104 protein-coding genes (2 of these 104 only partly in view) are annotated in these 114,075 nt (G+C 58.6%); 44 read left to right on the top strand and 60 right to left on the bottom strand.

Features of this window, described 5'->3' with window-relative positions; all coding sequences use genetic code 11:
* Positions 1–1,065, bottom strand: the 5' portion of a protein-coding gene (locus GOV53_RS03030; protein WP_170464227.1) for a monovalent cation:proton antiporter-2 (CPA2) family protein. It extends 819 nt beyond the left edge of the window; 1,065 of the gene's 1,884 nt are visible here — the first part of the coding sequence; the start codon lies at positions 1,063–1,065; its stop codon lies off the left edge, out of view.
* Between the two features lie 19 nt (positions 1,066–1,084).
* Positions 1,085–1,540, bottom strand: a complete 456-nt coding sequence (locus tag GOV53_RS03025) for an Lrp/AsnC family transcriptional regulator (RefSeq protein ID WP_170421670.1) — start codon at positions 1,538–1,540, stop codon at positions 1,085–1,087.
* 146 nt (positions 1,541–1,686) lie between these two features.
* On the opposite strand from GOV53_RS03025, the gene hppD reads away from it, so the two are divergent.
* Complete coding sequence (gene hppD, locus GOV53_RS03020; RefSeq protein WP_170464225.1) at positions 1,687–2,784, top strand: 4-hydroxyphenylpyruvate dioxygenase; 1,098 nt, start codon at positions 1,687–1,689, stop codon at positions 2,782–2,784.
* A 55-nt stretch (positions 2,785–2,839) separates the two neighbouring features.
* Here the strand turns inward: hppD and GOV53_RS03015 are convergent, their stop codons facing one another.
* The gene (locus tag GOV53_RS03015; protein ID WP_170464223.1) at positions 2,840–4,792 is read right to left on the bottom strand and encodes a hypothetical protein; all 1,953 of its coding nucleotides are present in this window, start codon (positions 4,790–4,792) and stop codon (positions 2,840–2,842) included.
* 164 nt (positions 4,793–4,956) lie between these two features.
* On the opposite strand from GOV53_RS03015, the gene GOV53_RS03010 reads away from it, so the two are divergent.
* Positions 4,957–5,652, top strand: coding sequence for an SIMPL domain-containing protein (locus GOV53_RS03010; protein ID WP_170464221.1), 696 nt, complete (start codon positions 4,957–4,959; stop codon positions 5,650–5,652).
* A gap of 2 nt (positions 5,653–5,654) precedes the next feature.
* Here the strand turns inward: GOV53_RS03010 and GOV53_RS03005 are convergent, their stop codons facing one another.
* The 3 genes from GOV53_RS03005 to GOV53_RS02995 form a co-directional block, all read right to left on the bottom strand.
* On the bottom strand, positions 5,655–6,365 hold the full coding sequence (locus GOV53_RS03005) for a GNAT family N-acetyltransferase (RefSeq protein ID WP_170464218.1): 711 nt from the start codon (positions 6,363–6,365) through the stop codon (positions 5,655–5,657).
* A gap of 3 nt (positions 6,366–6,368) precedes the next feature.
* The gene (locus GOV53_RS03000) at positions 6,369–7,661 is read right to left on the bottom strand and encodes an O-acetylhomoserine aminocarboxypropyltransferase/cysteine synthase family protein (RefSeq protein ID WP_170464216.1); all 1,293 of its coding nucleotides are present in this window, start codon (positions 7,659–7,661) and stop codon (positions 6,369–6,371) included.
* Between the two features lie 72 nt (positions 7,662–7,733).
* On the bottom strand, positions 7,734–8,729 hold the full coding sequence (locus GOV53_RS02995; protein WP_170464214.1) for a hypothetical protein: 996 nt from the start codon (positions 8,727–8,729) through the stop codon (positions 7,734–7,736).
* Positions 8,730–8,895: 166 nt separating this feature from the next.
* On the opposite strand from GOV53_RS02995, the gene GOV53_RS02990 reads away from it, so the two are divergent.
* The 4 genes from GOV53_RS02990 (at position 8,896) to preA (ending at position 13,228) form a co-directional block, all read left to right on the top strand.
* Positions 8,896–9,528 (top strand): cupin domain-containing protein, encoded by a 633-nt coding sequence (locus GOV53_RS02990; RefSeq protein WP_170464212.1) that lies wholly within the window; start codon positions 8,896–8,898, stop codon positions 9,526–9,528.
* A 159-nt stretch (positions 9,529–9,687) separates the two neighbouring features.
* Positions 9,688–11,022, top strand: coding sequence for an NAD(P)-dependent oxidoreductase (locus tag GOV53_RS02985; protein WP_170464210.1), 1,335 nt, complete (start codon positions 9,688–9,690; stop codon positions 11,020–11,022).
* Between the two features lie 46 nt (positions 11,023–11,068).
* Positions 11,069–11,905 (top strand): methyltransferase domain-containing protein, encoded by an 837-nt coding sequence (locus tag GOV53_RS02980; protein ID WP_170464208.1) that lies wholly within the window; start codon positions 11,069–11,071, stop codon positions 11,903–11,905.
* 18 nt (positions 11,906–11,923) lie between these two features.
* Positions 11,924–13,228: an NAD-dependent dihydropyrimidine dehydrogenase subunit PreA gene (preA, locus tag GOV53_RS02975; protein ID WP_170464206.1), complete on the top strand. Its 1,305-nt coding sequence runs from the start codon at positions 11,924–11,926 to the stop codon at positions 13,226–13,228.
* 160 nt (positions 13,229–13,388) lie between these two features.
* Here the strand turns inward: preA and GOV53_RS02970 are convergent, their stop codons facing one another.
* A complete protein-coding gene (locus GOV53_RS02970) occupies positions 13,389–13,967 on the bottom strand; it encodes a hypothetical protein (RefSeq protein WP_170464204.1) in 579 nt (192 codons plus the stop codon).
* A gap of 241 nt (positions 13,968–14,208) precedes the next feature.
* Complete coding sequence (locus GOV53_RS02965) at positions 14,209–14,817, bottom strand: TetR family transcriptional regulator C-terminal domain-containing protein (RefSeq protein WP_170464202.1); 609 nt, start codon at positions 14,815–14,817, stop codon at positions 14,209–14,211.
* A gap of 171 nt (positions 14,818–14,988) precedes the next feature.
* Here GOV53_RS02965 and GOV53_RS02960 point away from each other — a divergent pair, with 171 nt between their 5' ends.
* From GOV53_RS02960 to GOV53_RS02920, 9 genes are all read left to right on the top strand, one after another.
* Positions 14,989–16,239 carry a Zn-dependent hydrolase gene (locus tag GOV53_RS02960; RefSeq protein ID WP_170464200.1) on the top strand — a complete coding sequence of 417 codons (1,251 nt, stop codon included), beginning with the start codon at positions 14,989–14,991 and terminating at the stop codon, positions 16,237–16,239.
* Positions 16,240–16,331: 92 nt separating this feature from the next.
* Positions 16,332–17,786: a dihydropyrimidinase gene (hydA, locus tag GOV53_RS02955; RefSeq protein ID WP_170421630.1), complete on the top strand. Its 1,455-nt coding sequence runs from the start codon at positions 16,332–16,334 to the stop codon at positions 17,784–17,786.
* A gap of 55 nt (positions 17,787–17,841) precedes the next feature.
* Complete coding sequence (locus tag GOV53_RS02950; RefSeq protein WP_170464198.1) at positions 17,842–18,639, top strand: ABC transporter ATP-binding protein; 798 nt, start codon at positions 17,842–17,844, stop codon at positions 18,637–18,639.
* A 135-nt stretch (positions 18,640–18,774) separates the two neighbouring features.
* Positions 18,775–19,707 carry an ABC transporter permease gene (locus tag GOV53_RS02945; RefSeq protein ID WP_170464196.1) on the top strand — a complete coding sequence of 311 codons (933 nt, stop codon included), beginning with the start codon at positions 18,775–18,777 and terminating at the stop codon, positions 19,705–19,707.
* Complete coding sequence (locus GOV53_RS02940; RefSeq protein WP_170464194.1) at positions 19,704–20,549, top strand: ABC transporter permease; 846 nt, start codon at positions 19,704–19,706, stop codon at positions 20,547–20,549. The genes GOV53_RS02945 and GOV53_RS02940 overlap by 4 nt, the downstream gene beginning before the upstream one ends.
* 58 nt (positions 20,550–20,607) lie before the next feature.
* A complete protein-coding gene (locus tag GOV53_RS02935; RefSeq protein WP_170464192.1) occupies positions 20,608–21,597 on the top strand; it encodes an ABC transporter substrate-binding protein in 990 nt (329 codons plus the stop codon).
* A gap of 154 nt (positions 21,598–21,751) precedes the next feature.
* A complete protein-coding gene (locus GOV53_RS02930; RefSeq protein WP_170464190.1) occupies positions 21,752–22,465 on the top strand; it encodes an ABC transporter permease in 714 nt (237 codons plus the stop codon).
* Positions 22,458–23,192, top strand: coding sequence for an ATP-binding cassette domain-containing protein (locus GOV53_RS02925; protein ID WP_170464188.1), 735 nt, complete (start codon positions 22,458–22,460; stop codon positions 23,190–23,192). The genes GOV53_RS02930 and GOV53_RS02925 overlap by 8 nt, the downstream gene beginning before the upstream one ends.
* 19 nt (positions 23,193–23,211) lie before the next feature.
* Positions 23,212–24,036 carry a substrate-binding domain-containing protein gene (locus tag GOV53_RS02920; RefSeq protein ID WP_170464186.1) on the top strand — a complete coding sequence of 275 codons (825 nt, stop codon included), beginning with the start codon at positions 23,212–23,214 and terminating at the stop codon, positions 24,034–24,036.
* Here GOV53_RS02920 and GOV53_RS02915 read toward each other — a convergent pair.
* The 10 genes from GOV53_RS02915 to GOV53_RS02875 all read right to left on the bottom strand — a co-directional run bounded on the left by GOV53_RS02915 (position 24,033) and on the right by GOV53_RS02875 (position 33,203).
* Positions 24,033–24,905 carry a helix-turn-helix transcriptional regulator gene (locus tag GOV53_RS02915; protein ID WP_170464184.1) on the bottom strand — a complete coding sequence of 291 codons (873 nt, stop codon included), beginning with the start codon at positions 24,903–24,905 and terminating at the stop codon, positions 24,033–24,035. The two genes, GOV53_RS02920 and GOV53_RS02915, sit on opposite strands and share 4 nt — an antisense overlap.
* The gene (locus GOV53_RS21415) at positions 24,906–25,031 is read right to left on the bottom strand and encodes a hypothetical protein (protein ID WP_302477676.1); all 126 of its coding nucleotides are present in this window, start codon (positions 25,029–25,031) and stop codon (positions 24,906–24,908) included.
* Positions 25,032–25,044: 13 nt separating this feature from the next.
* Positions 25,045–26,307, bottom strand: coding sequence for a c-type cytochrome (locus GOV53_RS02910; RefSeq protein WP_170464182.1), 1,263 nt, complete (start codon positions 26,305–26,307; stop codon positions 25,045–25,047).
* Positions 26,308–27,513 carry a formate dehydrogenase subunit gamma gene (locus tag GOV53_RS02905; protein ID WP_170464180.1) on the bottom strand — a complete coding sequence of 402 codons (1,206 nt, stop codon included), beginning with the start codon at positions 27,511–27,513 and terminating at the stop codon, positions 26,308–26,310. It abuts the gene before it with no gap.
* 74 nt (positions 27,514–27,587) lie between these two features.
* Positions 27,588–28,184 carry a formate dehydrogenase FDH3 subunit beta gene (fdh3B, locus tag GOV53_RS02900; RefSeq protein ID WP_170421597.1) on the bottom strand — a complete coding sequence of 199 codons (597 nt, stop codon included), beginning with the start codon at positions 28,182–28,184 and terminating at the stop codon, positions 27,588–27,590.
* 15 nt (positions 28,185–28,199) lie between these two features.
* Positions 28,200–31,094 carry a formate dehydrogenase subunit alpha gene (locus GOV53_RS02895; protein WP_170464178.1) on the bottom strand — a complete coding sequence of 965 codons (2,895 nt, stop codon included), beginning with the start codon at positions 31,092–31,094 and terminating at the stop codon, positions 28,200–28,202.
* Positions 31,095–31,198: 104 nt separating this feature from the next.
* Positions 31,199–31,387, bottom strand: a complete 189-nt coding sequence (locus GOV53_RS02890; protein WP_068334771.1) for a ubiquinol-cytochrome c reductase iron-sulfur subunit N-terminal domain-containing protein — start codon at positions 31,385–31,387, stop codon at positions 31,199–31,201.
* Between the two features lie 58 nt (positions 31,388–31,445).
* Entirely contained in the window at positions 31,446–32,057 is a 612-nt protein-coding gene (locus GOV53_RS02885; protein WP_170464176.1) for a TorD/DmsD family molecular chaperone, read from the bottom strand.
* Between the two features lie 4 nt (positions 32,058–32,061).
* Positions 32,062–32,652 (bottom strand): DUF3306 domain-containing protein, encoded by a 591-nt coding sequence (locus GOV53_RS02880; protein ID WP_170464174.1) that lies wholly within the window; start codon positions 32,650–32,652, stop codon positions 32,062–32,064.
* Positions 32,649–33,203 carry a DUF3305 domain-containing protein gene (locus tag GOV53_RS02875; protein ID WP_170464172.1) on the bottom strand — a complete coding sequence of 185 codons (555 nt, stop codon included), beginning with the start codon at positions 33,201–33,203 and terminating at the stop codon, positions 32,649–32,651. The genes GOV53_RS02880 and GOV53_RS02875 overlap by 4 nt, the downstream gene beginning before the upstream one ends.
* A 252-nt stretch (positions 33,204–33,455) precedes the next feature.
* On the opposite strand from GOV53_RS02875, the gene GOV53_RS02870 reads away from it, so the two are divergent.
* Positions 33,456–35,408, top strand: coding sequence for a 4Fe-4S binding protein (locus GOV53_RS02870; protein ID WP_170464170.1), 1,953 nt, complete (start codon positions 33,456–33,458; stop codon positions 35,406–35,408).
* On the opposite strand, the gene GOV53_RS02865 is transcribed toward GOV53_RS02870, so the two are convergent.
* Positions 35,402–36,130, bottom strand: a complete 729-nt coding sequence (locus GOV53_RS02865; protein WP_170464167.1) for a c-type cytochrome — start codon at positions 36,128–36,130, stop codon at positions 35,402–35,404. The genes GOV53_RS02870 and GOV53_RS02865 overlap by 7 nt on opposite strands.
* 132 nt (positions 36,131–36,262) lie before the next feature.
* Between GOV53_RS02865 and GOV53_RS02860 the strand changes: the two genes are divergently transcribed.
* From GOV53_RS02860 to GOV53_RS02850, 3 genes are read left to right on the top strand one after another with little or no spacing between them, the layout of a single operon-like run.
* Entirely contained in the window at positions 36,263–37,324 is a 1,062-nt protein-coding gene (locus tag GOV53_RS02860; RefSeq protein ID WP_170464165.1) for an Mrp/NBP35 family ATP-binding protein, read from the top strand.
* Positions 37,321–38,019 carry a biotin/lipoate--protein ligase family protein gene (locus tag GOV53_RS02855; protein WP_170464163.1) on the top strand — a complete coding sequence of 233 codons (699 nt, stop codon included), beginning with the start codon at positions 37,321–37,323 and terminating at the stop codon, positions 38,017–38,019. Before GOV53_RS02860 ends, GOV53_RS02855 begins: the two co-directional genes overlap by 4 nt.
* Positions 38,016–38,495 carry a DUF6505 family protein gene (locus GOV53_RS02850; RefSeq protein ID WP_170464161.1) on the top strand — a complete coding sequence of 160 codons (480 nt, stop codon included), beginning with the start codon at positions 38,016–38,018 and terminating at the stop codon, positions 38,493–38,495. The genes GOV53_RS02855 and GOV53_RS02850 overlap by 4 nt, the downstream gene beginning before the upstream one ends.
* A 3-nt stretch (positions 38,496–38,498) precedes the next feature.
* On the opposite strand, the gene GOV53_RS02845 is transcribed toward GOV53_RS02850, so the two are convergent.
* The 8 genes from GOV53_RS02845 to acs all read right to left on the bottom strand — a co-directional run bounded on the left by GOV53_RS02845 (position 38,499) and on the right by acs (position 47,913).
* Positions 38,499–38,999, bottom strand: a complete 501-nt coding sequence (locus GOV53_RS02845) for a flavin reductase family protein (RefSeq protein WP_170464159.1) — start codon at positions 38,997–38,999, stop codon at positions 38,499–38,501.
* A gap of 89 nt (positions 39,000–39,088) precedes the next feature.
* Positions 39,089–40,501 carry a 3'-5' exonuclease gene (locus GOV53_RS02840; protein ID WP_170464157.1) on the bottom strand — a complete coding sequence of 471 codons (1,413 nt, stop codon included), beginning with the start codon at positions 40,499–40,501 and terminating at the stop codon, positions 39,089–39,091.
* A gap of 1 nt (position 40,502) precedes the next feature.
* Positions 40,503–41,021, bottom strand: a complete 519-nt coding sequence (locus GOV53_RS02835) for a hypothetical protein (protein WP_170421560.1) — start codon at positions 41,019–41,021, stop codon at positions 40,503–40,505.
* 49 nt (positions 41,022–41,070) lie between these two features.
* Entirely contained in the window at positions 41,071–42,894 is a 1,824-nt protein-coding gene (locus tag GOV53_RS02830; protein ID WP_170464155.1) for a DUF294 nucleotidyltransferase-like domain-containing protein, read from the bottom strand.
* A 109-nt stretch (positions 42,895–43,003) separates the two neighbouring features.
* Positions 43,004–44,788 (bottom strand): sodium:solute symporter family protein, encoded by a 1,785-nt coding sequence (locus GOV53_RS02825; protein WP_170421553.1) that lies wholly within the window; start codon positions 44,786–44,788, stop codon positions 43,004–43,006.
* Positions 44,789–44,793: 5 nt separating this feature from the next.
* Positions 44,794–45,078 (bottom strand): DUF4212 domain-containing protein, encoded by a 285-nt coding sequence (locus GOV53_RS02820; protein WP_170464152.1) that lies wholly within the window; start codon positions 45,076–45,078, stop codon positions 44,794–44,796.
* A gap of 179 nt (positions 45,079–45,257) precedes the next feature.
* Positions 45,258–45,941 carry an adenylate kinase gene (locus GOV53_RS02815; RefSeq protein ID WP_170464150.1) on the bottom strand — a complete coding sequence of 228 codons (684 nt, stop codon included), beginning with the start codon at positions 45,939–45,941 and terminating at the stop codon, positions 45,258–45,260.
* A 7-nt stretch (positions 45,942–45,948) separates the two neighbouring features.
* Positions 45,949–47,913, bottom strand: coding sequence for an acetate--CoA ligase (gene acs, locus GOV53_RS02810; protein ID WP_170464147.1), 1,965 nt, complete (start codon positions 47,911–47,913; stop codon positions 45,949–45,951).
* Positions 47,914–48,341: 428 nt separating this feature from the next.
* On the opposite strand from acs, the gene GOV53_RS02805 reads away from it, so the two are divergent.
* The 3 genes from GOV53_RS02805 to GOV53_RS02795 all read left to right on the top strand — a co-directional run bounded on the left by GOV53_RS02805 (position 48,342) and on the right by GOV53_RS02795 (position 51,456).
* On the top strand, positions 48,342–49,358 hold the full coding sequence (locus tag GOV53_RS02805; protein ID WP_170464146.1) for a C4-dicarboxylate TRAP transporter substrate-binding protein: 1,017 nt from the start codon (positions 48,342–48,344) through the stop codon (positions 49,356–49,358).
* A gap of 61 nt (positions 49,359–49,419) precedes the next feature.
* Entirely contained in the window at positions 49,420–50,049 is a 630-nt protein-coding gene (locus GOV53_RS02800) for a TRAP transporter small permease (protein ID WP_170464143.1), read from the top strand.
* A gap of 3 nt (positions 50,050–50,052) precedes the next feature.
* Complete coding sequence (locus tag GOV53_RS02795) at positions 50,053–51,456, top strand: TRAP transporter large permease (protein ID WP_170464141.1); 1,404 nt, start codon at positions 50,053–50,055, stop codon at positions 51,454–51,456.
* Positions 51,457–51,585: 129 nt separating this feature from the next.
* Here the strand turns inward: GOV53_RS02795 and GOV53_RS02790 are convergent, their stop codons facing one another.
* Entirely contained in the window at positions 51,586–52,629 is a 1,044-nt protein-coding gene (locus GOV53_RS02790; protein ID WP_170464139.1) for an ornithine cyclodeaminase, read from the bottom strand.
* Entirely contained in the window at positions 52,629–53,549 is a 921-nt protein-coding gene (rocF, locus tag GOV53_RS02785) for an arginase (RefSeq protein WP_170464137.1), read from the bottom strand. The genes GOV53_RS02790 and rocF overlap by 1 nt, the downstream gene beginning before the upstream one ends.
* Before the next feature lie 86 nt (positions 53,550–53,635).
* On the opposite strand from rocF, the gene GOV53_RS02780 reads away from it, so the two are divergent.
* Both GOV53_RS02780 and mprF read left to right on the top strand, forming a co-directional pair.
* Positions 53,636–54,064, top strand: a complete 429-nt coding sequence (locus tag GOV53_RS02780) for an Lrp/AsnC family transcriptional regulator (protein ID WP_170421527.1) — start codon at positions 53,636–53,638, stop codon at positions 54,062–54,064.
* Between the two features lie 82 nt (positions 54,065–54,146).
* Positions 54,147–56,756 (top strand): bifunctional lysylphosphatidylglycerol flippase/synthetase MprF, encoded by a 2,610-nt coding sequence (gene mprF / locus GOV53_RS02775; RefSeq protein ID WP_170464135.1) that lies wholly within the window; start codon positions 54,147–54,149, stop codon positions 56,754–56,756.
* A gap of 3 nt (positions 56,757–56,759) precedes the next feature.
* On the opposite strand, the gene GOV53_RS02770 is transcribed toward mprF, so the two are convergent.
* The 4 genes from GOV53_RS02770 to GOV53_RS02755 all read right to left on the bottom strand — a co-directional run bounded on the left by GOV53_RS02770 (position 56,760) and on the right by GOV53_RS02755 (position 60,742).
* Positions 56,760–58,322, bottom strand: coding sequence for an efflux transporter outer membrane subunit (locus tag GOV53_RS02770; RefSeq protein ID WP_170464133.1), 1,563 nt, complete (start codon positions 58,320–58,322; stop codon positions 56,760–56,762).
* A gap of 11 nt (positions 58,323–58,333) precedes the next feature.
* The gene (locus tag GOV53_RS02765) at positions 58,334–59,479 is read right to left on the bottom strand and encodes an HlyD family secretion protein (RefSeq protein ID WP_170421516.1); all 1,146 of its coding nucleotides are present in this window, start codon (positions 59,477–59,479) and stop codon (positions 58,334–58,336) included.
* 20 nt (positions 59,480–59,499) lie between these two features.
* On the bottom strand, positions 59,500–59,862 hold the full coding sequence (locus tag GOV53_RS02760; protein ID WP_170421513.1) for a DUF3302 domain-containing protein: 363 nt from the start codon (positions 59,860–59,862) through the stop codon (positions 59,500–59,502).
* A 118-nt stretch (positions 59,863–59,980) separates the two neighbouring features.
* Positions 59,981–60,742 carry a DeoR/GlpR family DNA-binding transcription regulator gene (locus GOV53_RS02755; protein ID WP_170464131.1) on the bottom strand — a complete coding sequence of 254 codons (762 nt, stop codon included), beginning with the start codon at positions 60,740–60,742 and terminating at the stop codon, positions 59,981–59,983.
* Positions 60,743–60,934: 192 nt separating this feature from the next.
* Between GOV53_RS02755 and glpD the strand changes: the two genes are divergently transcribed.
* A complete protein-coding gene (gene glpD / locus GOV53_RS02750; RefSeq protein WP_170464129.1) occupies positions 60,935–62,527 on the top strand; it encodes a glycerol-3-phosphate dehydrogenase in 1,593 nt (530 codons plus the stop codon).
* A 57-nt stretch (positions 62,528–62,584) separates the two neighbouring features.
* Here glpD and GOV53_RS02745 read toward each other — a convergent pair whose 3' ends face one another.
* A complete protein-coding gene (locus GOV53_RS02745; RefSeq protein ID WP_170464127.1) occupies positions 62,585–63,148 on the bottom strand; it encodes a phosphohydrolase in 564 nt (187 codons plus the stop codon).
* A gap of 159 nt (positions 63,149–63,307) precedes the next feature.
* Between GOV53_RS02745 and GOV53_RS02740 the strand changes: the two genes are divergently transcribed.
* Positions 63,308–63,829 (top strand): TetR/AcrR family transcriptional regulator, encoded by a 522-nt coding sequence (locus tag GOV53_RS02740; RefSeq protein WP_170464125.1) that lies wholly within the window; start codon positions 63,308–63,310, stop codon positions 63,827–63,829.
* A 54-nt stretch (positions 63,830–63,883) separates the two neighbouring features.
* Here GOV53_RS02740 and GOV53_RS02735 read toward each other — a convergent pair whose 3' ends face one another.
* The 3 genes from GOV53_RS02735 to metG form a co-directional block, all read right to left on the bottom strand.
* Entirely contained in the window at positions 63,884–67,021 is a 3,138-nt protein-coding gene (locus tag GOV53_RS02735; RefSeq protein WP_170464123.1) for an efflux RND transporter permease subunit, read from the bottom strand.
* A gap of 3 nt (positions 67,022–67,024) precedes the next feature.
* Complete coding sequence (locus GOV53_RS02730; RefSeq protein ID WP_170464121.1) at positions 67,025–68,191, bottom strand: efflux RND transporter periplasmic adaptor subunit; 1,167 nt, start codon at positions 68,189–68,191, stop codon at positions 67,025–67,027.
* A gap of 274 nt (positions 68,192–68,465) precedes the next feature.
* Entirely contained in the window at positions 68,466–70,184 is a 1,719-nt protein-coding gene (gene metG / locus GOV53_RS02725; protein WP_170464119.1) for a methionine--tRNA ligase, read from the bottom strand.
* Between the two features lie 174 nt (positions 70,185–70,358).
* Between metG and GOV53_RS02720 the strand changes: the two genes are divergently transcribed.
* Complete coding sequence (locus GOV53_RS02720; RefSeq protein ID WP_170464117.1) at positions 70,359–71,297, top strand: hypothetical protein; 939 nt, start codon at positions 70,359–70,361, stop codon at positions 71,295–71,297.
* Between the two features lie 57 nt (positions 71,298–71,354).
* Here the strand turns inward: GOV53_RS02720 and GOV53_RS02715 are convergent, their stop codons facing one another.
* The 6 genes from GOV53_RS02715 to GOV53_RS02690 form a co-directional block, all read right to left on the bottom strand.
* The gene (locus GOV53_RS02715) at positions 71,355–72,578 is read right to left on the bottom strand and encodes an MFS transporter (RefSeq protein ID WP_170464115.1); all 1,224 of its coding nucleotides are present in this window, start codon (positions 72,576–72,578) and stop codon (positions 71,355–71,357) included.
* A gap of 80 nt (positions 72,579–72,658) precedes the next feature.
* The gene (locus GOV53_RS02710; RefSeq protein ID WP_170464113.1) at positions 72,659–73,255 is read right to left on the bottom strand and encodes a YceI family protein; all 597 of its coding nucleotides are present in this window, start codon (positions 73,253–73,255) and stop codon (positions 72,659–72,661) included.
* A gap of 62 nt (positions 73,256–73,317) precedes the next feature.
* Positions 73,318–73,938, bottom strand: coding sequence for an ImuA family protein (locus GOV53_RS02705; RefSeq protein WP_170421480.1), 621 nt, complete (start codon positions 73,936–73,938; stop codon positions 73,318–73,320).
* Between the two features lie 57 nt (positions 73,939–73,995).
* Positions 73,996–74,577 (bottom strand): retropepsin-like aspartic protease family protein, encoded by a 582-nt coding sequence (locus tag GOV53_RS02700; RefSeq protein ID WP_170464111.1) that lies wholly within the window; start codon positions 74,575–74,577, stop codon positions 73,996–73,998.
* Between the two features lie 41 nt (positions 74,578–74,618).
* A complete protein-coding gene (locus tag GOV53_RS02695; RefSeq protein ID WP_170421474.1) occupies positions 74,619–75,239 on the bottom strand; it encodes a MarC family protein in 621 nt (206 codons plus the stop codon).
* Positions 75,236–77,089: an ABC-F family ATP-binding cassette domain-containing protein gene (locus tag GOV53_RS02690; RefSeq protein WP_170464109.1), complete on the bottom strand. Its 1,854-nt coding sequence runs from the start codon at positions 77,087–77,089 to the stop codon at positions 75,236–75,238. Before GOV53_RS02690 ends, GOV53_RS02695 begins: the two co-directional genes overlap by 4 nt.
* A 108-nt stretch (positions 77,090–77,197) precedes the next feature.
* Here GOV53_RS02690 and GOV53_RS02685 point away from each other — a divergent pair, with 108 nt between their 5' ends.
* Positions 77,198–78,400 carry a multidrug effflux MFS transporter gene (locus GOV53_RS02685; protein ID WP_170464108.1) on the top strand — a complete coding sequence of 401 codons (1,203 nt, stop codon included), beginning with the start codon at positions 77,198–77,200 and terminating at the stop codon, positions 78,398–78,400.
* A 115-nt stretch (positions 78,401–78,515) separates the two neighbouring features.
* Positions 78,516–78,938, top strand: a complete 423-nt coding sequence (gene ndk, locus GOV53_RS02680; RefSeq protein ID WP_155143779.1) for a nucleoside-diphosphate kinase — start codon at positions 78,516–78,518, stop codon at positions 78,936–78,938.
* Between the two features lie 56 nt (positions 78,939–78,994).
* On the opposite strand, the gene GOV53_RS02675 is transcribed toward ndk, so the two are convergent.
* Positions 78,995–79,342, bottom strand: a complete 348-nt coding sequence (locus GOV53_RS02675) for a TfoX/Sxy family protein (RefSeq protein WP_170464106.1) — start codon at positions 79,340–79,342, stop codon at positions 78,995–78,997.
* 148 nt (positions 79,343–79,490) lie between these two features.
* Between GOV53_RS02675 and GOV53_RS02670 the strand changes: the two genes are divergently transcribed.
* The 4 genes from GOV53_RS02670 to GOV53_RS02655 are packed head-to-tail and all read left to right on the top strand — an operon-like array spanning position 79,491 to position 82,413.
* A complete protein-coding gene (locus tag GOV53_RS02670; RefSeq protein WP_170464104.1) occupies positions 79,491–79,676 on the top strand; it encodes a hypothetical protein in 186 nt (61 codons plus the stop codon).
* A complete protein-coding gene (locus GOV53_RS02665) occupies positions 79,676–81,190 on the top strand; it encodes a CHAD domain-containing protein (protein ID WP_170464102.1) in 1,515 nt (504 codons plus the stop codon). Before GOV53_RS02670 ends, GOV53_RS02665 begins: the two co-directional genes overlap by 1 nt.
* Before the next feature lie 3 nt (positions 81,191–81,193).
* Positions 81,194–81,949, top strand: a complete 756-nt coding sequence (locus tag GOV53_RS02660) for a ParA family protein (RefSeq protein ID WP_170464100.1) — start codon at positions 81,194–81,196, stop codon at positions 81,947–81,949.
* Positions 81,946–82,413, top strand: a complete 468-nt coding sequence (locus tag GOV53_RS02655; protein WP_170464098.1) for a CYTH domain-containing protein — start codon at positions 81,946–81,948, stop codon at positions 82,411–82,413. Before GOV53_RS02660 ends, GOV53_RS02655 begins: the two co-directional genes overlap by 4 nt.
* Here GOV53_RS02655 and GOV53_RS02650 read toward each other — a convergent pair.
* The 9 genes from GOV53_RS02650 to GOV53_RS02610 all read right to left on the bottom strand — a co-directional run bounded on the left by GOV53_RS02650 (position 82,410) and on the right by GOV53_RS02610 (position 93,981).
* Positions 82,410–83,780 (bottom strand): sensor histidine kinase, encoded by a 1,371-nt coding sequence (locus tag GOV53_RS02650; protein ID WP_170464096.1) that lies wholly within the window; start codon positions 83,778–83,780, stop codon positions 82,410–82,412. The genes GOV53_RS02655 and GOV53_RS02650 overlap by 4 nt on opposite strands.
* On the bottom strand, positions 83,773–84,453 hold the full coding sequence (locus tag GOV53_RS02645; protein ID WP_170421447.1) for a response regulator transcription factor: 681 nt from the start codon (positions 84,451–84,453) through the stop codon (positions 83,773–83,775). Before GOV53_RS02645 ends, GOV53_RS02650 begins: the two co-directional genes overlap by 8 nt.
* 181 nt (positions 84,454–84,634) lie before the next feature.
* Positions 84,635–86,071 (bottom strand): Do family serine endopeptidase, encoded by a 1,437-nt coding sequence (locus GOV53_RS02640; protein WP_170464094.1) that lies wholly within the window; start codon positions 86,069–86,071, stop codon positions 84,635–84,637.
* A 752-nt stretch (positions 86,072–86,823) separates the two neighbouring features.
* Positions 86,824–87,423 (bottom strand): nucleotidyltransferase family protein, encoded by a 600-nt coding sequence (locus GOV53_RS02635; RefSeq protein WP_170464092.1) that lies wholly within the window; start codon positions 87,421–87,423, stop codon positions 86,824–86,826.
* 31 nt (positions 87,424–87,454) lie between these two features.
* The gene (locus GOV53_RS02630; RefSeq protein ID WP_170464090.1) at positions 87,455–89,872 is read right to left on the bottom strand and encodes a GcvT family protein; all 2,418 of its coding nucleotides are present in this window, start codon (positions 89,870–89,872) and stop codon (positions 87,455–87,457) included.
* Between the two features lie 116 nt (positions 89,873–89,988).
* Positions 89,989–91,299, bottom strand: a complete 1,311-nt coding sequence (locus tag GOV53_RS02625) for an HlyC/CorC family transporter (RefSeq protein ID WP_170464088.1) — start codon at positions 91,297–91,299, stop codon at positions 89,989–89,991.
* 63 nt (positions 91,300–91,362) lie between these two features.
* Entirely contained in the window at positions 91,363–92,316 is a 954-nt protein-coding gene (locus tag GOV53_RS02620) for a tyrosine recombinase (protein ID WP_170464086.1), read from the bottom strand.
* 2 nt (positions 92,317–92,318) lie between these two features.
* Entirely contained in the window at positions 92,319–93,842 is a 1,524-nt protein-coding gene (locus GOV53_RS02615) for a hypothetical protein (protein ID WP_170464084.1), read from the bottom strand.
* Positions 93,832–93,981, bottom strand: coding sequence for a hypothetical protein (locus GOV53_RS02610; RefSeq protein WP_170464083.1), 150 nt, complete (start codon positions 93,979–93,981; stop codon positions 93,832–93,834). Before GOV53_RS02610 ends, GOV53_RS02615 begins: the two co-directional genes overlap by 11 nt.
* Before the next feature lie 79 nt (positions 93,982–94,060).
* On the opposite strand from GOV53_RS02610, the gene GOV53_RS02605 reads away from it, so the two are divergent.
* Entirely contained in the window at positions 94,061–94,648 is a 588-nt protein-coding gene (locus GOV53_RS02605) for a shikimate kinase (protein ID WP_170464080.1), read from the top strand.
* Positions 94,649–95,761, top strand: a complete 1,113-nt coding sequence (aroB, locus tag GOV53_RS02600; RefSeq protein ID WP_170464078.1) for a 3-dehydroquinate synthase — start codon at positions 94,649–94,651, stop codon at positions 95,759–95,761.
* Here the strand turns inward: aroB and GOV53_RS02595 are convergent, their stop codons facing one another.
* Both GOV53_RS02595 and ssb read right to left on the bottom strand, forming a co-directional pair.
* Positions 95,762–96,832 carry a site-2 protease family protein gene (locus tag GOV53_RS02595; RefSeq protein WP_170464077.1) on the bottom strand — a complete coding sequence of 357 codons (1,071 nt, stop codon included), beginning with the start codon at positions 96,830–96,832 and terminating at the stop codon, positions 95,762–95,764. It abuts the gene before it with no gap.
* 18 nt (positions 96,833–96,850) lie between these two features.
* Complete coding sequence (gene ssb / locus GOV53_RS02590) at positions 96,851–97,357, bottom strand: single-stranded DNA-binding protein (RefSeq protein WP_170421413.1); 507 nt, start codon at positions 97,355–97,357, stop codon at positions 96,851–96,853.
* Between the two features lie 207 nt (positions 97,358–97,564).
* On the opposite strand from ssb, the gene GOV53_RS02585 reads away from it, so the two are divergent.
* Entirely contained in the window at positions 97,565–98,143 is a 579-nt protein-coding gene (locus GOV53_RS02585) for a lytic transglycosylase domain-containing protein (protein WP_170464074.1), read from the top strand.
* A gap of 51 nt (positions 98,144–98,194) precedes the next feature.
* Here the strand turns inward: GOV53_RS02585 and GOV53_RS02580 are convergent, their stop codons facing one another.
* The 5 genes from GOV53_RS02580 to miaA all read right to left on the bottom strand — a co-directional run bounded on the left by GOV53_RS02580 (position 98,195) and on the right by miaA (position 105,928).
* Positions 98,195–100,282: a dipeptide ABC transporter ATP-binding protein gene (locus GOV53_RS02580; protein ID WP_170421407.1), complete on the bottom strand. Its 2,088-nt coding sequence runs from the start codon at positions 100,280–100,282 to the stop codon at positions 98,195–98,197.
* 92 nt (positions 100,283–100,374) lie between these two features.
* Positions 100,375–101,838, bottom strand: coding sequence for an ABC transporter permease (locus GOV53_RS02575; RefSeq protein ID WP_170421404.1), 1,464 nt, complete (start codon positions 101,836–101,838; stop codon positions 100,375–100,377).
* A 13-nt stretch (positions 101,839–101,851) separates the two neighbouring features.
* Entirely contained in the window at positions 101,852–102,898 is a 1,047-nt protein-coding gene (locus GOV53_RS02570; protein WP_170464073.1) for an ABC transporter permease, read from the bottom strand.
* Positions 102,899–103,033: 135 nt separating this feature from the next.
* Positions 103,034–104,704 carry an ABC transporter substrate-binding protein gene (locus GOV53_RS02565; protein ID WP_170421398.1) on the bottom strand — a complete coding sequence of 557 codons (1,671 nt, stop codon included), beginning with the start codon at positions 104,702–104,704 and terminating at the stop codon, positions 103,034–103,036.
* A gap of 333 nt (positions 104,705–105,037) precedes the next feature.
* Positions 105,038–105,928, bottom strand: a complete 891-nt coding sequence (gene miaA / locus GOV53_RS02560) for a tRNA (adenosine(37)-N6)-dimethylallyltransferase MiaA (protein WP_170464071.1) — start codon at positions 105,926–105,928, stop codon at positions 105,038–105,040.
* 96 nt (positions 105,929–106,024) lie between these two features.
* On the opposite strand from miaA, the gene pyrH reads away from it, so the two are divergent.
* The 8 genes from pyrH to GOV53_RS02520 all read left to right on the top strand — a co-directional run.
* The gene (gene pyrH / locus GOV53_RS02555) at positions 106,025–106,777 is read left to right on the top strand and encodes a UMP kinase (RefSeq protein WP_170464069.1); all 753 of its coding nucleotides are present in this window, start codon (positions 106,025–106,027) and stop codon (positions 106,775–106,777) included.
* Positions 106,778–107,028: 251 nt separating this feature from the next.
* Positions 107,029–108,255 carry an aminotransferase class V-fold PLP-dependent enzyme gene (locus GOV53_RS02550; protein WP_170464067.1) on the top strand — a complete coding sequence of 409 codons (1,227 nt, stop codon included), beginning with the start codon at positions 107,029–107,031 and terminating at the stop codon, positions 108,253–108,255.
* Between the two features lie 47 nt (positions 108,256–108,302).
* A complete protein-coding gene (locus tag GOV53_RS02545; protein WP_170464065.1) occupies positions 108,303–109,727 on the top strand; it encodes a cryptochrome/photolyase family protein in 1,425 nt (474 codons plus the stop codon).
* Positions 109,728–109,796: 69 nt separating this feature from the next.
* Positions 109,797–111,005 (top strand): SAM-dependent methyltransferase, encoded by a 1,209-nt coding sequence (locus GOV53_RS02540; RefSeq protein WP_170464063.1) that lies wholly within the window; start codon positions 109,797–109,799, stop codon positions 111,003–111,005.
* Positions 111,006–111,022: 17 nt separating this feature from the next.
* Positions 111,023–111,463 carry a TrgA family protein gene (locus tag GOV53_RS02535; protein ID WP_170464061.1) on the top strand — a complete coding sequence of 147 codons (441 nt, stop codon included), beginning with the start codon at positions 111,023–111,025 and terminating at the stop codon, positions 111,461–111,463.
* A 31-nt stretch (positions 111,464–111,494) separates the two neighbouring features.
* The gene (locus GOV53_RS02530; protein WP_170464058.1) at positions 111,495–112,610 is read left to right on the top strand and encodes an NUDIX domain-containing protein; all 1,116 of its coding nucleotides are present in this window, start codon (positions 111,495–111,497) and stop codon (positions 112,608–112,610) included.
* Positions 112,611–112,679: 69 nt separating this feature from the next.
* Positions 112,680–113,714 (top strand): cysteine synthase A, encoded by a 1,035-nt coding sequence (locus tag GOV53_RS02525; protein WP_170464056.1) that lies wholly within the window; start codon positions 112,680–112,682, stop codon positions 113,712–113,714.
* Positions 113,714–114,075, top strand: the beginning of a protein-coding gene (locus GOV53_RS02520; RefSeq protein WP_170464054.1) for a DUF3772 domain-containing protein. The gene runs 2,068 nt beyond the window's last position; only the first 362 of its 2,430 coding nucleotides appear in the window; its start codon is at positions 113,714–113,716; its stop codon lies beyond the right edge, outside the window. The genes GOV53_RS02525 and GOV53_RS02520 overlap by 1 nt, the downstream gene beginning before the upstream one ends.

Here is a 114,075-nt window from a genome sequence, read left to right as displayed (position 1 = left end):
CAACGTGAACAGCCAGTGGTCGCGCCCGCGCAGCTTGAAGGCGCGACCGACCAGAAACAGGATAATCCCTTTGGCCAGGATCACCAAAAGCGCCAGGCCAATCAGATCAAGCGGGTCGTTGAAGAAGTATCCAACATCTATCCCGGCACCGACCGTGATGAAAAACAGGCCAAGAAACAGGCCCTTGAATGGCTCAAGATCGCTTTCCATCTCGTGCCGGAATTCCGAGCTGGCCAGAACAACACCCGCAAGAAACGCGCCCAAGGCCGGGGACAGGCCCACAAGGGTCATCAGGAAGGAAATACCTACAACGATCATCAGCGCCAGCGCGGTATACATCTCGCGCAGACGGGTGGCATGGATAAACCGGAACAGCGGGCGCGTCAGATAGATGCCGGCCAGAATGACAAAGGCTATTGCGCCAATGGTAACCAGTGTTACGGCCCAGCCAGGCAGGCCCTCGACCAGAGACAGACTGTGATGCGCGGCGTCGTGATGGGCGGCATCGGTGCCGCGATCGATAGAGCCATCGCTTTCGATATGAGGGATGGCGGGCAACGCCAGCAAGGGCAACAGTGCCAGAATGGGAATGACAGCGATGTCCTGCGTTAGCAGCACCGAGAACGTGGCCCTGCCGCCATTTGTCTGCATCAGCCCCTTTTCCGATAGGGTCTGCAACACAATCGCGGTCGAAGACAGTGACAGGGTCAATCCGACCGCCAAGGCGACCGACCAGGGGTGATTTGCGTAAATGGCGACCGCGGCGATGACCGCAGTGGATAGCAGCACCTGCAAGCCGCCCAATCCCAAAAGTCGGTCCCGCATATCCCACAGGGCGCGCGGCTCAAGCTCAAGCCCGATCAAAAACAGCATCATGACCACGCCAAATTCGGCTACATGCTGCAGGCTTTCAGTTTCTGCTCCGACCAAACCAAAAACAGGGCCAATGATGATACCGGCAGCCAGATAGCCCAGCACCGATCCCAACCCCAGACGCGCCGATAAGGGCACAGCGATCACGGCGGCAGCCAGATAGATCGAAGCCTGGTAAAGGAAATCGTCCATGTTTGTCCTCTCGGTACGCTCAGGTAGGTAGGGGCGCGTCGCGTTTCAGTTGGTCCATCACGATCTGGCTTTGGACCCGGGCCACTGCAGGATGCGGCAGTATCACCTGGTGAAGCAAGCGATTGAGGGCGGAAAGATCGTCGCAATAGACATGCAGCAGGTAATCTGCCTCTCCGGTCATCGTCCAGGCGCTGGTGATCTCGGGGCGGGTGTCGACCATGCGCGCAAAACTTTCGGACTGTTCGGGTCCGTGGGTGCCCAGATGGACCTGGATGAAGCCTTGTACTTGCAGACCCAGCTTCAGCGGATCCAGTCGCGCGGCATACCCGGTGATGAAGCCTTCGGCCTCAAGCCGCTGACGCCGCCGCCCGGCCTGACTTGGGGACAGGTTCAGCATCTCGCCCAATTGGTGCGCGGTCAGGTGTGCGTCTTTTTGCAAGGCCGACAACAGCCGCGTGTCAGTGGAATCCAGCATATGCGGAGTTTCCTTGAAAAATCCCTAAAGCATGCGTGATTTGCGCGTGTGAGCATAGTTTACACGAAAACAATGCGCAGAAACAGCACTGGTTAAGGCGTATTTTGGAATCAGCAAAGAAATTCCTGTTTTTAAGGAGACGCGCCATGGGTCCATTCCCGCACAACGCCCCGAAATCTGTCATCAGCCCCGAAAATCCAGCCGGTACCGATGGGTTCGAATTTGTCGAGTTCGCCCACCCGGAACCCCAGGAGTTGCGCGATCTGTTCGCCAAAATGGGTTTCGAACTTGTCGGCCATCACAAGGACAAACCCTTGGTCGAGTTGTGGCAGCAGGGCGACGTCACCTATATCCTGAACGCGGACCCCGAGAGCTATGCTGCCAAGTTCGTGGCCGAACATGGTCCGTGTGCGCCCGCTATGGGGTGGCGTGTCGTGGACGCTCAGAAAGCCTATGAGCATGCGGTGTCCAAAGGGGCCGAACCCTATGATGCGGCGGACAAGACTATGGATGTCCCAGCCATCAAGGGTATTGGCGGTTCGCTGATCTATTTCATCGATCAGTATTACGATACATCGCCCTACAATCGGGAGTTCACCTGGACCGAACAGTCCAAGCCGCGTGGCGATGGGTTCTACTACCTCGATCACCTGACCCACAATGTCTACAAGGGCAACATGGACAAGTGGTTCAAGTTCTATGGCGACCTGTTCAACTTCCGCGAAATCCGCTTCTTTGACATTCAGGGCAAGTTCACCGGCCTTTATAGCCGCGCGCTGACTTCGCCTTGCGGTCGTATCCGTATTCCGATCAACGAAGATCGCGGTGAGACCGGGCAGATCGTCTCGTATCTCAAGAAATACAAGGGTGAAGGCATCCAGCACATCGCGGTGGGCAGCGAGGACATCTATGCCTCGACCGACGCGATTGCCGAGAAGGGCCTTAAATTTATGCCGGGTCCGAACCAGTCCTATTATGAAATGTCCCGAGATCGCGTCGCGGACCATGAAGAGCCTCTGGACCGGATGATGAAACACGGCATCCTGATCGATGGAGAAGGGGTTCTGGACGGCGGCGAGACCCGGATCTTGTTGCAGATCTTCTCGAAAACTGTGATCGGCCCGATCTTCTTCGAGTTCATCCAACGCAAAGGCGATGATGGATTTGGCGAAGGGAACTTTCAGGCCTTGTTCGAATCCATCGAGCGCGAGCAGATCGAAAGCGGTGAGATTTCAGCGGCTTAAGGTTGTGACTTAATCCTGAAGGCGGTCGCGGGTATCCCCGTGGCCGCCTTTTTTCTTAGCCTCTGGGCATCTTCAAGATCACGTTCTTGCCGCGCTTTTGGTACCGCAACTCGCTGTCGCCAATAGCGATCACGCTACCGCCGTCCAGCCTGTCACCCACTTTCAGCTTTTTGTACCGGCCGCTGGGCAACCGGACCAAGGCCCGCCGGTTGGCGGGGGTGCCGTATACCCCGATCAGGTTCAGCTTGCGCAGGTTGAGCGCCCGGTCGATGGTCGCCTGTCGGGCGACAGACGCGGTCGAAGGAATCTTGGGCGAAACCGCTTTTGCCTGGAATGAGCCGGCTTCGTCCGAGCTTTGGTTTACGGCCGCCGTCGACCCGAGATTGGCGGTAGTGGTTGCGGCGGGCTGCCTTAGCCCCGCAGGCCGAGGTTTCGGGCGCGGGACACGGACAACGGCCAATGCGGTTGGTGTTTCATCCACCTCGGGGCTGCTTTGCAACGACTCAGGTCGCAGCTTGGGCCGAACGACCGCCAGTTCGGCACGTGTACGTCCGCCAAGTTGGCTACGTTCGAAGCTTTCCAACAAATTCGCTGGGCGAGGCTTGGGCCGGTATTGCGCCAAACGGTCCGCAGGATCCTCTTCGATCGGTTCCTGTTCGAACCGTACCGGAACCGCTGGGGGCACCTTGGACGGGCGGCCCAGGTAAACGACCACGCCTTCAGGGTTCAATGTCCCTTCGGCTGTGGGCGTGACCAGACCTCGTTCGTCCAGTTCGAACTGAACTCCGGCCTCTGCGGGTTGCGCGATCTGCTCAAAAGGCAGGTCTGTTTCAAAGCTGGCGACCGGAGGCAATGCGACAGCATCCTGCGACAAATCAGTGCGATCCAAGGACGCCAGGTACAACTCATCCTCTGGGGGCAAGATAGGATCGGGCAGGGGCCTCGGGACGCTGAATTCCACGCCAGCTAGCGCGGGAACATCCGTAGCCTCGGGCGCGCCCTCTACCGGTTCAACTGCCGTTGGGGCAATGTTCAGAGCCTCAAGGATCGCGGCATCGGTGGCGCTGATGTCCGGGCTTTCCTCGGGTTGAGACTGTTCAGTCTCAGCAGATGAGAGCGCCGCGATCTCCGGTGCCTCGACGGTCTCGGGCGCTTCAACCACTTGGGTTTGCGCGGGCTCTTCGGGCTCCGGCACTGCTACGACTTCGGGTTCCGGGGTTTCCTCAATCTCAGGTGCTGCGACGACTTGAGTTTCAGGGGCTGGTTCAGGCTCAGGGTCCGAAACTGCCACCGCCTCTGGGGTGGCGGGTGTGTCAGAGCCGGACATTGACCATGTGATCAGGCCGATGCAGGCTATGGCGGCAGCAGCCGCTGGAATTGCATAGCGCCTCAGGGCCGTGGCACCGTTCGCAGTGTCAGCCGCACTGGTTGCAGGGGCTGATCGGAACTCTGTCGGGGTCTCCGTATCTGCGATCGCATGAACGGCAGGGCCGGTATCCTGTTCGTCGTTGCTTTTCGCTGACGGCGGTTCGGATGGGGCGTCCAGTTCGAAAACAGGTTTGGACGGGTAAGCCTGATCCTCGGGCTTGGTGGTGTATTGGATAGGAACAAATCCATGCTCCGCCGCAAACACGCGTGCTTCTTCGAGAGTCTGCCGGGCAACAGCGGCGACGTAGGTCGTCGTGCCATCGGTTTCGGTGACAAAAGCCAGCTCTTCCAGTTCGTAGGGCGTTGCGTCGGCCAATTCGGCCCGCGCCTTATCCGCGCTATCCTCAGCGTTGAGTCCTTCGGTGGGAACGGACAGGAACCGCACCTGATCGGCCGGGATAACCAGCTTGCAATTCAGGTCGTTTTCCAGCGCAAAGCCTTTTTCACGCAGGGCAATAATCTGTGCGTTCAGGTCCGGCGCATCCAGCGCGACCTCGCCAATGCAGAACCAGTCGCCATCTGCGTGGTGGTGCAGGGATATTCCGGTCGAAGAAAAAGACAGCGCAAAGGCAGGTTTCATAATCCGGAAAAACCATAGTTATCATCATCGGTGCAAACGACGGATCGCCCGCAGAGTGACATTAAAGCAGGATCCCGCCGAGGGAAAGAAAAAGCCGGGCTTTCCCCTTGTTCGGCAGACCCTTGCCACCCCATGTTGTGGGAAAGCCTATCGGAGGGAAGACCTTGAATAAAATCGCTTTTCTAGCCGCAGCTCTGTCGATATCAGCAGCGGGCCTGGCCCATGCGGAAGAACGTCGCATCACTGTTGACGCTGCGGGAACCGTGCAATCTGTACCCGACATGGCCACCATAACGCTGGGCGTCACTAACGAGGACGCACAGGCGTCGAACGCCATGCAGGCGACCTCGGACGCGGTGGAGCAAGTGCTCAGCCGCCTGCAAGAGCTTGGTATCGATGCGCGGGACGTGCAGACACGCGATGTGTCATTGTCGCCGGTCTGGAACAATCGCAACAGCAGCAGCGGGGAGCGGCCTGAAATCTCAGGCTTTGTCGCGTCCAACCGGGTGTTTGTTCGTGTCCGCGACCTGTCGCAGTTGGGCACAATCATGGACGCCGTAATTCAGGACGGCGCCAACGATTTCGGCGGTCTGAGCTTTGGGGTTCAGGATCCCAAACCTCTTGAAGCCCAAGCCCGCGCCAATGCCGTGGCCGAAGCGATTGCCAAGGCGGAACAGCTTGCGCAGGCCGCAAATGTGACGCTTGGCCCGGTGCAAGAGATCAGTGAACAGGTCGGTGGTGCCCGCCCGGTCGCGATGATGCGCGAGTTCAACATGGCTGATGCAGGTGGTGTACCTGTCGCGGGCGGCGAAATCTCGGTCTCGGTTACGGTGACGATGGAGTTCGAAATTTCTGAGTAATCTCAGACTTTAGCGCGGGCCATCAGAGGGTGCCTCTGCTGGCCCGTCTCATCAAAGTTCTCAGGCGCGAGCCATGTTTCAAAAGCACTACGGATGCGTGGCCATTCGCTGTCGACAATCGAGTACCACGCTGTATCGCGGTTTCGGCCTTTGTAGTGCGTGGCCTGCCTGAACACGCCTTCGAAGGTAAAGCCAAGCCGCTCGGCCGCTTGACGAGACGGTCCGTTCAACGCGTCGCATTTCCATTCGTACCGGCGGTAACCCAGTTCGTCGAAAACGCGCCGCATCATCAGGTACATCGTTTCGGTGGATTGCGATTTGCGCTGCAACAGAGGCGAGAAATGGATGTGCCCGACCTCGATCGCGCCCGCCGCAGGTTCGATCCGTAGATACGAGGCCATGCCGACGGGTGTGTCCGAGCTATCCAAAACCGAGTGAAACATCGGGTCTGCATCCATGCAGGTCGCGCGCGCCCAATCCTCGAACCCTCGTTCATTTTCGAAGGGTCCATACGGTAGATAGGTCCAGTTGTGGCCATCCGTATCGTTGGCAAACGCCCGGAACAATCCGGGCGCATGCCGATTAACATCCAGCGGCACGACAGAGCAATAACGGCCTTCCATCGGTGTGTAAGGTGGAGTGGGGCGAGGGAACTCGCCCGTGACCGGCAGTCCTATGGGTTGGCCAAGGTCGTTGGTGTCGTGGCTGCTCATGGTTTAGGCCGTGGCTTTTGCCAGAGCCTGATCCAAATCGGCGATCAGGTCATCGGCGTCTTCGATCCCGATCGAAACCCGCACCACACCCGGGCCGGCACCCGCGGCTTCTTGCTGTTCCGGCGTCAGTTGGCGGTGGGTGGTCGAAGCCGAGTGGATAATCAGCGACCGCGCATCGCCCAGGTTTGCCACGTGGCTGAAAATCTCAAGCGCATTCACCAGCTTGACGCAAGCGTCATACCCGCCCTTGACCGCAAAGGTGAACAAGGCTCCGGCACCTTTCTTGTAATGCGCCTTGACCCGGTCGTGATAGGGCGAGGAGGGCAGGCCAGCATAGGTGACGTAATCCACGCGATCATCCGATTCGAGCCATGCTGCGATCTTCTGCGCGTTCTCAACGTGGCGTTCCATCCGCAAGGACAAGGTCTCAATACCCATCAGCGTATAGTGCGCCGCTTGCGGGTTCATCGTCATACCCAGATCGCGCAGACCGATGGCGATGCCGTGAAAGGTAAAGGCCAGAGGGCCAAACGTCTCATGGAACTTCAGGCCGTGATAGGCTTGCTCCGGTTCGCTGAGAGATGGGAACTTGTCATTCGCCGACCAGTCGAACTTGCCCGAATCTACGATGCAGCCGCCGGTGACGGTGCCGTTGCCGGTCAGGTACTTTGTGGTTGAATGCACGACCAGCGTAGCACCATGCTCGATCGGGCGGCACAGGTAAGGCGTGGCCGAGGTGTTGTCGACGATCAGCGGAATACCCGCAGCGTCCGCCACATCCGCCAGCGCGCGGATATCTGTGACATAGCCGCCCGGGTTGGCAATCGATTCACAGAACACCGCGCGGGTGTTTTCGTCGATGGCGTCTTTCACCGCGTCCAGATCGTCGGTGTCGATGAACTTGGCCGACCAGCCGAACCGCTTGATTGTCTGGCTGAACTGCGTGACCGTGCCACCGTATAGGCGGGTTGAGGCGACGACATTGCAGCCCGGCCCCATCAGCGGGAACAGCGCCATGATCTGAGCGGCGTGACCGGAAGAGCAGCAGACCGCGCCAACACCGCCTTCCAGTGTCGCGACACGTTCTTGCAGAACGGCCACGGTTGGGTTGGTCAGGCGGGAATAGATAAAGCCGACCTCTTGCAGGTTGAACAACGCAGCCGCGTGGTCAGCATCGCGGAACACATAAGCCGTGGTCTGATAGATCGGTGTCTGACGGGCGCCAGTCGCAGGATCGGGTCGCGCGCCCGCATGAATTTGAAGCGTGTCAAAACCGTAAGTTGGGCCGTCAGACATCGTGGAAATCTCCTGTTGGAATGTGTGTTGCAGAATCTCTAGGCGATTGAGGACGCTTGCACAACAATCCTGTCAGCGCATCCACAGGCCCTTGTTACGGATCCGATTGCGAATGACCTGCTCGCGTTTTGGCAGGGTGTCGCGATCGAATATCTCTCGGATCTTGTGGCCCTTGCGCTGCAGCACCAGCTTCTTGATCGGGTCATATGCCTTGAGCACTTTTTTGACCCGGTTCGGAGCGGCCACGGTTTCCAGCACCTCGACGACATGGTCGCTTTCGCGCGCGTAGAGTAGGGGGAGCAGGCGATAGTGACAGCTTACCGACCCGTCCAGCAGGCCCGTAGGCAAGGCGTTCCGCCCGCCGCCGAACGAATGGATCACCAGCGGCAATGCCGCCTGATCCAGCCAGGGATCGAGGTTCTGGCCAGCAAGCTCGGGGATATCCTCATCCCGAATGGCGCGGGCGTAGTTCAGAAAACGCTCTCCGAACTTGCGCGGGCAGGAGTAATAGAAGAATCCGGCGTTGAAGTACAAATAGCGCCGCCAGTAATCGACCGGCTGGCTTGTGTCCTGAGAGCTTTCGAAATCCAGCCCGAACTTGCGATACAGCGCCCCCCAGATTCCGTGCAGTCCGGGACCATACAGGGTCGGCTTAGGCCAAGTGCCTTCGACCCGCAGAGACGCGCTGGGTCGGTCGAAGTCGAAGGGCACACCCGTCACATCACCGGTGATCAGTGTGTCGCTGTCGAAGAACACAAAAGGCTCACCCTCGGGCAGGGCCTGCAGCGCCTCGATCTTGTTGCCATAAGGATAGCTGTGGCCAAAGACCTTGTTCTCGAAAGGCAGGATTTCTGCTTCCAACTGGCGCAGGGCCTTTAGCAGATCATCATCGTGAAGGCTTGGATCCTGAGGCCAGCGCGGTCCGGCTTGAGGGACAGCAACGAACAATCGACCTGAAAAATCCGGGCTGCTGTGACGCAAGGATGCCGCGAACAGCAGAGCCTCGTATTGCAGCCGGTTGTTTTGCCCGATGATGACAATGTTGAATTTCGAGGCGCTGGCCTGCATCCGGTGACTTTCAGTTATTGTGAATGCCGTCGTCCGGCGCTGCTCGGGTGATGTGCTTGACGTACAGCACACAAAGCCGCCCGTCAAAACCCGAAGTAAGAGGCCCATTTGAAATGTGTCTGTGTAATCCCATGTTAGGCAGAAGGTCTCGATCAGGAGCGAGCTAATGAAGATCAACGCAGATTTCACAAAACGCGTCGCGGTTCATTTCGACCAGACAGATTGGGTTGCGTCGCCCGCTGCTGGCGTCGAGCGCAAGATGCTGGATCGCATCGGGGACGAGGTCGCGCGCGCAACGACCATCGTGCGTTTTGCTCCGGGCAGTGCTTTTGCGCCGCATACCCATGATGGGGGCGAGGAATACCTGGTGCTGGACGGAGTGTTTCAAGACGAGACCGGCGATTTCCCTGTTGGCAGTTACGTGCGTAATCCGCCCACTTCGTCACACACCCCTTCGGCGAAAGAGGGCGCGACAATCTTGGTGAAGCTGCATCAATTCGATCCCGCAGACCGGACCGAGCTGCGTCGGTCGATCAATGGCAAGGGAAATGCCCAACTGTTCAAAGACGCGCACGAGGAGGTCAGGGTGGTCAACCTGACAGCGGGCGAGACGTTGGAGCTGGACGCAACAGAGGGGTTGGAGCTGTTTGTGATCGAAGGATCGCTGCAAGAATCCGGCGAAGAATTCACCAACTGGGATTGGCTCAGATTGCCGCCAGGTACACGGTCTGCGGCGACCGCAGGGACCTCAGGGGCGCGGGTTTGGACGAAAACCGGGCATCTTTCACAGATGGTCTGATCCACCTGCTGCATCAAAAACAGGCAGATTCAAAGGAAAACCGGGTCGATTGGCTCGGTTTTTTCATTTTTTGACCATTTGGCAAATTTTACCAATTGATAAAAAATTTGTTTGTGGCAAGCTGAGGTCATAACAAACATATCTACAGGGAGTAGAGTGATGGCACAGGGCCAGATTGCCTCCGGCATTGTCTCCGGGCGGCTGTCCAGCGATGAGCTGACCTCGAATTTCACGGATCTGCATCCGCCACTGGCCCCGCACGAGGCCGCCGTGGCTGCTGATCGGTGCTACTTTTGCTATGACGCGCCGTGCGTGACGGCCTGTCCTACGGACATCGATATTCCGCTGTTCATGCGGCAGATCCAGGCCGGCCAACCTGAGGCCGCAGGCGAGACTATTCTGGCACAGAACATTCTGGGCGGTATGTGCGCCCGTGTTTGTCCCACCGAGACTTTGTGCGAAGAAGTTTGCGTTCGCGAAACCGCCGAGGGCGCGCCGGTCGAGATCGGGCGCCTGCAGCGTTACGCGACCGACAGCGTGATGGCGAAGGGGACTCATCCCTTTCAACGCGCCACGCCCACGGGCAAAACGGTTGCCGTGATCGGCGCAGGGCCCGCAGGTCTGGCTTGTGCCCACCGACTGGCCATGTTCGGTCATGACGTGGTGATCCACGAGAGCAAGCCCAAACCCGGCGGTCTGAACGAGTATGGGATCGCCGCTTATAAATCGACCAACAACTTCGCTCAGGCCGAAGTAGATTGGCTGCTGGAAATCGGCGGCATCTCGATCGAGACCGGTTCGGTTCTGGGCGAGGGGATCTCGCTGGAGGGGCTGGTCGAAAACTATGACGCGGTGTTTCTGTCCATCGGTCTTGCCGGGGTGAACGCCCTGCGTGCTGATGGGGCGGAAAAAGATGGCGTTCGCTTCGCAGTGGATTTCATCTCGGACGTGCGTCAGGCTTCTGATCTGGTCGATCTGCCCGTAGGTCGCAACGTGGTCGTCATCGGCGGTGGCATGACCGCGGTGGACGCGGCGGTGAAATCGAAACTGCTGGGTGCCGAACATGTCACCATCGCCTATCGCCGAGGACGCGACGCGATGGGGGCCAGCCGGTACGAACAGGACCTCGCATCGTCGCACGGCGTCAAGATCATGACCAATGTGCAACCTGTCGCCATCCACGGAAACGGAGCCGCGGTCGAGATCGAGTTGGAGTATACCACCAGCCACGACGGGCAGCTGACCGGCACTGGGGAAATGATCCGCCTGCCAGCGGATCAGGTGCTCAAAGCCATTGGTCAAAATCTGGACGGCGCGCCTGAGGGTCTGGAACTGGACGGCAACAAGATCGCTGTGACCGGGGCCGGGCGAACCTCGATGGCGGGTGTTTGGGCCGGTGGCGACTGTGCGGCGGGGGGCGAAGACCTGACCGTGACCGCAGTGGCCGAGGGCCGCGATGCCGCGATGGACATCCACGCAACGCTGGTTTCGTGATAGGGTGGGGTATTCACCCCATTTCTTTCGCTGCTGAGGTATTCCCATGTCCCAGATCGAACAAGCCGTTGCTCAACACTACACCACCGGAGCCCTAACCGACCGCGTTCGCGCGGCGCTTGAGGCCAGTGGAATCGACCCTGACGCGGCCACTGTGGCCGATCTGAAAGCGGGGGATGAGTTCCACACCGGCGGCGTTCTGGCGACGGACAACCTGTTCGCGCAGCTGTCGCCCACCCATGCAACGCGTGTTCTGGACGTCGGATGCGGCATAGGCGGTACGTCTCGGTACATCGTGGATCGTTATGACTCGACGGTGACCGGGGTCGACCTGACCCCGGAATTCGTCGAAACGGCCACAGCGCTGAGCGATCTGGTTGGGCATTCCGACAAGGCCAGCTTTCATGTCGGCAGCGCTTTGGACATGCCCGTGCCGGATGCCGGGTTTGACCTTGCCGTCATGTTGCATGTGGGCATGAACATCGAAGACAAGGCCGGTCTGTTCGCCGAAGTCGCGCGCGCGCTGGCCACGGGTGGAACCTTCGCCCTGTTCGATGTCATGGGCGGGGACGCGGATGAACCGCTGTCCTTCCCGCTGCCTTGGTCAACCGTACCTGAGACCTCGTTCGTTCATGCGCCGCAGGTCTACAAAGACGCCGCAGATGCTGCCGGTCTGGAATTGGTCGCCGAAACCGACCGTACGCAATTCGCGCTGGAGTTCTTCGAGGAAGTCTTCGCGCGCATTGCTGAATCCGGACCTGCGCCGTTGGGTATCCATCTGATGATGGGCGAGACCGCGCCCGAGAAATTCCAGAACTACGTCAAAAACCTGAAGGCCGGGCGCATTCGTCCGACCGAAATGATATTCAAGAAAACCGGCTGAGCCGGGAAGGGAGACGCCATGGCCGATCTGAAGACAAACTTTCTGGGCATCGAAAGCCCCAACCCTTACTGGCTGGCATCCGCTCCGCCTACTGACAAGGAATACAACGTCCGCCGCGCGTTCGAGGCCGGATGGGGTGGCGTAGTCTGGAAAACACTGGGGTCCGAGGGACCTCCGGTCGTGAATGTGAACGGCCCGCGCTACGGTGCGATTTACGGTGCGGATCGTCGCCTGTTGGGGCTGAACAACATCGAATTGATCACCGACCGACCGTTGGAGGTGAACCTGGAAGAGATGGCGCGGGTCAAGGCTGACTACCCGGATCGCGCTCTGATTGCCTCGATCATGGTACCGTGCGAGGAAGCGGCGTGGAAAGCCATCCTTCCGCGTGTGGCCGAAACCGGCGCGGATGGGATCGAGCTGAACTTTGGCTGCCCGCACGGGATGAGCGAACGCGGCATGGGATCGGCGGTGGGGCAGGTGCCGGAATATATCGAGATGGTCACCCGTTGGTGCAAGCAGTACTACGACCGTCCGGTTATCGTGAAGCTGACGCCGAACATCACCGATATCCGTAAGCCCGCTGAGGCCGCCAAAAACGGCGGCGCGGACGCGGTGTCGCTGATCAACACGATCAACTCGATCACCAGCGTCAACCTGGACACGTTCAGCCCCGAGCCTTCGATTGACGGCAAAGGCAGCCACGGCGGCTATTGCGGTCCGGCGGTGAAGCCGATTGCCTTGTCGATGGTCTCGGAAATCTCACGCGCTCAGGCGACGCATGGCCTGCCGATCTCTGGTATTGGCGGCGTGACCACGTGGCGTGATGCGGCAGAGTTCATGGCGCTGGGTTGCGGCAACGTACAGGTCTGCACCGCCGCAATGACCTATGGGTTCAAGATCATCGACGAACTGACGGCGGGCCTGTCCAAATGGATGGATGAAAAGGGCTACAAAAACGTCTCGGAAATCGTCGGTCTGGCCGTTCCCAACGTGACCGACTGGCAGTATCTGAATCTGAACTACGTGGCCAAGGCAAAGATCGATCAGGATCAGTGCATCAAATGTGGCCGCTGCTATGCCGCCTGCGAGGACACCAGCCACCAGGCAATTTCGATGTCCGATGACCGGGTGTTTGAGGTGATGGATGACGAATGCGTCGCCTGCAACCTGTGTGTCGATGTTTGTCCGGTGGACGGCTGCATCTCGATGGTGCCAATGGCTGCGGGCGAAGTCGATCCGCGTACTGGACGAGAGGTTCAGCCAGAATACGCGAACTGGACAACGCATCCAAATAACCCAATGGCAAAAGCCGCTGAGTAAACGATCTAATAGAAACAATGAAAGGGCCGGGAAGCGGCCCTTTTTTGCTGGTTGCGCCTTGGGTTTGCTTCCTAAATTGAGTTCAGAAATCGATTGGAGTGCTTTTGGAATTAAGAACTCCGCTGCCACGCCATTATCTTAATACTCGTGATCTCCGGCCCTAATCATCGTCATCGTCATCGTCTTTTTCTTTTTTGCCCTTTCCTTTCCCTTTCCCTTTCCCTTTCCCACTATTGCCTCTTTCTCCTCTGCCCTTACCGCCGTTTCCCTTTACGCTTTTGCTTTCGCCCTTACCTTTTGCACCACGGGCACCAGTTTCGCGTTCGACTTCGCCTAGTTCCGTTTCTTGGTCCCTTTCGCTGCGCCTATCTCTGTTAGCTGTTGCCGCCGTGCTCGCGACTAAGGCTTCGAGCCGATTGTTGTTTGTTCCACTGACCGAGTTTCTGGTGTTGATGCTCGCGCGATCTATCTGGTCGGATCTCGTGTCGTCTAAAGCGCTTCGTTCGCGGGATGCACACTGGTCGCGAGACTGCCACACGAAACTGCGCAACTCTTTTGATAGTTCGTCGTCACCGGCGAGGGCAAAGGGACGCGACACCACGTATTGCCATAGTCCGCAACTGTCATTCGCCTGCAAAAGGCGATCTATTTCTTGCAGGTATTCCAGTTCTGTTGAGCTTCGGGATGTGACCCCGCACCCTGCCAAAAACAGAAATAGAGCCAGAGATAACTGGCGCATAACACGCCCCCACGCGAACCACGGACCACGCTTGCCCGACGCGTGACCCCACTAAAACAGATTGATTTTTCCGGCGATAATAGCATGCAACTGCAAGCTTGGTACAAAAATGCAACAACAGGCTGGCTGCGTGCGTCGGCTAGCGCAAACCAAGCAGGCATTCAAAATCACTGAGGTAGGCGCAGATCACCATCCGCCAGTCACAAAAATCTATTTTGTTAAGATATGTTACAGGCCGGTGTTATGGCTCCAAAAGCTTCCGATAGAGCGTGTCGATAAACGGCTCGGCCCCTTCGAACGGGTCTTCGTCGCCCAGAATCGCGCGGACCTGAACGTCAAAGTCCGCGTAGTGCTGCGTCAGCGCCCAGATCGAAAAGATCAAGTGGTAGGGGTGTAGCCGGGCGATCTTGCCCTGATCCATCCAACCGGTCAGAACCTGGGCTTTCTCATCGACAAGCTGTCTGAGATCTTGAGACAGCGCATCGTGGATGCGCGGCGCGCCTTGTACCAGTTCATTGGCAAACAGGCGGCTTTCACGCGGCAGTTCCCGGCTCATCTGCAGTTTGCGCCTCGTGTAAGACAGGATCTCTTCCATCGGGTCGCCGTCCGCATCCAGATCATGCAGCGGGGCCAGCCAGGTTTCCAGAAGGCCGGACAATAGGGCGGTGTGAATCGCCTCTTTCGACGGGAAGTAATACAGCAGGTTCGGTTTGCTCAGGCCGGCTTCGGCAGCGATCTGGTCGACAGTCGCGCCCCGAAACCCGTGGGCCGAGAACACGTTCAAGGCTGCTTCGAGAATCGCTGCGCGGTTCTTTTTCTGAATTCTGGTCGGTGCACGGTCTTTTGGCATATTTTCCGGTTGTCTCTTTTTCGGCCAAGCGGGTGCCAACTATGCCGAATTTTGCGGCGGCACCATGCAATTTCTTGACTGATGTCGAACCCGTGATAGCGTGAGTTTGACCAGATGGTCAAATCAAGACACCAAAAAGCGAGCCAAATCGCAAGCAACAGGGAAAACAAGATGGCAGCTCCGGCGCAAAACCTCAGGATTAATGGCGACAGACTTTGGGACAGCCTGATGGAAATGGCCAAGATCGGCCCGGGCGTTGCAGGGGGCAATAACCGTCAGACGCTTACGGACGAAGACGCCGAAGGACGGGCCTTGTTTCAAAAGTGGTGCGAAGATGCCGGGTGCAGCATGGGGCTGGACCAGATGGGCAATATGTTTGCGCGCCGTGAAGGTACGGACCCTGACGCGCTGCCTGTTTATGTTGGTTCTCACCTGGATACGCAGCCGACGGGCGGAAAGTATGATGGCGTATTGGGCGTGTTGGGCGGGCTGGAGATCATCCGAACGCTCAATGATCTGGGAATCAAGACCAAGCATCCGATTGTGGCGACCAACTGGACCAACGAAGAGGGCACGCGCTATGCGCCAGCGATGCTCGCCTCGGGGGTATTCGCCGGAGTGCATACGCAGGACTGGGCCTATGATCGCGAGGATGCCGAGGGCAAAAAGTTCGGCGACGAATTGCAGCGGATCGGTTGGCGTGGCGAGGAAGAGGTTGGCGGTCGCAAAATGCGCGCCTTTTTCGAGCTGCATATCGAACAGGGGCCGATCCTTGAGGCAGAAGGTAAGGATATTGGTGTCGTCACCCACGGTCAGGGTCTGCGATGGACCGAGATCACCGTGACAGGCAAGGACGCGCATACCGGCTCGACCCCGATGCCGATGCGCAAGAATGCCGGGCTGGCGATGGCGCGCATCCTTGAAAAAGTGGACGAAATCGCGTGGTCGCATGCCCCTCATGCGGTTGGCGCAGCGGGCCATATCGAAGTTTTTCCCAATTCCCGAAACGTGATCCCCGGCAAAGCTGTGTTCACGGTCGATTTCCGGTCTCCTGACCTTGAAGTGATTCAGGATATGGAAAACCGAATGCGGTTGGCCGCGCAGGACATCGTGGATGAGATGGGGCTGCAGATCGAATTCGAGACAGTAGGCGGTTTTGATCCGGTCACCTTCGACGCAGATTGTGTCGCAGCGGTGCGGGACGCGGCCGAACGGCTGGGGTATTCGCACACCGACATCATCTCGGGAGCGGGTCATGACGCGTGTTGGATTAACCGCGTGGCTCCGACCGCGATGGTGATGTGCCCCTGTGTAGATGGCCTAAGCCACAACGAGGCGGAAGAGATCAGCAAGGAGTGGGCTGCCGCCGGTGCGGATGTTCTGTTTCATGCGGTCGTCGAGACGGCCGAGATCGTGGAATAGGGGGCTCTGCCCCTGTCGCCCGGTGGGCGACTCCCCCGAGGTATTTTTAGCCAGATGAAGCAAGCGGCGCAGACCGCGTCAGGGAGATTAAAATGAGCACTGTCATCAAGAACGGAACCGTTGTGACCGCCGATTTGTCTTACAAGGCGGATGTCATGGTCGAAGATGGGGTGATCACCGAGATTGGGCTGGACCTGAAAGGTGACAAAGAGCTGGACGCGACCGGTTGTTATGTCATGCCGGGCGGGATTGATCCGCACACCCATCTGGAGATGCCTTTTATGGGGACATACTCCAGCGATGATTTTGAAAGCGGAACGCGGGCGGCGCTTGCCGGTGGCACCACGATGGTGGTCGACTTTGCGTTGCCCAATCCAGGTGAAAGCCTGCTGGACGCGCTGAAGCGATGGGACAACAAGTCGACCCGCGCGAACTGTGATTATTCCTTCCACATGGCCGTGACCTGGTGGGGCGAGCAGGTGTTTGATGACATCAAGACAGTTATCGAAACCCGTGGAATCAATACGTTTAAACACTTCATGGCCTATAAGGGCGCGTTGATGGTGAACGACGACGAATTGTTTGCCTCATTTAAGCGTCTCGCAGAACTAGGCGGGATTGCCATGGTGCACGCTGAGAATGGCGATGTGGTGGCCGAACTGAGCGCCAAACTGTTGGCCGAGGGCAATACCGGACCCGAAGCGCATGCCTACTCCCGCCCGCCGCAGGTCGAGGGTGAGGCGACGAACCGGGCTATTATGATCGCAGATATGGCAGGGGTTCCGTTGTATGTGGTGCATACGTCCTGCGAGGATGCTCATGAAGCGATCCGCCGGGCCAAGATGCAGGGCAAGCGGGTCTGGGGTGAGCCTTTGATCCAGCACCTGACACTGGATGAAAGCGAGTATTTCCATCAGGACTGGGACCACGCCGCGCGGCGGGTTATGAGCCCTCCGTTCCGCAACAAGCAGCATCAGGATAGCCTGTGGAATGGGTTGCATTCGGGCACGCTGAGCGTTGTTGCGACGGACCATTGTGCGTTTACAACGGAACAGAAGCGCTATGGCGTCGGTGATTTCACCAAGATCCCGAACGGCACCGGTGGTCTGGAAGACCGGATGCCCATGTTGTGGACCTATGGTGTGAACACAGGTCGTCTGACGATGAACGAGTTTGTTGCGGTGACTTCAACAAACATTGCCAAGATCATGAATTGCTATCCGAAAAAGGGCGCAATACTCGTCGGGGCGGATGCGGATATCGTGGTTTGGGACCCCGAGAAAACCAAGACGATCAGCGCCGACACGCAGCAATCGGCCATCGATTACAACGTCTTTGAGGGCAAAGAAGTCAAAGGCTTGCCACGCTTTACACTGACCCGCGGACAGGTGGCCGTGCATGATGGCGAGATCCGCACCCAAGAGGGTCATGGTGACTTTGTGGCGCGTGAACCCAATGGACACGTGAACAAGGCGTTGAGCACTTGGAAAGAGCTGACCGCGCCGCGGCCGGTTGAACGGTCGGGCATTCCGGCGACGGGCGTATGATCAATGTGGGCCGCAGATTCTGCGGCCCAAAGCCAAATCTTTTCAAGGCTATGGAATGAATACTGAAAGCACTACCCAGCCCGTTATCGAGGCAAGGCAGCTGGATCTGACCTTCCAAACCAATGACGGCCCGATCCACGCGTTGAAGGACGTAAACCTGACCATCGACAAGGGAGACTTTGTCAGCTTTATCGGACCGTCGGGCTGCGGCAAGACCACTTTTTTGCGGTGCATCGCAGCACTGGAAACACCAACCGGAGGGTCCCTGACCGTAAACGGCATGACCCCGGATGAGGCGCGTCGTAACCGGGCTTATGGTTATGTCTTCCAGGCAGCCGGGCTGTACCCGTGGCGCACGATCGCCAAGAATATCAAACTGCCGCTTGAGATTATGGGATACTCGGCCGCCGAACAGGAGGAGCGGGTGAGAAAGGTCTTGGAACTTGTTGATCTTGATGGGTTTGGTGGCAAGTTTCCATGGCAACTGTCGGGTGGTATGCAACAGCGGGCCAGTATCGCGCGGGCGCTGGCATTCGACGCCGACATCCTTCTGATGGACGAGCCATTTGGCGCATTGGATGAGATCGTGCGCGACCATCTGAACGAACAGCTTCTGGCCCTTTGGGCGCGGACAGAGAAGACCATTGGGTTCGTAACGCACTCGATTCCTGAGGCGGTGTATCTCAGCACCAAGATCGTTGTTATGAGCCCGCGACCGGGAAGAATTACGGATGTGATCGACAGCCCTCTGCCGAAAGAAAGGCCACTGGATATACGCGACACCCCGGAATTCATCGAGATTGCGCATCGCGTGCGTGACGGGCTGCGGGCAGGGCATTCTTATGATGATTGAGATGCACAAATACCAGGGCGGGGGCGCATCACCAAAGGGTTGCGTCGAGGTGAACGCCTGCAAATGTCGGCGGTCTGGTCGAATACAGAATCCGGCCTTGGGTGCGGCCTGTGACTTTTGTTCGGAGCGGACCGCATGAAGCAATTTTTTGCCGTGTTGACTGTACTGCTCGCCATCGTCGTTCTGTGGTATCTGGCGGTTGGTCCGATGAATATCCGTACCTCTCTGGATCAGGCTGAACGGGCGGGTGAGGCCGTTACCCCCGAAGCGTCGCGTGATCGCCAGCAGGTTTCAGTTTGGATACTGATGGCGCAGAACTCGGACCATATCATCCGGGGCTATGATCTGGACCGCCCACGCCTGCCGACGCCTGTGCAAGTGGGTGAGGAGCTTTGGAAAACCACCGGGGAAATGGTGATAAAAGGCCGTCCAATGTCCAAACGGTCGTTGATCTATCACGGGTGGATCACGCTGCAATCCACCCTGTGGGGATTTGTCCTTGGGACGTTAGTCGGCATTTTGGGAGCGGTAGCAATCGTCTATTCCCGCGTGGTCGATATGAGCCTGATGCCATGGGCCATCATCAGCCAGACGGTACCGATTGTTGCGCTTGCGCCCATGATCATCGTTCTGAGTTCTCAATTGGGGATAGAGGGGCGCGGGGTGCCCAAGGCGATCATTTCGGCTTATTTGTGCTACTTCCCGGTTCTGGTTGGGATGGTTAAAGGTCTGCGATCACCTGCGGTGTCGCAGTTAGATCTGCTCAAGACCTACAACGCGACCGGGCTGCAAGCGTTTTTGAAACTCCGCCTGCCGTCCTCGGTGCCGTATCTGTTTACCTCGCTGAAGGTCGGTATCGCGGCGGCCTTGGTCGGGACCATTGTGGGTGAGCTTCCGACAGGCGCGATCTCGGGTCTCGGGGCGCGGATTCTGATCGGGGATCAGTTCGGAACACCTTTGGCGATCTGGGCTGCTTTGTTTGCTGCTGCCATCCTCGCGGGCGTTCTGGTGACACTGCTGGATATCGTTCAGCGTGTAACCCTTAGAAGAATGGGGATGGGCGCATGAGCTGGCTGATCTTTGCATTGATCTTTTGGGCAGGTGCTTGGGCGCTAAACGTTTGGTTGGCTCGATCGATCTACCACGATTCGAAAGGCATACGCGTCTTTGTGCCGGTCCTGTTCGGCGTCACACTCCTGATCCTGTGGGAAGGGTTGGTGCGTGGCTTTAACGTGTCGCCAGTCATCCTGCCGCCGCCGTCGATGGTCGCGCAGACCTTTATGAATTCGACGGACATTCTGTGGCAGGACTTTAAACAAACTGTCTTCAAAGGCGCCCTGACGGGGTTTGCTATCGGCAGTTCAGCTGCCTTTGTGACGGCCATCCTGATCGATCGGTCGGTGTTCCTGACCCGTGGCCTGCTTCCCATCGGGAACTTTGTGGCGGCTCTGCCCATCGTTGGGATCGCCCCCATTTTGGTCAGCTGGTTCGGGTTTGACTGGCAATCCAAAGCTGCCGTGGTCGTTGTGATGGTGTTCTTTCCGATCCTGGTGAACACCGTACAGGGTCTGCGCGAGGCTGATGCGATGCAGCGCGACCTGATGCGGACCTATGCAGCCAGTTATATGCAGACTCTGATCAAGCTGCGCTTGCCGGCGGCGATGCCCTTCATTTTCAATGGGTTGAAGATTGCCACAACGCTGGCATTGATCGGGGCAATCGTCGCGGAATACTTTGGATCGCCCACACGCGGAATGGGCTTTCGGATTTCGACGGGCGTCGGCAGCCTGTCCATCGACTTGGTCTGGGCCGAAATCGCGGTGGCTGCCATGGCGGGCACGTTGTTCTATGCTTTGGTAGCTATGCTCGAAAAAGCGGTGACCTTCTGGCACCCGTCACAGCGTGGATAACAAAAGGAATTCAACAGACCCCGAAAAGGGGCAACAACAGCAACTAGGAGATATGAAGATGAATAAGCTACTCAGCGGGGCGATAGCCGCCTTTAGCCTGGCCGCCAGTTCGGCCTTGGCGGCGGATGAGGTGACATTGCAACTCAAGTGGGTCACGCAGGCACAGTTCGCGGGCTATTACGTCGCCAAAGACAAAGGGTTCTACGAAGAAGAGGGCCTTGATGTCACGATCCTTCCGGGTGGTCCCGACATTGCGCCGACGCAAGTAATCGCTGGCGGCGGGGCTGACGTGACGGTCGAATGGATGCCAGCCGCACTGGCAGCGCGCGAAAAGGGCCTGCCGCTGGTGAACATCGCGCAGCCGTTCAAAAGCTCGGGTATGATGCTGACCTGCTGGAAAGACGCCGGGATTTCCTCACCCGAGGATCTAAAGAACCGTACGCTGGGTGTCTGGTTCTTCGGCAATGAATTCCCCTTTATGAGCTGGATGAGCCAGCTGGGCATCGACACGGGCGGAAAAGGCGAAAGCGGTGTTGAGGTTCTGAAGCAGGGTTTCAACGTCGACCCACTGCTGCAGCGCCAGGCAGATTGCATCAGCACCATGACCTACAACGAATACTGGCAGGTCATTGACGCAGGCATTAACCCGGATGAACTGGTGACCTTCAAATACGAGGACCAGGGCGTCGCAACGCTGGAAGACGGTCTGTATGTTCTGGAAGAAAACCTGAGCGATGCGGCCTTCACCGACAAGATGGAACGCTTTGTCCGTGCCTCTATGAAAGGGTGGAAATACGCTGAGGAAAACCCCGACGAAGCAGCAGAGATCGTGCTTGAGAATGACGCGACCGGTGCTCAGACCGAAGAGCATCAAAAGCGCATGATGGGCGAGATTGCCAAGCTGACCGCGGGCTCAAACGGGGCTCTCGATCCGGCAGACTTTGAGCGTACAGTGGCTACGCTGCTGGCTGGGGGATCCGATCCCGTGATCACCAAGCAACCGGATGGTGCTTGGACCCACCAGATCACGGATGCGGCGCTGAACTGATTGCCCGCAAATTGATGCAAACAGCGCGGTCCCAACCGGGGCCGCGTTTCCCGTTTCTTTTGTCGGAAATGTGTCTGTACTTAAGGTCAAAATGCCGTAGAATTCTTTTGAATAACAACGCATTTCGTTCGAATAGTCACGAAAACGGAAGAAAATGCAGGGATTTGCATCAGAATTCAGCACGGCCATTGCCCTGATCCTCGATGGGGATGCAGAGCTTTGGGCGATTGTGCTGCTGTCCCTCAAAGTTTCTGTCTTTGCCGTTCTGATTTCCGCTCTTATCGGGATGCCCGTTGGTGCTGCGCTGGCCGTTGCCCGGTTCCCGGGGCGGCGTGTTTTGATCATCCTGATGAATGCATTAATGGGCTTTCCGCCAGTTGTGGTCGGTCTGCTTGTTTATCTAATGCTGTCGCGTTCTGGGCCGTTGGGCGTGTTGGAGTTGCTGTATACCCCGACCGCGATGATCATAGCTCAGGTGGTGCTGGTGACACCGATCGTGGCCGCGTTGACCCGGCAAGTGGTCGAGATGCTGGCCGAGGAGTATTCGGAACAGCTCCGATCGCTGGGCGTGTCCCGGCTGGCCTCGGTTCCGGTGTTGCTATGGGACGCGCGATTGGCGCTGGTCACGGCTTTGCTGGCCGGATTTGGCCGCGCAATCGCCGAGGTCGGGGCTGTGATCATCGTGGGTGGCAACATCAACCATGTGACGCGGGTCATGACGACAACCATCGCGCTTGAGACATCAAAGGGCAATCTGGCGCTGGCCCTTGCACTTGGCGCGATCCTGATTGGCATTGCCATAGCGGTGAACGCGATGGTCAGTGCGCTTACCCTGCAAGCCGAGCGGGAGGGTCTTCGCCATGCGTGATCTTATCTCGGAAATAGCAGGCCATATCGTCGTGAACGGCGTGCAGATCGCGCGCAACGGCACGGCCTTGCTTGATGTTCCGCATCTGGCATTGGATGGACCCGGGCCGACGCTGATCCTTGGACCAAATGGCGCGGGCAAAAGCCTTTTGCTGCGGTGCCTGCATGGGTTGATCGTGCCGGACAGAGGATTTGTCGAACAGGATGGGGTGCCACTGAACGCGGATCATAAGGCGCGGCAAGCGATGGTGTTTCAGCAGCCCGTTCTTCTGCGTCGGTCGGTGGCGGCCAATCTGGACTTTGTTCTTAAACGCCAGGGTCTGCATCGTTCCGCCCGTAAGCTGCGCATCGCCGAGTTGCTGACCGAAGGCGGGTTAGAAAGCAAGGCGCGGCAGTCCGCGCGGTCGCTGTCTGGAGGAGAGGCACAACGACTGGCAATCTTGCGCGCGCTGGCATTGGAGCCCGACACACTGTTTCTGGATGAGCCCACCAGCGCGCTGGATCCGGGTGCGACGCAGAAGATCGAACGGATGATCCTGCGCGCCTCAGGCCGGGGGGTGCGGATCGTCATGGTCACTCATGACATCGGACAGGCTCGGCGGCTGGCAGCGGATATCGTGATGATGCAGGGCGGCCATGTAGTTGAACACGGCGACGCCCGTCAGGTTTTGGATGCCCCAAATAGCGAAGCCTCGCGCAGGTATTTGTCAGGCGGGCTGGTTACATAAAAACAAGTTGGAGTTCGGAATGATCCGAAATGTCTTTCGGGCAGTAGTGCTTTCCCTTGGCCTTTTTGCAGGCCCCACGTTGGCAGAAGAGCCCTTCATCGTGGTTCAATCCACAACGTCGACACAGAATTCAGGCTTGCTGGATCATATCCTTCCCTGGTTCGAGGCCGAAACGGGCATCGACGTGCGCGTGGTCGCCGTTGGCACCGGTCAGGCAATCCGCAATGCGATCAATGGGGACGGGGACGTTCTGTTGGTCCACTCCAAAGCGGACGAAGAACAGTTCGTCGCAGATGGCTGGGGCGTTGAACGTTTTGACGTGATGTATAACGATTTTGTTCTGGTTGGGCCCAAATCGGATCCGGCCAAGGTCAAAGGCGGTTCGGATATCGTGGCGGCTTTGGCCGCAGTCTCTCAGGCCAAAGCGCCCTTTGCCTCACGCGGGGATGATAGCGGCACCCACAAGGCCGAACTGCGCCACTGGGACGCCGCCGGTGTTGACCCGGCCGGTGCATCGGGCACGTGGTATCGCGAAACAGGATCTGGCATGGGGGCAACGTTGAACGTGGCCAGCGGCATGGACGCCTATGCACTGACAGATCGCGCGACCTGGGAATCCTTTGGCAATCGCGGAAACCTAGAGGTGCTGGTCGAAGGCGATCCGCGCTTGTTCAATCAATACGGCGTCATTCTGGTGAATCCCGAAAAGCACCCGCGCGTGCGCGCGTCGGCGGGCCAGCGTTTTATTGATTGGCTTATTGGCCCGGACGGTCAGGCGGCTATCGAGGCTTTCCAGCCGAACGGCCAGCAGTTGTTCTTTCCCAACGCAAAAGCCGAGGGTTAACCGCTGGCTCCATTGTGGTGGATCGTGCCCAGACCAGACAGGTCGTAGCTGCCAAACTCGGCGGCCCGTGTCGCGAACCGCTCGGAGTGCAGGAAACTCAGAAGTTTGAGCATCGGGTCGTCGAAATAGGCCCGGCGCCAGATCGCCAGATCCAAGCGTTCCGAATGCGTGGGCACAAAACCGAGATCATACAGCCCGGCCAAAGCGCCCAAGCCAAACCCGGCCTCGGCCTTACTGTCGTGGATCGCGATGGCCAACTCTTCCTCAGTGCGGGCGCAGGTGGGTAGGGTGTCCAGATCGTCGCGCGTCATGCCGTGGGCATCCAGTTGCGCGTCAAACAAACGTTGGCTGGCGGCGCTGTCCTGGCGCAGGATGACACGTCGTCCCATTAGCTGCGCAAACCCATCGATATCGGTTGCGCCTGGTGCCAGAAGCAACCCGCGCTGGCGTTGGGCGACTTCGAATAGAACCACTGGGGCCTCACCCAATGCGTCGCGCAATGCCCGGGTGTTGAACCCGCCATCCTCATGGATGTGCAACGCGGCTGCTTGCGCGGTTCTGTCTTTCAACCGCGTCAGACCGTCGAATGAACCATCATAATATGTAGCCAACCCTGAACCGCTCTCGCGCAGCGCCCAGTCCAGCAAGGGATCGTGACTACCGGCGACAATCGGGGGCAGTGGTGGTTCGGCGACCTGAGGGCCGGACCGCGAGGCATTCAGCCAGGCAATCACCTCGGCGCGGGGAAACAGCAGCTTACCCATGGCGCGCACACAAGGAACCTCGCCCGATGAGGCGAGGTCATAGGCCTTCCGCTCGCCAATGCGCAGCAGATCGGCCAGTTCCTTGGTGGTGAGATATTCGGACATTCAGTCGAGACGCACGGCCGATCCGGACCCTGCATCTGCGGCGCTGAACCCGATCTGTTGCAGTGCAAATGGCGCGGCGACGGTGATGACCACCATGGCGACGACAGCAGCAAGAAAGGCTTTCATAGTCTCCTCCGGCTCAGTTTTCCGGTGCCGTGGCCCGGCGCAAAAAGGCGATCAGGTCGTCCCGGTCCTTGGGTTCGGTGATCCGTTGCATCGGCATCTTCGACCCCGGGATATAGTGGTCCGGCCCTTCGTCAAACAGAGCGTTTATCGTTTCTTCATTCCAAATGATATCAGAGTCTTGCAGCGTGTCCGAGTAAAAATATTCCGGTAGCGTGCCCGCCGTGCGGCCGAACACTCCGTACAAAGTTGGCCCCGCACGTCGCTGCCCGTCGGGCGTCAGGCTGTGGCAGATCGAACATTTGCGCGCGAACTGGCGCTCTCCATTTTCCATTTCCTCGGGGTTCTTGAGAAAGCTGGGCTCAGCAGCGGCCATTTGCTCCTGATCACCAAGCGTTTCAACCGGCCAGCTGTACATCGCCTCATCAATACCGCCTGCGTGTAGGTTCAGACCATCCGGAGAAAACGCCAGCGCCCACACCGGCCCGCGCAATGTGGCCCGGAAATCCTGCGCAATGCGCCAGTCGACGGTATCGATCACCATGATGTAGCCCTCGCCATCACCGACCGCCAACAAGTTGCGATCGGGGCTGAGGGCAAGGGCCAGGATGGGTCGGCGTTCCAGCGTGAAATCGCGTTCCTCTCTGGTTTCCAGATCAAGAATCCGCGTCACACCATCGACTGCGCCATAGGCGATCCAGCCGTCCTGTTGGTTCAGGATCAGTTCGTTAATGCCGAACCCATGTTCAACCAGCCGGTCGGTTTCCTGACCGCTGGTGATATCCCAAACACGCAAGGCCCCGTCGACGCCAGCGGAGTAAAGCCGGGAACCGTCTGCGGTGAAAGCAACGTCGTTTACGCCGCTGCCGATTGGACCCAGCATTGCAGGGGGCGAGCCATCGACAGGCCACAAACCTATCGTGCCGTCCCAACTGGCCGTGGCTACATGGGTTTTTGAGGCTGCAACAGCAACGATCTTACCCTTATGCTGGCCTACAACTTGCCCACCGGGCCATTGGCGCAGTGTGAAGTCATCCCCCGCCGAATAGATCGCAGTTCCGTTGAACACCACGGAATTGACCGCGGCCTCGTGCCCTTCCAACCATTCCGGGGATTGGCCGGTCCAAAGGCCAACCGAGTTGTCGAAACTGGCGGTCGCGATCCTGCCGTCGGGTGCGGTAGCAATGCCCATAATCGGCCCGCCATGACCTTTGAGCGTAAAGAACTCAGACCAGGCGGGCAGGGGCACAAGGGCCAGCGCCAGAACCAGCCCGCGCATTTATTCAGCGGGTGAGGCGGTTGCTTTCCCGGCCTCTTTTTCCTGTACTTCTTCCAGCCACAGCGAGTGGTGCTCGCGCGCCCATTGCTCTTCGACTTCGCCAGTCCCCATGGCGTCAAACGCGCCTTCCATGCCGACCGAGCCCAGATAGATATGGGCGATGATGATGGCGATGAACACGTAGGCCACCATGACGTGCCAGACCTGCGCGTACTGCATCTCTTCCTGCGGCGACATCTGCACCGGCAGGTTCAGGCCCAGCATTTGCGGAATACCGGTGGAATTGGCGATCGAGAAGGTCTTGGCGAACATCGGCAGTTCGAACGGGAACAGCAAGGACAGGCCCGAAAGGCTGATTGAGACGCCCAGCAGAATGCAGGCCCAGAAGATGATCTTTTGGCCCGCGTTGAATTTCTTGGCGGGCGGGTGGCTGCCTTTGGTAAACAACCCGCCGCCAGCAGCCAGCCATTTCAGGTCCACCCGGTTGGGGATGTTGTGGGCAATCCAGTTCACCGTGACGATGATCAGCCCCAGCATGAAGGCCCAGGCCAGGTTGTTGTGCAGCCATTTGCAGCCTTGCGCAATGACGGCAAAGCCTTCGCGGCCAAAGATCGGGATCAGGAAGTCGCGACCATAAAGGGTGAGCAGGCCGGTTATGCCGAGGATCAGGAAGGACCCGGCGAACAGCCAGTGTCCGAAGCGTTCGAAACCGTTGAAGCGGGTGACGGTGCGGCCGGTTTTCTCGCCATCGATCCGTATTTTCCCGCGGATAAGGAAGAACAGCACGATAATCGCAAGCATACCACCCACGATAAAGGTGCCGTATTCGCGCAGCGGCCCGGTGCGGAACGCCCACCACCACATTCCGCCGTCCTGGATCAGAACACTGTCAGCTGGCCCGCGCGACGATACCGTTACGTCCGCAGATCCAAACCGCAAAGCACGGTACACATCGCTGTCCGAGGCCACTCCGCTTGGGCCGAATTGACCCAGCAGGCCTTCCACATTGCCTTGCCCCGTGTTTTCAGACCGATAGGTGTTGTTCACCTTTTCGCCGCGCTGACGTGCCATGATGTCTTCCAGCGTGGTTGCACCGCCGGTCGACGTCCTGTCAGCGGCGGGCGGGGCCTCAGTTTCGCTAGATTGGGCAACGGCAGTTTGGGCCATTGTGACGGTCAGCAGTAATGCGATGAGTAGACGGAACATCTGAACCTCGGTCAAAATTCCTAAAGGGACGACCCGCGTGTTGCGGGTCATCCGTTCTTTGCACTGACTTGGTGTCAGCCGTCTTTCTGGTCGTAGGCCGTGCCCCAACCCCACGCGCCCGAGCCAAATCCGCGCGCCACGACGCGCTCACGGTAGATGGCTGAGACGACATCGCCGTCACCGGCGAGCAGGGCCTTAGTGGAACACATCTCGGCGCAGATGGGCAGTTTGCCCTCGGCGATCCGGTTGCGACCATACTTTGCGAACTCTGCAGTCGAGTTGTTCTCTTCGGGGCCACCGGCGCAGAAGGTACACTTGTCCATCTTGCCGCGTGATCCGAAGTTGCCCGCCTGCGGATATTGCGGCGCGCCGAAGGGGCACGCATAGAAGCAATAGCCACAGCCAATGCACAGGTCTTTGGAGTGCAGGACGACCCCTTCTTCGTTCTGATAGAAGCAGTCGACCGGGCACACCGCCATGCAAGGCGCATCCGAGCAATGCATACAGGCAACCGAGATCGAGCGTTCGCCCGGGTTACCGTCATTGATCGTCACCACCCTGCGGCGGTTGATGCCCCACGGAACCTCGTGTTCGTTCTTACACGCGGTCACGCAGGCGTTGCACTCGATGCAGCGTTCGGCGTCGCAGAGAAACTTTGCTCTTGCTGCCATTTTCTCTTCTCCTCCTTACGCTGACCAGATCTTGCAAAGAGTCGCTTTGGTCTCTTGCATCTGGGTCACTGAATCATAGCCATAGGTCTGGGCGGTGTTGGTACTTTCACCCAGCACATAGGGGTCAGCTCCTGCGGGGTATTTCGCCCGTAGGTCCTCTCCCTGGAAATGGCCGCCGAAGTGGAATGGCATGAAGGCCACGCCGGCACCGACCCTGTTGGTCAGCATCGCCATCACCTTGACCTTGCCGCCCTCAGGACCTTCCACCCAGACCTGCGATCCGTCACGAATACCAAGGTTGTTGGCATCGCGCGGGTTGATCTCGACGAACATGTCCTGCTGAAGCTCGGCCAGCCACGGGTTCGACCGTGTCTCATCACCACCGCCTTCATACTCGACCAGACGACCAGACGTCAGGATTATTGGGTAATCCTTTGAAAAGTCGTTCTTTTGAATCGAGGCATAAAGGGTAGGCAGGCGATAGGCATGCCGGTCTTCGTAGGTTGGATAGTCCTCCACCAGATCGCGCCGGTTGGTATAGAGCGGCTCGCGATGCAGTGGGATCGGATCCGGGAAGGTCCAGACGACCGCGCGGGCTTTGGCGTTCCCGAAGGGCGCACAGCCGTGGGCGATCGCGACCCGCTGGATACCGCCGGACAGGTCGGTCTTCCAGTTTGTCTCTGGTCCCGCAACGGCGTCGATCGCCGCGCGTTCCTCAGCGGTGAGGTCACCGTCCCAGCCAAGGTCCATCAGCATTTGCATCGTGAATTCCGGATAACCATCCTGAATTTCCGATCCAACGCTATAGACCCCTTCGGCCAGCAGGTTGTCGCCATCGCGTTCCACGCCAAAGCGCGCGCGGAAGGTCAGGCCACCCTCGGCCACCGGTTTGGACATGTCATAGAGGTTTGGTGTCCCTGTATGACCCATTTCCGGTGTTCCCCAGCAGGGCCAGGGCAGGCCGTAATACTCGCCGTCGTTGGGTCCACCAATGGCTTGCAGCGTGGTTCTGTCGAACGTGTGCTGGTTGGCCATATGGCTTTTCAGACGTTCCGGCGACTGACCGGTATAGCCGATGGTCCAGAGGCCCGAGTTGAACTCACGCGTGATGCTTTCAACATTGGGGGTTTCCGGGTCGTCCATCTCGATATTGCGGAACAGACGGTCCGCCCAGCCGAACTTGTTGGCGAACTTGGCCATGATGACCTCGTCCGGCAGGCTTTCGAACAGCGGATCGACAACCTTGTCGCGCCACTGCAGCGAGCGGTTCGATGCCGTGACCGAGCCACGGGTTTCGAACTGCGTACAGGCGGGCAACAGGTAGACGCCATCGGTACGGTCCTGCAGAACGGCCGAGACGGTGGGGTACGGGTCGATCACGACCAGCATGTCCAGCTTCTCCATCGCCGTCTTCATTTCCGTCATCCGGGTCTGCGAATTGGGCGCGTGGCCCCACAGAACCATGGCACGGACGTTGTTGTCCTGATCCATGTTGGCCGGGTCTTCCAGAACACCGTCGATCCAGCGGGAGACCGGGATGCCGCGCTCATTCTGCAGCGGTTTATCCTTGCCTTCCTTGTCTTTGATCGTGGCGAACTGACCCGCCAGCCATTCGGGATCTTCACCCCAGACACGGGCCCAGTGACCCCATGCACCCTTAGACAGGCCATAGTAGCCGGGCAGGGTGTGGGACAGAACACCAAGGTCCGTCGCGCCCTGCACGTTGTCATGGCCGCGGAAGATGTTGGTGCCACCACCCGAGGTGCCCATGTTGCCCAGAGCAAGCTGGAGCACGCAATAGGCGCGGGTGTTGTTGTTGCCGTTAGTGTGCTGCGTACCACCCATACACCATACGACGGTGCCGGGGCGGTTGTTCACCATGGTACGTGCGACGCGGCGCAGCTGCGAACCGGGCGTGCCGGTGACTCGCTCGACCTCGTCCGGGTTCCACTTGGCAACCTCTTCGCGGATCTGGTCCATGCCCCAGACACGGGTGCGGATGAACTCTTTGTCTTCCCAGCCGTTGTCGAAGATGTGCCACAGGATACCCCAGACCAATGCGACGTCTGTACCGGGGCGAAAACGGACATATTCATCCGCATGGGCCGCGGTGCGCGTAAAGCGCGGGTCGCAGACGATCAGAGGTGCGTTGTTTTGCTCCTTCGCACGCAGGATATGCAGCAACGAGACGGGGTGCGCCTCGGCCGGGTTGCCACCGATGATAAAGATGGCCCGGCTGTTGTGCATGTCGTTGTACGAATTGGTCATGGCGCCGTAGCCCCATGTGTTCGCAACACCTGCAACAGTGGTCGAGTGGCAGATACGAGCCTGATGGTCCACGTTGTTCGTGCCCCAATAGGCGGCGAACTTGCGGAACAGATAGGCCTGTTCGTTATTATGCTTGGCCGATCCCAGCCAGTACACGCTGTCCGGTCCGGATTCCTCGCGGATGCTCATCATGCCGTCGCCGATCTCGTTGATCGCCTCTTCCCAACTGATGCGCTTCCACTCGCCGCCTTCCTTTTTCATCGGATACTTGAGGCGGCGCTCGCCATGCGCGTGCTCGCGAACCGCGGCACCTTTGGCGCAGTGTGCACCCAGGTTGAACGGGCTGTCCCAACCGGGTTCCTGCCCGATCCAGACGCCGTTCTGCACTTCGGCGACGACCGTACAGCCGACCGAGCAATGGGTGCATACGGATTTGATGTTCTCGACGGCGGCATTGGCCGCTGTCTGGGCACTGGCAGGCGTCACGGTTCCACCCGTGGCGCTGATCGCGGCAAGGCCGCCGATCGTCAGGCCCGAGCCACGCAGGAACGCGCGGCGATCGACGGTTTTCTCGCCGATTTGGGACAGGATACTTGTCCGCTGGGGGCGTCTCGCAACCCCGTTGGTCTTTTTCCTAAGCATTTCTTTCCTCCCTTGCTGGCCATGTTCGCCATGGCTGGCTTGGTACTGCTGATGCCGACGTCAGGGCCAATCGCAACCGTCAGTCGGGTGTGACCTCGTCCGGTTTAGAACCGGGCGCTGTCGAGGTAAGCGCGCGTGTGCGCGGTGTCCTGCATCCGGGTTTCGTCCGTCGGCAGCTCGGCTGCTTCGGCCTGTCCGGTCAGGCTGGCTGCGGCGACAGCAGCGGGCGCTGCGGTTCCGGCCAGTTTGAGGAAGTCGCGGCGGGTTGCGCCTTCTTCCTTGGTCTTGCTCATGGGCTTCTCCTTTCCCATTTGCGATCTAGCGCCAATTCGGGCGCTGGCGATTGGCGGGCTATGCCGCCGTCATTCGGAAGGCTTCGCGCTCGATCTCCATGAACACCCGACCGGCAGTACCGATCGAGGCATAGAGAACCGAGTTCTCAGCGCCTTCCAAATCCGAATAGAAATGTGTGGCCCAAGGGCCGATATGTTTGCTCCAGAACACCTTCTGGTCTTCCAGCGAGGCTGTAGAGCCAAAGCGTCCGACGATCATTCCGGCCATCATCTCCATCAGCGAAGCGATATTGTCTTCCGGCTCGAACACGTTCTGGGCGCGGGTGATCCCGCGCGCGGCCATGTCGTTGCGCAACTGGGCCAGAGGCTTCTCGTTCAGGAAACCCGTCAGGTAGAAACTGGCATAAGGCAGCAACTCCCCACGACCCAGTCCAATGAACAGGGCATTGAATTCGCGTTCCGCAGCTGCAGGCTTCGTCACCTTGGCGACGCGCGCCATGGCTTGAATAGCCTGTCCCAGATCGGTGTCATCGCCGGACAGGCCGGACACTTGATCCAACAACAGCTGATCCGGCGGGGCAGACAGAAGCAGCCCGAGGAAGTTGTAGAAATCCGCGCGCAGGCGATCCTCGGCCGAGACTTCGATCTGTTGCGCTTCGCTTGCGGTCATAGAGTTATCCTTCGAATTCAAATTTCATGCGGCGCGGGGCAGGGGCGGCCTCGGCCTCTTCCAGCGCTTCAGTGGTGGTCCCGGGTTCCTCGGCGACTGCCGCCACGGCCAGCTCGGGCTCTGGTGTTTCGTCTGCGATTGGTTCTTCCGAAGGCTCGTCCGCTTCAGGTGTTTCGTCTGCGGTCTCTTCGGCTTCGGCAGCCAACGCTTCGACATGGGCCAGCATGCCCTTGCCAACCTGATAGGCGGTCTGCAGGTTTTCGATCACGCAGGCGGCATCGGTGTAGTCCTCGCCATAGTCCACCAGACCGTCGACATTCGCCAACACAGGGTTCAACCGCCAAAGGCGTCGCAAAGCCCGTCGGCGCAAACGGTCTGGGACGGCCTTGGCCATGAAACCCGACACGTCATCTCCGGCCTGCAGCTGGTCCGGGTCGGGCAGATTCAACTCTGTCAATATCTCGGCGTCTGATTTTTCTTCCAGCTCGGCCTGACGCGCAGCAATGGTCTGTTGTTCAACCGCGACAACCTCGGCCTCAGCTTCGGCCTGAACGGCGGCCTTGCGGCGTGACCAGAAATCGCGGGCTTCGGTCATTGCACGATCCTCCGCGGCGCGCGGTAGACGTCCGAGACCTGACGGATACGTGCGTCCCCTTTTCCGTCCTCAACCAGATCGGTTCGCTTCTTATCGCGGCGGCGTTTGATGAACACCTCGTCGCGATGATGCTTGAGCGTAAAGTCCCGGACCCAGGCGATCAGCCCCTCGGTCATGGGAATCTTTTCGACGATCTCTTCGCCGGTATCTGCGTAATCCTGACCTTCGAAGGGGGATGCGGTGACCAACACCGCGTTCAAGGGCTGGTCGCCCTTCAGTTCGTCCCGCAGCACAAGGTAGATTGACGGCAGAGTGTCTGAGAGGTTGACCAGATAGGCCTCAGTTTCATCGGCCCACAAGGTCAGGGGCAGGGTCGCTGCGTGATACTCTACGGCCTCGCCTTCGCGGCGCATTTCAAGCCAGTCAGCCGGAGCTGCTCCGGGCAGCACGGCAACGGCCCGCCAATTCCATTTTGCCCAGCGGGTTACACCGGGTGTTTTGCGCACGACGACGCCGATTGGCATTTCAATCTGACTTGCGGCCTTGGCCACGGGCTCCTCCCCGGAAAGCTCTCCCCTGCCTTCCCTTGCGTCCACTATGGTACACAAAGCGCTTGAGTGCCAAGCCTACGTGTTACGACCTTAGTCGTAAGGGGCGATAGCAAAACGGTGATCTCCGCGTGCACATGCCTGTTTTTACTGGTCAGAGCGGTGTTTTTTTGGGGTTTGCGCGTGGTGCGGTCAAACCCTTTACATTGCGGGAGAGGGGATACAGCCTACTTCGCTAAGAGGCGGAGGGAAATCATGAGCACAAAACTACTGCTATGCGACTGCGCGGGGTCTCAGGCGATCGACGCTGACACGATCGCAACGGCCTGCGATGTGGCGTGTTCAAAGGTTCACACCGCGCTTTGCACGCGTGAGTTGGAAGCGGCAGCGGTGGCCTTGCAGGACGGGAGCACCATCATCGCCTGCGGGCAAGAGCAAGAGGTGTTTCAGGCCCTTGCGGAAGAGGTGAATGCAGACGCACCCGGTTTTGTAGACCTGCGCGATAGAGCCGGGTGGTCGGACCAGGGCGCAGATGCCGCCCCCAAGATGGCCGCGCTGGCCGCCGAAGCGCTGCTACCGCAACCGGTGACGCCCAGCGTGGATGTCTTTAGCGAGGGCACTTGCCTGATTATCGGCCCTGGTGACGTCGCCTTTGCCTTGGCAGACCGACTGGCAGATACGCTCGCCGTTACGGTTCTGGTTACCGATCCGTCAGAGCCGATGTCGCGCGCCTATGATGTGGTGCGTGGCCGCGTCGCCGCGCTGTCCGGCGCGTTGGGAGGATTCACCCTGCGTCTGGACGCGTTTCAACAGCTTGAACCTGGTGGGCGCGGGGCATTTACATGGACCGAGGCACGGGACAAGGCGCAATCTGCTTGCGACATTGTTCTGGACCTGGCAGGCGATACGCCACTTGTGCAGGCTCCGGCCAAGCGCGAAGGCTATCTGCGCGCCGATCCCAAAGATGCGGTGTCGGTCGAACGGCTCGCATTTGAGGTGGCCCAACTGGTCGGGACCTTCGAAAAACCGCTTTACGTCCGGATGGAGGAAACGCTGTGCGCCCATTCGCGGGCCGAGCAGGTCGCCTGTACGAATTGCCTTGATATTTGTCCCACGGGTGCGATCACTTCGGCTGGCGAACATGTCGAGATTGATCCGATGATCTGCGCGGGGTGCGGGTCATGCGCTGCCGTTTGTCCGTCTACCGCGATCACCTATGAGGATCCGCCTGTTTCTGCATTGCTGTCGCGCATGCATATCCTGGCACGCACATTTAGGCGTGCCGGTGGTACCGCGCCGCGGTTGTTGGTTCATGACGCACACGGGGCCGAGATGATCCGTCTGGCCGCTCGGTTTGGCCGGGGCTTGCCTGCTGATGTGATCCCATTGGAGCTGAGCGTGATTTCCGGCTTTGGCCATTCCGAGATGTTGGCCGGTTTGGCGCATGGTTTTGCGCGGGTGGACGTGCTGTTGGCCCCGACCACCGAACGGGACGCACTGGATCGCGAGGTGGCCATGGCCCAAGCAATTGCAGGGTCGGATGCCTTGGGCGTCTTGGATGAGGCAGACCCTGATGCACTGTCCGATATCCTTTACGGCCAACAGGTTCCGCCACCCTTGACCGATCCGGTTTTGCCCTTGGGCAACCGCCGCCAGATCGCGCGGCTGGCTGCACAGGCGTTGAATCCACAGGCCGACATGCCTCTGCCTCTGCCTGAGAACGCACCCTACGGGGCGGTCGCAGTGGATACAGATGCCTGTACTTTGTGCCTCAGCTGCGTGTCGCTGTGTCCCTCGGGTGCGTTGATCGATAACCCGGACAAACCGCAATTGAACTTCCAGCAGGATGCCTGCCTGCAATGCGGATTGTGTAAGGGCATCTGCCCCGAAGATGCGATCACTTTGGTACCGCAGCTTGACCTGAGCGATGCGGCCCTGTCGCAGCAGGTGCTGAACGAGGAAGAACCCTTCGCCTGCATTGAATGCGGCGCTCTGTTTGGTGTGAAATCCACCGTGGAACGGATCATGGAGAAACTTGCGGGTACGCATCCGATGTTTGCAACCTCGGACAAGGCACGGATGATCCAGATGTGTGACAATTGCCGTGTGAACGCGCAGTTCCAGCAACAGGACAACCCGTTCCAGTCCAACCCGAAACCACGCGTCGTGACCACCGACGACTATTTCTCAAAACGAAAGGATCACTGAAGCTGCAGCGGGTCCCCAAGATCCGCGGCGCTAATGACCGAGACAAAAGCCAGAATGGCTTCAAGATCGTCCAACGTCATCTCGACCGGCACAATGGGCGACGGGCGCTGGGGATCGAACGGAGGGGTCAATCCGTCAATCTGCGTAAAAGAGGGGTGGGGGTTGAGTGCAAAGAAAGCCTCGAACCGTTCCGACCAATCCGGCATCGCGCGCAAGACTGCGAACGAAGGGGTGGACCCCAGACCATTCAACCGGTTCTTGGGTCCGATCACATGGCACCGTCCGCAATGGGTCATCGACAATTCCTCGCCGCGCTTGGCATCCCCGTCGATCACCGTTTCGGCTTCCACAACGGCGACTTCGAAACTGGCCGAGAAAGGCGTGCCCTGGTCTGGCGCAAAGCTCTCGATTGTCCGTTTGCCAATATCGGACAGCAGCCAGTCGCGGAACCGTTCATGTTTGGCGTCCTCGCCGATCCGCAGGTGATAGATCACACCATTCCGCGCAAAGACGGGATCCCCCGGCGGCGCAGTTTCCAGAACCAAAACGCCGCCATCTTCCGCAATAACCCGTATCCCGGTCTTGAGAGAAAAGCGTGGAAGAATATGTTGCAACAGACCGGAGTCGGCAACTTCTTCAGGCGCGGCCAGACCAATTGCCTCTTGTGACCAAGAGGGGGTGGCAGTGAGCGTCAGGCTCAGGCACAAAAGGACAAAGCGCATAGCCCAACCTAACGGCACGGCACCAAATGCGTCAAATGAACGAAAAGAGACGGAGACACATGCAATGAACGGCAACCACAGATTGTCGATACGCAGAACCCCAGTAGCCGGGTTCCAACAGGAGAATGACGCATGAGTGTCCGTGACGCGGTTCTTGCGAACCTGAGAAAGATTACAGATCCGGTTTCCGGACAGGACATTGTCAGCGCTGGCGTTGTTCGAGCGCTGAATGTCGAAGGCGACACCGTACGCTTTGTACTGGAGATCGACCCCAAACAGGCTGAGCGGATGGAACCCGTCCGTGCCGCTGCCGAGAAGGCGGCGCAACTGGTGGATGGCGTGTCGAACGTATCAGCCATGCTGACGGCGCATTCCGACAAGACTCCACCGGATCTGAAGCCCAAGCCTAAGCCCTCGCAAACCGGCCCGCAGGCAGTGCCGGGCGTGGACCGAATTATCGCCGTTGCCTCGGGCAAGGGCGGCGTTGGTAAGTCGACCGTGTCTGCAAACTTGGCCTGCGCTCTGGCCGCCGAGGGCCGCCGGGTTGGTCTGCTGGATGCTGACGTTTACGGCCCTTCACAGCCTCGGATGTTGGGCGTCTCGGGTCGCCCTGCCAGCCCTGATGGCAAGACCATTCTGCCTTTGCGCAATCACGGCGTCACGATGATGTCGATGGGGTTGATGACCAATGAAGGGCAGGCCGTTGTCTGGCGCGGTCCGATGCTGATGGGTGCGCTGCAACAGATGATGGGGCAGGTACAGTGGGGCGCGTTGGACGTCTTGATTGTCGACCTGCCGCCCGGCACCGGGGACGTACAGCTGACGCTGAGCCAGAAGTTTCAGGTGGACGGCGCAATTGTCGTATCCACGCCGCAGGACGTGGCCTTGATCGATGCCCGCAAAGGGATCGACATGTTTAACCAGCTCAAGACGCCAATCCTTGGGATGATCGAAAACATGTCGACGCATATCTGTTCGAACTGTGGCCACGAAGAACATGTTTTCGGCCATGGAGGCGTTGCCTCCGAGGCGCAGGCGCTGGGTGTTCCGCTGTTGGGTGAAATCCCGCTGCACCTGGATATCCGTGTTGCCGCGGACGGTGGCGCTCCGATCGTGGTCAGCAAGCCTGACAGTGCGCAGGCCGAGTCGTTCCGCAAGATCGCGCGCGACCTGATCGCACAGGGCAACGCATGAGCGAGCCAGTCTTTCCCCCTTTGCTGACGGGCCATCCGGTGCAGGGCGGGGAAGACCCGTTCGACCGCGCTCAGGCCATGGCCGCACTGGGCTGTGATGCGGGCACCGTGGTCTACAGCATTCAGGCCGACCGGGTGCGCGCGGCGATTGTCTTTGCTCCGGAAGTTGCGTTGCAGGATGCGATGGCCATGCTGCCACTTTGCGCGGTTGGGTTCCAGAACGCACTGGGTGCGCTGGCTCCGCCCGAGGTTGCGGTTCATCTGGGTTGGGACGGTTTGATCTGTGTAAACGGTGCAAAATGCGGGGTTTTCCGTGTCGCTGCTTCGGGTACCGACCCACAGGCAGAGCCGGACTGGCTGATTGTCGGATGGGAACTGGCGCTGCTACAGACCAGCGATGCGCCGGGAGAAAATCCGGATGTCACTGCGCTGTATGACGAAGGCTGCGCCGATGTCTCGGCGACGCAGCTTGTGGAAAGCTGGTCGCGGCATATGCTGACATGGCTCAATCGCTGGCAGGAAGAGGGCAACGCCCCCCTGCATGGCGAATGGATGGGCCTGTTGCGCGGGGTTGGGGAACCTTTTGGTGAAACGGGTGTGTTTCTGGGCACGGATGAACGTTTCGGGATGCTGATCCGTCAGGGTTCGGACACACTACTGCGCCCGCTGATGGAATTGTTGGAGAACGGAAAATGAAACTGGCCCGCGCAATCCATTTCGATGAAAGCGACATGAACGTCTTCCACTCACCGGCTCGGACCGGTGAGTGGTGCATCTCCGGCGGGTTTGAATTTTCGAACTGGGGCGAGGGCGATCTTGAGGGCAAGGCGCGACAAGCCTTTGCCAACGGTTGGCTGGGGGTCGAGACCTTTGGCCGCGTCACCTTTGTTGCGGTCACTCAGGTGGAACCGGCCGAGGTGGATCAGATCGCGCAAAACCTGGCTGAGCATTTCGTGCAGCTTTACGGCGCGCCATCGGTTGAGGCCGCAATGGATGTCGCCCGCGCCGAAATCGCTCATATGTCTGAACTGTGTGACGAGCATGGCCCGAACACTTTGCTGACCGTATCGCGCGAATTGTCAGATGCAGGTGTGCGCGAGGCGTTTCGTGTCATCACTCCGCAAGAAACCCAGCTCGAGGCTCTGGCCGTTCATGGGTCGCTGGACGAGTAACCGTCAGATCAGATCTGCAAAACCTCCAAACTGGCCGCGCTTGAAAATCAGGCCCTTGCCAGTGCGGTACATCGCGTGCTGAACGTGGCCGACGAGGATTAGATGGTCGCCTGCGTCGTGACGCGCGTGCAATTGACAGTCGAACCGGGCCAGACATCCGGATAGTTGTGGTCGGCCCGTGTCATCCTGCGACCATTCAGCATGGGAAAAATCCTTGCCGTCGCGTGCAAAGCGCAGGGCCTGATCCTGTTGATCTTCGGCCATGACATGGATCGAATAGTGCTGGCTGGCGTTGAAATCGTCGAACCGGTTCGAGTCTTTGGCCAAGCACCACAAGACAAGCGGTGGGTCCAGAGAGACGGATGTGAACGAGTTGACCGTGATCGCCCGCGGCCCTTGCTCGGAATCGGTGGTGATTACCGTCACGCCGGTTCCAAAACACCCCAACGCCTCGCGAAAAGCTGTGCTTTGATCGGGGGTAGGGGTAAAGTGTTTTTCCGTCATGTCGCGTTCATCCCGTAACCGCGCCTCAGGTGCCACGGCGCGCCGGGTTTGTCCATGAAAAGCTGCGTTTAGCTTGTGAGTTTTCCGGACTAGTTCAGGTCTTCCAGCAGTCGGCCATGTTGACGCGTTGCCTCAATCACCAGGCCAAATGTCGTCATGCCGCGTGCCTGCAACATCGGCAGCATTCGCACCAAAGCTTCGGCGGTGGCAACAGCGTCGCCCAAGGCGGTGTGGCGCAGCTCGGGCGGGATGGTGATGTCGAGCCGGTCGCACAGCGCGTCCAGTGTATGTTTGTCGCTGGCTCCGAACAGCACTGCGGACAACAGGACCGTATCCAGAATGGGGTGGTCCCACTCGACATCCATGCGTTTGGCGTGGCGGCGCAAAAACGCCATATCGAAAGGCGCATTGTGCGCCACGATGACAGCGTTGCGCGCAAACTGGTGTAGCACGCGACCGGCCTGAGCAATATCGGGGGCCCCCTGAACCATGCGGTCGTTGATCTTGTGCACTTTGGTCGAAGCCGGAGGGATCGGTATGCCGGGATCAACCAGCATATCCAGTCGCTCTCCGTCTACGATCCTACCGTTGACAACCCGCACGGCACCGATCTGAACGATCTCGTCCTTGTGCGGCAGCAGCCCGGTTGTCTCGGTGTCAAAGACGACAAAGCACAGATCCGGAAGGGCCAGATTTTCGAATGCATCATCGGTGCGCGCGTTCAGCAGGTTGAAGTCGTAGACCAAAGGGCGCGCGGCATCGGGTGCGATGTTTGCGGCGCTCTCGTCAAAAATCAGCATGTAACCGGGTGCGCTTCCCAATGGCTTCATGCGCGCGCGATAGCTTTGCGCGCCATCGATGCTGGACAGCGTGCAGGCGACTTCAAGCCCGGTTTTTATCAGCTTTGCGTGGGCCTGTTCCAGCATTTCGGGTGCCAGGTATTCGAACAAAGAAGCGTTCAGCCGGGGATGCGCAATCTGGGCCAGAACTTCGGCTGCCTGACCGTCATATAGAACGATCTTGTGCGTGGGGCTGGCCAACAACATGGCGACAGGGATGTCGGTCAGAAGTGCTGTAAGCCGCTGTTTTTCCGCCGCTAGATGTGCCGTTTCTTCTGCAACGGCCTGCGCGACATCCATCGTTTTGTCCGACAACTGGTCCGCCAGTCCGGCGGCAGCTGGGGCCAGATCGCCCAGATAGCGGGCGGCCTGGGTATCGACCTCGGTGTTGACCCCCGCATGAGCGCGCGCACGTAGCTGCGCTGAAATCCGTTCGATCGGCTTGGCAACGTTGTCGTCGAACAACAGCCAAACGGCTGCGGTCAAAGCCAAAAACCCAAAGGCCATGACGATTTCTGCAAATATGAAGGCGTCAACCAAATCAGGGTCCGCAACACGGCGGTAACTGATCCATAGCGCCAGAGAGCTGACGGCCAGCGCACCTACGGCCAGCAGGCAGAAGAACAGGAAAATTCGCAGACGCAGGCTCAACCGGGTCAGCATGTTACACTCCGCAGGTTGCCTCGACGATGGGGTCGTTGGCGGTCACGTCGATCCAATCGGCATTCAACAGGCGACCGTCATCGGCAAACTCGGCCCCGTCAATAAGATTGGCGCGGCTGAAACTTTCGCAGTTGACCGCAACCGGCAGTTTCGAAACCGGGGCCCAGCGGCCAAAGAGGTACAGGTCTACCAGCCTTTGTTCAGGAACCTGATCGTTCTTGCGCACCGAGCTTGCATCAATAGCGGCAAAGCGGTCGACGAAGGGAACAGCATAAGTCCATGGGCGATAGAAGGCGCGGCTTTCGACCTCTTGGATCACGGCCATTCCTTCGGGCAGGGTATCGCGCGTGCGATCGTACCACGAATACTCGCTGGCTATCGTGACGCCGATCATGCCCAGACCAGCAGCAACCGGGGTCATCCAACGGGGCAGGCGGCCACCGGTCAGCTTGTTCAGCACCATCACGATACCGGCAAAGGCAAAGCCTGCAAAAATCGTGCCGATCAGTTCCAGAAACATCTATCTCTCCGTAGTTCAGACGTGGTCGCCTGCTATTTGTCTTGCGGCTTTAGCCCAACATTCCTTTGCCGTGGCCCACAGCCGATTGCATCGTTTTTACCACAACGAAGGCATCCCGTAGATGACTTCGCTCAAAGTCGGACAGGGCCGATGGCGGCAGGAAGTTGTCCGGCTTTTGGTCACCTTTCACCAGCCGGACCTGATGTTCCAGCCGTGTTTCTGCGATCAGGTCATAGGCATCCAGCAGATCCCGTGCGCCCGATGGGCTGAGGACGCCACCGGATGCGGCCGCTTTTAGCCGCGCACGGGTGTTGGCCTCGGTCAGTTGGCCCTGAAGGCTGTAGATACGTGCCAGATCGACGACTGGTACAACGCCATTATGCTTGAGGTCCAAGGTGTTACGGTGCTCTCCTGACCTAATAGTCGCGAAACCTCGCAACAGACCCAGCGGCGGGGTGTGCTTCAACGAGTTCGAGATCATATGCGCCACAAAGATCGAGTTCGCATTGGCTGCCGCCAGAGTTTCAGCCTGCAGATCGTCAAACAGGTGAAAGGCGCCGCCGATGGGGCGTAAGTCGAACATGACCGAGGCCAGCATCTGCGCCTCGGGGTTGGGTTTTGCGATCCAGCCTTTGAAGTAATCACGCCACACGCGAACAGGCTGACACCATCGCGGATTGGTCGCCATCATGTCGCCGGGGCAGTAGAAGTAGCCGCAGACATCCAGCCCGTCCGAGACATATTTTGCCAGCTCAGCAAAGTACTTCATATCCGCGTCGGTCACGCTGTCATCCAGCATCAGACAATTGTCCTGATCGGAGACGCCAGTTTGTTCCTGCCGTCCTTGCGAGCCGCAGGCCAGCCATAAGTAGGGAACAGGCGGCGGCCCCAGCTTTTCCTCGGCCAAAGCCAAAAGCCGGCGGGTCGCGGTGTCCGCGATATCGGTGATCAGGCGCGTGACGATCTCATGCCGGTTTCCGGATGCCACCAGTTGCACCAACAGCTGAGGGATTTCAGCGGTTACCGCCGCCATTTGCTCCGCCGAGTTCGCCTGTGCGATCCGGCGAACGAGTTCGGCCGAGTTCACCGCCTGATAATGCGTCAGGTCGGTCTGGGTCACGATCCCGACCAGGTGTCCGCCCTGACAGATCGGGATGTGGCCTATGCCACGCTCCATCATCACGTGCAGAACGTCCGAGCCGATATCGGATGGCGAAAGTGTAACTGGGTTCGTCGTCATGATCGCAGAGATGGGCGTCTCCGCTGGCATGCCGTCTGCTACGAATTTGCCCGAGATATCCCGCAGCGTGGCAATGCCAAGCAGGTCGTCTGCCTGTGTGACACACAGGGATGAGATGTGCTTGTCACGCATCATTCTGGCTGCGTCCTGAACCGGTGTTTCTGGCGGGCAGGTCGCAGGGTTATGGGCCATCAGAACGTCAATTGCACTTGTGGCCAGGCTCTGAGGGCCCGACCGGGTGGATCGCGTTCTGTTGAAGAATTTGGACACCACATCGTGCCCGTCAATCAGTTGCCGCACCAGATCAGGCGGCAGGACCAGCAGCACCGATGGCGTATGCGCCCGGGCCTTGGTGGCGGCTTTGCCGTCTTTCAGCAGCCCACGCTCGCCAAAGGAATTGCGCAAACCTAGATGAGATACGACGGCGTCGTTCTCATCGGTGATCTCAACTTGCCCCTCATAAATTACGAAAACGCCGGGCAGGGTGTGCCCAAGCTCGTACACCGAGCCGTCCTCTTCGACCTCCCAGACTTCGATCTGGTTTGCCACCTGCTCCAGCGCGTCTGGGGGCAGGGCGTCATAGGGGTGCACGGATTTCAGAAACCGGGTGATTTCGTCATGGGACAGGGGCATCATAACATCCTGGGCTTCCGGTTGAAAAATCCCGCCCGGTGGAGTGCCGGGCGGGAACAGTAGATCGAAAAACGCGGCACATGGAAACTAACCATATGCCGCATCATGCTCATTTATTCTGAGCTGCGCCCGCGCCACGGGGAATACGAACGCTTTCGACCAGATCTTTGATCTCCTGCGGAGTCTCTTTGGTCATACCGGCTACAACATATGCGACAGCAAAGTTGATCATCGCACCGATTGCGCCGAACGAGGTCGACTTGATCGGACCCAGAAGCGGGTCAGCATCGGTGAACGAGTTGGTGCCCGGAATGAACAGCCAGCCCTTGTGCAGGAAGATGTAGACCAGGGTTACGACCAGACCAGCCAGCATACCTGCGACCGCGCCGGTGTTGTTGATGCGGGTCGAGAAGATCCCCATCATCAGCGCCGGGAAGATCGAGGCAGCCGCCAGACCGAAGGCCAAGGCCACGGTTTGCGCCGCAAAGCCCGGTGGGTTCAGACCCAGATAGGTTGCAACCAGAATGGCCACGGCCATTGCGATCCGCGCCGCCAGAAGCTCTCCTTTTTCCGAGATCTGCGGGTTGATCGCACCTTTGACAAGGTCGTGGGACACCGCCGACGAAATCGCCAGCAACAGACCCGCAGCGGTCGACAGAGCGGCCGCAAGACCACCGGCAGCGACCAGACCGATTACCCAACCCGGCAGGTTGGCGATCTCGGGGTTGGCCAGAACCAGGATGTCGCGGTTGAACTTGGTCAGCTCGTTACCGACCCAGCCTTTTTCTTCCGCGATTGCCTGCATGTCGGCATTCTTGTCATTGTAGTACTGGATTTTGCCGTCGCCGTTCTTGTCTTCCCAGTCCAACAGACCGGTTTTCTGCCACGTCTGCATCCAGTCATAACGCGGATCGGTGTCGATCGCTTCGACCGAAACAGCGCCGCCCTCGATGCCACCATTGGGCCACATCATGTCGGTGATGTTCAGACGTGCCATTGCGCCAACCGCAGGGGCGGTCAGATACAGCAGAGCGATGAAGACCAGCGTCCAGCCAGCGGACCAGCGGGCGTCCGACACTTTAGGCACGGTGAAGAAGCGCATGATCACGTGCGGCAGACCAGCAGTACCGATCATCAGCGACAGCGTGAAGAGCACCATGTTCAGCGTGTTCGAGTGGTGTGCTGTATACTCGGCAAAGCCCAGCTCGGTCACGATTGCGTCCAGCTTGGTCAGCAGCGGCTCACCACTTGCAGTGTCGCTGAACAGACCCAGCGCCGGTACGGGCGTACCGGTCAGCTGCAGCGAAATGAAGATCGCCGGGATGGTGTAGGCGGTGATCAGCACGCAGTACTGAGCGACCTGAGTGTAGGTCACGCCTTTCATCCCGCCGAACACCGCGTAGGCAAACACCACACAGGCACCGATCAGCAGACCGGATGTGTTCGACACTTCAAGGAAGCGACCAAAGGCCACGCCGACGCCGGTCATCTGACCGATCACGTAGGTCACCGATGCAACGATCAGACAGATTACCGCAACAACACGTGCGGTCTGGCTGTAGAAACGGTCGCCGATGAATTCCGAGACGGTGTACTTACCGAACTTGCGCAGGTAGGGCGCAAGCAGCAGAGCCAGCAACACGTAGCCACCGGTCCAACCCATCAGGAAGGTCGAGTTGTCATAGCCGGTAAAGGCGATCAGGCCCGCCATCGAGATGAACGAGGCCGCGGACATCCAGTCCGCCGCTGTCGCCATGCCGTTGGTGACCGGGTGAACGCCGCGACCGGCGGCGTAGAATTCGGATGTGGAACCCGCTCGGGCCCAGATCGCGATGCCGATGTACAGCGCAAAGGACGCGCCAACAAACAGCAGGTTGATGGTAAACTGATCCATTCCGCTTACTCCTCATCCACGCCGAATTCGGCGTCCAGCTTGTTCATGCGCCAGGCGTAGTTGAAGATCAGCACCAGAAAGACCAGGATTGAGCCCTGTTGGGCGAACCAAAAGCCCAGATCGGTGCCGCCAACTTCGATGCCAGACAGCAGCGGACGCAGCAAGATGCCGAATCCAAAAGACACCAGCGCCCATATGGCTAGGCTGATGTAGATGAGGCGCAGGTTGGCCTGCCAATAGCCCTTATCGGCTTCGGCAGTCTGCGCGGAGTTTGTTGATTGATCCGCCATTGCGGGGTCCTCCTTCGCTTCCTCAATTGGCGGCTCGTGCCCAACTCCTCCAGTGCCTCGGCCGCTTCTTGGTTGTACCAAACGCCCCGTGACGCTCGGCAAAACTCCTCTGTTCCGCCAAGGCGGTTCATTGAAGTATCCTTTTGTGAGATCAAAGCCTTGCGGCTTATCTGCTCCCCTTAACTCATTGCGTTGCCAGCGATCTCCTCCAGATCACGGGCGATGTCTTCGATCTTGCCCATGGCATTTGTGCGTTTCAGCACGCCATGGCCGTCGTAATAGGTGATCAGCGGCGCAGTCTGTGCGTGATAGGCGGTCAGGCGTGAGGCTACTGTTTCCGCGTTATCGTCAGCACGCCGTTTGAACTCGGTGCTGCCGCAATTGTCGCATTTGCCCTCAACTGCGGGTGTTTTGAACCGGTCGTGGTAGCCTTCGCCGCACATCGCGCAGGTGTAGCGGCCCGATATACGGATGACCATTTCCGCGTCTTCAACCTCAAGGCTGATCGCCGCGCTGATCTTTTGGTTGTTTTCCGCAAGCAGTTCGTCCAGCGCCTCGGCCTGAACCGTTGTGCGCGGGAAACCGTCCAAAATGACGCCCTTGGCACAGTCCGGTTCGGCCATTCGATCGCGCAGGATGGCGATGACGATCTCGTCGCTGACCAGATCACCGGCCTCCATCACCGCTTTCGCGGCCTTGCCAGCCTCGGTCCCGGCGGCGACAGCGGCGCGCAGCAGGTCGCCGGTGCTAAGTTGAAGCAGCCCGAACTTTTCTTCAAGCATACGGGCTTGTGTGCCCTTCCCGGCGCCCGGAGGGCCGAGAAGGATCAGAACTGTGGGTGTGGTGATCGTGGCAGCGTCCATCACATCCTCACTTGTTTGCGCGGTTTTCGATAAGGTCCTCGACCACCGACGGATCGGCCAATGTCGAGGTGTCACCCAGGCTGCCAAAGTCATTCTCGGCGATCTTGCGCAGGATCCGGCGCATGATCTTGCCCGAACGGGTCTTGGGCAGGCCGGGGGCCCACTGGATCACATCAGGGCTGGCAATCGGGCCGATCTCGGTCCGGACCCAGGTGCGCAGTTCCTTGAGCAACTCGTCCGAAGGCTCACGATCATTCATCAAAGTGACATAGCAATAGATGCCTTGCCCCTTGATTTCATGCGGATAACCAACCACCGCAGCCTCGGCCACAGCGGCATGTGCAACCAAGGCGCTTTCGACCTCGGCAGTTCCCATGCGGTGGCCCGAGACGTTGATCACGTCGTCGACACGTCCGGTGATCCAGTAATCGCCATCCTCGTCGCGGCGGCAACCGTCGCCGGTGAAATAGTAACCCTTGTAGTCCGAGAAATAGGTCTTTTCGAACCGTTCATGATCGCCCCAAACGGTGCGCATCTGTCCAGGCCAGCTGTCCTTGATGCACAGAACCCCTTCGACACTATTGCCGTTGATCTCAACGCCGGACTGCGGGTCAAGAACGACAGGTTGGATGCCAAAGAAAGGCTTCATCGCGGCACCGGGTTTCATCGCGTGGGCACCGGGCAGGGGAGTCATCAAGTGGCCGCCGGTTTCGGTCTGCCACCAGGTGTCAACGATGGGGCAATTCCCTTTGCCAATGACGTCGTTGTACCAGTTCCATGCTTCGGGGTTGATCGGTTCACCCACGGTGCCCAGAGTTTTCAGGTCGCTCAGGTCATGCTTTTCGACCCACTCATTGCCTTGCCCCATCAGGGCGCGGATCGCGGTAGGGGCCGTGTAAAACTGGTTTACCTTGTGCTTGGCGCATACTTCCCAGAAACGTCCTGCATCGGGGTAGGTGGGCACGCCCTCGAACATCACCGTGGTCGCACCATTGGCCAGCGGGCCATAGACGATATAGCTGTGACCCGTGACCCAGCCCACGTCTGCGGTACACCAGTAAATGTCACCATCGTGGTAATCGAACGTGATCTCATGGGTCATCGCGGCATAGACCAAGTAACCGCCAGTGGTATGCACAACGCCTTTGGGCTGACCGGTCGAGCCAGAGGTATAAAGAATGAACAGCGGGTCTTCGGCATTCATTTCGGCGGGCGCGCAGTAGTCGTCCGCTTCAAGTGCCATTTCGTTGTAATCATAGTCGCGGTCGGCAATCCACGTGGTCTGACCACCTGTGCGCTTGACCACCAGGCACTTCACGGTGTCCTTGCAGTGCAGCAGGGCGGCGTCCGCGTTGGATTTCAGAGGCGTTTTGCGGCCACCCCGGGGTGCTTCGTCAGCGGTGATGATGACTTTGGCATCGCAACCATTGACCCGTGCGGCCAGTGCGTCAGGCGAGAAGCCCGCGAAAACGATCGAGTGGATAGCACCGATGCGAGCGCAAGCGAGCATGGCATAGGCTGCTTCGGGGATCATCGGCAGGTAGATCACAACGCGGTCGCCCTTGCGCACGCCCAGCGATTCCAGAATGTTCGCCATCCGGCAAGTGCGGCGGTGCAGTTCCGCATACGTGATGTGCTGTGCGGGATCAGCTGGATCATCCGGCTCCCAGATGATTGCGGTCTGGTCGCCACGGGTCTTAAGGTGACGGTCCAGGCAGTTGGCCGAGACGTTCAGCGTGCCGTCGGCGTACCATTTGATCCCAACCGAACCAAAATCATAGTTGACGTCTTTGACCTGCGTATAGGACTTGATCCACTCGACTCGCTTGCCCTGCTCATCCCAGAACGCTTCGGGATCGTTGATCGAAGCTGCGTACATCTGACCGTATTTTTCAGCATTCACATGCGCGCGGGAAACGGTTTCGGCGGACGGCGGAAAGGTATTGGCTTCTGCCTTGGCAGCGGTTGTCATTCTGAGGCTCCTCCCTCTGGACCATATTGAATCGGATCGATTGTGCCTGCTGAACGGGCGATGTCGATCCGTTTCCTCCCTGTACGCAATAATACGGAGGGTTGAAAACAATGAAATAAATTACCGATTTCTCACGATTAGTTTGTAAATTTCTTATTGCGAACTGGCAATTTTAGTAAAAAACTGTCGGTGTAGATGATAAAATATTAATTAAAACAATAAAATAGTTGTAACGGAAATTCTTGTGCCCGACCGCCATGAGAAATCAATTTTAACGTATCTTGGATTCACCTTTTGGTTGTTAGCGTATGACGGTCCAACTTTCCGACAGGCCCGATGACGGGCCGGGGGTTGGCACGTGTCGATGTTGGCGCTAGCTTTTGTTCCAAGCACCCCGCCAAGGCGGTGCGGAAAAGGGAGAGATCATTATGAAAAAGATGTTGGGCGGCTCTGCCGTTGCCGCTTTGTGCGTTGCATTCGTGTCTGAGGCTGCCGCGACCGAGTGGAATGCATCCGTGTGGGGCAAGCGTCGCGCGTTCACTGAACATGTCGAGAAACTGGCGGAACTGGTCAGCGAAAAGACCAACGGCGATTTTACCATCAACGTTAGCTATGGCGGCCTGTCTAAGCCACGTGAAAACCTGGACGGGATCGAGATCGGTGCCTTTGAAATGGCGCAGTTCTGCGCGGGGTATCACCGCGATAAGAACCGCGCAATTACGGTGCTTGAGCTTCCCTTTCTGGGGGTGAGCAACCTGAACGAAGAAGTGGCGGTCAGCCACGCTGTCTACGATCACCCCGCGGTTCAGGAAGAGATGGCGCAGTGGAACGCGCGCCTGCTTATGACCTCGCCAATGCCACAGTATAATTTGGTCGGCACCGGTGATCCGCGCGACGAACTGGCTGAATTCGAAGGCATGCGCGTGCGCGCCACGGGCGGTCTGGGGCAAGCATTCGAGGCCGTTGGCGGCGTCCCGACGTCGGTCCCTGCAACCGAAGCCTTCAACGCGATGGAATCCGGCGTCGTTGATACCGTTGCGTTTGCTCAGCACGCACATCTGTCGTTTGGCACCATCAACGAGGCTGATTGGTGGACAGCCAACCTGAACCCCGGCACGGTGAACTGCCCGGTCGTTGTGAATATCGACGCCTACGACGCACTTCCGGCCGAGCATCGCGAAGCGCTGGACAGCTCAATCGACGAAGCGATTGATCACTATCTGGCCAACTACGGAACGCTGCTGGAACAGTGGGACAGCGTACTGGAAGAAAAAGGCGTCCAGAAGGTCGAGATCGACGACTCTGTGATTGCCGAATTCCGCACCAAGGCCGCTGATCCGATCCGCGAGCAGTGGATCGCAGATATGTCTGCTCAGGGGCTGCCCGCGCAGGATCTGTATGATCTGGTTATGTCGACGCTGGAACAACAGCGCAGCGGTAACTGATAGCGAAATCTGGGTGCCCATACGGGCGCCCGGACACTTATAAGAACAGGGGAACACCGCAATGGCAGGACAGGCCACGGTGCTTGAGGACGACAGCCTTCTAAGTTCATTGGATCGTAAGTTGCTGAAACTGGAGCGATTTCTGGCTCTGATCAGCGGTATAGCGGTGTTTGGCCTTATGGTTTTGGCGGTAATCTCGGTGAGCGGACGCAACGCGATCAACGCGCCTCTGCCGGGATATGTCGATTGGATTGAACAAGCGATGCCGCTGATCGCCTTTCTGGGCATTTCTTACGTCCAGCGTGATGGTGGTCACATCCGAATGGACATCGTCATCTCGCGCCTGCACGGGCGCGCTCTGTGGTTGTTCGAACTGATTTCGGTCCTTCTGATCCTCGTCCTGATGTTGGCGTTGGTCTGGGGCAGCTGGTCACATTTTGATCGGTCATTCGACTTTGGCGCGCCGCTCTGGAGCCGCGACAGTTCCATCGATATCGGCATCCCACTCTGGCCCGCAAAGCTGTTGGCGCCGGTCGCCTTTTCGGTGCTGTGCCTACGGCTGGTTTTACAGATTTGGGGATACGGTCGTGCGCTGATTGTCGGGGCTGAACACCCGGTGGCGGTGCCCTTGATACAGGACGCAGCAGCCCAGGCCGCTGCCGAGGCCGAGCAATTCGAAGGGCAGGACTAGCGCATGGACACGATTGACATTGGCCTGTGGGTCACAGGTGGCCTGCTGGTTCTGGTCGTAACCGGAATGCGCGTGGCCTTTGCGGCTGGCCTTGCGGGGCTGGTCGGGTTGGTCTGGATTTTCTGGGCGAAATTTGGGTATGACCCCGACCGCTTTGGCAAGGCGCTGACGGTTGCCGTTAAAACCGCGGGGCAGGTGCCCCATTCCAAGGTGGCGGCGCATACACTTAGCCTGATTCCCACCTTTATCCTGATCGGTTATCTGGCGTACTACGCGGGCCTTACCCGAGCCCTATTCGAGGCCGCAAAGCGCTGGGTCGCCTGGGTGCCTGGCGGGCTGGCAGTCTCAACCGTCTTTGCCACAGCAGGTTTCGCCGCCGTGTCCGGCGCATCGGTGGCGACTTCGGCCGTCTTCGCCCGGATTGCGATCCCTGAAATGCTGAAGGTCGGCTACAACAAGCAATTCGCCGCCGGAGTGGTGGCCGCTGGCGGTACGCTGGCCTCGCTGATCCCGCCCTCTGCCATCCTTGTGATCTATGCCATCATCGTCGAGCAGGATGTTGGCAAGCTGCTGTTGGCCGGGTTCATCCCCGGAGCGTTTTCCGCTGTTGTCTACGGTCTGTTGATCGTGGGCATCGCGGTGATTTTCAAAAACGTCGGTCCGCCGGTGACCGGTTTTACCTGGAAAGAACGGTTCTCTGCGTTGCCGGGCGCGATCCCGATTGTGGCGGTGATCCTGATCATCATCTGCTTTGTCTATAACCCGTTTGGTGACAAGGCCTGGGGCACCCCGACCGAGGGCGGGGCTATTGGGGCGTTCATCGTCTTTTGCTTTGCCTTGTTCCACGGCATGCGCTGGCCCGAGTTCAAATCGGCGTTGCTGGAAACCGCCAAACTGACCGCCATGATCTTCTCGATCATCTGGGGCGTTCTGATCTACGTGCGGTTCCTTGGATTTGCCGACTTGCCGGGTGCATTTTCCGACTGGATTACCTCGCTGGAAATGTCGCCGATGCTGATTCTGATCTGCATCCTTCTGGCCTATGCGGTGCTTGGTATGTTCATGGATGCGATAGGGATGTTGCTGCTGACCTTGCCGGTTGTCTACCCAGCCGTGATGGCGCTGAATGGCGGCGAAACCGTCAGTGCTGCCGACAGTGCCTTTGGCATGTCCGGTCCGATGTGCGCCATTTGGTTCGGCATTTTGGTGGTGAAGATGGCCGAGTTCTGTCTGATCACGCCCCCCATCGGTTTGAACTGTTTCGTAGTCGCAGGAGTCCGCCCGGACCTGAGTGTCCAGGACGTGTTCAAAGGCGTGACACCATTCTTTATCGCCGATGCGGTCACAATCGCGCTGCTTGTGGCCTTCCCGGCAATTGTTCTCTACCTGCCTTCACTGGCAGGTTAGGCCATTTGCGAGGCTCTGCCTCGCGCTCCGAGGTATTTGTAGCCAGATGAAGCAGGGGATCCGAAACTTCATCTGGCCGAAAATACCTCGGGGGAGTCTCCCGAAGGGCGGCGGGGGCAGAGCCCCCGTTCAACCCGCCCGCATCAGCATCCCGTACAGATCCCGCGGATCGTCTGGGTCGGCCAGCATGTCCAGAGGTTTAAAGAAATCAGTGCCTTCGATGGCGGTTTGAATGTAGCGTAAGGCCGAGAAATCCTCGATCGCGAAGCCGACACTGTCGAACAGAGTGATCTGGCGATCGTCGCGGCGACCTTCGGCCTGGCCGGTCATAACCTGCCACATCTCGGTTACGGGGTGATTGTTGTCCAGCGCCTGGATCTCACCTTCGATGCGGGTTTGTTCGGGGTATTCGACGAAGATGTCCGACCGCAAAAGGATATCTCGGTGCAACTCGGTCTTGCCGGGGCAATCGCCGCCGATGGCGTTGATGTGCACGCCCGGTCCGACCATGTTGTCGGTCAGGATCGTGGCATATTTTTTGTCCGCGGTGCAGGTGGTGATGATCTGTGCACCTTCGATGGCGTCCTCTGGCGTTTTGCACAAGACCACCGTCAGCCCCGAGTTTTTGAGGTTGCCCGCGCATTTTTCGGTCGCGGCAGGATCGGTGTCATACAGACGCACGGTATCAATCCCACACATGGCCTTGAACGCGAGGCACTGGAATTCTGATTGCGCGCCATTGCCGATCATCGCCATCACGCGCGAAGACTTCGGGGCCAGATAGCTACCCACCAGAGCTGATGTCGCCGCGGTACGCAGGGCGGTCAGCATTGTCATCTCGGTCAAAAGGGTCGGATAACCAGTGTAAACATCGGCCAGCAGGCCGAATGCAGTCACTGTTTGCAGGCCTTCGGACGTGTTCTTTGGGTGACCGTTGACGTATTTGAACCCATAGGCTTCGCCATCCGAGGTGGGCATCAGCTCGATCACGCCATGTGGCGAGTGGGCCGGGATACGGGGCGTTTTGTCGAAGCTTTCCCAGCGTTTGAAGTCCGCCTCAATCTGGGCGGCGATTTGGGTGATCATCCGCTCGAGCCCGATGTGATGCACCAGTCGCATCATGTTGTCGACGGATACAAAGGGCACAAGCGCCTTGTCGGAAGGTTGGGTCATCAGAAACTCCGGGTCGGGCGGTCGAAGATGCGGCGGCCCAGCAGGGACGCGGCCAGATCGACCATCAGTTTTGCAGTACGTCCACGTTCATCGAGGAACGGGTTCAGTTCGACCAGGTCCAGCGAGCAGACCAGACCGCTTTCATGCAGCAACTCCATCACAAGATGCGCTTCACGTTCGGTCGCGCCGCCGGGTACGGTCGTGCCAACAGCTGGGGCGATGGAGGGATCAAGGAAATCGACATCCAGCGAGACGTGCAGAATACCATTCGCTGCGCGTACGCGGTCAAGAAACGCGATCAAGGGTGCCTTGATGCCGTGTTCGTCAATGCTGCGCATGTCGGCCAACATGGCCTGATCCTGTTCCAGCCGGGCGCGCTCGGCCGGGTCGACAGAGCGCAGGCCGATCATGCCAACGCGGTCTGTGGGCACGCGAACAGGCAAAGGGGGAAACGCGTCGAAACCCGGTTGTCCGGTGAAGTATGCGACGGGGGTGCCGTGCAGATTGCCGCTGCCGGTGCTGTCGGGTGTGTGGAAATCGCTGTGGGCGTCCAACCACAGAACGAACAGAGGTCGCCCAATCTGGTCCGCGTGAGCGGCCATACCCGCAACCGTTCCCATTGAAAGCGCGTGGTCGCCCCCCATGAAGATCGGCAGGCCCTTGGGCGCAGTGTCCTGTGCAGCACGGGCAAGAGCACTGGTCCAGCCGACACATTCGGGTAGCGTGACCAGATGCGGGTGCTCGGGGACATCCGACGGATCGGCACTGACATTGCCGATATCCGTCACGTGGTGTCCGAGATCGGCCAAGGCCTCTTGCAGGCCCGCCACCCTGTAGGCGTCTGGGCCCATGCGGCAGCCCTGACGCCGTTTGCCAGCGTCCATCGGTGCGCCGACCAATATGATGTCTTTTTTTTCCATATGAGTATCTAGACATGCGCGATGGCTTGCGAAAAGACAGCAAAATGTTCAAATTGTCATTCAGATAAACGAAATGAGAAGTATTCATGGACGATTTGGATAGTAGGCTGCTGAGTGCATTGCATCGGGACGCGCGGGCGTCGCTGTCTGAACTGGCTGAAACGCTCGGTGTCACCCGCACCACTGTACGCAGCCGCCTTCAGCGGCTTAAGCAATCGGGCGAGATTGTGGGCTTCACCGTCCTCACCCGTCAGGACGTAGCGCAAAGCCCGGTGCGCGGTTTAATGATGTTGGAGATCGAGGGCCGCGGGACCGAGCGTACTATGGCCCGGATCGCAGCGATGCGGCAGGTACGCGCCGTCCACTCCACGAACGGCAGTTGGGATCTGATCGCTGAAATCTGGACCGAAACACTGGCTGAGCTGGACGAGGTTCTGTTTCAGATCCGACGGATGGAGGGGATTACCCGATCCGAAACCAACCTGCTTCTATCGACACGCAAAGGGCGGCTCTGACCCCGTAGTGCTTTGAGCTTGAACGAAATTGTGTCACAGTCGCAGTGCGTATTCCAAGTGCGCCTGAGAGCAGGGACACAGCATGGCATCTGGCGAGAACGTGGAAGACCTTTGGGCCGTTCGCTTGGCAGAACGGGTCTCAGGGTTTCTTGAAAAACCCGCGATCAGGATCGCGATCCCGATCCTGGTCACGCTGGTCGCGCTGATTGTCCTGCGCGAATTATCTGCGCATGTGAAATGGGCCGACGTGAAAACGGACGTCGCGGGCACGTCGTGGAAACTGATGTTCTTCGCCCTTTGCTTTACGGCGCTCAGTTTCCTATCCCTTTCTCTATACGACGTGTTCGCCGTTCAAAGCGTGGCGAAGGGCGAGGTTCCCTTGCCCGTGGCAGGCATGGCTGGGGCATGTGGATATGCGGTGTCCAATTGCCTAGGCTTTTCCTACATCACCGGCACAGCAATCCGGTACAGGATTTATGCCTCGTTGGGTTTGGATCTGGGCCGCGTGGCGGGGGTGATCGCGACCTCTTGGATTGCGTTTTGGTCAGGTTTTGTGCTGCTGCTGGGGGGATTGCTGACGTTGCACCCCGACGGTGTGTCCAAAGTTCTGCCGATCAGCGATACCGCCGAAACAGTGATCGGATTGTGCCTGTTGGCGGCGCTGGTTGCGGTTTTCATTTGGCTATCCCGGGGCGGGCGCAGACTGGCAGCGGGTGGTATGGGGTTCAACTTGCCTGGGGGCAAGCTGGCAGGGTTGCTGACGCTGGCTGCGATCGGAGACCTGTTTGGGGCATCCATGACCCTGTATATTCTGATGCCCGACGATCTGGGTGTCGGATTTCCGTTCTTTTTTACAATCTACATCGGCGCGATTGCAGTCGGTATCCTGAGCCATGCGCCGGGAGGGATCGGCGCGTTTGAGGCGACGCTGATTGCAGGTTTGGGGGCTTCGGGTCGTTCCGACGTTATCGCCGCCTTGTTGCTGTATCGGGTGGTCTATACCTTTTTGCCGTTCGCGATCGCGTCGTTGTCGATCGCCGTCGCGTCCGCTCTGACGCATCGCCACCACATCAGCGGAGCCGCCACTTGGGTCTATCGCGTGATTCGTCCAATTGTGCCAATGGTTGCAGCGGGTGTTGCCGCAGTGGCTGGCGTGATCCTGCTGGTTTCGGGGGCTTTGCCCGCCAGCAGTCAAAGCCTTGGCGTGCTGCGCGATTTCCTACCCTTGTCTTTTGTCGAGGCTTCGCATCTGGCGGGTAGCGCAGTTGGTGTTCTGCTGCTGTTGGTGTCGCGTGGGTTGTTCCGCAAGCTTTATCGCGCATGGATCGTCGCGATGCTGTTGATGGTCGCGGGGTTTGTGGCCTCGATTACCAAAGGGCTGCACACGCACGAGGCCATCGGTATGCTGTGCACCATCGCCTTGCTGGCCATGTTCCGGGGCGCGTTCTACCGCGTCAGCGGCGCGTCGATTTTCCGCCTGAACATCCCATGGTTGGTCAGCGTCATCGCATTGCTTTTGGTCATCTTCTGGATCGGTCTTTTTGCCTATTCCCATGTCGAATACCAGAACGCCTTGTGGTGGGAGTTCGCCTGGAATGGTGATGCCTCGCGCTTTTTACGATCAAGTCTGGTCGTTGCGGTCATCCTTGGTGTCGTCGCCGTGAACTCACTGTTTGGGCGCGACGTGCCTGAGCAGGTTCGGACTGAAATCCCAGAGGTCGTCGAACGGTTGGCGTTGGAAAGCGAGGATACCGAGGCGCAGATATCCCTGACCGGGGACAAGCAATTCCTGATTTCACCGGGTGAGGACGCCTTTCTGGCCTATGCAGATACTGGCAACGCGCTGATCAGCAAGGGCGAACCGGTCGGCGACGAAGCGGCCGGGCAACAGCTTATCTGGCAGCTGCGCGAAATGGCGGATCGCGAGGGCAAACTGTGCGCTTTCTACAGTGTCTCGACCAAATACTTGCCGACCTTCCTGGATTTGGGCCTGTCCATCCTCAAGATTGGTGAGGTTGCGCGCGTGCCGCTCAAGGATTTCTCGTTAGACGGAAAATCCCGCAAAAGGTTCCGTCAGGCCAAGAACAGGGCCGAGCGCGAAGGTTATGTGTTCGAGATCATTCCCAAGGAAAAACTGGCCCCCGTATTGCCGGAGCTGCGCAAGATCTCGGACGACTGGTTGCAGCACAAAGCAGGGGCGGAAAAGGGATTTGCCCTGGGTGGGTTCGATGATGAATACCTGTCTTACTTTGACCATGCGGTACTGCGCAAAGAGGAAGGTGGTCAGATTATGGCCTTCGCCAACCTGTTTCAGGGTGGTCACAAATCCGAGCTGTCATTGGACTTGATGCGCTATGAGCCCGACAGTCCCAGCTTTGTCATGGACGCCCTGTTCGCCGAGATGATGGGCTGGGGGGCAGAGCAGGGGTTCCACTGGTTCTCTTTGGGGGCCGCACCGTTTTCCGGGATCGAGAACCGGCAACTGGCGTCATTCTGGAACCGTGTTGGTGGGTTTGTCTATGAGCATGGCGAGCAGTTCTATCACTTCGAAGGGCTGCGGTCGTTCAAGCAAAAGTTCGACCCGGAATGGAGCCCGAACTACCTGGCAAGCCCGGGTGGTTTGGCGGCCCCTCGTATCCTGTACGAAGTAAACATCCTTATTTCCGGCGGTCTGCGAGGGCTGACCAAATAAGCGTCAGTTCAGGCTGGCGCGGGTCGGGTCTTTTTCCAGAAGATCACCCCAATCGGTACGATAGGCCATCTCGGCCAGAACAGTTTCGGGCAGGAATTCCTGGTTCTGCCGGATCTGCCAGCCGCCGCCCAAGCCCTTGTAGACGGCGACCAGGTTGCTGGAGACCTGCTGGCGCGCCTGAATCAGATTGGCCTGTGATCGCAGCAAGGCGGTTTGCGTGTTCAGGATGCGCGAATAGCTGGCGATGCCGTCCCGGTACTGGTCGATGGCGATCTCGGCGGCCTTGCGCGATGCAGCCACGCTGTTTTCGTAGAACCCGACCTGCTTGCGCGATTGGGCATAGGCCACCATTGCGCTTTCCACTTCCGAATAGGCCGTCAGAACAGTGTTTTGGTAGTTGGCAATCAACGCCTGATAGGCGGCGTCCTGCGCGCGGACGTTGTTCTTGATCCGGCCATAGTTCAGCACATTCCAGACCACTCCGGCATTGGCCAACCCGGTCGAGCTGGCCGATGAGAACAGATCCCGCCCGCCCGAGGCCTGTAGGCCAATCGCACCAGACAGGATGAATTGCGGATACAGATCGGCCAGAGCTATCCCGACCTGTGCCGATTGCGTGGCAGCAGCCAGCTCGGCCGCGCGCACATCGGGACGACGACGCAGAAGCTCGGCCGGGACACCGACCGAGACGTTACTCCGCGCCGACGGAATGCGCCCGGAATTGCCCAGCAGGCTGGTCATGCGCGATGGGGTGGTGCCCAGCAACACTGCTAGCGCATTCTTGGCCTGCTGCAGGTCGCTTTCGATTTCGGGCACCAGTGCTTTGGTATTGTTCAGCAGTGCGGTGGATTCCTGCACGTCCAGCTCGGTTGTGACCCCATTGTCGAAACGCAGCTGGGTCAGATCAGCAGATTCCTGTTGCAACTGGATGTTCTCGCGCGCGACGGCCAGCGACTCCTGCAAGGCGCGGATGTTGACATAGAGCGCTGCGACGTCGCCCGTCAGAGTGACCAGAGCGTCGTCATAATTCGCCACCTGCAGCGCCAGATTGGACCGCGCGGCCTGAACCCCACGGCGCTGCTGGCCCCAGACGTCCAGCTCCCACTGTGCGTCGAACCCGACCTGCGAGGTCGAGAACTCGGTATCCAGCGGGATAATCCGGCGTGCATCGGAAATTGGACCAAGATTGTCGCTGATTTGGCGCCGCTCGATCGAGGCGCCAATGTCCTGCGATTGCGGATAAAGCTCACCGAACGCGATGCCCAACTGCGCGCGCGCCTGCAAGACGCGAGAACCTGCGACTTGAAGGTCGAGGTTCTGGGCGTAGGCTTCGGCGATCAGCTTGTTGAGGGTTGGATCGTTGAACGTCTCCCACCATTTGACCACCGGAGCGCTGCGGGAAGTCAGCCCGCTTTGACCCGCGCTGGGGCTGTTCACCTCGATCCACTGTTTCACGACCGGAGAGTTCGGGCGCACAAAATCCGGGCCAACGGGCGTACAGCCCACCAGTAAGGCGGCGCTTAGGGCCGTGCCCAGCAGTTGGCGATGAAGTCTGGCCCGGATCATGATTTGCGTCCTCAAATATCCAATGGTCGAATGAAGTTGGCGAAAGAATAAAGCCGGATGTTGATGCGCCGCAGGAACTCAAAGCTTTTGCCTTGCCCGGTATAGATCGCCACAGCCGCGTGGCCACCGGCGGGGAACGTGTGCCCGTCGGGAATATCTACCGAGATTTGCACGGCAATACGCCCCGGCAGCTTGGGCAGTTCGAACCCGGGCAGGCGGCCCGAGGGCAGGTATTGGCCCTGACGGGTGGCCCACCAGATCGCCTCGACCTTGCCGGTCAGAATCTCGCCGGGATACAAATCAAGCGCCACTTCGACAGGCTGGCCGACCTCGACAAATTTTAGGTTCTGCTGCCGGTAAGTAGCGAGAATATAGGGGTTGTCTTTTGTCACGAAACTGGCAATCGCGCCCAAGCGGATATCGCCCACAACCAGACCCGGGCGGGCCTGCTGAGAGACAATCATGCCGTCTTCGGGGGCGTAAATGGTGGTGTTGTCTAAGAAATATTGGGCCTTGTCCAACTGCGCCTGCGCTTGAAGTATGCCGGTATTCACACCGTCAATCTGGGAATCCAGCGCCAGTTGCGCCTTTTCCAAATTGGCCCCAGCCTCTTTGACCTGCGCCTGATCTTCGGTGACCTGTTCGTTCCAACGATCCAGTTCGTCCTGACGCGCGCCGCCTGCAGGCACCAGGTTTTCATACCGCGCCTGTTGGGTCAGGGCATAGGCCAGCTGAGCGTTGGCGCGTTCAATCGCCTCGGATGCAGCGATGACGTCCTGTTCCAGAATCTTAGCGTTCTGTTCGGCCGCGACCAGCTGCGCTGTGGCTTCTGCGACCTCAAGCTTGAAGACGGTGTCATCGAACCGGTAAAGCGGGTCGCCTTTTTTGACTTCGGTGTTGGGTTCGACCAGAACCTCGGACAGGATAGTCGGTTCGGTCAGGCGGGGGACGATCTGGATCGTGGACCGAACCACATGACTGTCGATGGAAAAAGGCTGAAAGAACCGCAGGGCGACCAGAAAGATCAGCAGTAGATGCGCGCCAACCCAGAAGGACACAATGCCCCACATGATGTTGAACTTCAGCCATTGCATCTTGAAGAAGATGAACCAGACGAAAATGATGTAGAACAGCGTAATGCCGAGGGCGACGAACATAGTCTGTGGTTCCTTTGGCCTTAGCTTTTCTGCGTCTCGTCCGGGTCAAGCGGGTCGCGGTATTCCTCCGTCAACTCGCCGCCCAACCGTTTGATTTCTTTGCGAACGGCTTCTCGTTCATCATCAGGCATGCGGCGAATATCGACGACCGTGCCGTCATGGAACGCCCAGATGAATGCATGGACCCAGGGCACGATTGCCAGGAATCCCATCCATCCCATGATTTTGATCGCTTCGGCGTGCGGGTGGTTGCGCTTGATCGCGATGCGGCCCGGCAATCCCATGACAAACAAGAACAGCGCCATGACAGCGGCCAGCAGCAAAATCAATGCAACAAAAGTCAGATAGTCGTAGTAGCCCAGCGGCTGCCCAAGTAACCCCATCTTCCTGCCTCCGATTGGGAAGGTTACCTTATCCTCAAATGCTGGTGGGCGGTTCGTCAATCTATTTGTGGCCAACTATTGGTTGTGCCGTGACGAAAGCAGTGATTCCGAGGGTTGATCAGCCGCAAATACGCAAGGCCGTGTTCCAATCGCGACAGCGGTCGTTCAGGTCGGCTGGAGCAGGATGGTCGGTGTAAAACGTGTCTACCTCAGCCAATGAGGTGATGCGGGCAGGGGCGGCGCGTTGGAATTTCGAATGATCGGCAACCAAAAAGGTGCGCCGGGTTTGCGCAAGTATGGTTTGGCTGACCAGAACCTCTTGAAAATCGAAATCCAAAAGGTCGCCATCCGTGTCGAGGGCAGAGCATCCGATGACTGCATAGTCAAACTTGAACTGCCGTATGGTTGAGACCGTCAGATTGCCCACAAGCCCACCGTCCGAGCGGCGCAACACACCGCCCGCAACAACGATTTCGCAATCGGTGTTGTCGACCAGAATATTGGCGACGTTCATGTTGTTGGTGACCACCATCAGGTCCTTGTGCCCTAACAACTGACGTGCGACAGCTTCGGTCGAAGTGCCGATATTCATGAAAACTGAAGCCCCGTCCGGAATGTCGCGGGCACAGGCAGCGGCGATTCTTGCTTTGGCCTCCTCGTTCAGGGCACGTCGATCCTCGTACCCGATGTTCGAGACGCCTGACCTTATGACGGCACCGCCGTGAACGCGGTCAAGCTTTCCCATATCCGCCAATTCAGACAGATCGCGGCGAATGGTTTGCACAGTCACGCCGAACTGGGCTGCCAGATCCTCGACCATGACGCGACCGTCCTGCTGGGCGATGTTCAGGATATCTGACTGGCGAAAGGAGAGGGACATTTGGGGCTCCGAGCGTTGGTTGTGTTCGTTTTTGTTCTATTTTTCGATTTTGACAAGTCTATGACGGGCCGTTGAGACAAAAATTAACAATTGCAGAGCAAATTGCGAAAAAAAACGAAAGCAAACATTGACGAAACGCACCAATGCCGGGTTAATGCCCACGATATTTCCAGCACAGAGAATCATCCGGATATGGAACGGCACAGCGATACGGTCACGGACCTGTTCATCATTGGCGGTGGGATCAACGGTGGTGGCATCGCGCGCGATGCTGCCGGGCGCGGGTTGTCGGTGACACTGGCCGAGATGAACGATCTGGCTTCGGCGACATCATCGGCGTCGACCAAGCTGTTTCATGGCGGGCTGCGGTATCTTGAGTACTTCGAGTTCCGTCTTGTGCATGAGGCGTTGATCGAACGCGAAACGCTGCTGCGCGCGATGCCTCACGTCAGTTGGCCGATGCGCTTTGTGCTGCCGTATCACAAGGATATGCGGTTCGATTCCGAAACGCCGACTTCGCGGTTGCTTAGCACGGTGATGCCCTGGATGCGCGGTCGGCGTCCAGCGTGGCTGATCCGCTTGGGATTGTTCATGTATGACCATCTGGGCGGGCGAAAAATCCTGCTGGGAACAAGCGCGCTGAACCTGCGCAGCGCACCCGAGGGTGGGCCGCTGCAGGACAAGTTTCAAACGGCCTATGAATATTCCGATTGCTGGATCGAAGACTCGCGGTTGGTCGTGCTGAACGCCCGTGATGCCGAGGCGCGGGGCGCCGAAATCCTTGTGCAGACCGAGGTCCTTTCCGCCGAGCGCGTCGATGACCTGTGGCAGATCACGATCCGGGATCGCCAAAGCGGCGAGTCGCGCGTTGTGCAGGCCAAGATGTTGATCAACGCAGGTGGTCCGTGGGTTGGAGACATCATCCAAACGAAAATCCGGATCAACTCTCGCGAGGGCGTTCGTCTTGTGCGCGGCAGCCATATCGTGACCCGCAAACTTTACGACCACGACAAATGCTATTTCTTCCAGGGTGAGGACGGGCGCATCATTTTCGCCATTCCATACGAGCGTGATTTTACCCTGATCGGGACGACAGATCAGGACCATCCGAACCCGGAAGAGCTGCCAGTTTGTACCGAGGCCGAGCAGGATTACCTGTGCGCCTTCGCTTCGAAGTATTTCAAAAACCCGATCACGCGCGATGATATCGTCTGGACTTACTCCGGCGTGCGCCCTCTGTACGACGACGGGGCCAGCAGCGCGACGGCGGCAACACGGGATTACACGCTTAAAGTAGATGCGCAGGGTGGGGCCCCGGTGTTGAACGTCTTTGGCGGCAAGATCACTACCTACCGGCGGCTGGCTGAAAGCGCGTTGGACAAGGTGGCGGAGCACTTCCCCAATCTGCCCGGTCCCTGGACTGCGGGCGTCGCGTTGCCCGGTGGGGACTTCCCGGTTGATGGGGTGCAGGGCTTGGTTGAGGACCTTTTGTCAGCCTATCCGTTCCTCGATCGCCCTTGGGCCGAACGGTTGGTCCGTGCTTATGGGACCGAAGCAAAGACGATGCTTGGGGACGCACAGGCAGCGGCAGATCTGGGTGAAGATTTCGGTGCGACGTTGACCGCGCGGGAGCTTACATGGTTGATCGACAAGGAATTCGCCCGTACGGCTGAGGATGTGGTCTGGCGCCGAAACAAAATGGGCCTGCGGCTCAGCGACGAGCAGATCGCGCGCATTCAGGCCTGGATGGATACCTACAGCGCGCCCGTCGCGGCGAGGGCATGATACGTTCTGGAGACCTGAATTAAAGGTTGGATTTAAGTCTTGACTAAATGACCGGGGCTACCACTTGAACACGCGGCGCAATACGCGAAGGTTGCCGCTGAACTTGTTACCGCCAAGGTCGCCGGCAAGCCTTTGCAGGACATCCGCAAAGCCATAGCTGGGGATTGCATCCTGAACTGCTTTGACCTGAGCCTTTGTTAATCCTTTGCGTATTTTTCCTTCGGTGGCGTCGATCCAATCCGCCTTGCGGATAGCTTCGACGATGCGCTGGTTCGGCCCGCGATACGGAAACACCTTGTGGTGCCAATGGATGGCATCCTTGAGCAACTGTGGATCAAGGCCCCAATCGTACTTTTCGTTGTCAGCCAGCGCGTGCGCTTCTGATGGCTCAAGATATGCAAGGTCGTGTTCCGTCCACAGCCCGATATCGTGGTAGACAAGCGCGGTTTCGACCATTGGGCGCGCCTCTTCATCGCCGTCCAGAAAGTGCATCGCAAAGGTGATCACGCGATAAACGTGGCCGCGATAGGCCAGATAGTCATCGCCCAGTGCCTCGCGATAGGGCTCAAACAGACGTTCGACCCGGTCACTATGATCAATAATTTTAATGACATCGGTCATGTTTCTGGCTCTTTGCGTTTTGGCGATCCATTGTGTAAGCATGTGATTACATCGGGGTGGGATCGTAAGTCAACAGGTGATTACTTGAGTGCCGAAGCAAAACAACAGATCGAGAGCAGTGCCAGAAAGCGCAATTCGGATGCGACAAAGGATGCAATTGTGGCTGCCGCCCGCGTCGAGTTCCAAAGAGCCGGGTACGAAAGCGCCAGTACGCGAAAGATCGCCTCGGATGCGGGGTGCAATGTCGCCCTGATCAACCGCTATTTCGGATCAAAAATCGGCCTGTTTGAAACAGTGATGGAAGCCTGCATTGATCTGAGCCCGCTTGTCGGCCTGTCGCAGGATCAGATGGTCGCAGCCTTAGTCGACATCGCTTTGGCCAAAGCCGGGTCGCAGGGCGATTTTGACCCGGTGGTTGTTGCCATCAAATCATCCGGGTCCGCAGCTGCGCAAGATGTGGTTCGCGACAAACTGGGAAACCCAATGGTCGAAGAACTTTCATCGCTGATTGGCGGCGAAGACGCGAAACAAAAAGCCGGAGTAGTACTGAGCATTATCTCAGGTATGTTCGTCGGTCGCGTTTCCATTGGGGCCGATGCCTTGGCGGATGACGAAAGTGAAATCATTCAACCGATGCTGACTGACGCTTTGAAAGTGGTCCTTGCGACAGGGCGCGATTAGAACCTGAACCTTTCCAGTAAAAAGCCCCGCCGATTTGGCGGGGCTTTTATCTGATTACGCTGCTTTCTCGGTTGGTCCTGGATCGTCCTTGGTGCCTTTGATCCATTCCCGCAGCCCTTGCAGCAGGGCGTAAAGGACCGGCACCAGGATCACGCCGACCAAGGTGGCCGCCAGCATCCCGCCGAACACGGCAACACCGATGGCCTTTTGGCTGGCAGCGCCAGCGCCACTTGCGGCCAACAGTGGAACAACACCCAAAAGGAAGGACAGGGCGGTCATCATCACCGCGCGGAAACGCTGATAAGCAGCCTCGGCCGCGGCATCCTTGACAGACAGCCCCTTGGCTCTTTGCTCCATCGCGAATTCCACGATCAGAATACCGTTCTTGGATGCCAGGCCCACAAGCATGATCATCCCGATCTGCGTATAAAGGTTGATGTCACTGCCCACGATGGCCACTGCGGCCACCGCTCCGAACAGGGCGACGATCACCGAGAGCAGGATCGACACCGGCAAGGTCCAGCTTTCGTATTGGCCCACAAGGAACAGATAACCGAACAGGATCGCAAGCCCGAGGATCACGATCACCAGCCCGCCGGATGCCAATTGCTGCTGCGCTGTCCCGGTCCACTCGAAGGCGTAGCCGGGCGGCAGGGCGGTCGTAGATTCCTCGGTCATCACTGTGATCGCGTCACCGGTGGACAGCCCGGGGGCCGGAACCGCCGTCACAGTCGCCGAACGGAACAGGTTGTGTCGTTTCAGCAAAACCGGCCCAAGCACGTTCTCGACGTCGATCAGAGTACCCAGAGGCACCATCTCACCCTTGGTCGAACGGACATAGAGGTTCGAGATATCCTCGACATTGTCGCGATAAGAACCATCCGCCTGGATCATCACGCGATAGACCCGACCGAACAGGTTAAAGTCGTTCACGTAGTATGAACCCAGCTGTGCCTGCATGGTCTGGAACACCTCGGCCACCGAGACTTGTAGCGTCTTGGCTTTTTCCCGGTCCAGATCCACGAAAAGCTGCGGAACGTTGGCTCGAAAGGTCGTGTAGGCTTGGCCAATTTCTGCCCGCTGATTGGCCGAATACACAAAGGAACCGACCGCAGAGGCCAGATCCTGGGGCGAGCCGCCACCGGTTTGCTGAACCTCCATCTCAACACCGGCCGACATACCCAGACCCTGAATGGGCGGCGGGTTGAAAGCTACGATCGAGGCTGCGGACTCGCCATTCGCGATGGCCAGAACCTTGGCGAGGATGGCGTTTGCACTCAGGTCGTCTTCCTGCCGCAGGTCCCAGTTATCAAGGTTGACGAAGATCGCAGCGCCGTTGGTGATTGTGCCGTTCAGCAACGAGAAGCCGTTGATCAGAACGGTACTGGAAACGCCCGGGATCTGTTGAATCTGTTCGTCGACGCGGGCCGACACAGCCTCGGTCCGTTCCAGGGTCGCCGCATCGGGCAGCTGGATGTCCACAAACAGATAGCCGTTATCCTCAAGCGGAAGGAAACCGCTGGACGTGTTGGACATGATCGTACCGGTGCCTACGGCGAAGGCTGCGATCATACCCAACCCGACAATCGGTAGGATCAGAAGTTTGCGCACGATGGCGACGTAACCGCTGCGGATGGTGCCGATAAAGTTCTCAAACACAGCCAACAGCCCTTTGGGCGGGCCGGAACGTGCCTTCAGAACCAATCCACACAATGCAGGCGATAGGGTCAGCGCGTTGATGGAAGAGATCACAACCGCGGTCGAGATCGTAACGGCGAACTGTGAGTACAACCGCCCCGAGATGCCGGGCATGAAGGTCACAGGCACGAACACCGCCAGCAAAACTAGCGTGGTCGCAATCACCGGACCGGTGATCTGCCCCATGGCTTTGCGCGTGGCCTCCGCAGGGGGAAGCCCTTCCTCTGCGATAATCCGTTCGACGTTCTCCACCACAACGATGGCGTCGTCCACCACGATCCCGATCGCCAGAACCAGGGCGAACAGCGAGATCGTGTTCAGCGACATACCGAACAGCAGCAGGAAGGCGAATGTCCCGATCAGTGAGACCGGGATCGCAACCGCTGGAATGATCGTCGCGCGCCAACTTCCAAGGAAGACGAACACAACCGAGATCACCAGAATGAATGTCAGGATCAGGGTCGAGACCACGTCATTCAGGGACTGTTCCACAAAGTCCGTTGTGTTGAAGGGGACAGAGTATTCTACGTCCGTCGGGAAAGTGCGCGACAAACGCTCAAGCTCGGCCTCTACACGTTCGGACACCGCCAGCGCATTCGCGCCGGGGGCCTGATAGATACCGATGACAGTCGCGGGAACACTGTCGAAATATCCCGACGCCGCGTAGTATTGCGCGCCCAGTTCGACCCGCGCAATGTCCTTGACCCGCACGATCGAACCCGCATCGCCGGTACGAATGACGATGTCTCCAAATTCAGCAGCGGATGTCAGGCGGCCTTTGGTTTTGATCGTGTATTGAAAGGTCTGCCCCTCGGGCACCGGAGGCGCACCGATAGAACCGGCCGAAACTTCCACGTTTTGTTCACGGATGGCACTAATCACGTCACCCGGAGTGATGGACAGAGCCGCCATCTGGTCCGGGTCCATCCAGATACGCATTGCGTATTCCAGGTTGGTCAGAACGTCGGCCTTACCCACGCCCTGAACACGGGCCAGCGCGTCTTTCAGGTTGATTGAGGCATAGTTTGACAGAAACACACTGTCATATGTCTCGTTCGGTGAAGTCAAAGTGACCAGCAACAGCATGTTGGTCGACGCTTTTTGCGTGACCACACCGGACGAAGTCACCTCGGACGGCAGCGATGACATCGCCTGCGCCACCCGGTTCTGCACGTTGACCGACGCGATATCAGGGTCAGTGCCGACCTCGAACGTGATGTTCAGCGAATACGAGCCGTTATCCGATGAGGTGGACGTCATATAGATCATGTCGTCCACACCGTTGACCTGCGCCTCGATCGGGGCGGCGACGGTGTTTTCCACGGTTTCGGCATTTGCGCCGGTATAGGTGGTCGTCACACTGACTACGGGTGGGGTGATGTCAGGGAACTGGGCGACCGGCAGAACCAAATAGCCGATGCCGCCCATGATCGTTAGGACAAGCGAAATGACAAGCGCCAGCTTTGGCCGGCTGATGAACAGGGCTGAGAACATCCGTTATTCTCCCGGCTGTTCAGATGCTACGACAGCATCCACCGCGACACCGGGACGAACCCGCTGCAGGCCTTCGACGATCACGCTTTCACCTTCGCGCAGACCGTCTTTCACGATGATTGCCGTGCCGACGACGTCACCTGTCGTGATATAGCGCTGTTCGACCATCTGCTTGTCGTTGACCACCAGAACGAATTCACCGCGCTGATCCCGTTGCAACGCAGCTTGCGGGACCAAGACCTGAAGGGTGGGCTCCAAAGCTTCGATCTGAACGCTCAGGAACTGACCGTCGATGATCAACCGTTCGGCGTTTGGAAACTCCGCCCGTACCGTGATCGCGCCTGTTAGAGGATCAATACGGTTGTCCGCAAAGACGATCTCACCGGTTTCATCCAATGCGGTACCATTGGGCAGAGTCAGATGAACATTCGGGCTCTTGTTGCTTTCAGCCAGCGACGCGGCACTTTCGCCGTACTGTTCAAGAACCGACGTGAACTGCTTTTCGTTCAGCGAAAAATTCACATAAATCGGGGCTTCGCTGACCAGATTGACCAGCGGAGGGTTTGTTGGCCCAACCACATCGCCGACACTTGTTTCAACCCGGCCAATTCGACCGGCGAAGGGCGCGTGAATCTTGGTGTAGCTGAGGTCCAGTTCGGCTTGTTGGATTGCTGCGTGCGCGGCTTTTACTTCGGCTTCGGCGACCAGCTCATTCGCCCGAGCAATGTCGCGTTCGGATTCCGGGGTGGCGTCACGCCTGTACAATTCTTCCTTACGGGCGAGGTCGACTTTGGCTAGTTCCAGATTGGCTTCCGCCCGATCCAGATCAGCCTTGCGGGCTTCAAGCGTCGCTTCGTAGAGATCAGGTTCAATCGTAAACAAAAGGTCGTCTTTGTCGACCAGTGCGCCATCTTGTACTTCCTGAGTTTCCAAAAACCCGTTTACACGCGCTACGATGTCGACTTTGTCGATGGCTTCGGCGCGCCCGATGAACACGGCCTCATTGGTGATCTCTTGGGTATAGGCGGCTGCAATCGACACTTTCGGCGGCGGCGCATCGCTTTGGTCCTGCGCAAGCGCTGCATAACTGACACTTAGGCTGGCAAACGCTGCAATTGCCAGCGCCGGACCTCTGTGTCGGAAAAAGGAGTTAGTGATTGCAAGGGACATGGCACGCGCCTCATTAAACTCAAGGATTTTGCGTCTAGGCCACCGGAATGGCCCGACGAGTCGTTTTAATTCTCAGGCAGGATGGCCGTTTTGACGATATAGCTCAAGCTTCTTGAATGCGTGTCGCGGTCGCAGCAGGCGGGAATTTTCCATTTTGCAGCGAGGCTTACGTCAAATCTGGGCGGTGTTTTGGAGCAAAGTCGGATATTTCCACGCTGCACAAAAAAACGGAGGCCGTGTGGCCTCCGTCCTTGATCCCGATCGGAACGATTGATCAGTCGCGGGTTCCGGCAAAGCGGGTCTGCCAGTCTTCGCGCTGATCGTCGGTGATCTTGGCGAAAAGCACATCCGGCACTGAGAACTCGTGACCAGCGGGCAGGGCGTCCAGCGCGGCTGCCACGTCCTCGGGCCAGCTTGTGTCCAGCGTGTTCATCGCGCTCAGCATCTTGGCAGTCGTCTCGGGGATGAACGGCGCGCTGAGCACAGCGTAAAGACGGATCAGGTTCAGGCCCAAACGCACTTGCGCAGCGGCTTGCTCGGGGTCTTCCTTGAAGGTCGACCAAGGCGCAGCGGCCTGCAGATATTCGTTGCCGGCGACCCAGATTGCCCGCAACTCCTGTGCGGATTTGCGAACGTCCATTGCCTCCATGTGCCCTTCATAGGCGCGGACGCGTTTGGTCAGTTCTTCGATCAAAGCTTGCTCACGCTCACCATAGGCTCCGCCCTCGGGCACCGCCTCAGAGAATTTCGAGCGGCAGAACTTGGTGATCCGACTAACAAAGTTGCCCAGAACGTCGGCGAGGTCTTTGTTCACCGATTGCTGGAAGTTCTCCCAAGTGAACTCACTGTCGCTGCTTTCCGGCGCGTGGCTCAGCAGCCACCAGCGCCAGTAATCGGCGGGTAGAATTTCCAGCGCCTGATCCATGAACACGCCGCGACCTTGGCTGGTCGAGAACTGACCGCCATCATAGTTCAGATAGTTGAACGATTTCAGGTGGTCGACCATCTTCCACGGCTCGCCCGATCCCAGAATGGTGGCCGGGAAGCTGAGCGTATGGAACGGCACGTTGTCCTTGCCCATGAACTGCACATAGCGCACGTCATCGGCACCCTTATCGGTGCGCCACCAACGCTCCCAATCCGCATCGGTCTTGCCATTGGCATCTGCCCATTCCTTGGCGCAGGCGATGTATTCGATCGGCGCGTCGAACCAGACATAGAAGACCTTGCCCTCCATGCCCGGCCAGTCCTGTTCGCCTTTCTTGACGGGTACGCCCCAGTCCAGATCACGGGTGATACCCCGATCCTGCAGGCCGTCACCGTCATGCAGCCACTTCTTGGCAATTGAGGTCGTCAGGATGGGCCAGTCGGTCTTGCTGTCGATCCAAGCGTCCAGTTGGTCCTTCATAGCCGACTGACGCAGATACAGGTGCTTGGTCTCGCGCACTTCCAGATCGGTCGATCCTGAAATGGCCGAACGTGGGTTGATCAGGTCGGTTGGGTCCAGCTGCTTGGTGCAGTTTTCACACTGGTCACCGCGCGCGCGTTCGTATCCGCAGTTGGGGCAGGTGCCCTCGATGTAGCGGTCGGGCAGAAAACGGCCATCGGCGTTGGAATAGACCTGTTTCTCGCTCACTTCTCGGATCAGGCCAGCTTCATCCAGCTTGCCAGCGAAATGTTGGGTCAGACGCTTGTTCTGTTCGCTGGACGAGCGGCCAAAGTGATCAAAGCTCAGCCCAAAGCGGTTTGCGATGTCGGACTGAACCCCATGCATTTCGGCGCAATATTCGGCGACCGGCTTGCCAGCTTTTGCAGCGGCCAGCTCGGCAGGTGTGCCGTGCTCATCCGTGGCGCACAGGAACATGACCTCATTCCCCCGGCCACGCTGATAACGTGCGTACAGGTCGGCAGGCAATTGCGAGCCGATCAAGTTGCCGAGGTGTTTGATCCCGTTGATGTAGGGGATCGCCGAGGTGATGAGAATCCGAGCCATGTTCCGTATCCGCGTAACTGTCTGCGCGCCCGTCTACCTTATGTAATCGACCAGCAAAACCCCGCTTTCACTGATAGGTGCTCGAAATCGCAGGTAACCGAGCGCGCGGCGTGGATTTCGCGAAATCTCCCCGGCGCGTGTATAATACCGATTGCGTCATTTACGGGGGGTAAAATGAAGCCGTTTTTAGTTGATCGTTTGATCCAAGTGTTCGTTTTGGCCTGTTTAGGAGTATTTCTGGTCCCGCCAGGTGTTCACGCCGATCAGAGCAAGGCCATGGACGCAATTGGAACCTTTGACAAAGCAATGCTGTCAATCTTTCACCGGGGGCAGGATGCTCTGACGGCGGAAAGCCGACCGGTCATGATTATCGCCAAGGACGTGACCGTCATGACCGACACAGACGAGAAGTCGTTCCCGAGAGACGCGCCAAACTACCTCATATTCAAATCCACGTCCCACGTTCTTCTTGGAATTATCGGCGCGGTCACGCCTTGGCCAGACGAAGACGCTGAAAGCCCGCGCTGGCAGCAGGATTTTACGTCCATCTCACAAGAAATCGATACGCTGCTGGCCGCGATTGGCGGTCTTGACCTGCCAAAGGAAGAGATTGCCCAGCAGCGGCAGATGCTTGAGACCGCTCGAAGCTTTGTGAACGGGGCAGTCGAGCGCGGGACGCTCACGCGGCAGGACGTTTCCAGCGCGATCAATGAAATGCGCCCGGTCTGGGCGGCCAATATGCGCAAAGCGGCATGGGCCGAGCTAAACTCGTTACATAAGGCCGTGTCCGACGCGCGCGCCTCGGTCAGCGACGACGTCTGGGACGAAATATATGTCGTCCATCACGGCGGTTCGAACGTGACGGGGATCAATGTCGTTGAGCTGTATCTGGAACGCGTGATGCCTCAGAAAGTTGAGGCGGGTCAGGTCATGTTCGCCGAACATGCGCATGGCAACAAGGCAATGGCCGACTTTGTGGGCTATGAGAAAATGCAGCGTCTTGTGGGCGCTTGGGCCTTTGGGGATCCGGGTCGCATGGAGGTCGACTTGCTTGGCTACGAAGCGGGTTCTCTTCTGGATGAGCTGATCCCATCTCCGCCGCCAGCAGAGTAGGGGTGTTTAATTTTCGTATTTCCAGCCACGCGTCTTCGCCCGTGCAACAACGCCGTTCTAACGCCCTTCACGCGACCGTTTGAGCAAGCGGCCAATCGTGAAAGATGTGCGCGGCGCGTAGACGTAGTTGGTGCGTTCCTCGGGCGTTGGACGTGACCGCATGCGCGCCAGACCGAAGATGATCAGGAACACATGGCCCAACGCGACAAAGGCAAACAGGGCACCGGGGCCGAACTGTTGGATTAGCGTGGATGAGATATAGGGCGAGGCGATCGCCCCCAGGGCGAACCAGAACATCAGTGCCGCCGAAAGCTCGACCCGTTCTTCGGTCGTTGCAAAGTCGTTTGCATGAGCCGACGAGACCGAGAAGATCGGGAAGGTGGTCAGGCCAAAGAAAACTGCGGCAGACATAACTCCTAACGTGCCCGTGCCGCTGGCCGCCATGGTGACGCCACAACTGAACACCGCAGCCGCCGAAAGCCAGATCAAAACCCAACGCCGGTCATATTTGTCGGCGAGCCACCCCACCGGGTATTGCGCCAATGCGCCGCCCAAAACGAATGAGGCCAAAAAGAACGCGATCTGATCGATGTCTAAACCAACTTCCTGACCATAGACCGGACCGACCATCCGAAACGACGCAGAGCTCAGCGCGGCGACGATCACACCGGCAACGGCCAGGGGTGAGCTGCGCCACGCCAGCTTAGGTCTGAGGCGGGGCGCGTCAGGCGTTTTGGGTTGGCTCGCCTTGGTTAGCGTCAGCGGCAACAGCGAAGCGCAACACAGGATCGCCAACAGATTGTAGGACACATAAGAGGCAGGCGGCAGGACCGCGATAATCAACTGCGCGCAAAGCGAGGCACCCATATCCGCGATGCGGTAGGTGCCCATTGCGCGTCCGCGCGTTTCATTTGTGACTTTGGCGTTCAGCCATGCCTCGATCACCGTGTAAGCGCCTGCAACGCATGTGCCGGATGCAACGCGAAGTGCGGCCCAGATGTATGGGTTTTCGGTCAGGGTGTGCCCGATCAGGCCCATCGCCCCTAGTGCGGTACAGACCGCAAAGGCGCGCGAATGGCCGACGCTGCCCATCAGCCGGGGTGCCCACCAGCATCCTATGAAAAAGCCCACGAAATGCGCCGAGCCCAGCAAACCGATCTGTTCGGTGGTAAAATTGAGCGTGATGCCCGAGATTGCATCCAGTGGACCAACGCCGCCCGTTGAGAGCTGCAGCAGAATGACGGAAAGAAATAGGGCGGCAAAGGAAATGATCGTGCGCATAGTGGGCCCAGCATTACCGTATCCGCCAGCGCTGCGCGTGTTTATTCGACCTCTGCGCGTCGTTTTTTGCCCTTGGGTGGTCAGGTGTTGCGCATCAGTTCCGCGCGGATGTTCAATGAAACTGTTTCTGCGACCAGATCGGGATAGCCGGATGCGCCAAACTCGTGCCTGTCCAGTGCGCCGGACAGAAGAATCGAGAGGGTGCTTAGGTCGTCAGCCTCTGTGCCGGGTTTGCGGTACAGGTTGGCCTGCAGCGTCACCGGGCGTGTGACCCCGCGCAAGGTCAGGTCTCCGGTGATGGTCGCACCTTCCGAGATGCGACCGGTCGGGCCCAGCTGTATTCGGGTGGATTGAAAGGTGATGGCGGGGAACTGCTGCGCGTTCAGGACGCTCTCGCTCAGCATCGGGCCGCGGGCAAAGGGCAATCGAGTACGTGCGGCGGCCACGTTCATCACGACGGTGACCTTGCTGTTTTGCAACTGCTCGGTGTCGATTTGGATGTTTGCGGACTGGATCGGCATCGTCCCGGATTGCGCGATCCCTGACAGTACGAAGGAAAAGCCGACAGAGGTTCCTGACCGTGACAGTGTGTACGGCACCAGCGCAGCCCGGGCTTTGCGGGCCAGCGGCAGGGCGGCAAGCCCGGCGATGAATGAGCGTCTTGTCAGATTGCGCATGCCGAAACGCTAGGGCGCGCCCTATGCCTTGGCCAGTCACAACTGGCGTGAAGTGCGTATGTTCACAAGGGTGTGTCTTCTGTGGCGATCTGCTGCAGGTGCAAGCCGGCGCGCGGTTTGGTCTGGGTGGCGTGCCAGCTGACCGGGGGCAGGGCACGGGCGCGGCGGCGGGTCAGGGTCCAGCGCCGGGCTTCTTCTCGATGATCGCCAGCCATGTGCCAGCGTGTCTCAACCCCTTGCGCGCCGCCGTCGCCGGGTGTCAGCAGCAACCCAAGCGGAGCCCGCCCCAACGCGCCGCCCTGTTCAGCGGCCAGATGCATCCGCCGTATCGGCGTCAGCCCCGGCGCACCCGGCAGGTCACCGATGATCAACGGGATCGCTCCGCTGCGTAACGCTTCTTCCATGCACCACAGCAGGTCCTCGGACCGGGTCGGGCGGACAAAGATAAAGCGGGCCGGATCGGCAAAGGCCATCATCCCGTCGGGGTTCAACTGGCCAGGTTCCCACGCGGGCGAAATCCACAGCACCGGTCCCTGCGCCTGACCTGCCAGCCACATGGCAAAGCTGCGCCGGGCGGGGCCGCAGGCCTCGTGCACACGGGCCAGTTGCAGCCTGATCTGCGGATGAAGGTCAATCCCCGGCACCTCGCGCGCGGGTTTGCGGCCAAGAAGATGTGTAGACATGCTGTCAGGGTAGCATGTTCATATTTTGTTCTCAATTGTGAAAGTGGTGCTGACGCCTTAACGCGACAGCAGAAGGCGACCATTGGCGAACTGGACGTTCGAAAAACGGTGCAGGTAATCCATGCCCAGCAGGGACTTGTTCAACTCACCCTCGTTCACCCAGGCCGAGATATTGCGGTCCGTGATTGGCCCAAGAGTCAGCGTATCCAGGCTTACCGGCGCAGTCCGAACCTGACCATTGGCCGTGTTGGCCCGGCCGAAATAGTTCAGCTGATCGGGGTCGATGCCTATGCGCTCGGCGTCTTGCGAGCTGAGGACAATCTGGCTTGCGCCGGTGTCGACCAGAAAGGTGATCGGCTGGCCGTTCACCTCAACCGGCAGATAGTAATGCCCGTCATGGGCGCGCGGAACTTCGATGCTTTGACCGGTGACCGTCATCTGCGGGGCAGGGGAAACGGTTGTGCGAATGTCTTCCCACAGACCAACTACAGCAATCACACCGATAAAGATAAAGACCCAGGCCATGGCCTGTTGCATCGTTTTGCCCAGCGACTGCCGGTTTTGCGAGATGAACCAAGCCACCACCGCCGCACCCAGCAGTCCCAGATACGCAATCCGTGCAATGTTGTCGCCGTCCATGACGTACCCCCAAACAGATTTCCTGAACTGTATATGGGGATTTACGACGCGAATCCAAAGGCCTTGAGGCCGTCCAAGATGAATTGGACCGACAGCGCCGCCAGCAACATGCCCAGCAGTCGCGTCAATACGTTCAGCCCGGTTTTACCCAGAATCCGCGCGATTATCCCGCCAGCCAGAAAGAAGATGAAGACAACGGCCATAACCGCCAGCATGACAGCGCAGGCGGCGGCGATGCCTTGAATGCCGGGGTTTTGGCCCGCCAGAAGGATGATCGTGGCAATTGATCCCGGTCCTGCGATCAGAGGGATCGCCAATGGAAAGACTGACGGGTCAGGGTGTTCCTCTTCCTCAGCCCGGTCCTCGCGGCGTTTGGTGCGACGGTCGAACAGCATGTCCAAAGCTGTCAGAAACAGCAGCGCGCCACCGGCCACGCGGAAGGCCTCCATTGAAATGCCGACAAATCCCAGGACAGCTTCACCAAAAGCGGCAAAGGCAACCAGAATGCAGACCGCGGTCAGGCAACTACGGATCGCGGTTTTCCGCCGGGTCGCCGGATCCATATCTTGGGTCAGAGCGACGAAGATCGGCGTGGTGCCGAACGGATCGATCACCACGAACATGGTGGTGAACGCCGTTATGAAGAAAGCCAGTTCGATCATGCCGCACTCTCTGCTTGTTCCAAACGTTCAGCGGCGGCGACCCATAGCGCCTCGGCTTTTTGCATCGCTTCGACCACCTCGGCAAACTTGCGGTTCCAGGTTTCCAGATCGTTGATCTTTTCATCCTCATACAGAGCCGGATCGGCCAGCTTGGCTGACAGCTTGTCATGCATGTCCGTCAGTTTCTCGATCCGATCCTCGCATTTTCGCAGGTCTGCGCGCAGGGCCAGCATCGCCTCGCGCGAGGGGCGTTTTGCCTTCGCTGACTGCGGTTTCTCCTTCACCGGCTTGTCGCGCGCCAACAGCATGGTGCGATAGGATTCGAGGTCGCCGTCATACGGTTTGACGGTGCCATCCGAGACCAGCCATAACCGGTCTGCCACAAGCGACAGCAGGTGCATGTCGTGACTGACCAGCACGACCGCGCCCGAATAGGCGGTCAGCGCTTCGACCAGCGCCTCGCGGCTTTCGATATCTAGGTGGTTGGTCGGTTCGTCAAGGATTAGCATATGCGGCGCGTCGATGGTGGCGATGAGCAGGGACAGGCGCGCTTTTTGCCCGCCGGACAAGCGTCCAACCTTGGTTTCAGCCTGATCCGCATTCAACCCGAACCCGGCCAGCCGCGAGCGCCATTTGCCCGGAGCTTCATCCGGGCAAAGCCGGCGCATATGGTCCAAAGGCGTTTCGTCCACATACAGCTCATCCACCTGATGCTGTGCGAAGTAACCGATGCGCAACTTGTTGCTGCGGGTCATTTTGCCGGCCATCAGGGGCAGGCGGTCGGACAGCAGCTTGGACAGGGTCGACTTGCCCTGACCGTTTTTGCCAAGCAACGCGATGCGGTCGTCCTGATCGATGCGCAGGTTGAGGCGACGCAGCACCTCGGTCTCACCATATCCCGTAACTCCGCCCTCAAGGTTGATGATAGGCGGCGACAGTTCCTCAGGCTCGGGGAAGCTGAAAGCCCGCAAAGCGGCTTCTTGCGGGGTCGAGACCAGTTGGATGCGCTCGATCATCTTGAGGCGCGATTGCGCCTGCACGGCTTTGGACGCTTTTGCACGAAACCGGTCCACAAAGCTCTGTAGATGCGCGATGCGCGCTTTGGCCTTGGCGTTTTCCGATTCCGCCTGCGCCAGACGTTCGGCGCGGCGTTCGGCGAACTTGTCGTAAGGCACCGCGTAGTAGGTTAGCTTGCGGTCTTCCAGATGCAGGATCGAACCAACGGCGCGATTCAGCAGCCCGCGGTCGTGGCTGATGATAATGACTGTGTGCGGGTATTTGGCCAGATAGCTTTCCAGCCACAACGCGCCCTCAAGGTCCAGATAGTTGGTCGGTTCGTCCAGCAACAACAGATCGGGCTGAGAGAACAGCACCGCCGCCAGCGCGACACGCATCCGCCAGCCACCCGAGAAATCCGAGCAGGGGCGCAGCTGGTCTTCGTCGTCAAAGCCCAATCCTTTGAGGATCGAGGCAGCGCGCGCCTCGGCCGACCAGGCGTCGATGTCGGCCAGACGGGTCTGGATCTCGGCAATGCGGGCGGGGTCTTCGGCGCTTTCAGCCTCGGCCATAAGGGCGCTGCGTTCGGTGTCAGCGGCCAACACGGTGTTGATCAGCGAAACATCGGAGGAAGGCACCTCTTGCGCTACCCCACCAATTCGGGCCCGTTTCGGCAGGACGATGTTGCCCGACTCCAGCGCCAGTTCCCCGCGGATCAGCCGGAACAGAGTGGTCTTGCCGGTCCCGTTGCGCCCCACGAGGCCAACCTTGTGTCCATCCGGGATAGTTGCGCTGGTCCCATCGAACAGGGGGCGGCCTTCAACCGCATAGGTTATGTCTTCGATCCGTAGCATGACGCGCTCTTAGCAGAGCCTTTATGCAGCCGCCAGCGGCTTGGCATGTTCAAACCGCGGTCGATGTGTTAGCGCTGTGTCGTTTGCTTTTGTGAAACGGTCTGCATCATGCGCGCGGCTCGGACGCCCCCTTCACTGGTCACATTGATCTTTGCCACGGCGCTGTCGGTGCTGTCGCTGAATATGTTCCTGCCTTCGCTGGCGCGAATGGCCGGTGACTTTCAGGTCGACTATGGTCTGATCAACCTGTCTGTGGCGGGCTATCTGGCCGTTTCTGGCGTGCTGCAACTGATCATGGGGCCGTTGTCCGACCGATATGGTCGCAGGCCGATCCTGTTGATCTCGATGGCGATTTTCGCGGTGGCTTCGGTTGGTTGTGTTTTGGCCGAGTCGATCTGGGTGTTTCTAGGCTTCCGCCTGTTACAAGCCGCAGTCGTGGCCGGACCGGTGCTGTCCAGCGCGTCGATCAGGGACCTGTACGAGCCAAACGAAGCGGCCAGCAAGCTGGGCTATGTTGCGATGGCGATGGCCCTGGCTCCGATGCTTGGCCCGATGTTGGGCGGAGCACTTGATATGATGTTCGGCTGGCGGGCGGGGTTCATCCTGTACTCGGCTTTGGGGGCAGGGATGCTGGTGCTGTTGTGGGCCGACATGGGTGAGACGAATACGAACCGATCCGCAACCTTCTCGGCCCAGTTGAAAGAGTACCCGCACCTGTTCCGAGCGCGTCGGTTCTGGGGCTATGCGCTATGTGCTGCATTTTCCATAGGGGCGTTTTTCAGCTTCATCACCGGCGCACCGCTGGTTGCAGCCGCGTGGTTTGATCTGAGCCCGGCAATGCTGGGGCTTGGCATTGGGATCATCACTGGCGGTTTCATGGTGGGTAACTTCATCACTGGCCGTTTCGCCGCGCGCACAAAGCTGACCACGATGATCCTGATCGGACGGATTATCGCGTCGATCGGGCCGCTCGGCGGGCTGGTGTTGTTCAGCGTAGGATTGGGGTCGGTATGGGTGTTTTTTGGATCAGCGATCTGCGTCGGATTCGGCAACGGCCTGACCAATGCGAATGCATCCGCCGGGGTCATGTCCGTGCGCCCGAAACTGGCGGGCAGTGCGGCGGGGCTTTCCGGTGCAATGATCGTTGCCTTGGGTGCAATTCTCACAACGCTTACAGGCGCATTTGTCAGCCCCGAGAACGGGCCATTTCTGGTTCTTGGTATGATGTTTGTCAGCAGCTTTATCGGCCTGCTCTCTGTTCTCTACGTCCGCTGGGTCGACGCAACGCAGCCCTTGCCGGACACAATCTGACCCGCAAACGTCAAAGGCGCAATCATTCCACTTTTCATGAGGCACATACCGTGTTAGGCGGCGCGCGATGGATTTCGGCGCATAGTCTCGCGCCACATTGTAAGGAGAGGCCGACATGGCACTGGAACGCACATTCTCGATCATCAAACCCGATGCAACCCGCCGCAACCTGACTGGCAAAATCAACGCCAAGTTCGAAGAAGCTGGCCTGCGCATCGTTGCGCAAAAGCGCATCCACATGACCAAAGAACAAGCTGGCAAGTTCTACGAAGTGCACGCCGAGCGTCCGTTCTATGATGAACTGTGCGAATTCATGTCGTCGGCTCCGGTCGTTGTTCAGGTTCTGGAAGGCGAAGGCGCCATTGCAAAGAACCGTGAAGTCATGGGCGCAACCAACCCCGCAGACGCAGCAGCCGGCACCATCCGTGCCGAGTTCGCTGAATCGGTTGGTGAAAACTCGGTCCACGGTTCGGACGCTCCGGAAACCGCAGCTGTTGAGATCGCCTACTTCTTCTCGGGCATCGAACTGGTCGGCTAATCTGTTGCTGAACAAGTCTAAGGGCCGCATTCAATTGGGTGCGGCCTTTTTCGTTTTCAGACCTGTTTGAGGTCTTTCGGTGCCACGCGGACGCCGATTGCATCCAGATCGGCGATCATCCGGCTTTCCGGCGCAGTGTTGACGCTGGATTTGATCGCATCAAACTTTTGTCGCAGCGCTTTCTTTTCCTCGCCCTTGCAATCGTTCCATGGACGTCCCTGCAGCCCCATTACCAGCACATAGTAACCAATGAAATGCGGCTTTGTGCCCGCCTTCAGCAACCGGGCATAGGCGGCATCGGCCCCCAAGGTGCGTAGCTCTTGCGCCGAGTGGATGCCTGCGCGGGCGCAGGATTGTTCAAAGGCCGGGCCCAGATTGCGGATCGACGAGACGGGATCAGACATGCCTCGTCTTAGCCGGGTGACCAAAAAGAGTCATCGGGTTGTTTCGCTGGCCGGTTGAAATTCGACGCTGCGCCTGCACAGGCAAAATAGTCATTGATATGCTTTCTGGAATGTGACCTCATGACGTCATGCTGTCATGAGGTCGTCGATGCCGAAGAACAAGGACGCCACGGAAAAGCCCGACAAGGGCAAGACGAACACGTCTTTGCGGTTGGACGGAAAAACCCTGAAAGCGCTCAAGATCAGGGCGATTGAAGAGGGGACCAGCGTTCAGAAAATCGTGGAGACCCTTGTAAACGACTATTTGGATGCGTCTCGAAAGGGACAATCCTGATGGCCGGAGACAGCAGCTTCTTCGTTATTCCAGGGGCATTGGATGAGGCGAGATTCTCCAAATCTCTGAGGGGTTTGGTCGCTAAGTTGGATGACGCCAAACCGGCGCAAAGTTTCGAGCTTTTGGATTGCCATGACCAATCGCTGAGGGCGTCGGGCAAAGTCCTGATCGAAACGGGCGGATCGCTGCACTTGCTGAAAGATGGGCAAACGACTTCGCAAAGGTGCAAGGGAAAAGGAAAGTTCGTACAAAACCTGCCCGCTGGACCCGTCCGGGACGCCCTTGCCGATTTTCCCGAACTGCGCGCACTGATGAGCGTTGGGGCAGGGCGGATCGTAAATCGTGCGTTTGCCATTCTGGATGATCTTCAGAAAACCCAGGTGCGCGGGACGGTGATGACACTGTCTTCGGATCGCGGACAGGTGTCGCTTGTAGCAGTCCAACCGCTGCGCGGGTATGACCGGGCGTTCAACACCGCGTGTGAGTACCTCAAAACAACAGCGCCGGGCGCAACTGGGGTCGAACCTTTGTTCAAAGGCTTGTTCCCGGACCTGACCGTCTACAAGGCCAAGCCCGAGATCCGCATTGGCACCCAAGAGCCTTCGATTGAAGTCGCCACGGACATCGTTCGCACCTACATCTCGGTCGCCCGACAGAACGAGGCGGGTGTGATTGCGGACATCGATACCGAATTCTTGCACGATTACCGCGTGTCGCTGCGTCGTGTGCGGTCAGTCATCAGTCTGTTCAAAGGGGTTTTCTCACCAGAACAAACCGCAGATTTAAAGCGCGAGTTCTCCGACTTGATGGCGCCAACCGGGCGTGTGCGGGACCTGGATGTGTATCTGCTGGAAAAAGATGACTACTTTCGCCTGATCCCGCCACAGCTACATGACGGGGCGCGGGCCATGTTCAAGCAGTTTGAAAAGGAACGCTCTCAGGCCCTTGGCCGTCTGTCTCGCCGCTTTCGCTCGCAGGCCTATGACCAACAGATGACCAGACTGGCCGAGGTGTTCGCTGACCCCGCCAACCTGCAACCCGGACCGAATGCGGACCGCACGGCTTATGAATACGCCTGTGCCCTGATCTGGAAACGCTACCGCAAGACTTGCAAACTGGCGCGCAGCATCACGCCGGACACACCAGATGAGGACGTCCACGAATTGCGGATCGACTGCAAAAAACTGCGTTACCTGATGGAGTTCTTTGCACCTCTGTTTGATGCAAAAGCTTTCAAAACGATCATCAAGCCTTTGAAAAAGCTCCAAGATAATCTTGGTTTGTTCAACGACTTTTCGGTTCAGCAAGAGGCGCTGCTTGGTTTTGTTCAGCAGCACAGTAACACGCAGGGACGTGCAGATGCGCAACTGGCCTTGTCCGTCGGCGGGCTGATTGCTGTGCTGGATCAGCGCCAAAACGCCGAGCGCGATCGCGTGATTGCAAACTTTCAGCTTTTTGACAGCCCGGATATCCGGCACCTGTTCCGCAGCCTGTTTCACCATAAAGGAGACTGAGGATTGAAAATCATTGCCTGCTACAGCAACAAGGGCGGTGTGGGAAAAACCGCGACCTCGGTCAACCTGGCCTATCTCTACGCAAATGCCGGTTTCACGGTGCTGCTGTGTGATTTGGATCCGCAGGGTGCCTCGGGGTTCTACCTTAGGGTCAAGCCGTCCAAAAAGCTGACGGATGCGCGGTTTTTCGAGGATGTGGAACGATTTACAAAGTCCATCCGCGCCAGCGATTTTGAGGGGCTGGACGTTCTGCCCGCGAACATGACCTTTCGGGATTTCGACGTTTTTCTTTCTCGGATGCGAAACAGACGATCACGTTTGAAAAAGGCGCTGGTCGCGGCTGGCAGTGATTACGACGTGATCATCCTGGATTGCCCACCCAACTTTTCGACCCTGTCCGAGAATATCTTCAAAGCGGCCGACCAGATCGTGGTTCCGGTGATTCCGACAACCCTGTCGGAACGTACTTTCGACCAACTGGTCAGCTTTTTCGACGCCAAGAAACTGCCCAAGAAAAAGCTGAAGGCTTTCTTTTCGATGGTGCAACGCCGCAAGACACTGCATCAGGACACGATGGACGTGATGAAAAAGCTCTATCGCAAGCGGTTCCTCAACAGCTCAATCCCGTTTACGGCGGACATTGAACGAATGGGGCAGAACCGAGCGCCGGTCAGCGTGTATGCGCCCCGCAGCGCGGCCAGTTCAGCCTATCAAGACCTGTATGATGAGATCGAAAGTGGAGTGGTTTCAAACACATGAGCACCGAAATTGAACGCAAGTTTCTGGTGGCAGATCTGCCTGATCTAAGCAGCGCTAAACGGGCTGTGGTGCGTCAGGGGTATCTGACCGCGCCGGACGACTCGACCGAACTGCGGCTGCGGCAGAAGAACGATACGTTTTATTTGACGCTCAAAGGGGCTGGTGCCCTGGTGCGTGTCGAGCGTGAGGCCGAGATTTCGGCGGAGCAGTTCGAAACCTTCTGGCCGGAAACCGAAGGTCGCCGGGTCGAAAAAGAACGCTTTACCGGTGAACTTCCTGACGGGCGCGTTTTTGAGTTGGACGTTTTTTCCGGGGATCTGGCGCCGCTGCGTTTGGTCGAGGTTGAGTTTACGTCCGAGGCCGAGGCGCAGGCTTACACGCCACCAGCATGGTTCGGCCCGGATGTGACGGCCGACAAACGGTACAAAAACAAGATGATGGCGATCAATGGCGTGCCAGACTAAAGCTTGCGTGCCAACTTGATCGTCGCTTCGAGGCCCGGATCGCGATTGTGTGCCTCGAAAGCACCCTGATGCATATGCGATATCGCCGCCACCAGCGCGAGGCCCAGCCCGGCGTTGCGCTCGGTCCGTGCGGGATCAAGCGTAACAAAGGGTACCTGCAGACGTGGCAGTTCTTCCTCGGGAACGCCGGGGCCGCGGTCGCGGACACTCAGGCTTGTAAAGGGGCCATCTTCCGACAAGGTGATGGTGATGGCAGTTCCCTCTGGCGCATAGCGCATGGCGTTTTCCAGCAGGTTCGACAGCGCCTGCGACAGCAACGGACGGTGCCCCTGTACGGCTTGCGCACTGCCGTGAACCTCAAGTGAGACGCCCTGATCGGCCGCAACAGGCTCATAAAGTTCCACAACGTCGCCGACCAGTTGTTGCAGGTCCACCGGCTCGAACTGTTCCCGCCCGACGCCGGCCTCGGCGCGCGAGATTTCGGTCAGTTGCCCCAGAACGCGTAGAACGTGGTCGATCTCGGCCGTTGCTCGGGCCACGTCGACCTCTCGGTCCAGATCGCTTTTGGTTGGGTCAGACAGCGTCTCGACCCTCTGGCGCAGGCGGGACAGGGGAGAGCGCAAGTCGTGGGCAATGGAATTTGAGGTGGTGCGCAGGTTGCTGATCAATTCCTCGATCCGGTCCAGCATGGTGTTCAGCGTGCCGGCGACCTGGTCGAATTCATCCCCGGTACCGCGCAACTGCATCCGGCGCGACAGGTCGCCCGACACGATGTTCTCCGCCGTACTTGCGATATCCGAAAGCCGAGAAAACACCAGCCGCGTGAACAGCCAGCCGGTCAAAAAGCTAAGGGCCAGTGCAATCGCAAGGGCCAACCCGACGGCGCGCAACAACGCACGGTCAAACTGCTGCCGGGCCAGTGCGTCGCGCCCGACCAGCAGCCTCTCGCCACCGGGCAGGCGCACTGAGGCGGCTGAGATTGGCACCAACTGATCGTTGTCCGCGCGCCGCAACTCAAGATCGACCCAGCCGCTGCCGGCGGTGACATCCGATGGCCACTGTTTCAGGTTGCCTGCCAGCTTGGCCCCAAACCGGTCGGTCAACAGATACAGGGCGTCGCGTTCGGATGCGGATGGAAGACGCCGTTCAATCGCTTGCAGCAGGCCAAACAGGCCACGGCGTTCGTATTCATCGGCAAGGCCGGTCAGTTCTGCGGACACGACCGAGCGTGTCTCGCCCTCAATGCTGCGATTGGCGGTGAAATAGACCAGGCCCAGCACAATCGCCGTTAGCAAAGTGCTGAGAACCATGCTGGCCAGAACGAGGCGGGTGCGCGAATTGTTGAACGAAAGTCGCAGGTTATCCATCGGATATCATGTAACCCGCACCTCGAACCGTTTCAATCAATGGCGGTCTGCCACCTTCATCCAACTGACGACGCAGTTTCGAGATATGGACGTCCACCACATTCGTATTGGGATCGAAATGATAATCCCACACGCCTTCCAGCAACATGGTCCGTGATACCACGCGGTTCTTGCGGCGCAGGAAGAACTCCAGAATCTGGAATTCGCGTGGGGTCAGTGAAATCTCGTGCCCGTCGCGCGTGACTTTGCGGGTCAGCAGATCCATCTCGAGATCGCGACAGGTCAGTGTCACGCTTTCTTCGGACTCTTGAGGACGCCGCAATAGGGCTTCGATCCGGGCGTGCAATTCCTGGAAGGAAAACGGTTTGACCAAATAGTCATCCGCACCCGACCGCAGACCTTTAACCCGCTCGTCCACGGCGCTCATCGCGGTCAACATCAGGGTGGGGGTTTTGACCCCTGCGGCCCGCAGGGATCGGATCATCGAAAGACCATCGAGGCCCGGCAGCATCCGGTCAAGAACAATCGCGTCAAACCCGCCATCCGTCGCGTGGTAAAGACCTTCGCGCCCGTCTGCAGCCTGCTCGACCACGTAGCCTTCCTCGCCAAAGCCCTTGGCGATGAATTCACGGGTGTCTTCGTCATCTTCGACGATCAGCAGGCGACGGCTCATAATCTGCATTCCTTTCTGAGGAGAGTTAAACATAAAACTCGGGTAAATCACATGATTTGCTGAAACTACGTGCCGGGTGCGTTGCAGCGCACCCGGCAGTCCCGGCGGAGAGCGGACAATTCAATCCGCCGGGGAGGCGCACGCCAGAATTCCCCATCAAATGGCGAGCGCGGACTTCGGATCAGGCGATTTCGACCGCCACGAAGATTTGGTTTCCACCGCGATTGATCAAAACCAGCGCGGGGTCCGTCTTTTCGCTGTCCAAGGCAGCTTTGAGCGCGTCCGGGGTGACGGTTTCCTGGCTGCCCAGTTTGACGATCACGTCGCCGCGTTGCAGACCAGCCTTGGCGGCCGGGCTGTCAGGCTGCAGATCGGTGACAACAACCCCGTCGACATTTTCACCCACACCCATCTGGGCACGGTTGCTGTCGGTCAGCGGGGCCACGGTCACGCCAAGCGTTGTGCCCGAAATGCCTTCGTCCACGGACTTGTCGATCTCGGCTGAGGCGCTTTGATGCTGACCGATTGTCAGTTCAACGGTTTCTTCCTTGCCGTTGCGCAGAACCGTGAGGGTGCTGTCGGTACCCACTTTGGTCGTGCCCACAAGGATCGGCAGATCGCTGCTGGAATCGACGGCCTCGTCATTGAACGTCAGGATCACATCACCCTGTTCCAGAACGCCCTCAGCCGGGCTGCCTGCGACGATGTCCGAGACGAGCGCACCGGTCGAGGCATCGATACCCATGGCCGCCGCGATTTCAGGGCTGACATTCTGGATCGAAACACCCAGCCAACCACGGCTGACCTGGCCGTCATCACGCAGGTCTGCGGCGATATGCTCGACGATGTTCGACGTCACGGCAAAGCCCAGGCCAACTGAACCTCCGGTTGGCGAATAGATGGCCGAGTTCACACCGATCACTTCACCTTCCATGTTGAACAGCGGACCGCCCGAGTTGCCCTTGTTGATGGCGGCGTCAGTCTGAATGAACTCAGCGTAGGGTCCGGCCGAGATGTTGCGGCCTTTGGCCGATACGATGCCGGTGGTCACGGTAGAGTGCAGACCAAACGGGTTACCGATGGCCACAACGTCTTCGCCAACGCGGATCACGTCGCTGTCGCCCAGTTCAACCGCTTGCAACGCTTCATCTGCTTCGATTTTCAGAACGGCGATATCGGTCAGCGGGTCGGTGCCAACGATTTCGGCTTCATAGCTACGGTCGTCACTCAGGCGAACGGTGACCGTTGTGGCGTTGTCCACCACATGGTGGTTGGTGATGATATAGCCCGCTTCGTCCAGAACGAAGCCAGAGCCCAGCCCTTGGGCTGGTCCACGCTGAGGAGCCTGAAAGCCTTCGGGCGCGCCAAAGCGCTTGAAGAACTCACCGAAGGGGTGGTCTTCGAAATCAAAGTTCTGTCCCTGTGCCTGCGTGGGCACGACGTCCTGTTCGGCGATGATGGTCACGACCGAGGGGGACACGCTCTCAACCAGATCGGCCAGGGCCTCATCCGCCATCGAGGGCAGGGCGGTGGTGGCCAGCAGTGCTGCGCTCAGCGCGGATGCGCCAACCAGGCCAGTGGCACGTGGCAAAAGCAGAGAGGATTTACGGATGCTCATTTTTGTCTCCTGTTTATATCGCGCAGTTGCGGCCGCGCGTTGAAAGAGGAGATGAGGCATCAGTCTGAGCGTTTCCTGAGCCAAGGATTAAGAAATCTTAATTTCGCCACAAACAGGTCGTTCTATCCCATGCGTTCCGGGAACTCGAATCACGTTGACCGATTCGGCCAATTGTTGACGATTCGAAAGTCAAACCCTGAAATTTCCGAGATTGAATCAGTTTTGGTAACAAAGGGTCTCCGGAATGACCGGCTAAATTGATGCTCGTCCCTTGGTTGTGAGCTGCAGTTTTCACCCTGCACATAGTTTAAACATATATGAGTAATAGAAATATTCTATGCGCCATAAAGTTTATGCATAATCCTTGATTGGACCTTGCTGGAGTTTTTCGTAGTCGCCTATAGGTAGAGTTGCCTTAGGCGAGATGTTGCGCAAATACCATCGTGATACGTCAAAAATTAACCGTTATCTCCAATTTTACGTTGTTTGGACTCACTGGATGGGTGACGATGATATTGCCCAAGCGAGGGGGAGCCAGAGGCACTAGGGGGTGCCAACGGCTTGTCACAGTCACTGGAAACGCTGAGCGGCATGTTAACGAGGGGGTCTTGTTTAGGTTCGGCGGCGGAATAGCCAGAGTGCCTTAAGGTATTTTTGGCCGCGTTTTCAGGATTGGTGAAAAGTGGTAGTCCTGTTTTGGGCAAGCGACCTGGTCGGAAACGATCGGGTCGCTTCTTTTTTGGGGGTGGAAATCAGACGGACCTGTCTGCGCGCCACCGGGCCCAGTCGTCGGGCGTATCCAAGTCCAGCAATGCATTCTGGTCGGGCAGAGGCTGAATAAATACCTTGTCCTGATGCGACCGCACCACTGATTGCGCCCCGGCATCACCGGTAAGGCGGTTGAGAACGCCGAACAGTTGTCGCGCGAAGATAACCGGGTGGCCGGGCTTGCCGGTTTCAGTCGCACCGCGCCAGATCAGGTTGTCGGGGTGATCATCGACTGCCGCAAGGACGCGTTTCAAATCATCCGCAGTGATCTCGGGCAAATCTGCCAGCAAGACCATAACGGCCCGCGCGTTGGAGGGCAGATGCCTTAAGGCGCCTCGAAGGCTGGCGTTCATCCCTTCCTCAGCATTCGCGATACGCGCGGTCACCACGTCCAATCCCTTCAAGGCCGCATCACGCGGATGCGGCGCATTAGGCAACGCAACGATAACGGGCCCAGCTTGCAACGCCGTCTGCGCAGAGCGACGCAGCAGAGGCATGCCATCAACACTCTGCAACAGTTTGTCGGACCCGGCCATACGGCGCGATTGCCCTGCAGCCAGAAGGATAATCGGTATATCGCTCATACCGTCACATAGCCACCGCGACCGTCCTTTGTCATCCCCGCATGCGCGCACCGTCCGCATCAAACAGTGGCGTCGAGATCACGCGGGCCGAGCGCATCTGGCCCAGTATCTCGATCTCAACCTCTAGCCCGTCTGTTGCGCGATCTGACGGTAAGAACCCCATGGCGACGGATTTTTCGGCGAAATGAGAATAGCCGCCCGAAGTGCAGAACCCGACGACCTGACCATCCAGCCAGATCGGTTCATAGGCGTTCACGTCGGCGTCTTCTGCGTCCACTTCGAAGGAAATCAGAGTGCGTGTCGTGCCTTCGGACCGCTCCAATTCGGCGGCAGCCCGCCCGATGAAGTCCGTGTTCTTTGTGAAGGCGATAAAACGGTCCAATCCGGTTTCAGCGGCTGTGTAATCCGGTGAAAACTCCCGCATCCACGATCCAAAGAACTTGTCCAGACGCAGGCTCATCATGGCGCGCATGCCAAACGGCACCATGCCGTGGGGCTGTCCGGCTTGCCACAGGGTCCACCACAACTGTCGCTGGGCCATCGGGTCACAGTAGATCTCGTACCCCAGATCGCCGGTATAGCTGACCCGCTGAACGATGCAGTCGGTCATCCCGATGGTTATGCGCCGCACGTCCAGGAATTTGAGGTCCGAGATATCGGCACGTGTACAGGCTGCCAGCACCTGAGCAGCCTTGGGGCCAGCGATCTGAAAGCCGTTCAAGCGGTCGCTGATGTTTTCGATCCCGACGCCTTCGTCCTGATGTTGCAGGAACCAGCGCATGTGGAACGCTTGACTGCCGTAGGAGGCGGTCAGCTGGAACTCGGTCTCACTCAAGCAAGATACGGTGAAATCCCCGATCAGCTTGCCCTTGGGTGTCAGCATAGGTGTCAAAGACAGCCGTCCCGGTTTTGGGATGCGCCCGGCCATGATCCGATCCAGCCAGTCGCGCGCGTCGGGTCCGGTGATGCGGTACTTGCCGAAATTGTGGACCTCATTGATGCCAACACCGTTGCGGACGGCGCGGACCTCGCGACCGGTTGCGTCAAAAGCGTCCGAGCGGCGGAACGAGGGCGTCTCATAACCCGGCTCATCCCCTTGGGCAAAATAGTTCGGCACCTCAAGCCCGTATTGCTGCCCCCAGACCGCGCCGAGATCGCTGAAGATGTCGTACATCGGGGTGGTACGGTTGGGACGCGCGGCGGGCAGTTCTTCGTTGGGGTAGGCGACGCTGAACCGTTTTTGGTAGTTCTCAATCACCTTCGGGCGCGTGTATCCGGGGCTGATCCAGTCGCCGAAACGGGCGACGTCCATGGCGAACACGTCCCGTTCGGGCTCACCTTCGATCATCCACTGCGCCAGCGTTAGGCCAACGCCGCCACCCTGACTGAACCCGGCCATCACACCGCAGGCGGACCAATAGTTGCGCATGCCCGGCACTGGGCCGACCAGCGGGTTTCCGTCGGGCGCAAAAGTAAACGGACCGTGGATCACCGACTTAACGCCCGCCTCAGCCAGAACAGGGAAGCGTTTGTAGGCGAACTCAATACTGTCGGTGATCTTGTCATAATCGTCTGGCAGTAGCTCATGCCCGAACTCCCACGGGGTGCCATCGACCGCCCAAGGTTTGCAGGGCTGTTCGTAGAACCCGATGCAAAGCCCGCGTCCTTCCTGTCGTAAATAGCTTTCGCCGGCGGGGTCCATCACATGCGGATGCTCGCCGCCCGCGTCGATGATCGCCTCGATCTGAGGGATCGAGTCCGTGACCAGATACTGATGTTCCATCGGGTGGAGAGGGAAGTAAACACCAGCCATCGCGCCAACCTCACGCGCCCACAGGCCGCCCGCGTTGACCACATGTTCCGCATGAACGGTTCCCTTGTCGGTCACCACATCCCAGGTGCCATCGGTGCGCTGGACTGTTTCGCGCACCATACAATGCGTTTCAATGGTGGCGCCGCCCATCCGGGCCGCCTTGGCATAGGCATGAGTGGTACCAGACGGATCAAGATGCCCGTCCAGCGGATCATAGAGCGCGCCAATGATGCCGTCTGTATTGGTGATGGGCGCGATCTTCTTGATCTCATCCGGCCCGACGATCTCGGTCTCAAGCCCCATGAACCGATGTTTGGCGCGTTCCGCCAGCAGCATGTCGAACCGGTCCTGATTGTCGGCCAGCGTTACACCGCCCACATGGTGCAGACCGCAGGACATGCCGGAGATTTCTTCCAGCTCTTTGTACAGGCGGATCGTATAGCCCTGCAGGGCTGCCATGTTGGTGTCGCCGTTCAGTGTGTGAAACCCGCCCGCCGCATGCCAGGTCGAGCCGCTGGTCAGTTCCGACCGCTCAAGCAGCATCACATCCGACCAACCCAGTTTGGTCAGGTGATAGAGAACCGAACATCCAACGACGCCGCCGCCGATGACTGCAACTTGGGTGGTAAGTTTCATGAACGACTCCTGATGGTTGCGGCGTCAGTCTGAAGGTGAAACCCGCCATTGCAATACCATCCGCGACAGAAAGTGTCGCGCACGGCGATCCAAAGGGTCGCACATGCGCGCCGTCGTCAAAGAGGTCGGATCTTGAGTTCCGTAATCCGGTTGCCTTCGCGCTTCGTCACCTCAAAGCGGAAGCCATGGAATGAGAAGACCTGACCGACAATCGGGATCATCTGCGCCTCGTGAATGACCAGACCGGCAACGGTGTTGGCCTCTTCGTCGGGCAGGGACCAATCCATCGCGCGGTTCGCGTCACGGATCGTTGTGGCACCTTCGACCAGGAACTGCCCGTCTTCGGTACGGGTCACGGCGACCTCTTCGTCAATGTCGAACTCATCCGCGATCTCACCGACGATTTCCTCGAGGATATCTTCGAGCGTGATCAACCCGCGCAGCGATCCGTATTCATCCACGACCAGCGCAAAGTGGCTGTGCATCCGCAGGAATTCCCGCATCTGATCGTCCAGCGTGGTCGTCTCGGGTACAAAGTACGGGTCGTTGGCGACCTTAAGAATGTCGAATTCTTTCAGACGACTTTCAGTGCCTTCGCTACCGCCAGCATGGGCGTACATCGCGCGGAAGAGGTCCTTGGCATGAACGACGCCAACGATGTTCTCCTGCTCATCCCTGAACACAGGCAGTCGGGTATGACTACTTTTCAGACATTGCTGAAGGATGGCCTCGGGCGGGGCATCCGCATCGATCATCTCAATGTTCGAGCGGTGCAGCATGATTTCTTCAACAGCGCGATCACCCAGGTCCAGCGCGCCCAGAATACGGTCGCGGTCTTCCTTTTCGACCACGCCTTCGGAATGGCCCAGTTGCAGCGCACCGGCAATTTCCTCGCGAACGGCCAGAATGTTGCTGTCTGGGTCGATCCGCACGCCAAACAGGCGTAGTACGCCGCGCACCAAAAGGCGCACAGCCGCAACGATGGGTGAGAATACCGTGACCACAACGCGGATGATCGGCGCAACGGCCGAGGCCGCCTTTTCTGAATTGGTAATTGCGTAGGTCTTGGGCAGAACCTCGGCAAAGATCAGAACCAGCAGGGTCATCACAAGCGTCGCCAACGCAACACCGCTTTCCCCGAACAGCCGCGTGAAAAGGGCCGTTGCCAGTGACGCTGCAAGGATGTTGACGAGGTTGTTGCCCAACAGGACCGAGCCGATCAGCCGTTCGTTGTCATCGGTGATGTCCAGCGCAATCTGCGCCCCGCGCGAGCCCTTGTCGGCCTGCGCCCGCAGTTTTCCGCGTGATGAGGCGGTCAAAGCCGTTTCAGAACCCGAGAAAAAGCCCGACAGGACAAGCAAAAATAGAATGGCGCCTGTGGTAAACCAGAATGCGCCGTCGATCAAAGAAGCAGAAGAGGGTTCCATCGGTCCTTGGTTGTTCGTGTAACTGCAACCGTTATGGGGTCGCGACCGCAGCGGATCAAGGGGTTAGCCCGCGTCATCGCCCTCTTTCGCCAGCGGGTGATGCTGCAAGACAAGCTCTGACAGGCGTTCGTCCAGAACATGCGTGTAGATTTCGGTGGTTGCGACATCTGCATGACCCAAAAGAGTTTGGATAGACCGCAAATCAGCGCCATTCGCCAGCAGATGCGTTGCAAAAGCATGCCGCAGGGTGTGCGGGGTCACTTTTTCGGGCGATACGCCACCCTCGACCGCCAGTTCCTTAATCAGCAGAAAAAACCTGTGGCGAGTCAGGTGCCCAGATTTTCCACGCGACGGGAACAGAAATTTTGAGCGTTGCCCACCGTCGGCCACCTGTTTGTCTTCGGCCTCATCGCGGATCATCAGCCACGCTGCCAATGCATCGCGCGCGGGCGGCGATAGGGGCACCATTCGTTCTTTGCCGCCTTTTCCCAGCACCAACAGCATCCGAGGGTCACCACGGGCCGAGGATACCGGCAACGACACCAGTTCGGTCACACGCATCCCGGTGGCGTAGAGAACCTCCATCAGGCAGGTATTGCGCACCCGGTCCGCCTCTTTGCGGCCAGTACGGCGCGCGGCGTCCAGCAGGCGGTCCACCTCGACAATGTCCAGCGTTTTGGGAAGGCGTTTTTGCCGGCCTGGTCCCTTGATCTGAATGGCGGGGTTGGTTTCCAGCCAGCCTTCCTCGAACGCGAACCGGTACAGTTGCTTGATCGCGGACAATCGGCGCGCACGGGTCGAACGGGACAATCCCTGTGCGTCGCAATCGATCAGGTACTGTTCGATCTGGTCCCGTTGCGTGTCGGAAAACCTTGTTTTGCGACGGTCCAGCCAAGCCGAAAACTCTTTCAGATCGCGCCCATAGGCCAGCTGTGTGTTGGTCGCCGCGCCCAATTCGGCAGCCTGCGCCTGCAAAAAGGTGGAAATCCACAGCTCTTGGGTTGCGGGGGCTGCCATGGCTAGTTGTCCTGTAGGATCAGAACATTCAGCGCCGCGCGGCGAGCCGTATCTTCAAGGCCAACACGGCGCAGCGTCGCGATTGCGGCTGTCAGGTCGACAAGGTTTCCCCGTGATCCGTGGGCAAACCGCTCCATCGTTTCCAGTATCGCTTCGCCCAGTTGGTCATTGTCCAGCATAGCCTCAATATTCGACGGAATAGGCGCAGCCCAGGCAAACCCTTGCGCCACCGCATCCGCCAGAGGCGAGGGGGAACGTGCGCGACCTGGATCGCCCTGCGCCAATGCGGCAAGGAACTGGCTTTCGTCCGATTCATCCGGAACCGAGAGAGCTGCGGTTTCATAAAGCTCGGACAACAAAAGGACGCGCCAGCGCAGTTTCTCAGCAGCTGGGTCCGGTAGTTCCACCTGAGACAGGCGTCCAGCAAACAGTTCGGCAAACGGCACTTCCAATCCCACCGAACGCATTTGCGACCAGACCGATGTCAGCGCCTTTGAGATTTTTTCGGGATCGCCTGAGTCCAGCGCGGCTTCGAACCGTTGCACGGCCGATACCCTGTCCCACACCGCGCCGGACGCGGCCGGAGAGCGCTCGGTATAAAGGCCCAGCAACTGGTTCGGTGTCAGCGCACCTATCCGGGTCAATCTCTCTGCAGCTTCAATCTGCGCCTTCCAGCCAGCCACGTCCCGCAAGTCAGCATTGGCAAAGGCGCGGGGCAGCGGGGCCGACGGCAAACGCTCACCAATCGCTTCAAAAAGTCGGAAGGTCAGCGGGCTGGGATCGTCAGGTTGCGGCAAGTATTCCGCATCTTCGAACAACTCGGGGCTTAGGAAACGGTCCAGCACGTCCAGCTCATCTGGCGGCAGAATCTGCAACGCATGCGCAGCCTCGAGCGTCAGTGCGGCCGAGGCCCAGTCGCCGCGCCGCGCCTTGCAGAATATCTGCGCGGCGTAGTCTTGCGACAGGTGTGGCTTTGCTATCAGCGAGGTGCAACTGCGATCCTCATCCCCGGTCAATAGGGTGGCATCAAACCAGCGCTTGAACCGATCGCGCGAGTTGGTCGGGCCAGCCAGTTGGACCAAGGATTGCGCCGGGTCGGCGGCTCCAAGCTGCATCAAGCGGTCCAGTCGGGCGAGTAACAATGTCTCTTCAGCATCCGACCCTGCGGGCGCGCGGGCCTCGGACAGTATCAGGGTGAACAGAAGACGCTGCATCGCGGGATTGTACCGCACGGGTACACGCCCGATCAGTTCCGCCAAACGATCTGCGTCGCTGTTCTGCCAAAGATTTATCGGCAGACCGGTCACCGACGAGGACACCAGCCCCAGAGGTTGCGACAGGGCTTCAAGCGGCGTGACCTCGATATCCGGCTGAATACCCGTCTGCGTCACCGGGGGTTCCAGCAGCACAGTACCCGGTAGGTTCTCGGGCGGGTCCGCCAACCAGTCGATCACGGACAAGGGGGACTGTTGCGCATGTGCCGAACCGGCCAGCAACAGTGCAGCCAGGGCGGCTTTATTCCACATTCAGGATTACCGGCTCTCGAATCTCGTCTTGCGGGGCAGAAAAATCCACCCCGAATATCGGACCCAGATAGGCATAGCCCACCAGCCCCAGAAAACACAGGCAAACAAGATATACCAGGAACTTGATCAGACGGCCCATTGCTCAACGCTGCCCCAATTTTGTCTTTTGCCATAGTTATAGCTGGCATTTTTCTTAAGATCACGTCATTCACAGTGAAATGAGCGAAATTAAGCATAACACCCACACCGAGGGTACGGATGCGGTCTTTGAACTGCACAAAACGGTTGTTTTGGTGGGGATGATGGGGGCCGGAAAGACCGCTGTGGGCCGTGCTTTGGCCGCGCGGCTAGGCGTTCCTTTTCTGGACAGCGACGCCGAGATCGAATCGGCCGCAAACATGACCATCCCCGAGATTTTCGAGCGGGATGGCGAGCCGTTCTTCCGCAGCAAGGAAAGCCAGGTCATCGGGCGTCTTCTGGACGAGGAAAAAGGTATTCTGTCCACGGGCGGAGGTGCGTTTCTGGCCGAACAGAACCGCCAAATGATCTCGGACCGCGGCGCCTCAGTCTGGTTGCGCGCGGACCTGAATGTTCTGTGGAACAGGGTTAAGCATAAAGATACGCGGCCGCTGCTGCGAACGGCTGATCCCTATGCGACCTTGCGCGCCTTGTACGAGGACCGCGTCCCGGTTTACGCCCAAGCGGACCTGACGGCGCAGTCCGATGGCGAAACCTCGGTCGAGAATATGGTGGACCGGGTTGTTGCAGCCTTGCTGACGCGTCCCGACGTATTGGAACAGAAATAGATGCACCAAACCGTACATGTAGAGCTGGGCGAACGCTCGTATGATGTTGAAATCGGGCCGGATCTGCTGGCCCAGTCCGGCACGTTGATTGCGCCCTTGCTGCATCGGCCAAAGGTTGCGGTTCTGACGGATGAAAACGTCGGTGCGTTGCATCTGGAGGCACTGCGTGAGGGTCTTGCCGCCTCTGGGATCGCGATGACCGCGCTGGCCTTGCCCGCGGGCGAAGCCACCAAAAGCTGGCCGCATTTTGAACGCGCGGTCGAATGGCTGCTGGCGGAAAAAGTCGAACGCCGCGATGTGGTGATCGCTTTGGGCGGCGGCGTCATTGGAGACCTCGCCGGCTTCGCAGCTGCTGTCCTGCGGCGCGGAGTGCGGTTTGTCCAGATCCCGACCTCGTTGCTGGCGCAGGTCGACAGCTCGGTCGGTGGCAAAACCGGCATCAACGCGCCACAGGGCAAGAACCTGATCGGAGCGTTCCACCAGCCTTCGCTGGTTCTGGCCGACACAGCGGTTCTGGGTACGATGACCCAACGGGATTTTCTGTCCGGCTACGGTGAGGTGGTCAAATACGGCCTGCTGGGGGACGCTGAATTCTTTGAATGGCTGGAATCCAATGGGCCGGACGTATCGGGCGGTGACATGGCGGCGCGGGTGCGCGCGGTGACCCGCTCGGTCCAGATGAAGGCTGATATCGTGGCGCGAGACGAGACCGAGCAGGGCGATCGAGCGCTGTTGAATCTGGGACATACGTTCTGCCACGCCCTCGAGGCCGCCACCGGGTATTCGGACAGGTTGCTGCACGGTGAGGGCGTTGCCATTGGCTGTGCGCTGGCCTTTGAGCTGTCGTCTCGCCTCGGGCTATGTTCGCAAGAGGATCCAAGCCGCGTTCGGGCGCACCTGCGGGCGATGGGGATGAAAACCGATCTGGCCGACATTCCGGGTGAGCTACCGGGGGCAGACGCTCTGGTCGATCTGATGGCTCAGGACAAAAAGGTGATCGACGGACAACTGCGGTTCATCCTGGCACGCGGCATCGGGCAAGCCTTCGTCACCTCGGACGTCCCGCGCGAGGCCGTGCTGTCGGTGCTAGAGGACGCATTGGCGACCATCTGATCAGCGGCCTCGGATCACCATCAGCTCACCGATGTTTTCGCGGGTGATATAGCCCACCATATGCCCCGCCTGCGTGCAAACCGCGACGGCGGGCGCGCCCTTGTGCAGCTTTTCCAGCACCATCTCAAGGCCGCTGGTCAGTTCGACGCGCGGTATGTCGGTCTCCATGATCGTGGTTGCCAGATCAGATCGTGGGGTCTCTTGCGCCAGCGCATTGAACAACCTGCCGCGCGCCACAAAGCCCAGCAGGACGCCATCCGCGCCCAAAACCGGGAACTCATGCTGCGTGGTGTGGATCACGGCCTGCGCTGCGGTGGCCAGCGTGTCGGTCGGGGACAGGGCGTGGAACTCGGTAATCATCGCATCGCGCGCCAACACTCGTCGTGCAGCCGAGCGCATGGCCACGTCCTGGCTTTCGGCGTTTGCTGCGACGAAGACAAAGACAGCGATCAGAACCAGAAGAGGATTTCCAGTGCTGAGCCCCAGGAAACCGAACGCGACCGCCACCATCTGACCGGCCAGAGCGGCCACGCGTGTGGCTTTGACCCGGTTCATGCGCAGGCACAACAGCGCACGGAATACCCGGCCACCATCCATCGGGAAGGCCGGGATCATGTTGAATGCTGCAAGCAGGAGGTTCACGTAGGCCAACCGGTTCAACAACCCGGCATTGGTCAGGTCGATCCGGGCCATATCGGCGAGCGGCATCCCCGCGCCCAAAACCATGAGAACGATAAAGATCACCACGTTGACCGCAGGTCCTGCCAAGGCCACCCAGACTTCTTGCATAGGGTTTTCGGGCATCCGTTCAAGCCGGGCCAGGCCGCCGATCGGGAGAAGGGTAATGTCGGGGGTCTTGATGCCGTATCGCCGCGCCATCAGTGCGTGGCCGAACTCATGCGCAACCACGCAGGCAAACAGCGCCAGAACAAAGATCAGGTTCTCGATCGCGGCAGGCATTCCGCCGCTGGAGTAGGCGGCAAAGCCAACCCAAGCCAACAGCAGGAAGAAGGTGACATGGACCCTCAGTTCCGACCCGAGCAGGCGGCCGAGTGAGAAGGACCATGTCATGTCGTGTCTCCGTTTTGCTTAGAACGGAATCTCGTCGTCGTCGATTCCGCCGGATGCAGGGGCGGGGGCGCTTGATTGGCCTCCGTAGGGGTCGCCATAGCCGCCGCCGGCCTGACCACCGCCATAGCCGCCGGACTGACCGCCGCCATAACCACCACCACCGCCGCCTTCACCGCGGCTGTCCAGCAGGGTCAGCTCGCCGCGATAGGGGCGAAGAACGACCTCGGTGCTATAGCGATCCTGACCGGATTGGTCCTGCCATTTGCGGGTTTCCAGCTGGCCTTCGATGTAAACTTTACTGCCTTTACGCAGGTATTGTTCAGCAATCCGCGCCAATGGCTCCGAGAAGATCGCAACCGAGTGCCATTCGGTCCGTTCCCGACGCTCACCGGTGTTGCGATCTTTCCAGTTCTCGGAGGTGGCGATGCGCAGATTGCAAACCTTGCCGCCGTTCTGGAACGACCGAACCTCGGGATCGCGGCCGAGATTTCCGACCAGAATGACCTTGTTAACTGAACCTGCCATGTATTTCCCCGTTCTTGTCTGACTCGAGTGCGCCCGAATCTGGCGCGATGTATCTTTGCGACCCTATACGGCCTGCGTCATGGTTAAAACACAGTTGATGTGGGCAACACCGGGCAAGAATTCGCACGGGTTTGATTTACCAAGCTTTCATTTTTGCCTGAAATATCTATAATCAGTCGGGTTCGAGAACGAGCGGGATTGTCTTTTATGCGTTTTCTGGTTGGTTGTTTTTCTGTTCTGAGTCTTTCTCTGGCCTCAATTCCGGCAGCGGCTGACACCTTGTCTACCAAAAGCCGCAAGGACATCTTTCTAAAGCAATCCAAAATCCTGGATACGCGCGCAGCGACTCAATATCGCGATTCCTCGCGCCTTAAGCCCAAAACCGCACAGCCGCAGTTCAGCAAACGCTATACGGGCAAATACCGTGGCCAGTACCTGAGCCTGGCGCGCGAGGCGGCCCGGAAACACAAAGTGCCTGAGGAGCTGTTCCTGAGGCTGGTGCAACAGGAAAGCGGCTGGAATCCGCGAGCGGTCTCGCACAAAGGCGCTTTGGGGCTGGCACAGTTGATGCCGGGCACCGCACGTCTGTTGGGCGTGAACCCGCATGACCCCAAGCAAAACCTGGAAGGCGGGGCTAGGTATTTGTCCTGGCAGTACCGCAAGTTCAAATCCTGGCGTCTTGCGCTGGCGGCCTACAATGCAGGCCCACAAGCCGTTGAAAAGCACGGTGGCGTGCCGCCGTACAAAGAAACCCAGAACTATGTGAAGGTGATCTGGGGCGGTTGACCCGCCCAGCATCGATGAAAAAAACCGGCCCAGAGGCCGGTTTCTTCAGGTTTATTCTGCTGCGATCTTAATGACCGGCTCCATGCGGGCCAAGATCTCTTCGGACAGATGGCATTTGACCTGATGCCCGTCCGCTAGCGTTTTGACTGGCGGCACGTCTTTCTCACAAAGCCCGCCCGGAACTTCGGATTTCCAGCGGCAGCGTGTTTGGAACGGACAGCCCGGTGGTGGGTTCATAGCTGACGGAATATCGCCTTCCAGAACGATGTGTTCCTTCTCAATCGACGTGTCAGCAATCGGGACCGCACTCAGCAAAGCCTCGGTATATGGGTGATAGGGCGGCGCAAAGACCTGATCGGTGGTGCCAAGCTCGACCACATGGCCCAGATACATCACCATTACCCGGTCGCTGAGATAGCGCACAATCGACAGGTCGTGGCTGATGAACAGCAGAGTAGTTTTGTGCTCGCGCTGAATCTCCATTAGCAGGTCCGTGACCGCCGCCTGAACGGACACATCCAGCGCCGAAACCGGTTCGTCTGCGACCACAATCCGGGCATCCCCGGCAAAGGCGCGGGCGATGCCGACACGCTGTTTTTGCCCACCAGACAGCTGGCGTGGCATCCGTTCAGCAAAGGCGCGCGGCAGTTTCACCAGGTCCAACAGCTCCAGCATTCGCTGTTTCCGCTCGGCCTCTGAATTTCCTACCCCAAAGATCTCCAACGCCCGGATGATCTGCCGACCAACGGTCATTGAAGGGTTAAGTGTGTCGAACGGGTTCTGGAACACCATCTGAACTTCGCCGACCGTCTTGGCATCGCGTTCTTCGATGGGCACAGCCTCGATATTGCGATTGTCCAACAGGATTTGCCCGTCTGTGGCCGTCTCCAGCCCCATCAGCACTTTGGCAAAGGTGGACTTGCCGCAACCGGATTCGCCAACGATTGCCAGCGTTTCGGACTCATGGGCCTCGAAACTCAGCGTTTCGTTAGCTTTCACGACTTTCTTTTCACCGCCGCCGAACAGGGCATTTGCAGCCACCTCATAGTACTTCTTGAGGTTGTCCATCTTCAGAACGGTACGGCCGATCTCGGCTTTTTCCTTCTGCTCGCCCACTGAGATCGGCGCGTTCCAGTCGATCTCTTTGAACTTCAGACAACGCGTATGGTGCCGGTCGTTGCCGGGCACAGGCTCCATCAGAATATTCTGCGCGTCACAGCGACCTTCCTCGAAATAGTCGCAGCGCGGGCCAAAGTTACAACCAGGCGGGCGCTCATGGGGCAACGGGAAGTTGCCGGGAATGGCCACCAGCGGGCGGGCGTTCTTGTCCGCGCCGGGCAGTGGGATCGAACGGAATAGCGCCTGCGTATAAGGGTGCTGCATTTCGTCGAACACGTCGTGGATCGAGCCGCGCTCAACTGCCTCGCCGGAATACATCACGCACAGCCGGTCGCAGGTTTCCAGTACCAGGCCAAGGTTGTGCGAGATGAACAGCATCGAAGTGCCGTACTTTTTGCCCAGGTCCTTGACCAGTTCCACGACGGCAGCCTCAACCGTCACATCCAACGCGGTGGTCGGTTCGTCCAGGATCAGCAGAGCAGGTTTCGACATCAACGCCATCGCAATCACGATGCGCTGCTGCTGGCCGCCTGACAGTTGGTGCGGGAACGAGTTCAACATCCGTTCAGGGTCGGGCAGGCGCACATCGGTGACCACCTCCAGCGCGCGCGCATAGGCCTCATCTGAACTGACGCCCTCATGGATCATCGGCACTTCCATCAACTGCTTGCCGATCTTCATCGCCGGGTTCAGCGAGGCCATGGGCTCCTGATAGATCATCGCAATTTCGTTGCCGCGAATGTCGCGCAATTCGTCCGAGCTCATCTCGGACAGATCGCGGCCCTTGAACTTGATCGTTCCACCAACGATGCGCCCGTTCTTGCCGAGGTCCTGCATCACCCCCAGCGCAACAGTCGACTTGCCGCACCCGGATTCGCCAACCAGTCCTACGGCCTCGCCGGGTTGTACGCTGACCGAAAAATCCATAACGGCAGGAATTTCCCGCAGGCGGGTGAAGAATGAAATCGACAGCTTGTCGATCTCAAGAATTGGCCCGTCATAATCCGCCAGTTTGTTCATCTGTGTTTCTCCTCACCAGATCGCGGGGATCCCCTTCATCTGGCTAAAAATACCTCGGGGGTCCGGGGGCAGCGCCCCCGGCCTCGATCACATCAGTCCTTCAGACTTTCTTCGCGCAGACCGTCTGCCAAAAGGTTCAGTCCAAGAACCAGCGACAGCAGGGCAAAGGCGGGAGGAAGGGCAGGGTGCAGATAGATCGACAGAAGCTTGCGCCCCTCGTTGATCGTCGAACCCCAATCCGGGCTTTCCGGCGGCAGACCAAGGCCAAAGAAGCCCAAGGTTCCCAGCAAGATCGTGGTGTAGCCAATGCGCAGACAGAAATCGACGATCAGCGGACCACGTGCGTTGGGCAGGATTTCCCACAGCATGATGTACCACGGACCCTCGCCGCGTGTTTGGGCAGCTGCCACATAGTCCCGTGTTTTGATGTCCAGCGCGAGTCCGCGCACGATGCGGAACACCGTGGGCGAGTTCACAAAGACCACCGACACGAACACAACCAGAATACCGCCCGGAATATCGAACAGGTCCAGGTAGGTTGGCAAACCCCAGATACGGTAGTCATCGGTATTAATGACATAACCACCCGTCGAAATCAGCGACAGGTACAGCCACAACGCCAGCCCCAATACACCGATCAACAGCGGAGTACGGAACTTTGGACGGGTGTAGTACCGCGAGTTCAGAAGCACGCCGATGAACAGGATCGGGAAGATGAACAGCACGGCCGCCATATAGTTCGGAACGCCGGTCGCGACGATCTCTGGTGTGACCAACAGGTAGAAGAGCAGGATCACCGGGAACGCCAGGATCAGGTTTGCAAGGAAGGACAGGAATGTGTCCAGACGCCCACCGTAGTATCCGGCAGGCAGGCCCAGAGTGATCCCGACCATAAAGGCAAACATCGTCGCCAGTGGTGCAATCTGGACCACGATCCACGCGCCCTTAACCATGCGGCTAAAGACGTCGCGGGCCAGGTTATCACCGCCCAACAGGTACCACGCGTATTCGCCCTCTTCAGGGCTGGGCAGAGGCGTTCCGGGCACTTTGTTTTTCATACCGGACACCTGCACCAGCGGGTCATGTGTGACGATCAGATCCAGCGCTCCGAAGATGCCGGTAAAGACCCAGAACATCACAAGGCCAAAGCCGATCATGCCGATGGGGCTGTCGAACAGTTTACCGTACAGCCCCAAGCGACGCTTGAAGGCGATGGACATCGCAAAAAGGATGATCAGCGACAACCAAACAGGCAGAAACTGTTGTGAGATAGCCCCGATAATCCCGGCGCTGGTGCCCATGAGGATACCAAGCACAATGTAGGCAAGTGACAGGACGACACAGGCGATGAAGCTGTATTTCAACGCCGATTGCGTCAGCCCCCGCATGCCGCTGCCCGAGCTGATTGTGCCGTCGACATTCACGCTTACCGGGGTTTCCGGCAGGACGATGCTGCCGACGATCCAGACAACGATCGACACGATCAAGGCGGCCAGCGCAATCATCAGGATGGGGTTCAGAAAGGCGATAGAGCCGGTCCAGCTAAGAGGTTCCATGTTCTATCCTCCCTTACGAAATACGGATGCGCGGGTTGAGGTAGACATAGCCGATATCGGATATCAGCTGCGTCACCAGCACCACAAAGACCGACACGACCGAAATCGCCAGCAAGAGCTGAATGTCGTTGTTGCCCGCCGCCTGCACCAGCGCCCAGCCAAAGCCCTTGTAGTTGAACAGGGTCTCAACGATCACCACGCCGTTCAGCAGCCACGGGAACTGCAGCATGATAACTGTAAAGGGCGCGATCAGCGCGTTGCGCAGCGCGTGCTTCATAACGATGTTGCCGAAGGAAACACCCTTAAGGCGCGCGGTGCGGATGTATTGCGCGGTCATCACCTCGGTCATCGAGGCGCGGGTCATTCGGGCGATGTAGCCCATGCCATAGAGCGCAATGGTCAGAACCGGCAGGAAGAAGTTCTCGAAGGTCGGGGTCTCCATCGCTTGTGTTGCCGTGCCCTTGAACCATTTCAGGCCCACGGTGGACGACGTGAAGATCGCGATGAAAATAACGCCGGACACGTATTCAGGTGTCGCGGTCGTGATGATCGAGAAGGTGGATAGGGACCGATCCAAAGCTGATCCTTCTCGCATACCAGCAAGTACACCGACCAAAAGCGCGGATGGGACCATCAGGACCAGAACCCAGAACATCAGGTATCCGGTGTTGCCCAAGCGCTTTCCGACAATACTGCCAACCTCGTCCTTGAAGACCGTTGAATACCCCCAGTCGCCCTGCAGAACGCCGCAATACCTTGGGGTCGTTTCCTCGGTCGATCCAGGTCGGGTACAGGTGCCCAGGAACGTGCCGTCATCAAGTGTCTTGATGTAACCGGGCAGAACACCCAGCCATTGTCCGTACTTGACCAGCGTGGGTTGCAGATACCCCCGGTTCTCAAGCCAGGTTTCGACCTGTTCGTCGGACATCCGCTGGTTGCCCTGCGTTTTCGCAAGCTTTTCCAGGTTTGGGTAAAGGTTGGTCAGAAAAAAGACCACGAAAGTCAGGCACAATGCAGTGAGTAGCATGACGCCGAACCGTCGGAGGATGAATAGTCCCATGATGGCCCCTGTTGTTCGGGTGTTCCGCAGATCATTGGACCATTTTCTGGCCTCGGACATCCGACCCCGTGTCGGCCTGTCTGCGGCTGGAAAGGGGCGCCCCGATCAGGCGCCCCCGTTAACATCAGGCAGAGCTTAGGCCGCCCAGCCCCACTTATAGTGGTGATGCTCGAACGAGACGTGCATGTCGGTGCCGACAAGCCCGTCCTTCATGTGGCGATAGAGCGAACGCCAGTACGGCTGAATGGTCACGCCTTCTTCCTGGATCATCGCTTCGCCCTTGGCGACCACTTCGCGGCGCTTGTCCGCGTCAGCAATAGCCAGCGCTTCGGTCAGCAGGGCGTCGAACTCGGGGTTCGCCCAGCCGAATTCGTTCCAGGCTTCGCCCGAACGGTAGGCCAGCGCCCAGATCTGAACGCCCAGCGGACGGTGGTTCCAGTTGGTCGAGCTGTACGGATACTTCGCCCAGTCGTTCCAGAAGGTGTTGCCCGGCAGAACGGTCCGCTTGACCTTGATACCCGCATCACGCAGCTGTGCGGCAACCGCGTCGGTGGTGTTCCGGCGCCAGTCGTCGTCGATCGAGATCAGCTCGTGCTCGAAATCGGCCATTCCGGCTTCTTCCATCAGTGCACGGGCACCTTCGGGATCAACCTTCTGCGGCGGCAGTTCGTAGTAGTCCGGGTGGATCGGACCAACGTGGTGGTTTTCCGCAGGCGAGCCGCGGCCACCAAAGCCCAGTTCCAGACAGACCGAATTGTCCACGGCCATTTGCAGAGCCTGACGCACACGCTTGTCTTCGTAGACGCGCTTGCCGTCAACTTCAGCCAGCTGGTTCGGACGGATGACAATGGTGTTCATGGTCACCACTTCCGACTTCACATAGCCAAGGCCGTCCATCACGTCGATGAATTCACCAACCGATTCATACAGCATGTCGACTTCATCGGACTCCAGCGCGGCCAGCCATGCGGACGGGTCGGTGCCGTAGTCGATATAGACGATGCTATCCAGAGCAGGGCGGCCAAAGACCTCTTCACCCCACCAGGTGTGGTTCTCGTTGCGGACCAGAGTGGCCTTCACCCCGACTTCCAGATCCTGAACCAGATACGGGCCGGTGCCCACGTTGTTCAGCAGGTCGTTCTCGCTGAACGAGCTGTGGACGATCGCCGCAGGATAGTCAGCCATACCCGCAATCAGCGAGATGTCAGAGGCGGGCAGGTTCAGTTTGACAGTGGTTGGGTCAACTACCTCGATGCCACCTTCGATCGCCTGACCCGTGTCTGCGTCGACGAGCGTCGCAAAGCGGCCCGCCATCGAGTTGGTTTCCGAGCTCTTGTCGCACCAGCGCGCAATGTTGCGGGCCACGTCATCTGCAGTGAAGTCGTCGCCGTTGTTCCACTTGACGCCCGGGCGCACCTTCAAAGTGTACTCGGTTGCGTCTTCGTTGACTTCCCAACCTTCCAGCAGCATGCCGCGGAACGTACCGTCCGAGTTGTATTCGACCAGGTTCTCAAGGGTGCCGCGGGTGACGTTCGCAATTTGCGACCAGTCATATGTACGGGGGTCTTTCAGCGCACGAACTTCCATCTGAACGCGCAGGGTGCCGCCTTCTTTCTTGGCGTCTTCACCTTCTGCATGCGCCGGTGCCGGCAGACCAATCAGGCCATAGGCTGCTGCCGCTGTAACGCCCAAGCCGGTGGTGCGGGTCAGGAATTCGCGTCGGTTCAGCTTACCGTCCCGGTATTCCTGAGCGTGCATTTCTGCTGCCCAGTGAACCGGTGCTCCGGTCGTTGTTTTGTTTGTCATCAACATTACTCCCTGTGAAACGGTATTTTTTTAGGATGCTTTTGTCTAACCGCTCAGACCGTCGTTATCCGGTTGGCGGTTTCGGTCATTGTTCTGGCATTGCATTCTGCACATCCCCATACCCGACATTCCGCACCAGAAACGGGGTAAGGTCAATGTTCGAAATCGTCATTAGAGGTACAAAAACGACATTGACAGCCAGAGTTTACCCTGCGGCGCAGTGCCATAGCGGCATTAGTGCCAGTCGCAGCGACCCAAAAACATGACAGATTCGCATCCTGACCGTCGGGTCGGCAACAGAGAAGACTTTTGCTTTAATTTATTGAAGTATCACTATGACAAGTCGATTGTATTCCACGACTTCATCCGTGCTCGGAACCATGTGCGCTGGCGTTTGGCGAATTGGCGGGTGGAAATTGTCGCTCGATTCCGCGCCTCATCCAGCGTCATGGTGCCATCAAGATATACCATCAGCTCTGGGACGCCGATGGCTTTGAATGCAGGAAGCGACGGGTCATAGAGATCGCGCATTTGCTCGACTTCGGCCAGCGCCCCGGTTTCCAGCATCTGATCGAACCGCCGGGTGATGCGGTCCAGAAGCCATTGCTTATCCACGTTAAACACAATCGGCACGGCGTCGTTCAGGTTCAGAACCGGCGGCGGCGTTTCGTCCTGCCAGGCGGAAAGGCTTTTGCCGGTGGCTTGCTGTACTTCCCACGCGCGCTGAACCCGTGCGCGGTTCTGCGTGTCAATGCGGTCGCGGGTCAGGCCGTCGACCCCGTCAAGCAGAGCCTCAAGGCTCAGGTTATCTGCCTGTTCCCGTATTTCAGGTGGAGTCGCCGGGATATCCGCCATGCCTTCGGTCAGGGCCGAAAAATACAGCCCCGTGCCCCCCACGATGATTGGCCGAGCCTTGCCGCGCAGCAGCGGCTTGACCTCGCGCAGCCAATGACCTGTGGAATAGGACTGATCGTAGGCGACATGGCCGTACAGCAAATGCGGCGCACGGGCTTCATCCTCGGCCGAAGGGCGGGCCGAGATCACGCGCCAGCAGTCATAGACCTGACTCGCGTCAGCATTTACGATGACGCCGCCGAATTGTTCGGCAATTTGCAAGGCCAGCTCGGATTTGCCTGATGCGGTAGGGCCGGCGATCAGCACCGGCTTATCGTCAGGGATCGGGGGCAAACGGTCCAAAATCTGCGATGTAGGGGCTTTGGTCATTTCGGGCCGCCTCATTCCTAACCAACCGCATTGAACCTGCGGAGTTTTTGCTTCATTTTGCGCCGGAAATAAACCCGTGCCAGCCCGGAGCGCAACATGAGCCTTTCCCCGAACACCGATACCGCCGAAACTCCAAAACCAAAGTATGATCGCGTGATGCTGAAAATCTCGGGCGAGGCGCTTATGGGCGATCAGGGGTTTGGCCTGCATCCGCCCACCGTTCAGCGCATCGCGCAAGAGGTTAAATCGGTCCACGATCTGGGCGTTGAGATTTGTATGGTCATCGGTGGGGGCAACATTTTCCGCGGCCTCAGTGGCTCGGCACAGGGCATGGAGCGGACGACCGCCGATTACATGGGCATGCTGGCCACCGTGATGAACGCTCTGGGGATGCAATCGGCACTGGAAGAGATCGGGGTGTTCACACGTGTGATCTCGGCCATTCGTATGGATGAGGTTTGCGAGCCTTACATCCGCCGCCGCGCCGTGCGCCACCTTGAGAAAAAGCGGGTTTGTATCTTTGCTGCCGGGACCGGCAACCCGTATTTCACGACCGATACCGCCGCGACTTTGCGCGCCAACGAAATGGCTTGTCAGGCGATCTTCATGGGTAAGAACGGTGTCGACGGCATCTATGACAAAGACCCCAAGGAACACGCGGATGCCGTGCGCTATGACACGGTCAGCTATGACGATGTTCTGGCTAAGCGCCTGCGGGTCATGGATGCCTCGGCGATTGCGCTTGCACGCGACAACAACCTTCCGCTCATTGTGTTTGGTCTGGATGAGCCCGGCGGGTTCCGCGGTATTCTAGCGGGCGAGGGTACGTATACCAAAGTTCAGGGCTAAGCTACGCGACAGCTTGCCGAAAAGCCGGGCTGCCCAGCCCGGCTTTTTTCATGTGCCAGCCGCGTAGTGTGCTTGACGAAGCTCTACCACCTCGGCAGTTTGGCGCTGTTCCTGCGGATTTACACGTCGGGGCTGTCTGCACACGTTTTGGCGGCGGACTGGGCTGGAAGACCTGCCATGATTTCCGAGGTTTCCGAAATCATGCTCGGGCACCTCTTGGATGAACGTGCATGATCAAGGAGAGACGTGCGATGAGCGCTCTGGATATCAATTTTGTCCGGTCACAGTTTCCGGCCTTTTCCGAACCCGTTCTGCAGGGGCAGGCCTTCTTTGAAAATGCTGGTGGATCATACACTTGCAGGCCAGTTCTTGACCGACTTACGCGGTACTACACCCAGCGCAAAGTGCAGCCCTACGCCCCGTACGACGCCAGCCGTCTGGCCGGTGAGGAAATGGACGAGGCGCGTGTGCGGATGGCAGCCATCCTGGGTGTCGAAGCGGATGAACTAAGCTTTGGTCCCTCGACAACTCAGAACACCTATGTGCTGGCGCAGGCTTTCAGGCAGTGGATGCAACCCGGCGAAGCCATCATTGTGACCAATCAGGATCACGAGGCGAACTCGGGCCCATGGCGGCGGCTGGCGGACGAGGGGATCGAGATCCGCGAGTGGCAGATTGATCCGGAAACCGGCTCTCTGAACCCGATGGACCTGGAAAACCTGCTGGACGAAAAGGTCCGGCTTGTGTGTTTCCCCCATTGCTCGAACGTGATTGGCGAGATCAACCCGGTCATTGAAATTACCGCGATCGCGCACGCGGCGGGCGCGTTTGTCTGCGTGGATGGCGTGTCTTATGCCCCGCACGGGTTCCCGAATGTGGGTGATCTGGGGCCAGATATCTATCTGTTTTCGGCCTATAAAACCTATGGCCCGCATCAGGGCTGCATGGTGATCCGTCGCACCATCGGGGAAATGCTGCCCAATCAGGCGCATTTCTTCAACGGTGATGTTCTGTATAAACGCTTTACTCCGGCTGGACCGGATCACGCCCAGATCGCTGCAAGCGCCGGCATGGCGGACTATGTGGACCTACTCTGTGACCATCATGGCGAACCGGCAAAGGACGCAGCCCAGCGTGGTGGTTTTGTTCACGACCTTATGCGCGGTCATGAAATCGAATTGCTGCAACCTGTTCTGGACGCGGTCAAGGATCGCAATGCGGTCCGTTTGATCGGAACCTCTGATGCGTCGCGCCGTGCGCCGACCGTGGCCCTCGCGCTGAACCGAAACGCCGAAGCCATCGCAGCGGAGCTTGCCAAGCACGGAGTTATGGCCGGAGGCGGAGACTTTTACGCCGTGCGCCCACTGCAGGCGATGGGGGTGGATCTGGATCAGGGTGTGCTGCGGGTCAGCTTCACGCATTACACCTCGCAACAGGAAATTGATCAGCTTTTGAATGCACTTGACGACGTTTTGTGATCCAGTGTCCGCTCTGCTTCGTAACCGAAGAAAACACCAGGGCGGACATGGAAAACGAGCGGTCACCGATCATCATGTGGTTCCGGCGGGACTTGCGCCTGTCGGATCACCCAGCACTGAGTGAGGCGGCTGAAACCGGGCGTCCGGTCATTCCCGTGTTTATTTGCGACGACAGTGTCGATGCGCTTGGCGCAGCGCCGAAATGGCGACTGGGTTTGGGACTGAAAGCCTTTTCCGACGCGCTCCGGGACGCGGGCAGCAAGTTGATCCTGCGGCGCGGCGATGCTTTGACCGTACTTCAGGACCTGATCACAGAGACCGGGGCGCAAAGCGTTTTCTGGTCTCGCGCCTATGATCCCGAAGCCATCGCACGGGACACCAAGATCAAGGCCGCATTAACGGATCAGAACGTCTTGGCCAAATCCTTCTCTGGCCATCTTTTGTTCGAGCCTTGGACTGTCGCGACCAAAACCGGGCAGCCGTTCCGCGTGTTCACTCCGATGTGGCGCGCGGTGCATAACCGGGATGTTCCGACCCCTTCGACCGCTGTAACGCATCTGCCGACGCCTGAAACGTGGCCCATGTCCGACGATCTTGAGGATTGGCGCCTGGGCGCGCAAATGCAGCGCGGAGCAGCCGTTGTAGCTCCTTTCGTTCGCCCGGGCGAGGCCGCTGCCATTCAGGCGCTGCACCAGTTTCTGGACCGCGTAACCGACTACTCTGACCATCGGGACCGTCTGGACATCGATGGTACGTCGAACCTTTCGGAATACCTGTCGTTGGGCGAAATCGGCCCGCGGAGCGTATGGCACACAATCCAGCAGGCCGGCATGACCGGTGTGCAGGGGGGGGAACCCTATTTGCGCCAGCTCGTCTGGCGCGAATTCGCCTATCACCTGATGTATCACACGCCATCGTTGCTGAGCGGAAACTGGAAGCCCGAATGGGATAGTTTCCCTTGGAACACCGATGCCGACAGCCCCGAAGTCATTGCCTGGAAGCAGGCCAAGACAGGGGTGCCGGGCGTCGATGCCGGTTTGCGGCAGATGTATGTGACCGGGCGGATGCACAATCGCGCCCGAATGATCGTGGCCAGTTACCTGACCAAACACCTGATGACCCATTGGAAAATCGGTATGGACTGGTTTTCGGAGTGTCTTATTGACTGGGACCCGGCCGCGAACGCGATGGGCTGGCAATGGGTTGCAGGGTCAGGACCGGATGCTTCGCCATTTTTTCGCATCTTCAACCCGCAGACGCAGCAGGAAAAGTTTGATCCGCAATCGCGATATGTCCGGCAGTGGATCGTCGAGGGGCAGGCCAATCCGCCCGAAACTGCGTTGGCCTATTTCGATGCGGTTCCGAAGTCTTGGGGCCTCAGCCCAACTGACCCGTACCCTCAACCCGTTGTGGCCTTGGCCACCGGCAGGGCGCGCGCGCTGGCGGCTTATGAAGGTCGAAAGAACCAGTAAGGAATTGAAAACTTGCCAGAAACACAAACTCGGCCTAGCCTGTCGCAGAGGCCGCACAGGGGAGAGCGGATGATTTTGACGACCACAGACGGGCAGAAAGACCTGCCCAGATACTTTGCTCAGGTTTTTAAGATGCTGAACCGGATGGAATCCGGGCGGCTGGATATCGCCTTACCGGACGGACGGGTGTTCCGAACCGAAGGCGCGAAAGCCGGGCCTGTGGCACGCGTCGACATTCACAACCCGGATATCTTTGCTCGCCTGATCCGCGAGGGCGAGCTGGGGTTCTCGGACGGGTATCTTGAAGGCGATTGGAGCACGCCTGACCTACGGTCTTTCATGGATCTGGTGCACCTGGGTAATGAAACGGTCTATGACGACTTTACCGGCAAGGTTCTGGTTCAGATGTATGAACGCCTGCGGTTCTGGCTGCACCGGAACAACCGGGCGCAGGCGAAAAAGAACATCTCCTATCACTATGATCTGGGTAACGAATTCTACGGTCTGTGGCTGGATGACACGATGACCTATTCCAGCGCCTTGTTCGAAACAGGGCAGGAAAGTCTGGAAAAAGCGCAGACTGCCAAATACGCCAGCCTTATCGATGAAATGGGGGCCAAGCCCGGCGATCATATTCTTGAGATAGGCTGTGGCTGGGGCGGGTTCGCCGAATACGCGGCCAAAGAGCGTGGCCTGCGGGTCACAGGTCTGACAATCAGTCAGGAGCAGTTGAAGTTTGCCCAGCAACGCATGGAAAAGGCTGGGCTTTCTGACATGGTTGAGCTCAAGCTGCAGGATTACCGCGATGAGCGCGGCCAATATGATGGCATCGCGTCGATTGAGATGTTCGAGGCCGTTGGTCAGAGATACTGGCCAGTGTATTTCGAAACCGTGCGCGACCGCCTAAAGCCGGGCGCGCAAGCTACGCTGCAGATTATCACGGTCGCTGATCATAGGTGGGATGTGTACCGTAACGGTGTTGATTTCATTCAGAAATACATCTTTCCGGGTGGTATGCTTCCGGCCCCGACTGTGTTGAAGGAACAAATAACCAACGCTGGATTGAACGTGGTCAAGTCGAAGGAGTTTGGCAAAAGTTATGACCTGACTCTGCGCCGTTGGTACGACACGTTCAATGACAAGTGGGATGAAATCTCGGAAATGGGCTTTGATGAGCGTTTCCGCCGCATGTGGAATTATTATTTGACCGCCTGCGGCGCGGCCTTTGACACCGGTAATTGCGATGTGACACAGATCACTATAGTGAAACCGAGTTAAGGAATGGACTTGAAGTAATGCCCACTGCCGCGCGACTTACTGCTGCACTCTGTCTTTTGGTCGTGGCATTCCTGGTTTCAGGTATGGTGATAGAAAATGGCGAGGAAGGCAAAGACTACGGCATTTTTACCCAGGTCAACATGTTCATCGGTGTGGTTTGTGGTTGGTGGATCATGGGCAAACGCGCGGGGCGCGGTTGGACCGCTGCGATCAACAACGGGTTAACCGGAATCGCTTCACTTGTATTCTGGGGCCTGTTTGTTCAGGGCGTTTACGAGATGTTCCGCCTAGCCATGCGGCATAGGTTTGACGGCCCATTCGAAGCGGTGATCGCCATTTTCGAGTTAGGTGTGGAATACGGTCGCCAATTGATTGCACCCGAGATATTGTGGACCTTGGCTATCGGCGCGCTTGTGGCCGGGTTGGCCACCGAGGAAGCAAAGCGCCGTTGGCGCTGAACTGGGCGCAGATTTACGAAAGAAAACAACAGTGTCCGATCTGTTCTTCTATGGCACGCTCCGGCATATGCCATTGCTGGAGCTTGTGTTGGGGCGACCAGCCTCGCAACTCAAATTCTCTCAGGCTGCTTTGAAAGACCGCGCCGTTTGTGCGGTGCAGGATCAGCCATTCCCGATGATCTTGCAGGAAGACGGTGGCGTCGCCCATGGCCTGTTGGTGAGGGGTTTGACCGAGGAAGACCGCAAGCGGCTGATTTTTTATGAGGGTGGTTTTGACTATGACCTGAGCCCTCAGACTGTCGACCTGAATGACGGGACGAGCGTTGAAGCCAGGGTATTTTACCCCGAACCGGGGCTTTGGACTCCGGGGCAGCCGTGGTCCTTGCAGGCTTGGGCCGAGGAATGGGGAGAGTTGACGGTTCTGGCCGCGCAAGAGGTTATGGCGCATTTTGGGCGCGTCGATGCAGAACATATCGCGCGCAGTTTCCCTGCGATCCGTACACGCGCCTGGGCCAGACTCGCAGCGCGCCAACGCGTGACTGGTGACACCAGAAACACTGCGACAGATGTCATCGTGCGTGACCGAAAACAACCATATATCAACTACTTCGCGATGGACGAAGTCGCGGTGCAGTACCGTCAATACGACGGTTCGATGGGGCCGGTGCTGAACCGAAGCGGTTTGATGCAGGGCAGCGCTGTGATCGTTCTGCCCTTTGATCCGGTGCGGGATTCTGTGCTGTTGGTCGAGCAATTCAGGACACCGGTCTATCTGATTGATGATCCCGAACCCTGGATGTGGGAGCCGGTCGCCGGCATGATTGATCCCGGCGAAACACCCGAACAAGCGGCCCGGCGTGAAGCAGAAGAAGAGGCTCAGATCACACTGAACAGCCTGCACTATGCGGGCGGTGCGTATTCTTCCAGCGGGTCATCGACTGAGTATCTGCATCTTTATGTCGGGCTGGCCGATTTGACCAAAACCATCGACAATGGCGGACTAGGCACAGAGGGCGAGGATATCAGTACGCAAATCCTGCCCTATGAACGGTTCATGGACCATGTGGACAGCCACGGGTTCAAGGATTTGCCTCTTTTGGCGCTGGCGCATTGGCTTGCACGTCATCGTGACCGTCTGCGCGGATGACTTTCGCCGCTTGTGGTCGTCGCCCGGCGCAGGTAAATCTGCGTTGATCCGTAATGAAATGAGGGCGCCATGCGCATTGCACGAGACCTTGCCGACGCAGTCGGAAAAACCCCGTTGATCCGCCTGCGTCGCATCAGTGAAGAGACCGGGTGCGAGATTCTCGGCAAGGCCGAATTCATGAACCCCGGCCAATCGGTCAAGGATCGCGCGGCGCTGTACATTATCAAGGATGCTATCGCGCGCGGCGACCTGAAGCCGGGCGGTACAATTGTCGAAGGTACAGCAGGCAACACTGGCATCGGTCTGGCGCTGGTCGGCGCGTCCATGGGCTTCAAGACTGTCATCGTTATTCCGGAAACGCAGTCCGAAGAGAAAAAGGACATGCTGCGGTTGGCCGGAGCTCAGCTGGTACAGGTACCGGCGGCGCCTTACCGCAACCCCAACAACTTTGTGCACTACTCGCGTCGTCTGGCCGAGGAACTGGCGCAGACCGAGCCCAATGGCGCGATCTGGGCAAACCAATTCGACAACGTGGCCAACCGGCAGGCGCATGTGGAAACGACCGGCCCCGAAATCTGGGAGCAGACCGACGGCAAGGTCGATGGTTTCGTCTGTGCCGTAGGCTCGGGCGGCACATTGGCCGGTGTCGCTGAGGCGCTGCAGCCCAAGGGCGTCAAAATCGGTCTGGTCGATCCGATGGGGGCAGGGCTGTATTCGTACTACACCACTGGCGAAATCGCGATGGAGGGAGGCTCGATCGCGGAAGGTATCGGTCAGGTGCGCATCACCAAGAACCTCGAAGGGTTCAAACCGGATTTTGCCTATCAGATGTCGTACAACGAGGCGCTGCCCTACATCTTCAACCTGCTGCGCGAAGAAGGTCTGGTCATGGGCGGTTCGACAGCGATCAACATGGCGGGCGCGGTGCGTCTGGCCAAGGACCTTGGCCCGGGCCACACCATTGTCACCATCCTGTGTGACTACGGCACCCGTTATCAGTCCAAACTGTTCAACCCTGAGTTCCTGCGCGAAAAAGAATTGCCGGTTCCAGATTGGATGACCGAAGCACCGCGCAGCATCCCCGGCGTGTTCGAGGACGTATGATGCTGCGGCAGGTCCGCCTGTTCCTAACCCTTTTTGCGGTTTGTTTCGTGTTGTTGGGCGGCCCTGCTGCTGCGCAGTTGAACGATCGCCAAAGTGAGTACTATCAGGGATGGGTCAAAACGGCGGACCGGGCCGAAACGGTTATTGAGGCCAATCGGGCCTCAAACGCCTCGCTCGAAAACCTGCGAGCAGAGATCAACGACTATCGGGATGATTTCAACCGCGCACGCGGGGCCAACACCGAACGCATTCAAACGTTAGAGAACCAGATCAAGGCGCTTGGGCCCGCGCCCGAAGGCGATGCAACCGAACCAGAGGACATCGCCACACTTCGAAAGCACTTGAACGAGCAGCTTAACAG

Origin of the sequence: Ruegeria arenilitoris, assembly GCF_013035315.1 — a bacterium.
Lineage (GTDB): Bacteria > Pseudomonadota > Alphaproteobacteria > Rhodobacterales > Rhodobacteraceae > Ruegeria > Ruegeria arenilitoris_D.
This window is presented reverse-complemented; position numbering and strand designations above follow the sequence as displayed.

What these genes read in the sequence shown, in the direction of transcription:
- GOV53_RS03025 (WP_170421670.1), bottom strand. Translation starts at nt 1,540, where the DNA reads ATGCTGGATTCCACTGACACGCGGCTGTTGTCGGCCTTGCAAAAAGAC.
- hppD (WP_170464225.1), top strand. Translation starts at nt 1,687, where the DNA reads ATGGGTCCATTCCCGCACAACGCCCCGAAATCTGTCATCAGCCCCGAA.
- GOV53_RS03015 (WP_170464223.1), bottom strand. Translation starts at nt 4,792, where the DNA reads ATGAAACCTGCCTTTGCGCTGTCTTTTTCTTCGACCGGAATATCCCTG.
- GOV53_RS03005 (WP_170464218.1), bottom strand. Translation starts at nt 6,365, where the DNA reads ATGAGCAGCCACGACACCAACGACCTTGGCCAACCCATAGGACTGCCG.
- GOV53_RS03000 (WP_170464216.1), bottom strand. Translation starts at nt 7,661, where the DNA reads ATGTCTGACGGCCCAACTTACGGTTTTGACACGCTTCAAATTCATGCG.
- GOV53_RS02995 (WP_170464214.1), bottom strand. Translation starts at nt 8,729, where the DNA reads ATGCAGGCCAGCGCCTCGAAATTCAACATTGTCATCATCGGGCAAAAC.
- GOV53_RS02990 (WP_170464212.1), top strand. Translation starts at nt 8,896, where the DNA reads ATGAAGATCAACGCAGATTTCACAAAACGCGTCGCGGTTCATTTCGAC.
- GOV53_RS02985 (WP_170464210.1), top strand. Translation starts at nt 9,688, where the DNA reads ATGGCACAGGGCCAGATTGCCTCCGGCATTGTCTCCGGGCGGCTGTCC.
- GOV53_RS02980 (WP_170464208.1), top strand. Translation starts at nt 11,069, where the DNA reads ATGTCCCAGATCGAACAAGCCGTTGCTCAACACTACACCACCGGAGCC.
- preA (WP_170464206.1), top strand. Translation starts at nt 11,924, where the DNA reads ATGGCCGATCTGAAGACAAACTTTCTGGGCATCGAAAGCCCCAACCCT.
- GOV53_RS02970 (WP_170464204.1), bottom strand. Translation starts at nt 13,967, where the DNA reads ATGCGCCAGTTATCTCTGGCTCTATTTCTGTTTTTGGCAGGGTGCGGG.
- GOV53_RS02965 (WP_170464202.1), bottom strand. Translation starts at nt 14,817, where the DNA reads ATGCCAAAAGACCGTGCACCGACCAGAATTCAGAAAAAGAACCGCGCA.
- GOV53_RS02960 (WP_170464200.1), top strand. Translation starts at nt 14,989, where the DNA reads ATGGCAGCTCCGGCGCAAAACCTCAGGATTAATGGCGACAGACTTTGG.
- hydA (WP_170421630.1), top strand. Translation starts at nt 16,332, where the DNA reads ATGAGCACTGTCATCAAGAACGGAACCGTTGTGACCGCCGATTTGTCT.
- GOV53_RS02950 (WP_170464198.1), top strand. Translation starts at nt 17,842, where the DNA reads ATGAATACTGAAAGCACTACCCAGCCCGTTATCGAGGCAAGGCAGCTG.
- GOV53_RS02945 (WP_170464196.1), top strand. Translation starts at nt 18,775, where the DNA reads ATGAAGCAATTTTTTGCCGTGTTGACTGTACTGCTCGCCATCGTCGTT.
- GOV53_RS02940 (WP_170464194.1), top strand. Translation starts at nt 19,704, where the DNA reads ATGAGCTGGCTGATCTTTGCATTGATCTTTTGGGCAGGTGCTTGGGCG.
- GOV53_RS02935 (WP_170464192.1), top strand. Translation starts at nt 20,608, where the DNA reads ATGAATAAGCTACTCAGCGGGGCGATAGCCGCCTTTAGCCTGGCCGCC.
- GOV53_RS02930 (WP_170464190.1), top strand. Translation starts at nt 21,752, where the DNA reads ATGCAGGGATTTGCATCAGAATTCAGCACGGCCATTGCCCTGATCCTC.
- GOV53_RS02925 (WP_170464188.1), top strand. Translation starts at nt 22,458, where the DNA reads ATGCGTGATCTTATCTCGGAAATAGCAGGCCATATCGTCGTGAACGGC.
- GOV53_RS02920 (WP_170464186.1), top strand. Translation starts at nt 23,212, where the DNA reads ATGATCCGAAATGTCTTTCGGGCAGTAGTGCTTTCCCTTGGCCTTTTT.
- GOV53_RS02915 (WP_170464184.1), bottom strand. Translation starts at nt 24,905, where the DNA reads ATGTCCGAATATCTCACCACCAAGGAACTGGCCGATCTGCTGCGCATT.
- GOV53_RS21415 (WP_302477676.1), bottom strand. Translation starts at nt 25,031, where the DNA reads ATGAAAGCCTTTCTTGCTGCTGTCGTCGCCATGGTGGTCATCACCGTC.
- GOV53_RS02910 (WP_170464182.1), bottom strand. Translation starts at nt 26,307, where the DNA reads ATGCGCGGGCTGGTTCTGGCGCTGGCCCTTGTGCCCCTGCCCGCCTGG.
- GOV53_RS02905 (WP_170464180.1), bottom strand. Translation starts at nt 27,513, where the DNA reads ATGTTCCGTCTACTCATCGCATTACTGCTGACCGTCACAATGGCCCAA.
- fdh3B (WP_170421597.1), bottom strand. Translation starts at nt 28,184, where the DNA reads ATGGCAGCAAGAGCAAAGTTTCTCTGCGACGCCGAACGCTGCATCGAG.
- GOV53_RS02895 (WP_170464178.1), bottom strand. Translation starts at nt 31,094, where the DNA reads ATGCTTAGGAAAAAGACCAACGGGGTTGCGAGACGCCCCCAGCGGACA.
- GOV53_RS02890 (WP_068334771.1), bottom strand. Translation starts at nt 31,387, where the DNA reads ATGAGCAAGACCAAGGAAGAAGGCGCAACCCGCCGCGACTTCCTCAAA.
- GOV53_RS02885 (WP_170464176.1), bottom strand. Translation starts at nt 32,057, where the DNA reads ATGACCGCAAGCGAAGCGCAACAGATCGAAGTCTCGGCCGAGGATCGC.
- GOV53_RS02880 (WP_170464174.1), bottom strand. Translation starts at nt 32,652, where the DNA reads ATGACCGAAGCCCGCGATTTCTGGTCACGCCGCAAGGCCGCCGTTCAG.
- GOV53_RS02870 (WP_170464170.1), top strand. Translation starts at nt 33,456, where the DNA reads ATGAGCACAAAACTACTGCTATGCGACTGCGCGGGGTCTCAGGCGATC.
- GOV53_RS02865 (WP_170464167.1), bottom strand. Translation starts at nt 36,130, where the DNA reads ATGCGCTTTGTCCTTTTGTGCCTGAGCCTGACGCTCACTGCCACCCCC.
- GOV53_RS02860 (WP_170464165.1), top strand. Translation starts at nt 36,263, where the DNA reads ATGAGTGTCCGTGACGCGGTTCTTGCGAACCTGAGAAAGATTACAGAT.
- GOV53_RS02855 (WP_170464163.1), top strand. Translation starts at nt 37,321, where the DNA reads ATGAGCGAGCCAGTCTTTCCCCCTTTGCTGACGGGCCATCCGGTGCAG.
- GOV53_RS02850 (WP_170464161.1), top strand. Translation starts at nt 38,016, where the DNA reads ATGAAACTGGCCCGCGCAATCCATTTCGATGAAAGCGACATGAACGTC.
- GOV53_RS02845 (WP_170464159.1), bottom strand. Translation starts at nt 38,999, where the DNA reads ATGACGGAAAAACACTTTACCCCTACCCCCGATCAAAGCACAGCTTTT.
- GOV53_RS02840 (WP_170464157.1), bottom strand. Translation starts at nt 40,501, where the DNA reads ATGCTGACCCGGTTGAGCCTGCGTCTGCGAATTTTCCTGTTCTTCTGC.
- GOV53_RS02835 (WP_170421560.1), bottom strand. Translation starts at nt 41,021, where the DNA reads ATGTTTCTGGAACTGATCGGCACGATTTTTGCAGGCTTTGCCTTTGCC.
- GOV53_RS02830 (WP_170464155.1), bottom strand. Translation starts at nt 42,894, where the DNA reads ATGCCCCTGTCCCATGACGAAATCACCCGGTTTCTGAAATCCGTGCAC.
- GOV53_RS02825 (WP_170421553.1), bottom strand. Translation starts at nt 44,788, where the DNA reads ATGGATCAGTTTACCATCAACCTGCTGTTTGTTGGCGCGTCCTTTGCG.
- GOV53_RS02820 (WP_170464152.1), bottom strand. Translation starts at nt 45,078, where the DNA reads ATGGCGGATCAATCAACAAACTCCGCGCAGACTGCCGAAGCCGATAAG.
- GOV53_RS02815 (WP_170464150.1), bottom strand. Translation starts at nt 45,941, where the DNA reads ATGGACGCTGCCACGATCACCACACCCACAGTTCTGATCCTTCTCGGC.
- acs (WP_170464147.1), bottom strand. Translation starts at nt 47,913, where the DNA reads ATGACAACCGCTGCCAAGGCAGAAGCCAATACCTTTCCGCCGTCCGCC.
- GOV53_RS02805 (WP_170464146.1), top strand. Translation starts at nt 48,342, where the DNA reads ATGAAAAAGATGTTGGGCGGCTCTGCCGTTGCCGCTTTGTGCGTTGCA.
- GOV53_RS02800 (WP_170464143.1), top strand. Translation starts at nt 49,420, where the DNA reads ATGGCAGGACAGGCCACGGTGCTTGAGGACGACAGCCTTCTAAGTTCA.
- GOV53_RS02795 (WP_170464141.1), top strand. Translation starts at nt 50,053, where the DNA reads ATGGACACGATTGACATTGGCCTGTGGGTCACAGGTGGCCTGCTGGTT.
- GOV53_RS02790 (WP_170464139.1), bottom strand. Translation starts at nt 52,629, where the DNA reads ATGACCCAACCTTCCGACAAGGCGCTTGTGCCCTTTGTATCCGTCGAC.
- rocF (WP_170464137.1), bottom strand. Translation starts at nt 53,549, where the DNA reads ATGGAAAAAAAAGACATCATATTGGTCGGCGCACCGATGGACGCTGGC.
- GOV53_RS02780 (WP_170421527.1), top strand. Translation starts at nt 53,636, where the DNA reads ATGGACGATTTGGATAGTAGGCTGCTGAGTGCATTGCATCGGGACGCG.
- mprF (WP_170464135.1), top strand. Translation starts at nt 54,147, where the DNA reads ATGGCATCTGGCGAGAACGTGGAAGACCTTTGGGCCGTTCGCTTGGCA.
- GOV53_RS02770 (WP_170464133.1), bottom strand. Translation starts at nt 58,322, where the DNA reads ATGATCCGGGCCAGACTTCATCGCCAACTGCTGGGCACGGCCCTAAGC.
- GOV53_RS02765 (WP_170421516.1), bottom strand. Translation starts at nt 59,479, where the DNA reads ATGTTCGTCGCCCTCGGCATTACGCTGTTCTACATCATTTTCGTCTGG.
- GOV53_RS02760 (WP_170421513.1), bottom strand. Translation starts at nt 59,862, where the DNA reads ATGGGGTTACTTGGGCAGCCGCTGGGCTACTACGACTATCTGACTTTT.
- GOV53_RS02755 (WP_170464131.1), bottom strand. Translation starts at nt 60,742, where the DNA reads ATGTCCCTCTCCTTTCGCCAGTCAGATATCCTGAACATCGCCCAGCAG.
- glpD (WP_170464129.1), top strand. Translation starts at nt 60,935, where the DNA reads ATGGAACGGCACAGCGATACGGTCACGGACCTGTTCATCATTGGCGGT.
- GOV53_RS02745 (WP_170464127.1), bottom strand. Translation starts at nt 63,148, where the DNA reads ATGACCGATGTCATTAAAATTATTGATCATAGTGACCGGGTCGAACGT.
- GOV53_RS02735 (WP_170464123.1), bottom strand. Translation starts at nt 67,021, where the DNA reads ATGTTCTCAGCCCTGTTCATCAGCCGGCCAAAGCTGGCGCTTGTCATT.
- GOV53_RS02730 (WP_170464121.1), bottom strand. Translation starts at nt 68,191, where the DNA reads ATGTCCCTTGCAATCACTAACTCCTTTTTCCGACACAGAGGTCCGGCG.
- metG (WP_170464119.1), bottom strand. Translation starts at nt 70,184, where the DNA reads ATGGCTCGGATTCTCATCACCTCGGCGATCCCCTACATCAACGGGATC.
- GOV53_RS02720 (WP_170464117.1), top strand. Translation starts at nt 70,359, where the DNA reads ATGAAGCCGTTTTTAGTTGATCGTTTGATCCAAGTGTTCGTTTTGGCC.
- GOV53_RS02715 (WP_170464115.1), bottom strand. Translation starts at nt 72,578, where the DNA reads ATGCGCACGATCATTTCCTTTGCCGCCCTATTTCTTTCCGTCATTCTG.
- GOV53_RS02710 (WP_170464113.1), bottom strand. Translation starts at nt 73,255, where the DNA reads ATGCGCAATCTGACAAGACGCTCATTCATCGCCGGGCTTGCCGCCCTG.
- GOV53_RS02705 (WP_170421480.1), bottom strand. Translation starts at nt 73,938, where the DNA reads ATGTCTACACATCTTCTTGGCCGCAAACCCGCGCGCGAGGTGCCGGGG.
- GOV53_RS02700 (WP_170464111.1), bottom strand. Translation starts at nt 74,577, where the DNA reads ATGGACGGCGACAACATTGCACGGATTGCGTATCTGGGACTGCTGGGT.
- GOV53_RS02695 (WP_170421474.1), bottom strand. Translation starts at nt 75,239, where the DNA reads ATGATCGAACTGGCTTTCTTCATAACGGCGTTCACCACCATGTTCGTG.
- GOV53_RS02690 (WP_170464109.1), bottom strand. Translation starts at nt 77,089, where the DNA reads ATGCTACGGATCGAAGACATAACCTATGCGGTTGAAGGCCGCCCCCTG.
- GOV53_RS02685 (WP_170464108.1), top strand. Translation starts at nt 77,198, where the DNA reads ATGCGCGCGGCTCGGACGCCCCCTTCACTGGTCACATTGATCTTTGCC.
- ndk (WP_155143779.1), top strand. Translation starts at nt 78,516, where the DNA reads ATGGCACTGGAACGCACATTCTCGATCATCAAACCCGATGCAACCCGC.
- GOV53_RS02675 (WP_170464106.1), bottom strand. Translation starts at nt 79,342, where the DNA reads ATGTCTGATCCCGTCTCGTCGATCCGCAATCTGGGCCCGGCCTTTGAA.
- GOV53_RS02670 (WP_170464104.1), top strand. Translation starts at nt 79,491, where the DNA reads ATGCCGAAGAACAAGGACGCCACGGAAAAGCCCGACAAGGGCAAGACG.
- GOV53_RS02665 (WP_170464102.1), top strand. Translation starts at nt 79,676, where the DNA reads ATGGCCGGAGACAGCAGCTTCTTCGTTATTCCAGGGGCATTGGATGAG.
- GOV53_RS02655 (WP_170464098.1), top strand. Translation starts at nt 81,946, where the DNA reads ATGAGCACCGAAATTGAACGCAAGTTTCTGGTGGCAGATCTGCCTGAT.
- GOV53_RS02650 (WP_170464096.1), bottom strand. Translation starts at nt 83,780, where the DNA reads ATGGATAACCTGCGACTTTCGTTCAACAATTCGCGCACCCGCCTCGTT.
- GOV53_RS02645 (WP_170421447.1), bottom strand. Translation starts at nt 84,453, where the DNA reads ATGAGCCGTCGCCTGCTGATCGTCGAAGATGACGAAGACACCCGTGAA.
- GOV53_RS02640 (WP_170464094.1), bottom strand. Translation starts at nt 86,071, where the DNA reads ATGAGCATCCGTAAATCCTCTCTGCTTTTGCCACGTGCCACTGGCCTG.
- GOV53_RS02635 (WP_170464092.1), bottom strand. Translation starts at nt 87,423, where the DNA reads ATGAGCGATATACCGATTATCCTTCTGGCTGCAGGGCAATCGCGCCGT.
- GOV53_RS02630 (WP_170464090.1), bottom strand. Translation starts at nt 89,872, where the DNA reads ATGAAACTTACCACCCAAGTTGCAGTCATCGGCGGCGGCGTCGTTGGA.
- GOV53_RS02625 (WP_170464088.1), bottom strand. Translation starts at nt 91,299, where the DNA reads ATGGAACCCTCTTCTGCTTCTTTGATCGACGGCGCATTCTGGTTTACC.
- GOV53_RS02620 (WP_170464086.1), bottom strand. Translation starts at nt 92,316, where the DNA reads ATGGCAGCCCCCGCAACCCAAGAGCTGTGGATTTCCACCTTTTTGCAG.
- GOV53_RS02615 (WP_170464084.1), bottom strand. Translation starts at nt 93,842, where the DNA reads ATGTGGAATAAAGCCGCCCTGGCTGCACTGTTGCTGGCCGGTTCGGCA.
- GOV53_RS02610 (WP_170464083.1), bottom strand. Translation starts at nt 93,981, where the DNA reads ATGGGCCGTCTGATCAAGTTCCTGGTATATCTTGTTTGCCTGTGTTTT.
- GOV53_RS02605 (WP_170464080.1), top strand. Translation starts at nt 94,061, where the DNA reads ATGAGCGAAATTAAGCATAACACCCACACCGAGGGTACGGATGCGGTC.
- aroB (WP_170464078.1), top strand. Translation starts at nt 94,649, where the DNA reads ATGCACCAAACCGTACATGTAGAGCTGGGCGAACGCTCGTATGATGTT.
- GOV53_RS02595 (WP_170464077.1), bottom strand. Translation starts at nt 96,832, where the DNA reads ATGACATGGTCCTTCTCACTCGGCCGCCTGCTCGGGTCGGAACTGAGG.
- ssb (WP_170421413.1), bottom strand. Translation starts at nt 97,357, where the DNA reads ATGGCAGGTTCAGTTAACAAGGTCATTCTGGTCGGAAATCTCGGCCGC.
- GOV53_RS02585 (WP_170464074.1), top strand. Translation starts at nt 97,565, where the DNA reads ATGCGTTTTCTGGTTGGTTGTTTTTCTGTTCTGAGTCTTTCTCTGGCC.
- GOV53_RS02580 (WP_170421407.1), bottom strand. Translation starts at nt 100,282, where the DNA reads ATGAACAAACTGGCGGATTATGACGGGCCAATTCTTGAGATCGACAAG.
- GOV53_RS02575 (WP_170421404.1), bottom strand. Translation starts at nt 101,838, where the DNA reads ATGGAACCTCTTAGCTGGACCGGCTCTATCGCCTTTCTGAACCCCATC.
- GOV53_RS02570 (WP_170464073.1), bottom strand. Translation starts at nt 102,898, where the DNA reads ATGGGACTATTCATCCTCCGACGGTTCGGCGTCATGCTACTCACTGCA.
- GOV53_RS02565 (WP_170421398.1), bottom strand. Translation starts at nt 104,704, where the DNA reads ATGACAAACAAAACAACGACCGGAGCACCGGTTCACTGGGCAGCAGAA.
- miaA (WP_170464071.1), bottom strand. Translation starts at nt 105,928, where the DNA reads ATGACCAAAGCCCCTACATCGCAGATTTTGGACCGTTTGCCCCCGATC.
- pyrH (WP_170464069.1), top strand. Translation starts at nt 106,025, where the DNA reads ATGAGCCTTTCCCCGAACACCGATACCGCCGAAACTCCAAAACCAAAG.
- GOV53_RS02550 (WP_170464067.1), top strand. Translation starts at nt 107,029, where the DNA reads ATGAGCGCTCTGGATATCAATTTTGTCCGGTCACAGTTTCCGGCCTTT.
- GOV53_RS02545 (WP_170464065.1), top strand. Translation starts at nt 108,303, where the DNA reads ATGGAAAACGAGCGGTCACCGATCATCATGTGGTTCCGGCGGGACTTG.
- GOV53_RS02540 (WP_170464063.1), top strand. Translation starts at nt 109,797, where the DNA reads ATGATTTTGACGACCACAGACGGGCAGAAAGACCTGCCCAGATACTTT.
- GOV53_RS02535 (WP_170464061.1), top strand. Translation starts at nt 111,023, where the DNA reads ATGCCCACTGCCGCGCGACTTACTGCTGCACTCTGTCTTTTGGTCGTG.
- GOV53_RS02525 (WP_170464056.1), top strand. Translation starts at nt 112,680, where the DNA reads ATGCGCATTGCACGAGACCTTGCCGACGCAGTCGGAAAAACCCCGTTG.